Annotated in this window: 107 protein-coding genes and 2 pseudogenes (2 of these 109 running past the window's edge); 34 read left to right on the plus strand and 75 right to left on the minus strand. The window is 50.1% G+C overall.

Annotated features, from left to right (window positions below; all coding sequences use genetic code 11):
• Window positions 1-416 carry the start of an efflux transporter outer membrane subunit gene (locus tag GY634_RS07880; RefSeq protein ID WP_166407996.1) on the minus strand. Its footprint begins 1,090 nt before the window's first position, so 416 of the gene's 1,506 nt are visible here — the first part of the coding sequence; its start codon is at window positions 414-416; its stop codon lies beyond the left edge, outside the window.
• 83 nt (window positions 417-499) lie between these two features.
• Between GY634_RS07880 and GY634_RS07885 the strand changes: the two genes are divergently transcribed.
• Window positions 500-1,204: a TetR/AcrR family transcriptional regulator gene (locus GY634_RS07885; RefSeq protein WP_166407997.1), complete on the plus strand. Its 705-nt coding sequence runs from the start codon at window positions 500-502 to the stop codon at window positions 1,202-1,204.
• On the opposite strand, the gene GY634_RS07890 is transcribed toward GY634_RS07885, so the two are convergent.
• On the minus strand, window positions 1,201-2,535 hold the full coding sequence (locus GY634_RS07890; protein WP_166407998.1) for a 3-deoxy-D-manno-octulosonic acid transferase: 1,335 nt from the start codon (window positions 2,533-2,535) through the stop codon (window positions 1,201-1,203). The genes GY634_RS07885 and GY634_RS07890 overlap by 4 nt on opposite strands.
• A gap of 20 nt (window positions 2,536-2,555) precedes the next feature.
• Window positions 2,556-3,554 carry a lipopolysaccharide heptosyltransferase I gene (waaC, locus tag GY634_RS07895; protein ID WP_166407999.1) on the minus strand — a complete coding sequence of 333 codons (999 nt, stop codon included), beginning with the start codon at window positions 3,552-3,554 and terminating at the stop codon, window positions 2,556-2,558.
• Window positions 3,555-3,741: 187 nt separating this feature from the next.
• Between waaC and GY634_RS07900 the strand changes: the two genes are divergently transcribed.
• Entirely contained in the window at window positions 3,742-4,638 is an 897-nt protein-coding gene (locus GY634_RS07900) for a DMT family transporter (protein ID WP_166408000.1), read from the plus strand.
• A 9-nt stretch (window positions 4,639-4,647) separates the two neighbouring features.
• On the opposite strand, the gene GY634_RS07905 is transcribed toward GY634_RS07900, so the two are convergent.
• From GY634_RS07905 to def, 3 genes are read right to left on the minus strand one after another with little or no spacing between them, the layout of a single operon-like run.
• A complete protein-coding gene (locus GY634_RS07905) occupies window positions 4,648-5,274 on the minus strand; it encodes a DMP19 family protein (RefSeq protein ID WP_166408001.1) in 627 nt (208 codons plus the stop codon).
• Window positions 5,275-5,278: 4 nt separating this feature from the next.
• Entirely contained in the window at window positions 5,279-6,223 is a 945-nt protein-coding gene (gene fmt, locus GY634_RS07910; RefSeq protein WP_166408002.1) for a methionyl-tRNA formyltransferase, read from the minus strand.
• A 5-nt stretch (window positions 6,224-6,228) separates the two neighbouring features.
• Window positions 6,229-6,741, minus strand: a complete 513-nt coding sequence (gene def / locus GY634_RS07915) for a peptide deformylase (protein WP_166408003.1) — start codon at window positions 6,739-6,741, stop codon at window positions 6,229-6,231.
• Between the two features lie 166 nt (window positions 6,742-6,907).
• Between def and dprA the strand changes: the two genes are divergently transcribed.
• The gene (gene dprA / locus GY634_RS07920; RefSeq protein ID WP_166408132.1) at window positions 6,908-8,065 is read left to right on the plus strand and encodes a DNA-processing protein DprA; all 1,158 of its coding nucleotides are present in this window, start codon (window positions 6,908-6,910) and stop codon (window positions 8,063-8,065) included.
• A gap of 33 nt (window positions 8,066-8,098) precedes the next feature.
• A complete protein-coding gene (locus GY634_RS07925) occupies window positions 8,099-8,554 on the plus strand; it encodes a hypothetical protein (RefSeq protein ID WP_166408004.1) in 456 nt (151 codons plus the stop codon).
• Here the strand turns inward: GY634_RS07925 and GY634_RS07930 are convergent.
• Window positions 8,551-9,567, minus strand: a complete 1,017-nt coding sequence (locus tag GY634_RS07930; RefSeq protein ID WP_166408005.1) for an amino acid ABC transporter substrate-binding protein — start codon at window positions 9,565-9,567, stop codon at window positions 8,551-8,553. The two genes, GY634_RS07925 and GY634_RS07930, sit on opposite strands and share 4 nt — an antisense overlap.
• Window positions 9,568-9,659: 92 nt before the next feature.
• On the minus strand, window positions 9,660-10,340 hold the full coding sequence (locus tag GY634_RS07935; RefSeq protein WP_166408006.1) for a YggS family pyridoxal phosphate-dependent enzyme: 681 nt from the start codon (window positions 10,338-10,340) through the stop codon (window positions 9,660-9,662).
• A 174-nt stretch (window positions 10,341-10,514) separates the two neighbouring features.
• Here GY634_RS07935 and GY634_RS07940 point away from each other — a divergent pair, with 174 nt between their 5' ends.
• The 5 genes from GY634_RS07940 to GY634_RS07960 all read left to right on the plus strand — a co-directional run bounded on the left by GY634_RS07940 (window position 10,515) and on the right by GY634_RS07960 (window position 15,003).
• Window positions 10,515-11,798, plus strand: a complete 1,284-nt coding sequence (locus GY634_RS07940) for a Glu/Leu/Phe/Val family dehydrogenase (RefSeq protein ID WP_166408007.1) — start codon at window positions 10,515-10,517, stop codon at window positions 11,796-11,798.
• Window positions 11,799-11,921: 123 nt separating this feature from the next.
• A complete protein-coding gene (locus GY634_RS07945) occupies window positions 11,922-12,701 on the plus strand; it encodes an ABC transporter ATP-binding protein (RefSeq protein ID WP_166408008.1) in 780 nt (259 codons plus the stop codon).
• An 83-nt stretch (window positions 12,702-12,784) separates the two neighbouring features.
• Complete coding sequence (locus GY634_RS07950) at window positions 12,785-13,594, plus strand: transporter substrate-binding domain-containing protein (RefSeq protein ID WP_166408009.1); 810 nt, start codon at window positions 12,785-12,787, stop codon at window positions 13,592-13,594.
• A 57-nt stretch (window positions 13,595-13,651) separates the two neighbouring features.
• Complete coding sequence (locus tag GY634_RS07955; protein WP_278249027.1) at window positions 13,652-14,320, plus strand: ABC transporter permease; 669 nt, start codon at window positions 13,652-13,654, stop codon at window positions 14,318-14,320.
• Window positions 14,317-15,003: an ABC transporter permease gene (locus GY634_RS07960; protein ID WP_207625541.1), complete on the plus strand. Its 687-nt coding sequence runs from the start codon at window positions 14,317-14,319 to the stop codon at window positions 15,001-15,003. Before GY634_RS07955 ends, GY634_RS07960 begins: the two co-directional genes overlap by 4 nt.
• 10 nt (window positions 15,004-15,013) lie before the next feature.
• Here GY634_RS07960 and GY634_RS07965 read toward each other — a convergent pair whose 3' ends face one another.
• From GY634_RS07965 to GY634_RS07975, 3 genes are read right to left on the minus strand one after another with little or no spacing between them, the layout of a single operon-like run.
• A complete protein-coding gene (locus GY634_RS07965) occupies window positions 15,014-15,979 on the minus strand; it encodes a pseudouridine synthase (protein WP_166408011.1) in 966 nt (321 codons plus the stop codon).
• A 4-nt stretch (window positions 15,980-15,983) separates the two neighbouring features.
• A complete protein-coding gene (locus tag GY634_RS07970; RefSeq protein WP_166408012.1) occupies window positions 15,984-16,982 on the minus strand; it encodes a TAXI family TRAP transporter solute-binding subunit in 999 nt (332 codons plus the stop codon).
• Window positions 16,983-16,987: 5 nt separating this feature from the next.
• Window positions 16,988-17,278: an acylphosphatase gene (locus tag GY634_RS07975; protein WP_166408013.1), complete on the minus strand. Its 291-nt coding sequence runs from the start codon at window positions 17,276-17,278 to the stop codon at window positions 16,988-16,990.
• Between the two features lie 156 nt (window positions 17,279-17,434).
• Here GY634_RS07975 and GY634_RS07980 point away from each other — a divergent pair, with 156 nt between their 5' ends.
• Window positions 17,435-19,192 (plus strand): putative bifunctional diguanylate cyclase/phosphodiesterase, encoded by a 1,758-nt coding sequence (locus tag GY634_RS07980; RefSeq protein ID WP_166408014.1) that lies wholly within the window; start codon window positions 17,435-17,437, stop codon window positions 19,190-19,192.
• A gap of 8 nt (window positions 19,193-19,200) precedes the next feature.
• Here GY634_RS07980 and GY634_RS07985 read toward each other — a convergent pair whose 3' ends face one another.
• From GY634_RS07985 to GY634_RS08040, 12 genes are all read right to left on the minus strand, one after another.
• Window positions 19,201-20,583, minus strand: a complete 1,383-nt coding sequence (locus GY634_RS07985; RefSeq protein ID WP_166408015.1) for a DNA recombination protein RmuC — start codon at window positions 20,581-20,583, stop codon at window positions 19,201-19,203.
• Window positions 20,584-20,585: 2 nt separating this feature from the next.
• Window positions 20,586-21,560, minus strand: a complete 975-nt coding sequence (locus GY634_RS07990) for a LysR family transcriptional regulator (protein WP_166408016.1) — start codon at window positions 21,558-21,560, stop codon at window positions 20,586-20,588.
• Between the two features lie 34 nt (window positions 21,561-21,594).
• Window positions 21,595-22,425 (minus strand): 3-methyl-2-oxobutanoate hydroxymethyltransferase, encoded by an 831-nt coding sequence (panB, locus tag GY634_RS07995; protein WP_166408017.1) that lies wholly within the window; start codon window positions 22,423-22,425, stop codon window positions 21,595-21,597.
• Window positions 22,426-22,621: 196 nt separating this feature from the next.
• On the minus strand, window positions 22,622-25,306 hold the full coding sequence (gene acnA, locus GY634_RS08000) for an aconitate hydratase AcnA (RefSeq protein ID WP_166408018.1): 2,685 nt from the start codon (window positions 25,304-25,306) through the stop codon (window positions 22,622-22,624).
• A gap of 477 nt (window positions 25,307-25,783) precedes the next feature.
• On the minus strand, window positions 25,784-26,953 hold the full coding sequence (locus GY634_RS08005) for a YncE family protein (RefSeq protein ID WP_166408019.1): 1,170 nt from the start codon (window positions 26,951-26,953) through the stop codon (window positions 25,784-25,786).
• Between the two features lie 35 nt (window positions 26,954-26,988).
• Window positions 26,989-27,288, minus strand: coding sequence for a DUF3325 domain-containing protein (locus tag GY634_RS08010; protein WP_166408020.1), 300 nt, complete (start codon window positions 27,286-27,288; stop codon window positions 26,989-26,991).
• The gene (locus GY634_RS08015; RefSeq protein ID WP_166408021.1) at window positions 27,288-28,913 is read right to left on the minus strand and encodes a PepSY-associated TM helix domain-containing protein; all 1,626 of its coding nucleotides are present in this window, start codon (window positions 28,911-28,913) and stop codon (window positions 27,288-27,290) included. The genes GY634_RS08010 and GY634_RS08015 overlap by 1 nt, the downstream gene beginning before the upstream one ends.
• The gene (locus GY634_RS08020) at window positions 28,910-29,191 is read right to left on the minus strand and encodes a DUF3649 domain-containing protein (RefSeq protein ID WP_166408022.1); all 282 of its coding nucleotides are present in this window, start codon (window positions 29,189-29,191) and stop codon (window positions 28,910-28,912) included. The genes GY634_RS08015 and GY634_RS08020 overlap by 4 nt, the downstream gene beginning before the upstream one ends.
• Before the next feature lie 5 nt (window positions 29,192-29,196).
• On the minus strand, window positions 29,197-31,629 hold the full coding sequence (locus GY634_RS08025) for a TonB-dependent receptor (RefSeq protein WP_242683648.1): 2,433 nt from the start codon (window positions 31,627-31,629) through the stop codon (window positions 29,197-29,199).
• A gap of 147 nt (window positions 31,630-31,776) precedes the next feature.
• Window positions 31,777-32,787, minus strand: a complete 1,011-nt coding sequence (locus GY634_RS08030; protein ID WP_166408024.1) for a FecR family protein — start codon at window positions 32,785-32,787, stop codon at window positions 31,777-31,779.
• Between the two features lie 39 nt (window positions 32,788-32,826).
• Window positions 32,827-33,315, minus strand: a complete 489-nt coding sequence (locus GY634_RS08035) for an RNA polymerase sigma factor (RefSeq protein WP_166408025.1) — start codon at window positions 33,313-33,315, stop codon at window positions 32,827-32,829.
• Between the two features lie 158 nt (window positions 33,316-33,473).
• Window positions 33,474-34,187 (minus strand): TerC family protein, encoded by a 714-nt coding sequence (locus GY634_RS08040; RefSeq protein WP_166408026.1) that lies wholly within the window; start codon window positions 34,185-34,187, stop codon window positions 33,474-33,476.
• Window positions 34,188-34,731: 544 nt separating this feature from the next.
• Between GY634_RS08040 and GY634_RS08045 the strand changes: the two genes are divergently transcribed.
• The 14 genes from GY634_RS08045 to GY634_RS08110 all read left to right on the plus strand — a co-directional run bounded on the left by GY634_RS08045 (window position 34,732) and on the right by GY634_RS08110 (window position 49,201).
• Window positions 34,732-35,829, plus strand: a complete 1,098-nt coding sequence (locus GY634_RS08045) for an ABC transporter substrate-binding protein (RefSeq protein WP_166408027.1) — start codon at window positions 34,732-34,734, stop codon at window positions 35,827-35,829.
• Entirely contained in the window at window positions 35,826-36,677 is an 852-nt protein-coding gene (locus tag GY634_RS08050; protein ID WP_166408028.1) for an ABC transporter permease, read from the plus strand. Before GY634_RS08045 ends, GY634_RS08050 begins: the two co-directional genes overlap by 4 nt.
• Complete coding sequence (locus GY634_RS08055; RefSeq protein WP_166408029.1) at window positions 36,677-37,456, plus strand: ABC transporter permease; 780 nt, start codon at window positions 36,677-36,679, stop codon at window positions 37,454-37,456. The genes GY634_RS08050 and GY634_RS08055 overlap by 1 nt, the downstream gene beginning before the upstream one ends.
• Window positions 37,457-37,486: 30 nt before the next feature.
• Window positions 37,487-38,332, plus strand: coding sequence for an ABC transporter ATP-binding protein (locus GY634_RS08060; RefSeq protein WP_166408030.1), 846 nt, complete (start codon window positions 37,487-37,489; stop codon window positions 38,330-38,332).
• 16 nt (window positions 38,333-38,348) lie between these two features.
• Entirely contained in the window at window positions 38,349-39,704 is a 1,356-nt protein-coding gene (locus GY634_RS08065) for an LLM class flavin-dependent oxidoreductase (protein ID WP_166408031.1), read from the plus strand.
• On the plus strand, window positions 39,701-40,294 hold the full coding sequence (ssuE, locus tag GY634_RS08070) for an NADPH-dependent FMN reductase (RefSeq protein ID WP_166408032.1): 594 nt from the start codon (window positions 39,701-39,703) through the stop codon (window positions 40,292-40,294). The genes GY634_RS08065 and ssuE overlap by 4 nt, the downstream gene beginning before the upstream one ends.
• Window positions 40,295-40,313: 19 nt before the next feature.
• Window positions 40,314-40,532, plus strand: coding sequence for a TOBE domain-containing protein (locus GY634_RS08075; RefSeq protein ID WP_166408033.1), 219 nt, complete (start codon window positions 40,314-40,316; stop codon window positions 40,530-40,532).
• Between the two features lie 349 nt (window positions 40,533-40,881).
• The gene (locus GY634_RS08080) at window positions 40,882-42,342 is read left to right on the plus strand and encodes a M81 family metallopeptidase (RefSeq protein ID WP_166408034.1); all 1,461 of its coding nucleotides are present in this window, start codon (window positions 40,882-40,884) and stop codon (window positions 42,340-42,342) included.
• Between the two features lie 43 nt (window positions 42,343-42,385).
• The gene (locus tag GY634_RS08085; protein ID WP_166408035.1) at window positions 42,386-43,969 is read left to right on the plus strand and encodes an ABC transporter substrate-binding protein; all 1,584 of its coding nucleotides are present in this window, start codon (window positions 42,386-42,388) and stop codon (window positions 43,967-43,969) included.
• A 48-nt stretch (window positions 43,970-44,017) separates the two neighbouring features.
• On the plus strand, window positions 44,018-44,962 hold the full coding sequence (locus tag GY634_RS08090) for an ABC transporter permease (protein WP_166408036.1): 945 nt from the start codon (window positions 44,018-44,020) through the stop codon (window positions 44,960-44,962).
• An 86-nt stretch (window positions 44,963-45,048) separates the two neighbouring features.
• Window positions 45,049-45,825, plus strand: a complete 777-nt coding sequence (locus GY634_RS08095) for an ABC transporter permease (RefSeq protein WP_207625542.1) — start codon at window positions 45,049-45,051, stop codon at window positions 45,823-45,825.
• Window positions 45,826-45,827: 2 nt separating this feature from the next.
• Window positions 45,828-47,486 carry an ABC transporter ATP-binding protein gene (locus GY634_RS08100; protein ID WP_166408038.1) on the plus strand — a complete coding sequence of 553 codons (1,659 nt, stop codon included), beginning with the start codon at window positions 45,828-45,830 and terminating at the stop codon, window positions 47,484-47,486.
• On the plus strand, window positions 47,483-48,355 hold the full coding sequence (locus GY634_RS08105; RefSeq protein WP_166408039.1) for a carbon-nitrogen hydrolase family protein: 873 nt from the start codon (window positions 47,483-47,485) through the stop codon (window positions 48,353-48,355). The genes GY634_RS08100 and GY634_RS08105 overlap by 4 nt, the downstream gene beginning before the upstream one ends.
• 606 nt (window positions 48,356-48,961) lie before the next feature.
• Window positions 48,962-49,201, plus strand: a complete 240-nt coding sequence (locus tag GY634_RS08110; RefSeq protein ID WP_001353740.1) for a BrxA family protein — start codon at window positions 48,962-48,964, stop codon at window positions 49,199-49,201.
• Window positions 49,202-49,388: 187 nt separating this feature from the next.
• Here the strand turns inward: GY634_RS08110 and GY634_RS08115 are convergent, their stop codons facing one another.
• On the minus strand, window positions 49,389-50,366 hold the full coding sequence (locus tag GY634_RS08115) for an integron integrase (protein WP_166408040.1): 978 nt from the start codon (window positions 50,364-50,366) through the stop codon (window positions 49,389-49,391).
• Between the two features lie 331 nt (window positions 50,367-50,697).
• Between GY634_RS08115 and GY634_RS08120 the strand changes: the two genes are divergently transcribed.
• The 5 genes and pseudogenes from GY634_RS08120 to GY634_RS08145 form a co-directional block, all read left to right on the plus strand.
• A complete protein-coding gene (locus GY634_RS08120; RefSeq protein WP_032491390.1) occupies window positions 50,698-51,498 on the plus strand; it encodes a subclass B1 metallo-beta-lactamase VIM-5 in 801 nt (266 codons plus the stop codon).
• A 142-nt stretch (window positions 51,499-51,640) separates the two neighbouring features.
• A complete protein-coding gene (locus GY634_RS08125) occupies window positions 51,641-52,915 on the plus strand; it encodes an erythromycin esterase family protein (protein ID WP_166408041.1) in 1,275 nt (424 codons plus the stop codon).
• Window positions 52,916-53,051: 136 nt separating this feature from the next.
• Window positions 53,052-53,549, plus strand: coding sequence for a hypothetical protein (locus GY634_RS08130; protein ID WP_001444089.1), 498 nt, complete (start codon window positions 53,052-53,054; stop codon window positions 53,547-53,549).
• 841 nt (window positions 53,550-54,390) lie between these two features.
• Window positions 54,391-54,768 (plus strand): hypothetical protein, encoded by a 378-nt coding sequence (locus GY634_RS08140; RefSeq protein ID WP_001271300.1) that lies wholly within the window; start codon window positions 54,391-54,393, stop codon window positions 54,766-54,768.
• A 22-nt stretch (window positions 54,769-54,790) separates the two neighbouring features.
• Window positions 54,791-54,943: pseudogene (locus GY634_RS08145) on the plus strand (IS256 family transposase); the annotation flags it as partial.
• 55 nt (window positions 54,944-54,998) lie between these two features.
• On the opposite strand, the gene GY634_RS08150 reads toward GY634_RS08145, so the two are convergent.
• From GY634_RS08150 to GY634_RS08205, 12 genes are all read right to left on the minus strand, one after another.
• A complete protein-coding gene (locus GY634_RS08150; RefSeq protein WP_001158042.1) occupies window positions 54,999-56,507 on the minus strand; it encodes a Tn7-like element transposition protein TnsE in 1,509 nt (502 codons plus the stop codon).
• 108 nt (window positions 56,508-56,615) lie between these two features.
• A complete protein-coding gene (locus tag GY634_RS08155; RefSeq protein ID WP_001243518.1) occupies window positions 56,616-58,142 on the minus strand; it encodes a TnsD family Tn7-like transposition protein in 1,527 nt (508 codons plus the stop codon).
• Window positions 58,143-58,144: 2 nt separating this feature from the next.
• Window positions 58,145-59,812 (minus strand): AAA family ATPase, encoded by a 1,668-nt coding sequence (locus GY634_RS08160; protein WP_166408042.1) that lies wholly within the window; start codon window positions 59,810-59,812, stop codon window positions 58,145-58,147.
• Window positions 59,809-61,917, minus strand: coding sequence for an integrase catalytic domain-containing protein (locus GY634_RS08165; protein ID WP_166408043.1), 2,109 nt, complete (start codon window positions 61,915-61,917; stop codon window positions 59,809-59,811). The genes GY634_RS08160 and GY634_RS08165 overlap by 4 nt, the downstream gene beginning before the upstream one ends.
• Window positions 61,901-62,725 carry a TnsA endonuclease N-terminal domain-containing protein gene (locus GY634_RS08170; protein ID WP_166408044.1) on the minus strand — a complete coding sequence of 275 codons (825 nt, stop codon included), beginning with the start codon at window positions 62,723-62,725 and terminating at the stop codon, window positions 61,901-61,903. The genes GY634_RS08165 and GY634_RS08170 overlap by 17 nt, the downstream gene beginning before the upstream one ends.
• A gap of 159 nt (window positions 62,726-62,884) precedes the next feature.
• Window positions 62,885-64,714, minus strand: a complete 1,830-nt coding sequence (gene glmS, locus GY634_RS08175; protein ID WP_166408045.1) for a glutamine--fructose-6-phosphate transaminase (isomerizing) — start codon at window positions 64,712-64,714, stop codon at window positions 62,885-62,887.
• A 110-nt stretch (window positions 64,715-64,824) separates the two neighbouring features.
• The gene (locus GY634_RS08180; RefSeq protein WP_166408046.1) at window positions 64,825-65,775 is read right to left on the minus strand and encodes a glycosyltransferase family 9 protein; all 951 of its coding nucleotides are present in this window, start codon (window positions 65,773-65,775) and stop codon (window positions 64,825-64,827) included.
• Between the two features lie 63 nt (window positions 65,776-65,838).
• The gene (locus tag GY634_RS08185) at window positions 65,839-66,900 is read right to left on the minus strand and encodes a glycosyltransferase family 4 protein (RefSeq protein WP_166408047.1); all 1,062 of its coding nucleotides are present in this window, start codon (window positions 66,898-66,900) and stop codon (window positions 65,839-65,841) included.
• A 10-nt stretch (window positions 66,901-66,910) separates the two neighbouring features.
• The gene (locus tag GY634_RS08190) at window positions 66,911-68,326 is read right to left on the minus strand and encodes an MFS transporter (RefSeq protein ID WP_166408048.1); all 1,416 of its coding nucleotides are present in this window, start codon (window positions 68,324-68,326) and stop codon (window positions 66,911-66,913) included.
• A 5-nt stretch (window positions 68,327-68,331) separates the two neighbouring features.
• Complete coding sequence (gene glmU, locus GY634_RS08195; protein WP_166408134.1) at window positions 68,332-69,699, minus strand: bifunctional UDP-N-acetylglucosamine diphosphorylase/glucosamine-1-phosphate N-acetyltransferase GlmU; 1,368 nt, start codon at window positions 69,697-69,699, stop codon at window positions 68,332-68,334.
• A gap of 28 nt (window positions 69,700-69,727) precedes the next feature.
• Window positions 69,728-70,414: a PhaM family polyhydroxyalkanoate granule multifunctional regulatory protein gene (locus GY634_RS08200; protein WP_166408049.1), complete on the minus strand. Its 687-nt coding sequence runs from the start codon at window positions 70,412-70,414 to the stop codon at window positions 69,728-69,730.
• A 37-nt stretch (window positions 70,415-70,451) separates the two neighbouring features.
• A complete protein-coding gene (locus GY634_RS08205; protein ID WP_166408050.1) occupies window positions 70,452-71,288 on the minus strand; it encodes an NUDIX hydrolase in 837 nt (278 codons plus the stop codon).
• 144 nt (window positions 71,289-71,432) lie between these two features.
• Between GY634_RS08205 and GY634_RS08210 the strand changes: the two genes are divergently transcribed.
• On the plus strand, window positions 71,433-72,047 hold the full coding sequence (locus GY634_RS08210; protein WP_166408135.1) for an SCO family protein: 615 nt from the start codon (window positions 71,433-71,435) through the stop codon (window positions 72,045-72,047).
• A gap of 192 nt (window positions 72,048-72,239) precedes the next feature.
• Here GY634_RS08210 and rpoH read toward each other — a convergent pair whose 3' ends face one another.
• The 21 genes from rpoH to GY634_RS08315 all read right to left on the minus strand — a co-directional run bounded on the left by rpoH (window position 72,240) and on the right by GY634_RS08315 (window position 93,413).
• Entirely contained in the window at window positions 72,240-73,139 is a 900-nt protein-coding gene (rpoH, locus tag GY634_RS08215) for an RNA polymerase sigma factor RpoH (RefSeq protein ID WP_166408051.1), read from the minus strand.
• Window positions 73,140-73,296: 157 nt separating this feature from the next.
• On the minus strand, window positions 73,297-74,082 hold the full coding sequence (locus GY634_RS08220; RefSeq protein ID WP_207625543.1) for a glycosyltransferase family 2 protein: 786 nt from the start codon (window positions 74,080-74,082) through the stop codon (window positions 73,297-73,299).
• Window positions 74,083-74,937: an endonuclease/exonuclease/phosphatase family protein gene (locus GY634_RS08225; protein WP_166408052.1), complete on the minus strand. Its 855-nt coding sequence runs from the start codon at window positions 74,935-74,937 to the stop codon at window positions 74,083-74,085. It lies immediately after the preceding gene.
• Between the two features lie 4 nt (window positions 74,938-74,941).
• Window positions 74,942-76,738, minus strand: a complete 1,797-nt coding sequence (aspS, locus tag GY634_RS08230; RefSeq protein WP_166408053.1) for an aspartate--tRNA ligase — start codon at window positions 76,736-76,738, stop codon at window positions 74,942-74,944.
• Between the two features lie 26 nt (window positions 76,739-76,764).
• A complete protein-coding gene (locus GY634_RS08235; RefSeq protein ID WP_166408054.1) occupies window positions 76,765-77,367 on the minus strand; it encodes a DUF502 domain-containing protein in 603 nt (200 codons plus the stop codon).
• A 5-nt stretch (window positions 77,368-77,372) separates the two neighbouring features.
• Entirely contained in the window at window positions 77,373-77,621 is a 249-nt protein-coding gene (locus tag GY634_RS08240) for an FmdB family zinc ribbon protein (RefSeq protein WP_166408055.1), read from the minus strand.
• A gap of 145 nt (window positions 77,622-77,766) precedes the next feature.
• On the minus strand, window positions 77,767-79,038 hold the full coding sequence (locus tag GY634_RS08245; protein WP_166408056.1) for a putative Na+/H+ antiporter: 1,272 nt from the start codon (window positions 79,036-79,038) through the stop codon (window positions 77,767-77,769).
• Window positions 79,039-79,176: 138 nt separating this feature from the next.
• Complete coding sequence (ubiA, locus tag GY634_RS08250; protein ID WP_166408057.1) at window positions 79,177-80,100, minus strand: 4-hydroxybenzoate octaprenyltransferase; 924 nt, start codon at window positions 80,098-80,100, stop codon at window positions 79,177-79,179.
• A gap of 82 nt (window positions 80,101-80,182) precedes the next feature.
• Window positions 80,183-81,388: an aminotransferase-like domain-containing protein gene (locus GY634_RS08255; RefSeq protein ID WP_166408058.1), complete on the minus strand. Its 1,206-nt coding sequence runs from the start codon at window positions 81,386-81,388 to the stop codon at window positions 80,183-80,185.
• Between the two features lie 140 nt (window positions 81,389-81,528).
• The gene (locus GY634_RS08260; RefSeq protein ID WP_166408059.1) at window positions 81,529-82,470 is read right to left on the minus strand and encodes an AraC-like ligand-binding domain-containing protein; all 942 of its coding nucleotides are present in this window, start codon (window positions 82,468-82,470) and stop codon (window positions 81,529-81,531) included.
• Window positions 82,471-82,576: 106 nt separating this feature from the next.
• Window positions 82,577-83,092 (minus strand): c-type cytochrome, encoded by a 516-nt coding sequence (locus GY634_RS08265; protein ID WP_166408060.1) that lies wholly within the window; start codon window positions 83,090-83,092, stop codon window positions 82,577-82,579.
• Between the two features lie 53 nt (window positions 83,093-83,145).
• Window positions 83,146-83,676 carry a methylamine dehydrogenase light chain gene (locus GY634_RS08270; protein WP_166408061.1) on the minus strand — a complete coding sequence of 177 codons (531 nt, stop codon included), beginning with the start codon at window positions 83,674-83,676 and terminating at the stop codon, window positions 83,146-83,148.
• Window positions 83,660-84,298 (minus strand): methylamine dehydrogenase accessory protein MauD, encoded by a 639-nt coding sequence (gene mauD, locus GY634_RS08275; protein ID WP_166408062.1) that lies wholly within the window; start codon window positions 84,296-84,298, stop codon window positions 83,660-83,662. Before mauD ends, GY634_RS08270 begins: the two co-directional genes overlap by 17 nt.
• Entirely contained in the window at window positions 84,299-84,841 is a 543-nt protein-coding gene (locus tag GY634_RS08280) for a MauE/DoxX family redox-associated membrane protein (RefSeq protein WP_166408063.1), read from the minus strand.
• 1 nt (window position 84,842) lies between these two features.
• A complete protein-coding gene (locus GY634_RS08285; RefSeq protein WP_242683649.1) occupies window positions 84,843-86,036 on the minus strand; it encodes an amine dehydrogenase large subunit in 1,194 nt (397 codons plus the stop codon).
• A 22-nt stretch (window positions 86,037-86,058) separates the two neighbouring features.
• Window positions 86,059-86,925 carry a transporter gene (locus GY634_RS08290; protein ID WP_166408064.1) on the minus strand — a complete coding sequence of 289 codons (867 nt, stop codon included), beginning with the start codon at window positions 86,923-86,925 and terminating at the stop codon, window positions 86,059-86,061.
• A gap of 47 nt (window positions 86,926-86,972) precedes the next feature.
• Window positions 86,973-88,448 carry an aldehyde dehydrogenase family protein gene (locus GY634_RS08295; RefSeq protein ID WP_166408065.1) on the minus strand — a complete coding sequence of 492 codons (1,476 nt, stop codon included), beginning with the start codon at window positions 88,446-88,448 and terminating at the stop codon, window positions 86,973-86,975.
• A gap of 531 nt (window positions 88,449-88,979) precedes the next feature.
• Complete coding sequence (locus GY634_RS08300; protein ID WP_166408066.1) at window positions 88,980-90,110, minus strand: 2Fe-2S iron-sulfur cluster-binding protein; 1,131 nt, start codon at window positions 90,108-90,110, stop codon at window positions 88,980-88,982.
• A gap of 1 nt (window position 90,111) precedes the next feature.
• Complete coding sequence (locus GY634_RS08305; RefSeq protein ID WP_166408067.1) at window positions 90,112-91,140, minus strand: aromatic ring-hydroxylating dioxygenase subunit alpha; 1,029 nt, start codon at window positions 91,138-91,140, stop codon at window positions 90,112-90,114.
• Between the two features lie 60 nt (window positions 91,141-91,200).
• Entirely contained in the window at window positions 91,201-92,583 is a 1,383-nt protein-coding gene (locus GY634_RS08310) for an FAD-binding oxidoreductase (RefSeq protein ID WP_242683650.1), read from the minus strand.
• A gap of 344 nt (window positions 92,584-92,927) precedes the next feature.
• Window positions 92,928-93,413: a DUF2938 domain-containing protein gene (locus GY634_RS08315; RefSeq protein WP_166408068.1), complete on the minus strand. Its 486-nt coding sequence runs from the start codon at window positions 93,411-93,413 to the stop codon at window positions 92,928-92,930.
• Window positions 93,414-93,492: 79 nt separating this feature from the next.
• On the opposite strand from GY634_RS08315, the gene GY634_RS08320 reads away from it, so the two are divergent.
• Window positions 93,493-93,906 (plus strand): helix-turn-helix domain-containing protein, encoded by a 414-nt coding sequence (locus tag GY634_RS08320; protein ID WP_166408069.1) that lies wholly within the window; start codon window positions 93,493-93,495, stop codon window positions 93,904-93,906.
• Between the two features lie 90 nt (window positions 93,907-93,996).
• Here the strand turns inward: GY634_RS08320 and GY634_RS08325 are convergent.
• From GY634_RS08325 to GY634_RS08335, 3 genes and pseudogenes are all read right to left on the minus strand, one after another.
• Window positions 93,997-95,382: pseudogene (locus GY634_RS08325) on the minus strand (DEAD/DEAH box helicase); the annotation flags it as partial.
• 282 nt (window positions 95,383-95,664) lie between these two features.
• Window positions 95,665-96,633 carry an arginase gene (gene rocF / locus GY634_RS08330; RefSeq protein ID WP_166408071.1) on the minus strand — a complete coding sequence of 323 codons (969 nt, stop codon included), beginning with the start codon at window positions 96,631-96,633 and terminating at the stop codon, window positions 95,665-95,667.
• Between the two features lie 121 nt (window positions 96,634-96,754).
• On the minus strand, window positions 96,755-97,180 hold the full coding sequence (locus GY634_RS08335) for an Lrp/AsnC family transcriptional regulator (protein ID WP_166408072.1): 426 nt from the start codon (window positions 97,178-97,180) through the stop codon (window positions 96,755-96,757).
• Window positions 97,181-97,310: 130 nt separating this feature from the next.
• On the opposite strand from GY634_RS08335, the gene GY634_RS08340 reads away from it, so the two are divergent.
• A complete protein-coding gene (locus GY634_RS08340; RefSeq protein ID WP_166408073.1) occupies window positions 97,311-98,348 on the plus strand; it encodes an ornithine cyclodeaminase in 1,038 nt (345 codons plus the stop codon).
• A 57-nt stretch (window positions 98,349-98,405) separates the two neighbouring features.
• On the opposite strand, the gene GY634_RS08345 is transcribed toward GY634_RS08340, so the two are convergent.
• From GY634_RS08345 to GY634_RS08390, 10 genes are read right to left on the minus strand one after another with little or no spacing between them, the layout of a single operon-like run.
• On the minus strand, window positions 98,406-100,061 hold the full coding sequence (locus GY634_RS08345) for a thiamine pyrophosphate-binding protein (protein WP_341352817.1): 1,656 nt from the start codon (window positions 100,059-100,061) through the stop codon (window positions 98,406-98,408).
• The gene (locus GY634_RS08350; RefSeq protein WP_166408074.1) at window positions 100,058-101,524 is read right to left on the minus strand and encodes an aldehyde dehydrogenase; all 1,467 of its coding nucleotides are present in this window, start codon (window positions 101,522-101,524) and stop codon (window positions 100,058-100,060) included. Before GY634_RS08350 ends, GY634_RS08345 begins: the two co-directional genes overlap by 4 nt.
• A gap of 13 nt (window positions 101,525-101,537) precedes the next feature.
• Window positions 101,538-102,329 carry an aspartate dehydrogenase gene (locus tag GY634_RS08355; protein ID WP_166408075.1) on the minus strand — a complete coding sequence of 264 codons (792 nt, stop codon included), beginning with the start codon at window positions 102,327-102,329 and terminating at the stop codon, window positions 101,538-101,540.
• A gap of 9 nt (window positions 102,330-102,338) precedes the next feature.
• Complete coding sequence (locus GY634_RS08360) at window positions 102,339-103,133, minus strand: SDR family oxidoreductase (RefSeq protein ID WP_166408076.1); 795 nt, start codon at window positions 103,131-103,133, stop codon at window positions 102,339-102,341.
• Window positions 103,130-103,957, minus strand: a complete 828-nt coding sequence (locus tag GY634_RS08365; protein ID WP_166408077.1) for an alpha/beta fold hydrolase — start codon at window positions 103,955-103,957, stop codon at window positions 103,130-103,132. Before GY634_RS08365 ends, GY634_RS08360 begins: the two co-directional genes overlap by 4 nt.
• Before the next feature lie 26 nt (window positions 103,958-103,983).
• The gene (locus GY634_RS08370; RefSeq protein WP_166408078.1) at window positions 103,984-104,748 is read right to left on the minus strand and encodes an ABC transporter permease; all 765 of its coding nucleotides are present in this window, start codon (window positions 104,746-104,748) and stop codon (window positions 103,984-103,986) included.
• Window positions 104,749-105,534: an ABC transporter ATP-binding protein gene (locus GY634_RS08375; RefSeq protein WP_242683651.1), complete on the minus strand. Its 786-nt coding sequence runs from the start codon at window positions 105,532-105,534 to the stop codon at window positions 104,749-104,751. It lies immediately after the preceding gene.
• The gene (locus tag GY634_RS08380) at window positions 105,527-106,537 is read right to left on the minus strand and encodes an ABC transporter substrate-binding protein (protein WP_166408080.1); all 1,011 of its coding nucleotides are present in this window, start codon (window positions 106,535-106,537) and stop codon (window positions 105,527-105,529) included. The genes GY634_RS08375 and GY634_RS08380 overlap by 8 nt, the downstream gene beginning before the upstream one ends.
• 23 nt (window positions 106,538-106,560) lie before the next feature.
• On the minus strand, window positions 106,561-107,175 hold the full coding sequence (locus tag GY634_RS08385) for a cupin domain-containing protein (protein WP_166408081.1): 615 nt from the start codon (window positions 107,173-107,175) through the stop codon (window positions 106,561-106,563).
• 35 nt (window positions 107,176-107,210) lie between these two features.
• The gene (locus GY634_RS08390; protein WP_166408082.1) at window positions 107,211-108,260 is read right to left on the minus strand and encodes a porin; all 1,050 of its coding nucleotides are present in this window, start codon (window positions 108,258-108,260) and stop codon (window positions 107,211-107,213) included.
• 207 nt (window positions 108,261-108,467) lie between these two features.
• On the opposite strand from GY634_RS08390, the gene GY634_RS08395 reads away from it, so the two are divergent.
• The gene (locus tag GY634_RS08395) at window positions 108,468-109,274 is read left to right on the plus strand and encodes an IclR family transcriptional regulator (protein ID WP_166408083.1); all 807 of its coding nucleotides are present in this window, start codon (window positions 108,468-108,470) and stop codon (window positions 109,272-109,274) included.
• Between the two features lie 46 nt (window positions 109,275-109,320).
• Here GY634_RS08395 and GY634_RS08400 read toward each other — a convergent pair whose 3' ends face one another.
• Genes GY634_RS08400 through GY634_RS08410 form a run of 3 tightly spaced genes read right to left on the minus strand, consistent with a single transcriptional unit; the run spans window position 109,321 to window position 113,255 of the window.
• Window positions 109,321-110,286, minus strand: coding sequence for a hypothetical protein (locus GY634_RS08400; RefSeq protein ID WP_166408084.1), 966 nt, complete (start codon window positions 110,284-110,286; stop codon window positions 109,321-109,323).
• Window positions 110,287-110,295: 9 nt separating this feature from the next.
• A complete protein-coding gene (locus tag GY634_RS08405; protein WP_166408085.1) occupies window positions 110,296-112,410 on the minus strand; it encodes a hypothetical protein in 2,115 nt (704 codons plus the stop codon).
• A 2-nt stretch (window positions 112,411-112,412) separates the two neighbouring features.
• Entirely contained in the window at window positions 112,413-113,255 is an 843-nt protein-coding gene (locus GY634_RS08410; protein ID WP_166408086.1) for an SH3 domain-containing protein, read from the minus strand.
• 148 nt (window positions 113,256-113,403) lie between these two features.
• Here GY634_RS08410 and GY634_RS08415 point away from each other — a divergent pair, with 148 nt between their 5' ends.
• On the plus strand, window positions 113,404-114,474 hold the full coding sequence (locus GY634_RS08415) for an alpha/beta hydrolase family protein (RefSeq protein ID WP_166408087.1): 1,071 nt from the start codon (window positions 113,404-113,406) through the stop codon (window positions 114,472-114,474).
• 60 nt (window positions 114,475-114,534) lie between these two features.
• On the opposite strand, the gene ssb is transcribed toward GY634_RS08415, so the two are convergent.
• Window positions 114,535-115,041: a single-stranded DNA-binding protein gene (ssb, locus tag GY634_RS08420; RefSeq protein WP_166408088.1), complete on the minus strand. Its 507-nt coding sequence runs from the start codon at window positions 115,039-115,041 to the stop codon at window positions 114,535-114,537.
• 115 nt (window positions 115,042-115,156) lie between these two features.
• Window positions 115,157-115,343: the final stretch of an MFS transporter gene (locus GY634_RS08425; RefSeq protein WP_242683652.1), read on the minus strand. The gene runs 1,022 nt beyond the window's last position; only the last 187 of its 1,209 coding nucleotides appear in the window; its start codon lies off the right edge, out of view; it ends in the stop codon at window positions 115,157-115,159.

Genomic DNA, 115,343 nt, shown 5'->3' on the forward strand with positions numbered 1-115,343 from the left:
GATTGCCCCGTTGGTGATAAGTCAGCGGGCACTCGTCCACGTGCCCCTTGCCCACCTACCGTTACCGTTGGCAGTTGATCCGCACGTTGGATTCTGAAAGCCGCCTGCGCCTCTTCCATTCGGAGGATGGCCAAACGTAAATCACGGTTATTTTCTAATGCAACCTGAATCAGTTGCTGAAGCTGAGGGTCCGTAAAGTAGCTTTGCCAAGGTAAACTAGCGGCTATCGACGCGTTAAGATTCTGATCAGATTGAGCATCCACCGGCCATTGTGCTGGTATAGGTGAAGGCGGCACTTCATAGTCAGGCGCCAGTGACATGCAACCACTGAGCGCCAATGCTGCCAACAACACAGTAGGTCGTTGTAGCCATGTAGCAGTGCCCGTACTCAACACAGGCTTTATTGTGTAAACCATGCTCTATTTCACAGTATGAAAAGATTTGATAGAATAAAACGTCCGGTCGGTTGTTTTGTATTATACAGAAGTTCAGCATTATTATGATTACCAGCCACCATCCTTGCACGCCCACCCCTGATTCTTGCGCCACATCGTCCGAGGACGACAAAAAGGCGACAGAGAAAAAACCTCGTAGGCGTTATCTACCTGCTGCAAAACGCAAGCAGGAAATTTTGGATGCTGCCCTCACTGAGTTCACCAGCAATGGATACTCCAGTACCACCATGGAGAGCATTGCCGCGAGCGCAAAAATCTCCAAGGCTGGTATTTACGCCCATTACCGCAGTAAAGAAGAAATCTTCCAAGCGCTGATGATGACGGTACTTACACCCGTTAAGCCCGTAGATTCGTCATGGATGCCAGACACTGAAAACCCGTCCGTAGAAGAAATCGTGGATGCCTTTTTAGCACAGCAGTACGACAAGCTAGAAGACCCAGCTGTGCTGACTACCTTTAGGTTGCTGATTTCTGAAAGTGTGCGTGTACCCGAACTGATTCAGCACTGGCATTCGCAAGTGATTGATAGACGCGTACAACGCGACCAATTGATTGTGGATGAATGCGTGCGTCGTGGTTTGCTGCGAAAAAGCCCTATTACGGAAAACTTCTTCTTGGCAGCAGCACCCTCTTTGCAGTGGGTAATTTTGGCCGTGCTTTTTAACGACACTGATACCGATAGGCTGCATAACCTGCGCCATGCACACCGCGAACTGTTGTTAGAACTGTTACGCCCGTTGGCTGTTTAGGATTGCTGGCGCTGCAGTATTTCGTTAATACCGCCTATCACGCGCTGTACAGAACCTTTATGCTGCTGCACCCAGTGCAAGCCTGCATCCGACATGCTCTCTAGCTTGTGCCTGTCTTCCAACAAATCCATGGCTTGTTTTACAGCCGTAGCCGCATTGGGTGCACGTAATGCTGCACCCTCTAAAATGGCGTCCGTCACGGCTTGCTCAAAATTACGGGTGTGACTGCCTACAATCACCGGTACACCCAATGCGCAGGCTTCAATAAAATTCTGGCCGCCTAAGGGTGCAAAGCTCCCCGCGACAATTGCTACCTGCGCTTGTGCGTAATACCAGGGCATTTCCCCTAAGCTATCACCCAACACCACATCGGCCTCTCGGCACATGGACACAGCAGAACTACACCCATCACCAGCAGCTAACAAATCCGTGCGTCTACACACATGCAACCCCTGCGCTTGCAACAACGCAAAGGCAGATTCAAAACGTTGTGGATGACGTGGGATTAGGTAAAACAGGGTACGCTGCGCCGGGTCCAAATCCATTTGCTGTTCTTTGCGTGTTTGGCGAGTGAGTTCGGGAATGAACATCTCATCCTCACCTTCACGCGTGCTCGCTACCAGCACAATACGTCTACCCACACTGTGCGCAAAACTGCGCCCACGGCTCACTTGCGATTCGGATAGCTGCACATCGAACTTAAAGTTGCCCGATACGCGCACGGCATGACCACCTGCTTGCTCTAAGCGTTGCGCATCGTGCAAGGTTTGCGCATAGATTTCCGTAAAACGTGAATACGCCACCCGCATCATGCTACCTATACGCAAACTTTGACGTAGCGACTGGTCAGAAAACCTCGCACTAGCAAGCACCACAGGTAACTTGGCCTTGCTGGCCGCGTACATTAAGTTAGGCCATACCTCGCGCTCTATCATGACCGCGATAGCGGGCTGATAATGCTTAATAAAACGCTTGCAAGCACCTGGGAAGTCATAGGGCAACCACTGCTGGAACAAACGCCCCTCAGCAATTTCCTGCGTAAACATGCGCTCACCTTCTGCCCTACCGGTATAGGTCAAATGCGTGAGCAAAATAATATGGCCTTGCTTCAATAACGCAGCAACCAAAGGCTGCGCTGCACGAATTTCGCCCAGACTTACGGCGTGAATCCAAATAGGTTTGGACTGCCAACTTGGCCCTCGGTAATAGCCGAAGCGTTTAGCGCCTAAGATATCCCAACGCCCACCCACACGTCGCGCTCGCAGGCCCATCCATGCCAGTAGCAGTGGTGAAAACAAACGCAGTAATAGAGTGTAGAAAAAACGATTCACAGTTGGGTCATCATCGTGAATTATGGCTGATAGAAGCCATCGGCTCCGGTGAGCGTTTCATTTCTGGGGGAGCTTAAGGCCTGATTGATGGCACTTAAGACAGTTTCAGCAGAAGGCTCTCTGCCCCGCTCACCCAAACTCGCTGTATACGCAGAACCTTCTAATGGCGTGCGCACAGGTGTAGAGGCTTTATAAATACCAATAGTAGGACGCCCCAAACCTGCAGACAAGTGTGTCAAACCGCTATCTAAGCCCACCATCAATGTTGCACCCGCCAACTGCTCGGCAACTTCGGACAACGCCATACGCGGCATAACCTGCGCATCTGTTCTGCCTTTAATCAAGGCTTCAGCGCGCGCACTTTCTGACGGACTACCTGCCAACAGACGTAACGACAATCCACGACTTTGTAGATCATCGAACACACGTAACCAGTTTGCTGGTGCCCATAACTTATCATCCCTGCTGGCAGACGGCATGATGATGGCATAAGGCTGCACAGGAACGCGCTCACTAATAGCCTGCAAACCAAAATCAGGCGCGCCATCGTATGTGTAGCCAAAAGTGGCAGCGGCCAAGGTACGTTGACGTATCACCGCAGGTTGCCAGAATTCAACTCGGTGCTTCACGTTATAAAACAACGACGCCAAGGGTTCACGTGCTGATTTCCAATCCAAGCCATGACGCACACCATTGGTTTGACGTACGATCCAAATGGATTTCATTAATGCCTGCATATCCAAAACAATGTCGTAGCGCTTGTTCGCCAACCGTTGTTTTAGTTGTTGACGTTCGGCCCGCACTTCAGCGGTCCACCACCCTTTACGCCAGCGCCTGTGCGCTACGGTAATCACATCGCGCACAGCCGGATGCCAGGCAGGAATTTCGGCAAATGCCTCTTCAGCTACCCAGTCAATGCGTGCGTCTGGCACATGCCTAGCTATGTCCGAAATAGCCGGCAGCATATGCACTAGGTCGCCCAGCGAAGAAGTGCGTACGATTAGAATTTCACAGGTCATCTTTGCATTATAGCGTAGGGGAAATGCAGCGATTCAACGTACCTGCATTTCTTTTTTGAGACGTTTTTTCATCTTTTACAACAATCCCTGCTCTTTTTGCTAGGACGCCAGACAAGGTGTAGCAAACAAGGGATAATCATTTACATAATTAAAAATTTTCACGACGAGACACCGCAGGAATCGCTTCATGGCTGCACCCAATCCAATCTTTGGCATTTTGCTTCTGATTCTTTCCTCTTGGTCGCTCTCTGGCCTTGATGCTAGTGGAAAATGGATCATGGGTGCTGGTGCCTCATTAGTCTTGTTGTGCTGGGTACGCTATACCGTTCATCTGGGCTTAATCCTGATGATCACCTTGCCCTCAAAAGGGCCCTCCATACTACGAATTCGTTACCCCGGCTTGCAGATGCTGCGAGGCACTGTGGCACTGGTTGGTACCTTCACTTTTTTCACAGCGCTGCATTATTTACCGCAAGCTGAAGCCACTGCTATCAATTTTCTATCGCCACTATTAATGCTGGCCGTAGCACCGTGGGTACTCAATGAGCCCATGCGTATTTCACGTTGGGTGGCCGCCGCCACGGGTTTTGCGGGTGTATTAATTATTATCCGCCCCAGTTCAGGGTTAGATATGGTGGGCGTGGCATGGGGGCTAACTACCGCCTGTTTGTTTGCTGTACAGCATATAGTGACACGCAAATTAGCGCTGGATGACGCTTTTAGTACGCTTATTTGGGGCGGTATTACCGGTTCTGTACTCAGCTCCATACTGGTGCCATTTCACTGGCAAGAAATCAGCAGTATTTTGTCTGGCTTTGACCTCACCCAATGGCTAATTTTGCTGTCCACTGGCTTTTGGGGTGGGCTAGGACATTTGCTGCAAATTCAAGCCTATCAACGTGCCCCGGCCTCGATGCTGGCACCGTTTTTATACCTGCAGATTGTGAGCGCTGCCACCTTAGGATGGCTAGTGTGGGGGCACTTCCCCGATGCACTCACGTGGCTGGGTATTTCTATTATTTGTTGTAGCGGCATTGTGATTGGCATTATTGAATGGCGTCGCCAAGCAAGTGTGCAAAGCTAACACAAAGGCTTAGGCGTAATGGCGCACCACCAACTCGGGTAGCGGATCGGGGTAATCCCAAAACGCCTGATCCAATTCGTACATTTGGTCGTTATCGTCTTCTGAAATCATGACCGGCAAATCGCCTAATGATACCTCGCGGTCAGTTTCACCGTACGGCTGCACCAACGCATACATTTGCTGCACGATACGGTACATGTGCTGAGCCCCTATAGCCTCTAACGCATGCAAAGCAGTTAAACAGTTTGCCTCACCCCAATTACAGAAAAACTGTAAAAACCCGCCATTATTCACGTCGGCTTCTAAGCGCCACAATGCGACCAGCTCTTGCTCACGTGGAGAGAGGCGTGACACATCCCATTCTTGCTCTGCTGCCTGCTTCAACGCAGCATCATACAAAGGGTCTTGCAACAAATCCCACACTGACACCATCCCTGTTGGGAAAGGTTTCCACAGAGCGGGCCAATTCACCCCATAGCCATCATCAGTCAGCACCCATGCTGTACGTTCGTCTGGCGATGCTTTCTCTACCCGTATATAACGCTGAATAGGGGTGTGCAGCACCACGCCACTGCGCAAGGTCAGCACAATATCGCTATCTGTAATCTGCACCTCTGCAATGCGGTATGCGTCCATTAACTTAGCTTCTGGACCAACCTTGTACAAAACTGCTCACAGGCTGACGTTTACTGCCGGGGCGCTGTAGTTCAGTAATGCGCAACACACCGTCGCCTGTTGCCACATCGATGCCGTCGGCCGTGGCGGCAATCACGTGTCCAGGCTCGGCTGCACTGTTAGCCGGTAAGACCTCAGCGCGCCACACTTTCACCAAACCATCGATACCATCCAAGGCCATGGTGGAACCTAACATAGGATCAAAAGCGCGAATACGGCGCTCCAACGCCACAGCCGGTTGCGTGAAATCTAGAGGTGCTTCGGTTTTCAGCAGTTTTTCGGCATACGTTACGCCGGCCTCAGGCTGCTTCACCGCTGTAGGTGCGGTGCCATCAGCCAGTTGCTGCAGAATTTCCACGATGCATTCCGCGCCCATATGGGTAAGCTCGTCTTGCAAGCTCGCACCGGAATGATCGGGGCGTATATCCATCGCACGCACCAGCAACATATCACCAGTATCCAACCCAGCGTCCATTTGCATAATGGTGATACCTGTTTGCGCATCACCCATTTCGATGGCGCGCTGTATAGGTGCCGCACCACGCCAACGAGGCAATAAGCTGGCATGAATGTTCAAACATCCATACTTAGGCAAATCCAACACCCATTGTGGCAAGATTAGGCCATAGGCAGCCACCACCATGACGTCAGGTTGCACAGTTTGCAATAGACGCTGCGCGGCCTCGGCATCTTCGGGGTATTTACCATCTAAACGCAGGCTTTGTGGTTGTGCCACTTCTATACCATGCGCTAAGGCTGCTTCTTTTACAGGGCTAGGGCGTAGTTTCATCCCTCGCCCAGAAGGACGATCAGGCTGCGTCATCACGAGGGGCACCTCGTGACCAGCAGCCAAAATAGCTTCTAGCGCCTGACGCGCAAACTCGGGAGTGCCCGCAAATACCACGCGCATACTGACTACACCTTTTCAGCTTCGCGTTTCTGCTTGCGTAAACGAGTACGAATGCGGTCTTGCTTGAGGTTAGAGAGGTATTCCACAAACACTTTGCCTAGCAGGTGGTCCAGCTCGTGCTGTACACACACAGCCAACAAACCGTCGGCGTCGAATTCGTAGCTTTCGCCTTTTTCGTTCAAGGCACGCACACGCACTTGGGCAGAGCGCTCAACTTTGTCGTATACGCCAGGCACAGACAAGCACCCTTCTTCGTACACGCGCCCTTCGTCGCTGTGCCAAATAATTTCGGGGTTAATCAGTACGTGTAAGTCATTACCCTCTTCGGATACGTCGATGACTACCACGCGCTCGTGCACGTCTACTTGGGTTGCAGCCAAGCCTACGCCGGGAGCATCGTACATGGTTTCAGCCATGTCCTTCACCAATTGGCGAATGCGATCATCCACTTGCGCAACAGGTTTTGCCACGGTATGCAAACGAGCATCAGGATATTGGAGTATAGGAAGTAAAGCCATTTAGTCGGTACACAAAAACGATACTTAAAAAGGTATTTTAAGCCATCATGCGGTCTGTAGACAGCCATTCCATGGCTAATACACGCTACACCCTTACAAATACATGGATAATGGCAACACTTATGGCCATTTTTAGCGCCAGTTTCATGGCACACTCTGCTACATGATGTCTACCACCGGCCCCTCTGATTCCGAACTGTATTACTGGCTACGCCTAAGCGTTGAGCCATCGCTTGGCCCTGCTCACGCACGCACATTGCTCTCGCATTTTGGGCTACCGCCCGATATTTATAGCCAACCAGTAGGGATGCTAAGCAAAGTGCTGCCCAGCAATCTTGCCGCACAGCTCAAAGCCTCTGCTAGCCCCGATGTAGAAACACACATTCAGCAAGCCCTAGAATGGGCCTCGGTTACGCCTAACCATATCATCACGTTGGCAGACCCTGATTACCCACAAGCTTTGCTAGAAAGCCATGATCCACCACTATTAATTTACGCCAAGGGCAACAAACAGCTCTTGAATGTGCCCAGCCTAGCCATTGTTGGTGCCCGCAGCGCCACGCAAGTGGGTAACGAAAATGCGCATGCCTTTGCCAAGCACCTTACCGAACTAGGGTGGAGTATTGTCAGCGGCTTAGCCAGCGGCATTGATGCCGCCGCACACGCTGGTAGCTTAGAAGCCCAAAACCCTAATGCCAGTACCATTGCCGTTTTAGGCACTGGGCTGGATATTATTTATCCAGCACGTAATCGCGATTTGGCCCATCGCATTGCACAGCACGGCATACTGATTAGCGAATTTCCGTTAGGCACGCGCGCGTTGCCTTACCATTTTCCGCAGCGCAATCGCATTGTGGCCGGATTAGCTACCGGCGTTTTAGTCGTAGAAGCAGCCCTAAAAAGTGGCTCGCTAATTACGGCCAAACAAGCGCTAGAACTAGACCGCGAAGTTTTTGCCATTCCAGGCTCTATACATTCACCCTTGGCGAGGGGCTGCCACCAGCTCATACGCCAAGGTGCCAAGCTGGTGGAATCTGCTGAACACATACAGGAAGAAATTGCGCACAAGCAACCACGCTTATCGCACTATGCACTGCCAGTTCGCCCTCATACGGCTACCCCACGCACACCAGCACTGGCTCGCGAACAACAACACATTTTGGATGTAATGGGTTTTGAACCCATTAGCCCCGAAGCCATCCAACAACGCACCAGCATGGACTTGGCTACATTAGCTACCCATTTACTGGAGCTAGAGCTGGCGGGTAATATTGCCCTGTCGCAAAGCGGCCATTACCAGCGCATTAACGCTGATCACACCTAAACACCTTGAGTTTTTCGCACCAGTAGCTTGCACATGAACCCTTCAATCCCCCCTACATTACTCGCCGAATTAGGCACATTACCAGTACAAGGCAGAGCATGGCCCAAAGCCATCGCATGGCTAGCATGGTTGGTAGTGATAGGGATTGGGTTGCGCTTACTACTCACGGCGTCTGGCCCACATGGGCAGGCCGCAAGCCCTATGATTATTGGTGCCATTGTGTTGGCCTACACAGGGATTATTGTGATGGCTTGGTATATGTACCATGGCCAAACCACCATCACAGAAGATGGCATTAGCCAAAGCTGGCTATTTAAACGCCACATTGCATGGCAAGACATACGACACGCTAAATTTGTGCCCATGCTATTTTCTAAACGTTTGATCTGCTTTCCGGTACGGGGCAGACCTGTCACCTTCCAAGGCAGTGACCAGAACGTGCAAGTTGCATTTGCTCGCATCGCTCTGGCCTACCGACATAAGGCTTAACGTACTGGCAAGCCGTACATCAAACCACCGTCAGTCCACAACGCGTTCAAACCGCGTTTGATCTGCAGTGGGCTGCCTTCACCTACAGTGCGGTTAAAGCTTTCGCCGTAGTTACCCACTTGTTTGATGATGTTGTACGCCCATGTTTCGTCCAGACCCAGGTTTTTACCCGAACCGGCGGTAACACCCAACAAACGTTGGATATTTGGGTTTTTGCTGTCCAAGTAGCTGTCTACGTTGGCAGAAGTTAAGCCCAACTCTTCAGCATTCAACATAGCTTGGAAAGACCATTTCACAATGTTCAACCATGCATCGTCACCTTGACGCACAAATGGTCCCAGTGGCTCTTTAGAAATAATTTCAGGCAATACTACATAGTCTGCTGGGTTAGCAGTGCGTGAAATACGAATAGAGGCCAAACCAGACGCATCGGTAGTGAACACATCGCAACGACCCGACACAAACGCGTTAACCACTTCGTTAAACTGGTCGTACACCACCGGTGTGTATTCCACGTTGTGAGCACGTGCCCAGTCGGCCATGGTGTTTTCGTTAGAGGTACCTGTCTGCATACATACCGTGGCGCCGTTTAAATCTTTGGCACTATTCACACCCAACGATACTGGTACCAAGAAGCCCTGACCATCGTAGAAGTTAATACCAGCACTAATCGCGCCTACCGCTGTATCGCGCTGTTGCGTCACCGTCGTATTACGTGCCAACACGTCTACTTCACCTGACTGTAGCGCCGTAAAACGCTGCTGAGCATTCAAGGGTACAGCTTTAAATTTCTCGGCATCACCCAACGTAGCTGCGGCCACGGCGCGACATACGTCAACGTCCAGACCTTCCCACTCACCCTTGTCATTCGGGGCTGAAAAACCTGCAAACCCAGTAGTTACACCACACGCTACATAGCCACGCGCCTTAACTACATCCAATGTCCCTGCTTGTGCTGCCGACATCCCCAGAACTGCAGAGGCTACCGCTGCAACAACGTGTTTTAAACGCATCTCTGATCTCCTTTCTTCCATAAGTAGTGCAAGCAAATAGTACCGCAGCCCATGCGCCGTCGCCCTAGTATTAGTTTATGGCTAACGGGTATTTACACGTAGTCGCGGTGGCCAAATAATGCCGACCCTATACGCAATTCTGTGCTGCCTTCTTCAATAGCCAACACATAGTCTTGGCTCATTCCCATCGATAACCGGTGCACCGGATAACCGGCCTCTAACGCGTGCTGCTGTGCAGATCTAGCGGCGCTAAAACAACGACGTATTTCGGCTTCATCATCCGTTTGTGTGGCCATGGTCATCACACCCTTAACGTGTAAGTGTGGATACGCTTTCAATTTCTGTAAAAACGCGACCAAGTCAGCAGGCTCTAACCCTGTTTTGCTCTCTTCAGCAGCCGTTTTCAGTTGAATCAGCACATCCAGCGTGCGCTCTTCCAGCTCTAACCGCTTTTCTAGTGCCTCGGCAAGCGATTCTCGATCTAAGGACTGTAACTCGCTCACATAACGAGCAACGTCTCTGGCCTTATTGCTTTGCGCATGACCAATCATTACCCACTCAAACTGCTGGTCTGGCATGTGCTCGCAACGTTTGCGTATATCCGGCAAGCGGTTTTCACCAAAGCGCGTTAACCCCAACGCGGCGGCTTCCAGTACCTTGCTGTCCTCAAAGGTTTTGCTCACCGGTAATAACGTCACCTCAGACGCATCACGGCCCACCTTTTGACAAGCTTGCTCAATATTGCGCCTAATGGCGGCAAGTCGTTGCTGCATAGTGCTTTACCAAAAATAGAATGTGTACAGATAACAGAATAGACTATTGAATCATAGGTCAGGTGTGTACGTATTTAGTACAGGGTTGCGACACACCTCAATTGGCGTAAAAATGAAGTACTGCCCAAAGAGGCAGATCACAATCTTTACAACAACACTATTTATAGCACCGTAATGTCGCAACCCTTTCAACTTCCTTCATACCTATCGCCAGATGACCCCGGCCCTTGGGCCGTGTATCTGGAACAGGTAGAGCGTGTTACGCCCTACCTTGGCAAACTCTCTCGTTGGGTGGACACCCTTAAACACCCTAAACGTATACTCACCGTAGACGTTCCAGTAGAACTTGATGATGGCACTATTGCCCACTTTGAGGGCTACCGTGTGCAACATAATATGGCACGCGGCCCTGTCAAAGGCGGTATACGCTTTCACCAAGACGTCACCTTATCTGAAGTTATGGCCTTATCGGCATGGATGTCAGTGAAGTGCGCCGCCGTCAATGTACCGTTTGGTGGCGCTAAAGGCGGGGTACGCATCGACCCACGCAACTACTCCCAACGAGAACTAGAACGCGTCACTCGCCGCTACACCAGCGAAATCAGCGCTATTCTTGGCCCTAATCAAGATATTCCAGCACCCGACGTCAATACCAATGCCCAAACCATGGCGTGGATTCTGGACACCTACTCCCAACAAACGGGCCACCTCAGCCCTGGCGTAGTCACCGGCAAGCCTTTAGCGCTAGGCGGTAGTTTAGGTAGGGTAGAGGCAACTGGGCGTGGTGTGTTTACCGTTGCCGCCGAAGCAGCACGTGATCTAGGCATTAACCTTGAAGGCGCACGCGTTGCCATACAGGGTATGGGCAATGTGGGTGGCACCGCCGCCAAACTGTTCGCTGAAGCGGGTGCCAAAATCATCGCGGCCCAAGATCATACCGGTACTATCTACAATGCAGCAGGCTTAAATGTTGCCGCTGTACTAGAACATGTACGCAGCACCGGTGGCGTCGCCAACGCGCCAGGAAGCGAAGCTATCGCTAATGACGACTTCTGGACACTGGAAAGCGAGATTCTGGTTCCTGCCGCATTAGAAGGTCAGATCACCGCTAAGAATGCAGCGTCTATACGCACTCGCATCGTTGTAGAAGGCGCTAATGGCCCTACTACGCCCGAGGCTGATGATATCCTCACACAAAACGGTGTGTTTGTTATCCCCGACGTACTGGCCAATGCTGGCGGCGTGACAGTCAGCTACTTCGAGTGGGTACAGAACTTTTCCAGCTTTTTCTGGGATGAAGAACTGATCAACCGTCGCTTAGAAAGCTTAATGCGCAATGCGTACAAAGATATCTCTACCATTGCCCGCCAACATGCCATTAGCTTACGTACGGCGGCCTTTATAACTGCCTGTTCGCGTATTTTGGAAGCCCAAGAGTTGCGTGGTCTATATCCCTAAATAGTCACGACAAAGCGGTGCTTTCGCTGCAGTCGTGCACGAAAGCACCGTAATTTCGGCAATAATGCCCCAGACTCTTTATAATTATCTGTTTGGCATTTATTTTCCGCCCGAGATTATCACGTGAGTACCCCTTCTAGCCCCTATGCCGTACAGGTTCATGATGTGCATAAAGCCTTTCAAGACAATGAAGTCCTGAAAGGAATTTCGTTCACAGCACAAAAAGGTGAAGTGGTTTCTATCATTGGCGCATCGGGCTCTGGAAAAAGCACCTTGTTACGCTGCATCAACCACTTGGTGGTGCCAGATCAAGGCGAAATACACATAGGTGCAGATGTACTGCGTAGTAAGCGCTTACGTAACGGCACTATGGTCAGTGCAGACCCTAAACTACTGGAACACGTACGCCGCCGTTTGGGCATGGTGTTTCAGAACTTCAATTTGTGGTCGCATCGCACCGTTTTGCAAAACGTCGTTGAAGGCCCTGTGCATGTAAAAAGCATGCCCAAAGCCCAAGCACAACGTTATGCCATGGAATTGCTGGATAAAGTAGGCTTGGCAGATAAAGCCGCCGCTTACCCAGCTCAATTATCAGGTGGACAGCAGCAACGCGTGGCCATTGCCCGTGCGCTGGCGATGGACCCTGAAGTCATGTTGTTTGATGAACCCACTTCTGCCCTAGACCCTGAAATGGTGGGTGAAGTGCTGCGCGTCATCAACGACTTGGCCCGCGAAGGCCGCACAATGATTCTGGTGACCCACGAAATGCAATTTGCACGCAATGTGTCAGGCCACGTCATCTTTATGCACAATGGGCGCATTGAAGAATACGCGCCCCCCGAGGAACTGTTCCAGAACCCAAAATCCGAGCGTTTACGTCAGTTTCTAACACCATCGCACTAAACAGTGGGTGCGATGGCATTCAGCCTTTACAATGCCTTTTCGCCGTGGACGACCCACTGCGCCTTTCAAGGGAGACTACACTCATGAAAACTCTGAAAAAAGCGGCACTTTGCGCCAGCTTTGCCCTATTGGGCCTGGGCAGCGTCAACGCCGCCACGATGAAAATTGGTACCGAAGGTGGTTACCCACCATGGAGCATGGTAGATGCCACAGGTACAGTGACTGGTTTTGATGCAGACGTGGGCGCAGCCCTCTGTGCACAACTGGGTAACGATTGCCAATTTGTGGTTCAAGCCTTTGACAGCTTGATCCCTTCCTTGAACGCTAACCGTTTTGACTTGATCATCTCGGGCATGTCTTACACGCCTGAGCGTGCAAAACGCGTGAACTTCAGTATTCCTTACGCGGTAGAAGATGCGATCTTCGTCTTGCCCGCTAACAGCGAACTGATTAAAGCGGCTGATGCCGACAGTATTTTCAAAGGTTTGGACGGCAAAACCATTGGTGTTCAAGGCGGTACTACACACGGTGCCTACCTGAACAAAGTTGCCCCTAACACCACCGTTCGCAACTACGACACGCTGGATCAGATGCAAATCGATTTGGACGCAGGTCGTTTGGACGGCACCTTTGCTGACCTGACATCGCAGTCCCGTTTCCTGCACAAAATGGAAAACAACGACTACGCGCTGACCGAATACGTGATCAAAGGCTCTTCTGACCCTGAGACACTGGGTTACGGTATTGCTGTGGGTATTCACCCTGACAATGCTGAGTTGAAAGCTAAAGTAGACACCGCACTGTGCGAACTGATCAATAACGGCACCATGAAGACCGCAAGCGAAAAATGGTTCGAGATTGACATCGCCAACTACGACGTCTGCAAAAAGTAGGTCTGAATTACCATGCTGGACACCATGCTGCACATTTTGCAGAAAGGCTGGGGCACTATGCTGATACGCGGTGCCCTCATGACTGTATTCATTGCCTTTTTTGGCATGCTATTGGGTACAGTGATAGGCATAGCAGGTGCCAGCATTAAAGTGAGAGGACCACGGTGGTTAAGCTGGCTCATTAGCTTGTACACCACCGTAGTACGCAGTATTCCCGAGCTGCTTATTATCTACCTGCTGTTTTTTGGTAGCGTACAAGCAGTCTCGGATTTAGCCGACTTCCTGCATTGGCAAGAAGCCATCAACAACTGGTTCCCTGCCTTGGTCGGTATACTCGCCATTGGGCTAATTTCCGGCTCCTATAGCGTGGAAGTATTTAGGGGTGCGCTACAAGCCATTCCCGAAGGCCAACTAGAAGCCGCCAAAGCCATTGGTATGTCGGCACCTAAACGCCTCTTTCGCATCACTCTGCCACAAATGTTCTGGTACGCCCTGCCGGGTGCGAACAACGTTTGGCAAACCGCATTAAAAGACACCGCCCTGATTTCCCTTGTAGGCCTCATCGAACTGATGCGTGCCGCTGTATTGGGTGCTGCCTCTACCCGCGAACCCTTAGCGCTTTACCTCATGGCTGCTGTGCTGTATTTCTTTATTGGTGCCGCCAGCCAAGGGATGTTTGTGTGGGCTGAGCGTCATTTTGGCCGTGGTATGAGGACAGTCGCATGATAGACATGGAGCTGTTCAACTACACCGTCGAGAACCTACTTAAAGGTTTTGGCATTACCCTGCAAATAGGGGTGTCTGGTATCGCGCTATCGCTGCTGGTAGGCATGCTACTGGCCTTAATGCGCGTTTCTGGCAACAAACTGGCCGTAGGTTTTGCCTTTAGCTACAGCACGATTTTTCGTGGTACGCCGCTGCTAGTACAACTGTTTATTCTGTACTACGGTTTAGGCACACTAGGATTCATCCGCCACACGCCAGCACTATGGTGGTTATTTAGCGATGCGACACGCTGCGCCATCTTAGCCATTGCGTTGAACAGCGGCGCCTATATAGGCGAAGTATTCCGTGGCGGTTTCCAGTCCATTCCCAATGGGCAAATCGAAGCAGCCAAAGCCATAGGCATGCGCCCTTTTAAACGCTTTTGCCGTGTGAGTTTTCCCTTGGCCATACGCCAAGCACTGCCGGCATACAGCAATGAAATCATCTTGGTGATTAAAGGCACAAGTCTCGCTTCCACTATCGCGGTCATGGATATCACCGGCCATGCCAAACGCTTGATGAACCAAAGCTATGCCATCGTCGAAACCTTCATGATTGCAGGTTTGCTGTATCTGGCGATTAACTTCACACTACTGACCATCGTGCATGTGATTGAACGCTGGTTACACATCGCCAAGCGTTAAGCCTGCATTCTCACGCTGGTAACGCCGCCAATGTACGCTGACTTGAGAATTCTCTAGTTTGACCGTCTACGGGGTCAATAAACGCGATACGTCTTGCCAATAGCTGTAAGGGCTGGCTGTAGTCATCCACCGGCCTAGACTGGTCCCACTTGGGGTAATAACTGTCGTTCACAATGGGGCAACCCAGACTGCTCATATGCACGCGCAATTGGTGCTTACGCCCTGTAGTAGGCTGTAAACGGTAATGGCTATAGCACTTCCCATCCTCCGCCTGCCAACGAGACAACTCGCTGATATAGGTTTCACTGTTTGGGTCTAGATCCCCACGCTCACGCACTAAAAACACCCCTTTTAGCGCTTCAACATGGCTGCTATAAGTAGCGGGCAACGCAAGCGTTAACTCAGATGATGCAATGGCTTCATATTCTTTTTGCACATCACGGCTTTGAAACAAGCTTTGGTACACCCCCCTATACTGCGGCTGTACGCAAAACAGCAATACGCCTGCGGTGTCTCGGTCTAAACGGTGAAGCGGCGTAATATCGGGGTTTTGAAACTGTGTACGCAAGCGCACCAATGCCGTTTCTTTTAAATAGCTGCCAGATGGTGTGGTCGCCAAAAAGTGCGGTTTATCCACCGCAATCAACCTCTGGTCTGCGAACAAAACCGGCATATCAAAAGGCACGATGGCCTCGTCGGGCACTTCACGGTAGTACCACAACCATTGCCCTGCTACATAAGGCGTGTCTAAGGCCTGCGGTTCACCCGCATCATTCACCACATCGCCACGCTGTATACGTTGCTGTAATGCCTCTGGGTTCAGGTATTCAAAACGCTGTAAGAGAAACTCGCCCAAGGTAGCCCAAGCACCTTCTGTTAGCCAGACACGGCTAGGTGATACGCCATCCCGTGCAGGTAAAGGCGAAACCGGGGCACGGCGCCTAGGTGCGCCGGGCGTAAGGTGTGTATCCTGCATAAACTTAGTTTTTCACCCAGCCTTGTTCGCGGAAATAACGCAGCGCACCGGGGTGTAATGGCATAGTTAAACCATCTTTTGTCATACGCTGTTTATCCAAGTGCTCTAACGCTGGATGCAAACGTTTAAAGTTATCCAGATTGCTGAAAATCGCCTTCACCAAATCGTATACACGCTGCTCATCTACATCGGCTCGTGTCACAACGGTAGACAACACACCATAGGTAGGAACGTTCGCTGCATTATTCGTGTAAATACCGCCTGGGATATCAACTTTGGCGTAGTGCGGGAACTGCTGTGTGAGTGCATCAACCGCCTCCCCCTGTAACGGTAGTAATTGCGCGCCACACAAGGCCGCTGGGTCTTGCACCACCGCAGAGGGATGTCCCACGCTGACGACAAACGCATCAATTCTGCCGCTACATAACGCTTCAGTGAGTTCATCAGCGCGCAGCTCTGTCACTCTGGAAAAGAACTGGTAGTCGGTGCCCATTGCGCCCAGCAATTGATCTACTGACGCCCGTGCTACCGAACCGGGGTGCCCGATATTGACACGCTTACCTTGAAGGTCTTGAAAGCTTTTGGCTTCCAGCTCTTTACGCGCCACTACCGTTACAGACTCTGGATGCAACGACAATACGTCTCGCAACGGTTCGTAAGGCCCCACAGCGGCAAATTGTGCTTCGCCTGTATAAGCATGGTGACCTATATCGGATTGCACCATCGCAAAATCCAACTCGCCCGTTTTCAATGCGTTTAAGTTAAATACAGATCCCCCTGTCGCATCCACTTTGCAGATGTAGGGAGTTTGCAGCACAGCACGACTTAACATCCTGCACATTGCGCCACCTACGGCATAATACACACCCCCTACTCCACCTGCGCCAATGCTCACCACTGTTGCTGGCCCGGGAAGGGAGGAAGCCTGAGAAATCGCCGCCATTCCACTCAGAATGAAGGCAAATCCAAACCGTAAAAAACCGCTATTAAATCGTTGCACCATGATCTTTATCGTATTTGAAAATGCTGGTATCGTCTGTCATCGTATGAACGTATAACGTGTACATGCTCTACTCGTGCGTGCTCCGGCCCTTGATACAGCCATGACAGCAATCTATCAACTTTGTCCGTCTTTCCTTGCAGCAATAGCTCCACTGAACCATCAGGGGCATTACGGACCCAACCTGTCACTTCATGCAGATGAGCATGCCGTGCAGCGGCGGCACGAAAACCCACACCTTGTACCTTGCCCGTTACTACCACTTCCACTGTTTCACTATCCAGATCTGACTCAGACATTATCTCTACCCTTTTACTGCGCTTACGGTGATTGCTATCCCTACCACCATTAAACTCATACTTTACAGCGTATTCTTATGCTTTAGTAGCGCGTCCTGGGCCACAGCAGACGATGCCATACACTCTCACATCTGGTTTTGGAGTGCAGGCCTACTGATGGCGGCTCTTCTTGTTGTCAGCACTATTTTGCTACTACTGCAACATCGAACCTTGCGCTGGGCCAAAACTGAGTCTAATAGCAATCTACAGCTTAAAAGCATTCTGGATAATATTGATGCGCTCATCACCATCAAAGATGCCAATCTGCAGTATCTGCATGTGAATAAAAAAGCCTGCGACTTTTTTAACATCAATGCCGTGGATGCGTTGGGTAAGCGCTTTGATGATATTTATGCTTCCACACAAGAACAAGCTAAAAACCGTAAAAGTGATCTACAAGTTTTGCTGCACGGTGATCATCTTAGTATGGAAGAGCAGTTTATCAACGCACACGATAAACGTATTAATACCTTTTTATCGCTAAAGTTTCCGCTACGGGACAAACACGAAAGAATCACTGCCGTCTGCAGTATATCTACCGACATTACGGCCTACAAAGCCATACGCGATATTAACCATCAACTGATTTTCTACGACCTGCTCACCGAGCTACCTAATCGCCGTCTGTTACTCAACCGGTTAGAAAACCTCTTGCTTACCGCACGTAGAGATCAACAAAACAGCGCTATTCTGTTTATTGATTTAGACAGCTTCAAGCATATTAACGATGCCCGAGGGCACCATATAGGCGATGAGTTACTGAAGAAAGTGGCCAGACGCCTATTACGTATGATGCGCCAAGATGACTCGGTGGCCCGCATAGGCAGCGACGAGTTTGTGGTGGTGCTCACCCAGTTATCGTCGGATACCGACACGTGCTACGCGACGGCCGAAGAAGTCAGCTCACGCATACGTCGCGCGTTAGAGGTCCCCTATTTTATTAACGGCCAAGCCTACTTACTGAGTGCTTCTATTGGCGCCGCCTTTTTAACCGCACAAAGCGTGGACACCGAAGAGGCCTTGCGCGAGGCCAACGTCGCTATGCATCGCGCCAAAGACAATGGCCGAAACCAAGTCATGTTTTACCAACCCACCATGACACAAGAAGCGGAAGACCGTGTCAGCATTGGCCGTGACTTAAGCTACGCCATTGGCTCAGATCAGCTAAAAGCCTACGTACAACCCCAATTCGATATGCAGGGGCAAACGGTAGGGGTAGAACTGTTATTACGTTGGAACCACCCCGAGCGCGGCTGGATTACACCCGAACGTTTTATTCCGTTAGCCGAAGAAAGCCAGCTTATTTCCAAACTAGGCGATTGGTTACTGGAACAAGCCTGCGCCCTGTTACTGGCCTACCCCACACATTGCTTTACTGTATCGGTAAACATTAGCCCGTCGCAGTTTCGTGACCCCAGCTTATTGCAACGTATAGAGCACATCCTAGATACCCACCATACTCCGGCGCATCGACTGATCTTTGAAATTACCGAAGGGATGTTGATGCAAGACCCCTACCAAACCACCGCTCTGATGAACAGACTGGTGCAGCGGGGGATACGTTTTGCCATTGATGACTTTGGTACTGGCTATTCCAACTTGGCAGCCTTAAAACGCCTACCACTGTATGAGTTGAAAATAGACCGCAGCTTAATTCATGATGTGGATACCGATCCAGACAGTGCCGCTATCGTGAGAGCCGTACTCGCACTGGGTCAGCAATTACGCCTGCATATTGTGGCAGAAGGCGTTGAAACACAGGCACAAGCCGACTTCCTCAACCAACACCATTGCTCTGCATTGCAAGGCCATTTATATGCTGAAGCCATGCCACAAGAACAATGGCGTCAGCAGGTAGAGCGTCGCATTCACTAAGTACCAGCCTACTCGCGAGGCTGGTCCTCGCCCTCTGGCTGCTGCTCTTCAGCCACTACGCCATCCAACCTATACAGCTCAACATCGTGCTGTTGGCTATCTAAAGCAGGTAAGTGTTTGGTGCTGCGTGCCGATAACTCTTTAAAGCGTTGCAGCTTGCCATACACCCCTTGCTGACCCGATAACGCCGTCACCGTGCTGTTGAAGTGCCCATTCATCTGACGCAAGCTTTCGCCCATGCGTTTAAAGCGATCGGCCAATAACACCACTTGGTCATGCAAGTCTGCCGCCCGTAAGCCCAGTTCATGTGCATGTTCGTTACTGCGCACAATCATCCATAAGTTCGCAACGGTACGCAGCACCGGTAACAGCGTTGCGTGTGACACCAACATCACGTGGCGTTTCATCCCGTACTCAAATAGCTCGGGTTGATGGCGTATCGCCTCTATGTATGCCCCCTCAATAGGCACAAACATAAACACAAAATCGGGGCTACTTAAGCCTGGCAATTGATCGTAACGCTTAGACGATAAATCATCCATATGATGGCGCATGGCCCGCAACAAGTTATCCATATGCTGCATGCGCTCGTTATCGTCCTCTGCGCGCACAGCGCGCTCGTAGTCTACCAACGAGGTTTTGCTATCTAGCACCATATGACGGTTTTCAGGCAACTTAATCAAGAAGTCTGGGAACCGTTTATTGCCATACTCCGTTTGTAAGGCCGCCTGGCTAAGAAAATGTTCACCGCGCACCAAACCAGCCGCTTCCAGCGTGCGCTCTAGCTGTAGCTCACCCCACATACCGCTTAATTTTTTATCGCCTTTTAAGGCTTTAGTTAAGTGCTGTGCTTCGGACGACATCTGCAACCCTATGTCCAACACGCGGCGAATTTCAGCTTCTAAATTGACCTGTCCTTTTAAGGACTGATCATGCAACTGATTCACACGCTGTTGGAAAGCAGAAATTTGCTCTCTAAAGGGTTGCAATAACGTTTGCAGAGCCTGCTGATTACTGTGTTGAAAACGCTGGCCCTTTTCTTCCAGAATGGTATTGGCCAGATTCTGGAATTCCGTTTGCATCAGTTGTTTGGAGTGTTCTAGGTTCTGCTCCAAACGTTGGTAAGCCTGCTCTTTTTCCTGATGCCGCACCTGCAGCTCAGTTAATTGTTTATCAAGCTGGCGCACATCAGTCTGGCTTTGTTGCCACTGTGCTTCGAGGTATGCCGCCCTATCTAAACTTTCATCTAGCCTATCTTGTACATGCTGGGTTTGCTGCCTAGCCAATCGTAGTGCCATCTGCCGACCGTACAATAACAGCAATACAACGACCAGCGCAGCGCCTAACAACGGTGTCCAAAAAGGGGCTAAACCCGCCAACCAACTACTCACGTTTATTCGCTCACCAAGAGCTCAGGAAAGGGATCGTGTTCCTGAGGTAAACCGCTGTCGTCACCAATACTAAAGCGGGGGATACTTTCCACTACAAACTGACGCAATGCTTCGATCAAAACCGGTGCCTCGGCATGCAACGGCCTATCAATATGACTGACCACGCCTATCATCGCGGGAATATAGTTTTGGATGTCACGCACGACTACGCCATCCAAGGGATAACAGGCCGCTAAATAGGGGTCTAAAATTCCCACACCTAAGCCCACACGCACCATGCTCAGCACGTTGACCGAGCTGGCTGTTTCTATACGGCGTAGGGAGTCAGGGTTGGCGTGTGCTCGCACCAAGGCCGTCGCTTGCCTATAACGCATGCGATAGCGATGAAACACCGATATCACCATTTGGTCTTGCACGGAAGCAAGGTCTATCACCTCGTGGTCTGCTAACACATGCCCTTCAGGCAAAGCCAGCATATAAGGGGCTTGCCCTGACCAGTGCAATCTATTGCTGCCCAGATCTACCGGCAGACTGGTTAGCCCTATATCTACCTTCCCCTCGCTCACCTGCTTAATGACCTCATCAGGCAATAAGCTATCGATGAACAGTTTTTGCTGGAAGAAGGGTTGTTGCTGTTCGAGTAAAGCAATCACTTGAGGCAAGACACTCATGCACAGCGACGGGGTAGCGGCCACCCGTAACGGACGACTCAGCCCCTGAGCGATATCACGCGCTCTGGCATCCAACACCTCTAAACCTGCCAAGATAGGCCTAACCTCTTCGTAGAATTCCCTACCCTTTTCCGTCAATTTGACGTGAGGACGGGTACGATGAAACAAGGTAAAGCCCAGTCGTTGCTCCAGATCTTGAATTTGGCGGCTAACTACCGGCTGCGAACGCTCTAAAAGGCGTCCCGCAGCCGTGACACTACCCGCCGTCAAAACCGCAGCAAAAGCTTCCAGTTGACGTATTTCCATGCGTTGATTGTCTCACCCTACTGGGTGATCATAGTTATTCAGCGTTACGTTTCACACCGAAGCAATTCTCCAGCCCTGGGAAGCTGCCATTGCGTACGGCATCTGCGTACGCTGCTGCTGCACCGCGAATCACCGCACCCGCATCCGCGAATGTTTTGGCAAAACGTGGAATATGCCCATCACCCAAACCTAGGATGTCTTCCGTTACCAGTACTTGGCCATCACACGCCGGAGACGCGCCAATACCAATAGTGGGAATACGTAGATCTTCGGTTAGGCGACGCCCCAATGCCTCGGCCACCCCTTCTAGTACTACCGCAAACGCGCCAGCGGATTGATGAGCTAGCGCATCGTTATAAATGCGTTGTGCTGCAGTGTCGCTCATACCTTGGGCTTTAAAACCGCCCATGGTGTTGACATACTGGGGCATCAAGCCCACATGTGCCAGCACAGGAACGCCACGTTCTACTAAAAATCTAGTGGTTTCAGCCATGGCTTCACCACCTTCCATTTTAACGGCTGATGCACCGCTATGTGCCAACATATATGAGGCATTACGGAAGGCTTGTTCGGGTGACTCTTGGTAGGAACCAAAAGGCATATCTACAACAATGCAAGCATGGGAGGTGGAGCGTACTACTGCACGCGCATGTGCAGTCAGTTGTTCTACGGTAATGCTTAGCGTGTCATCCATCGCGTAGCCAACCATTGCCGTAGAATCCCCAACCAAAATCATGTCCATATAGGGGTCTAGTTGTCGGGCAATAGGCGCAATATAGGCCGTTAGCGATACTAGTTTCTGCCCACCCTTAAAAGCCATTAATTCGGGAACTGTACGACGCTTAGTTTGGCTGTGCACACTCATGAATAACTCCTGTTGACTACATTTTTCTTGTTAATAATGCCTACTCACACCAGCTTCTGGCTACCGGCAAACAGTGCCATATTTCCGCAGAAATATGGCACTGCACAATACAAACCATAGCACCAATTTTGCAATACGACACGCACTGTCTACATCATTGCTGCCATGGTGAAACTCAGTCGCTCATATCCAACATTTACATCAGACTGCGCAACACGAACTGCATGATCCCGCCATGTCGGTAATAGTCAGCCTCGGTGGGGGTATCAATACGTACCACCGCTTCAAACGTCACCGCCCCTGCCTGCACATGTACGGTTTTGGGAATGCGCCCTTCATTGAGCACACCCACGCCCGTAATGCTGAATACCTCTTCACCTGTCAGCCCTAGTGATGCCGCATTTTGGCCTGCAGGAAACTGCAGTGGTAGCACCCCCATACCGATCAAGTTAGAACGGTGAATACGTTCGTAGGATTCCGCAATCACAGCACGTACACCCAGCAATGCCGTACCTTTGGCTGCCCAGTCACGTGACGAGCCAGAACCATATTCTTTACCAGCCAAAATCACCAAGGGTGTTTTTGCGGCTAAATAATGGCTAGAGGCCTCGTAAATGGTGCTAACCGGGCCACCTGCTTGGGTGAAGTCGCGCGTAAATCCGCCCTCGGTACCGGGAGCCAGTTGGTTACGTAAACGTACGTTCGCGAAGGTCCCACGAATCATCACCTCGTGGTTACCACGACGTGAACCGTAAGAGTTAAAGTCTTGTTGCGCCACACCGTGCGCCAGCAAGTATTCGCCTGCAGGCGTGGTTTTGCTAATGTTACCGGCAGGGCTAATGTGGTCGGTTGTCACCGAATCGCCCAACATGGCTAACACGCGTGCACCCTGAATTTCCTGTACAGGAGACGGTGTTTTAGGCATGTGCTCAAAGTAAGGTGGATTACGTACGTAAGTAGACGTAGGGCTCCACTCAAACTGCTTGGTTTTAGGCGTAGGCAGATTGCGCCAACGCTCATCACCCGCAAACACATCCGCATAGCCTTTACGGTACATATCGGTAGCGATCACCGCACTGACTACCTCTTGAATCTCCGCTGTGCTTGGCCAGATATCTTTTAGGTAAACGGGGTTGCCAGCTTTATCTACCGTCAGCACATCGTTCATCAAGTCGATGTTCATAGTGCCCGCAATCGCGTAAGCCACTACCAATGGAGGCGACATCAGGTAGTTCATTTTCACTTCAGGGTGAATACGGCCCTCGAAGTTACGGTTACCGGACAGTACCGACACTACTGTCAAATCTTGCTCGTTTACCGCGGCACTCACTTCAGGAATCAACGGACCCGAGTTACCAATACACGTTGTACAGCCGTACCCCACCAAGTTAAAGCCCAAGGCATCTAATGGGCCGGTCAGTTTAGCTTTATCTAGGTAGTCAGTAACGACTCTGGAACCTGGCGCCAAGCTGGTTTTGACCCATGGCTTACGTGTAATACCCAACGCCTGCGCTTTTTTGGCAACCAAACCAGCCGCCACCATCACACTGGGGTTAGAGGTGTTGGTACACGAGGTAATCGCTGCAATCACTACGGCACCATCATCAAGCTGGAAGGACGGCCCATCGGCCAGCTTCACTTGTGCATGACGAGGTTCTACTGCTTGGTTTCTAGACTTGTACAGTGCTGTCAAATCTTTGTGGAAAGCCGGTTTAACATTGCTGAGCACAATGCGATCTTGCGGACGTTTAGGCCCAGCAATGGACGGTACCACTGTGGATAAGTCTAGCTCTAAGCGTTCTGAGTAACGCGGTTCATGGTGTGGATCGTGCCATAGCCCTTGCGCTTTAGCATACTCTTTCACCAACGCAATTTGCTCAGCCGAACGGCCTGTTAACGCCATGTACTGCAGTGTGACGTCATCAATGGGGAACATGGAAACGGTGGAACCGTACTCGGGGCTCATATTGCCGATTGTGGCACGGTTAGCCAGCGGCACCGCCCCCACGCCAGAACCATAAAACTCTACAAACTTACCCACCACGCCATGTTGGCGCAGCATATCGGTAATGGTCAGCACCAAATCAGTTGCGGTCACACCGTCATTTAACTGACCCGTCAGCTTAAAGCCCACCACGCGTGGAATGAGCATGGAAATAGGCTGGCCCAACATCGCCGCTTCGGCCTCAATACCCCCTACGCCCCATGCCAGCACGCCCAAACCGTTCACCATAGGGGTGTGCGAGTCCGTGCCCACACAGGTGTCGGGGTAGGCTTCATTCACGCCATCTTCGGATCGGCTAAACACCACACGCGATAAGTGCTCCAAGTTCACTTGGTGCACAATCCCTGTACCCGGCGGCACAACTTTAAAATTATCAAATGCGCTTTGACCCCAACGCAGGAACTCGTATCGTTCTACGTTACGGTGATACTCAATTTCTACGTTACGACGGAACGAATCATTATGCGCAAAGTCATCCACGATCACCGAGTGGTCAATCACCAGTTCTACAGGCACCAAGGGGTTAATGCGCGTGGCGCTCCCACCTAGCGCCGACATGGCTTCGCGCATTGCGGCCAAATCTACTACCGCAGGTACACCCGTAAAGTCTTGCAGCACCACACGAGCTGGACTAAAGGCAATTTCTTTATCGGGCTCGGCGCTTGGGTCCCACGCGGCCAGTGCACGTATGTCGTCTGCCCGTACGTTCACACCGTCTTCGGTGCGAAGCAGGTTTTCCAGCAAAATCTTTAAACCGTAAGGCAGGGTTTTAACATCCAGCCCTTCACCTTTCACGGCATCAAGTCGGTATATACGATAATCCTGATCATTTACGCGCAAAGAGGCTTGTGCGCCAAAGCTGTTCACGTTACTCATACCGCATCTCCAATTCTTGGTTACACACTACTTGAAACCCCGAAATGTTCTGCTGCATACCACCACAACCGTAGTCGCTCAGGGCATGGTGATGCCCAGAACTTGCAGGGCCAGCCTATGGCCTCTGTTACTGGCGTAAGAACAACTGCACACTGCACGCACGTAATGCCACATCATGCTTGTTCAGACATAACAGAATCATCGCCACACGCTACAAAGTCTGGCTTGGCTCCCACTACTGCACGGCTGTTACCCTCACACCCGCCTGTGGATAATTTCCCAAGCACTTTCTACATAGTTTATAGAAAAAAGAGAACTCTGCCCAAATGCCATACGCAAATATATGGGTTAGGACAAATTCATCGCGGTAAAACTATTATTTTTGAATACAACACCTTAGCTTTAGCCAGCATCAAAAAAAGAGCGTTATACCCCATGCCACAACCAGGGTATAACGCTCTGTGCTAGGGTGACGCTTTATTCAAAAGATAGCTTGGCTACACTCTCGTTGCTGCCTTTAGTGGCTTGTTCACCATTTTTAATCGACACATACAACGCCCCCGTTTCAGGGTCTAAACGTGGTGTGTTCGGGAAATCAGGTAACGCGATACTGTGCAGTTCTCTATCGTTATCGTTACGGTCGTAGACCGTCACCGTACCAGAGACGCGGTTGGTCACATACAAACGGCCACGCTGTTCATCTAAAGCTAAATTCACAGGGCCAGTTCCGGTAGGAATACTTTTCTCTACCACGCCTGTTTCAGGATTAATCACCACCACACGGTTACCGGTACCACGGGGTTGGTAATCCAGTTTTGCTAAATTTTGTCTGACACCATCAACGTTGGCACCACCTTGGTCAATCGCCAAGATACGGCCTGCCTTGTTATCAAACACCATGTTCAACAACTGGTCGGCCTGCACTTCCATCACGCGATCAAGCTCTAAGGTTTTGGCATCCACCACAAACACTTGACCCTGCATGTTGGCAACATAGACTTTGCCCGCATTAGGGTCCATCGTCACACCAGCCGCACCAAAACCGAAACCTGGCATCACTTTTTCTACTGCCAAAGTTTTTAGGTTCACCACATACAATGAGCTGTCATCTATCCAAATACCGGGGGCAAACAAACGCCCTGTGGTGTTATCTACCAGTAGCTCACGCAAGTTGTGTGGATAACGTACGGTAGGTTTCCCATCAAAACCCAAGGCGTTTATTTTCTCGGCCAGCTTCGCCACGCCCACCACATGGTTGGTGCGTGTATCAATGACGGTAACGGCTGCATCAAACGCATTACCTACATATAAACGGTTGTTGGCATCATCAAGCGTGACGCCCAAACCTGGGAAATCCAAAGCAATTTCTGCTTCTACCGCCAACGTATCTGGGTTCAGACGGAAAATCTTAGGCGCTGCAGCCCCTTCACCTTGACCGCCTACCGATGCGACAAACACCGCCTGCTGTTTAGGCGAATAGGCCAATTCGTATAACGCCGGCGCAACTGCCGTACGCAACACAGTAGGAGCTGCTACTTCTGCCGTCATGGCATTTCCTTGTACTGATGTCGCTCTAAGGTCTTTAGACCCTGCGCATCCTGCGATTAATGCTGCTACCACTACGGTAGAAATCAGAGCTACTTTCATGTTTACCTCGTTGTTTTGTTATTTCACCTAACTGATTAACGCTGTTTCAAGCGTGTAAGCAGAACAAAAAAATACAGAACCAACCCCGCAGCCACACTGGTATGCCCGCTGTATGCTGCCAAGCCTTTTCCCCATCCAAACTGCTGTACGGCCATGACTGCTGCCACACTCAACAACAACCACCCCATGCCGCGTAATGTGCGAGTCACACGTGTGGATAGTGCTCGTTCAAACACATCCTCTTGATGCCGGATCATGCTCAAACCCAAACACAAGAAACCCAGCCACGACATTAGCAACAGCGCAATGTGCGACCCCCACCATGCTTGCTCCATCATGACTCCTGTGTGGTTAATGCTGGCGCGGCGGCAGGCGGCCGTTTTTTCACGACGGTGCGTGCTTTAGCAGGCTGATGCCGCGCTACCCGCCATGCCATCGCTGCATGCACAATCGCCAACAGCCATAGGCTTAGGTCAAAGCTCAAAAACAACCATCCTGTTTGAGCCAAGCTGGATTGCATGCCCTGTCCTAACCCCAACATATTTGCAATAGGGAGCAAAAAGCACAGCCCTGCCGCCACTGCCAACAACTCTACCCACGCACGTTTAGCTGGCCGTAGTAACGCCCACACCAAAGTGGCTAGCCACACTAAGAAGAAACCGTGTATTTCCCACTGCGCCCGTTCTAGCATTTCTACTGGCAACCAACGATTCATCCAGAAGAACGCCACCATGGCCACCGACAACCCCGCAATAGAGGCAATGTTGAGTCGCTCCACCAGCCTAAAGCCAAAGTACGGTTTTTCTGGATCGGGCAATTTGCTGCGACGTTTCACGGTCCACAACACCAGCCCTGACCCCACCATCGCCGTACCCACTAGGCCCACAATGAAGTACAACCATCGTGTTTCTATATCGGCAAAACGCCCTAAATGCAGGCCATAGAGCACACCTTGCGTTGTTGCTACCGCACCAGAGCCATCTTTGGCGTGCAATAGCTCACCCGTCACGCCATCAAAGACCACGTACTTAGCTGTGGTAGACACTCGTGCCGTCTGGCTTTGCACCATTGATACGCGCGCATTAGCATCGTTTATGTTGCTCACTTGTACGCTACCTACGGTAGATTTTCCCCATCGCTGTTCAGCTTGCTCAACCAACGGTGCTAATGCCACTAAGGTTGCCGGCACACCCGCAGGCTTCGGAGCCGCTGGCTGCATAAACCGCATCTCACTGGTAACCGCGGCTTTATCGGCCGGCGTAGGTAAACTTTGCAGCCCCCACGGCATGTACAACACCATCAGGGTGACCAAGCCACTCCACGTAATCATGAAGTGAAATGGCAGCCCAAATACCGATAAAGCAGCATGCGCATCTAACCAAGAACGCTGCCCTTTTCTGCGCCTAAAGGTAAAGAAATCAGTGAAGATTTTTTTATGCGTGATCACCCCACTAATAATGGCCACCAGCATGAACATGGCACAAAAGCCGATAATCCATCTGGCCCACAAGCCCGACATATAGTGAAAGTTAAAGTGAAACGCGTAGAAAAAATCGCCCCCACGGGTAGCCCTAGCGCTAACTTCTTGCCCACTAGCGGGGTCCAGCGTGACGCTTTTAAACCCGCGCCCACCGGCTTGTGGGTCCCTCCACGATGCTGTGATAGTAGGCTTACGCTCTGTGGGCAACTGAATGCTGACCTGGGTTAACGCCGGCTGTTGCTCACGTAGGCTATCTACCGTGCGCTGCACCAACGCGGACACTTCGCCCGTATGGTGTTGCACCGCCAGTTCAGGGCGCATGTATTGGGTGATTTCTTCTCTGAAAAATGAGGCTGTACCGGTTAGAAACACGGCATAGAGCACCCACCCTACCAGCAGCCCTGTCCAAATGTGCAGGTCAGACATGGTTTGGCGTATGCCACGCGGTTTGGGCGCTGCTTTTTTGATGACCTCGCTCATAGCATTGCCCTCAAATCAGGCCAATGTGCCATAGGCCACAACACCGCCACCGGAACCATCACCCCCAACCACGCTCGCTTTGCTGAACGTACCGCAAACACCCAAATCACGACAGCCGCATACACCAAAAAGCTATACAACATGCCGAGCATCGCCGCCTCGGCGGGCTCTTGTGGTAAGCGCAACATGGCAATAGAAAATAAGGCAGCCACCACATATCCACCCACGATGGCCGCCACACACCGCGACATCAGCGGCAAATAACGCAATGCTTGCATGCCGCTTAGAAGTCCACGCTAGCCGAGAACATAATGGTACGAGGCGCGCCTAAACCACTGCCCAACGAGCTGGCCCAGTAGGCTTTATTGCCTACGTTTAATACTTGCGCACGCAAAGTCACATCTCTACCCGCAATCACGGTGTTATAGCGTGCGCCCACGTCATAAATGGTACGACCAGCCACAGACAGCGAGTTATCCGCATTGATGTATTGCTTGGACGTTGCAACGGCATTCGCGGTTAAGGTCAAACCATGCAGGTATGGGAAATCCCATTCCACACCAGCTTTAGCTTGCCATCGTGGCGTAGAAGTAGCGTAACGCCCTTGATTCACTCCACCAGCAGTGCGAGTCAACTTAGCTTGGGTATACGCTACGCCCCCTAACACTCGTATACCTTTACCTGGCTCACCCATGAAACCGAACTCCAGCCCTCGGTTACGCTGTTCGCCATCAAATGAAAATACATTCGTAACCGGGTCGGTATAGCTGCTGGGTCGTTTGATTTCAAATGCACTTAACGTGGTCATGAAATCACCCGCATCCCACTTAATACCCACTTCGTGCTGTTTGGTTTTATACGGTGCAAACACCTCACCCGCATTCGCAGCGGTAACCGGTGCCGTCGCCCCTTGGCTTAAACCTTGTATGTAATTGCCATAGAGCGAGACTTGCTCTGTCACTTTGAACAATGCCGCTACCGTTGGCGTAAACGCCCCCTCGTCATAACGAGCAGTTCGTCGCCCTGTATTCGCATCAAAGGTATCACTCACAATATTCTGGTGACGTATGCCTACCGTAAGCTGTAAGCGATCATCAAACAAGGACAGCATGTCCGCCACGCCTAGGCTGGTAATTCTGACTTCACCTGTTTTAGGCAAACTCGCATACCTAAAACTGGTATCGACTTTGGGGCCCCACTGCGGATCGTAAATGTTGGTGATCCAGTCGGTGGGCATCATATTACGTTGAAAACCAAAGTAATAATCGTGATGATAATAAGAGGTATTAAAAGCCAATTCGTGACCAATAGGCCCCGTATCAAACTGTGTACGTATACCCGCATCAGCAGAGTCTTTTTTATAGATCATGCGCTGAAACGAAAAATTGTTCTTGTAATCACCCTCTTCATTGAAAAGCGTGTTGGTTGAACTGGCTAAGGAATTAAACTTTGTTTTGCTATGACCATAATTGGCATAGGCCATGGTTCTGTCGGTGATATCCACTTCTGCATGCAACAGAGCCGCTTTGTCTTCGGTGGTAGTGAACGTCCAATCCGGCGCCAATAGCGTGTTGGATTTCGGAGGTTCGGGCACTTCCATGCCTTTGGCTAGCGAAATACCGCGATTCAACCCGCTGATATGGTCTTTATTGGTGTACAAGTCTGCGGAAATACGCACACGATCCGTGCGCCAATCTAGGCCCAACGACGCTAAGTCAGCGCGTTTGGATTGACCTTTGACAGCACTGTCACCATCTCTATACATGGCATTAAAGCGTATGCCGAACTGCTTGTCTTCACCAAAGCGCCTACCCAAATCAATGTGGGTACCAAACTGCGATTTCTCGGCATACGTACCTGTCAGGCGCGCCAAAGGCTCATCCCCTGCACGCTTAGGCACCAAGTTGATGCTGCCGCCCACTGAACCACCAGGAGGCATACCATTGAGCATGGCTGCAGGCCCTTTTTGTACTTCTACCCGCTCAACAAACTCTGGGGTAATACGCCAGTAAGGCACCATACCGTACAACCCACCCAGAGCGATGTCACTATTACTGACTGAAAAGCCACGCAAACTAAAGCTATCCCCAATCATGCCAGTCGTCCCATTACTAAACACACTGGGGTCAGTGGCGGCAATAATGCTAGACAGCTCTTGGGCTTGCTTATCTTGTATGTAACGCTCGGTATAGCTCACGACGTTAAAGGGCGTATCCATCACGTCTTTGTTACCCAACAGCCCGACGCGACCGCCGGTAGCAATCTGCCCACCTGCATACGCCGGTTCCAGACCGTTTTCTGTTCGGCCCGATACTTTAATCGCGCTTAATTGCGTGGTTTCCCCGGCTGTAGCGGAAGCGTCGCGTGACAAGGTCACATTTCTACCTTGGCGACGATACTGTACCGACGTACCTGCTAGCATGCGCTGCAACGCTTGCTCAGGCGTCATTACCCCTTTAATCGGCGAAACACGTATGCCATTGACGACGTCCGGCGTGTAAAAGAACTGCAAGGAGGTTTGACGGCCAAGCTCTATCAGAGCCTCATCCAACGACCGCGCAGGCAGATCAATAGATACCGCCGCATCTTGTGCCTGTACCCAGGATGAAAAGCCCACCATACCTACCGACATCACGGCAGCAGTAACCAACCTCAAACTCAAGACAGAACGACATGCCAAGCGGCGCGGCGCATGATAAGCAGAATGACGACTCACGATTCCAAGCATCCTTAATGCAGCATGAAGGCACCACCACATGGCAGTGCACAATACACAGTTATGAGGTCATCCCCACAACCTCTTCATGCATACAGACGCTTTACCCCCACCGCAACCTGAATGAGAGTCATTCTTATCTTGTTACTAATTGTAAAATCGCTGCAAAGGGAAGATCTCAAACACGCCAGTCTGCGTATTTTCTTTCACACCAACAGGGATAATATGCGGCAGCGCTTCTAAGAACGCATAGGGGTCATCCAATCTAAATACCCCCGATACTTTTAACTGCGCCAATTGTGCCGTCGTAAGCTGTACCGACACGGCGTTATACCGTTTTAATTCTTGAATAGCATCGCGCAAGGCCGTGCCTCTAAACACCAGCTTACCTTCGCTCCACGCCACCGCCTTGTGAGTATCAGCAGGCACAGCAGTGAGCACGCCATCCGTTACCCGTAGTGCTTTACCAGCTACCAAAGCTTGGCGCTGCGTGTTCCAGCGCGGTCCGGTTTCCACTTGCACAGACCCTTCTAATACCGTCACCGTAAAGCCCTGATCGGCTTGATAGATAGTGAACTGAGTTCCTGTCACCTGCACGGATCCCGCCTCCATCTGTACGATAAAAGGCGCATTTTCTACGGTTTGTACGGCAAATAGAGCCTCACCTTTTTGTAGGCGTACTACGCGCTTGTTCTGGCTAAACTGTACCTCAGCAACCGTATCCGTATTCAGCATCATGCTGGAACCATCCGGCAGCAATACATTGCGTTGCTCGCCTTGTGCTGTGAGATAGCGCTCTTGAAAAGTAGTGGCTCCCCCCCATTGCCAAGGGCCTACCGTTACGGCGGCTACGCTAGCTGCGCCTGCCATCGCCAATCCGTACCCCAAGAAAGCACGACGCGAACGTGCCGCTTTACGGCGATGCGGTGTTTCCACTGCGCGTGGCGATGCTTCGTAGGACTGCGGTATGTGTTCAGTAACGCTCCATAACGCTTGAATACGCTGAAAGTGCTCCAAATTTTTGGGGTCGTGAGCTATCCACGCATCAAAGGCTTGTTGTTCTTGCGACGACACATTGCCCGAGCGGAAACGCTCATACCAATACGCCGCTTTATCTCGGGGATCAGTCAATGTGTCTACGTCTATACGGTCACTCATGCGCCACGCCACCTCTATCAATACAAGACATCAAAACACTCATAAATGATCTTGTAAATGTCGGATGGTACGCATCATATAACGCTCTACCATGTTTAGGGATACACCCATTTTCTGGGCGATCTCGTTGTTGCTAAGCCCTTCTACCTGACGCAACCTGAAGGCCTCTTGGCAAGTATCAGGTAACAACGCCAAAGCCTGCTGCATGGTACGCATCAACTCATTGGCCTCATAATGTTCTTCTGCACTGGCAGACGTAGGCACGGCATCGTCAGCGAGATCATCCACATTTTGCGTTTGCCTCACCTGTTCAGATCTGAAAATACTCACCGACTGATTCATCACCATACGGTGAAAATAGTGCGTTGGATTTCTGGGCGCCACCTGCCCCATCTCTAGCATTTTGAGTGCAGCGTCTTGCACAGCGTCCTCGGCATCCTGCTGAATACCGGCGCGCTTAACCCATCCTCCTAGCAACTCCGCATAACGAATAAGCCAGTTTTTCTCTGGCACCACAGGCTGGGTCATGACCGCACACAATTTGACTCAAAACACATAACGATAATAATTATCATTTATTAACGAGAAAAAACCAAGAACTACCCCATTTAGTCTCGCTATGCAGACAAAAAAACAGCCATGGAAACCCATGGCTGTTTTGTCGCACCGCTACGAATGACTCGATATTAGGCAGCAGGCGTAGCTTCTTTTTTAGTTTTACGGCTAGCCATCCATTTACCTATCACCACGATCAACACAGCACCAGCAATGTGCGCGCCGTAGAACACGGTATTGCTAGGCTCGCCAAAGCGTTCCGTGTAGGCAATATCGGTCACCATTAGGCCACCAGCGATCCAGCCCAACAACGCAGCACCCAAGGTCACAATCACAGGGAAGCGGTCAATCATTTTCAGAACAATGGTGCTACCCCAAACGATGATAGGAATACTCACTAACAAACCAAAGATCACCAAGCCCAACTGATGACTTGGGTCTGCCATCTGTGCTGCGCCCGCAATAGCAATCACGTTATCTAAGCTCATCACAAAGTCAGCGATGATAATGGTTTTAATGGCACTCATAATAGACACGCCACTCTTGATATCGCCATGCTCGCCTTCCTCAGGAATCAGCAAGCGAATCGCCACCCAGGCCAACAGCAAAGCACCAACGATTTTTAGATATGGGATAGCCAACAAGGTCAGAGCAAAAGCGATCAGTACCACACGCAAGATAATCGCGCCGGCTGTCCCCCACAGTACCCCTTGCATACGCTGTTTAGCAGGCAAGTTACGACACGCTAACGCAATCACTACCGCGTTATCACCGCCCAGAAGAATGTCGATCATGATGATCTGAAAGACAGCTGCCCAACTAAGCGTTTGCAAAAATTCCAACATAAGCACTCCAAAAACAAAAAAAGCCTGATCCAAAAGGACAGGCTTTCTCGTGATGGAGTCGTACCTTGCCCTTTGACGGCAAGGTCTTGCTTGTAACGATACAGTCTAAAGCCTGTGTGTTACCCGGGCACCGGGAGTACTCATGGTACTGCCGTGATGACGATGCGACGGAAATTAAGCTACTCCCCTTGATTGAGCGATTATAGCGAAGAAAACGTTAAAGAGTTGGTTTTACTGACGCTATACCGGCATAAAAGCGAAAACCCGTTGGTAAGGCTACACAGCACCACCTACTTGTTACACGCTCCCACAGTAGAGTCTAGAGGCATGTATGGCTCTACACCACCGTAGTTTTATAACAAAAACGTATATTTATAAAAAACATTTATGTACATAAAAATAAAATCTCTTCATTTTCCACATATTCGTTAATTATCAATTTACTTATTATAAAAATTAAAATTTTTAAATTCTTATAATTTATTTTTCAAAAAAACTCATTCACCTATCATAAAAAAACTATTTCCGTATCTTGGAGTTTTTTATGCTGGGTAGATTATCAATTCAAAAAACAGTACACGCCCTTTTACTGCTAGCTGGCGTAGTCAGCGTCACTAGCCTTACACCTGCTTATGCTACTGAAGCACCGAAAGCCATACGTATAGGCGTTGCTACGGCTGGTGGTGGTGATCCTATTACGTGGGGGGGATCACCTGGCAGCATCGTCCGCGAGAATAAGTGGCTGGAGTCTGCATTGGGCGACACCGAGGTGCAGTGGTTTTTCTTTAAAGGTGCTGGCCCAGCTGTTAATGAAGCTCTTTCTAATAAACAAATTGATTTTGCTTATTTAGGCGACCTGCCCACCATTATTGGAATTTCTAACGGATTAAACACCAAGGTTCTATTAGCCAGCGGACAACGCACCAACTTATATTTAGCCACTCCAAAAGATTCAGAAATTTCTACCATTGCGGACCTTAAAGACAAAAAGGTAGCAATTTTCAAAGGCACGAATGGCCATTTGGTCGCTAATAACCTGTTGCTGGATAGCAATCTTAAAGAAACAGATTTACGTAGCATCAACTTAGATACGGGCAGCGCCCAAGCAGCTTTGGTATCTGGCAGCATTGATGCCGCTTTTGGCGGCTTTGAGTACATACGTTTGCTCAACGACGGCTTGATTGCTGTGCCCTACTCCACCCACGGCAAAGACCCACGGTTCACTCGTCAAACATCACTCGTCACCCGTGACGACTTTATTGCTGACTACCCAGAACACACCCAAAAAGTCGTGGACGAGTTTGTACGTGCGGCACACTGGGCCTCACAAGAAGAAAACCGCGAGGCCTTACTACGCATCTGGGCAAAAAGTGGCGTGCCCTATGAGTCCTTTGTCGTGGAGTTTGACGGCACGCCACTGGCTCAACGCAATAGCCCATTGCTAGATAACTTCTTCAAAGGCCGCTATCAGGCCGTCGCCAACGACGCCAAAGAACTGCAATTCATTCGTCGCCCCGTAGATGCTAGCCAAATTTTTGACGACCGCTTTCTGCAACATGCACTACAAACCCAACAATTGACCGACTTTTGGGTGGCCTATGAGGCCGATGGCACAACCCCTAGCCCCAAGAGCGCGCAATGAGCCTAGCCCCTCAAGACAAACTGGTGCAGCCACTACGCCCTCACCGCACTAACCGCTACCCATGGGCAACACAGCTTAGTCATGCCGCTTCGCTGTATGGCCAAGCCTTACTCGTGCCTGTTGTGCTGTTTGCCGTGTGGGTACTAAGCACTGAACAAGGCTGGATCTCGCCCCAAGTGTTGCCCCCGCCGGCTTACGTATGGGAGTCCCTGTTGGACTTAATAGGTAGCGGCGAATTATGGCTGCATGTGGAAGCCAGTGTGCGACGCGTCGCTGTAGGTTATGTGGCCGGCTCCATCATAGGACTAGCGCTGGGCATTGTGGTGGGCGTATCTAGGCACGCAGAACGTTTGCTCATGCCTACGTTAAATGCGCTGGTGCAAATCCCCGTATTGGCATGGTTGCCGTTTGTGATGCTGTTAGTAGGTATTGGCGAAGCACTGAAGTACATCTTGATTGCCAAGGCTGCGCTAGTTCCTACGTTAATGAGCACCTTTCAACTGCTACGCCAGCAACCCCAACGCTTACTGGAAGTGGCCCATGTATATGGCTACAGCCCTTCGCAACGTTTTTTGCACCTTAGCCTGCCGGCTGGTATTCCCGTGCTGTTTACAGGTCTACGACTGGGCTTTACCAAAGCCTGGTTGTCGTTGGTAGTCGTTGAACTCGTGGCCTCAAGTGAAGGCCTTGGTTACCTCATTGTGTACGGTCGACAGCTCTTTCAACTGGATTTAGTGATGGCAACGGTGTTCATCGTAGGCCTGATTGGTTTGCTGATAGACCGTGCACTGGACTGGCTAGAGCGTCGTGTACTGACCTCGTCCACCCCTAGAACAAGGATTGTGTAATGCAGCACCCTACTACACGCTTACAGCATCTGCTGTACCGCATCGAACCGTGGTTACTGCCTACGTTTCTAGTCCTACTGTGGCAATGGGCCGCTGCGCAGCAGCTATGGCATTCCTCATTACTCGTGTCGCCAGCTAGCGTCTGGCAGCAGCTCATCGAACTGTGCCAAACAGGGCAATTACAGCGAGCCATTCTTGCTAGCGTATCGCGTGAGCTAAGTGGTTTCTTTATTGGCTCTGCCCTTGGTTTGCTACTGGGTATCACGCTGGGGCTATCTACACGCTTTAGGCAGCTATTAGGCCCCAGTTTCAACACCTTTAAACAAATTTCGCTCTTTGCGTGGATTCCACTGATTTCTGTCTGGTTTGGACTAGGGGATACCGCCAAAGTTGTGTTTTTATCGCTGGCCGCCCTCGTACCCGTCACCGTTTACACCGCCGATGGCATTCAGGCCGTGCCCTTACGGTTACTTGAGGTAGCCCGTGTCTATCACTACAGCACCGCACAAACCATTGCCTACGTTATTTTGCCTGCTGCCTTACCGGCCATTTTCACCGGTATTTACTTAGCACTGATCTACTCCTGGCTTGCCACCATCGGCGCGGAATACCTGCTGGTTTCCGGGCCTGGATTAGGCACTATTTTGATTGAAGGCAGTGAGCTATTTCGCATGGACCTAGTGTTGATAGGCATGACCGCCATTGGGCTGATTGGCGCCTTACTGAATTGGTCTGCTCGCCTTCTAGAACGACGCTTGCATCTGTATTTTCCGCAATAGCGCCTCACCTGAACGCACAAAGAGGTCTGTATGACACGTCAGCAAAAGCCTGCACTCACACTGCAGCACATCAACAAATACTTCCACCAACCCGACAGCCACAACACCCTGCAGGTACTGGATGACATCAACCTAGACATACGCCCGGGCGAGTTCATCAGTATCGTAGGCAGTAGTGGCTGCGGTAAATCCACCTTGCTACGCCTGATACTCGGGCTAGACACCGACTTCGACGGCAGCATTACCTTAGATGATGCGCCCATACGCGGCCCCGGCTTAGATCGCGGCATTGTGTTCCAAGATCACCGCTTACTGCCGTGGCTATCGGTCAGCAAAAACATCCAGTTCGCACTGCGCAATAGCAAACTGTCTGCCCAAGAGCAGCAAGAGCGTGTGCAGCAGCATATAGATCTAGTGGGCCTACAAGGCTTTGAACACCACCTGCCCAGTGCAATCTCGGGCGGTATGGCGCAACGCGTTGCCATTGCCCGAGGGTTGGTCAATCGCCCTGCTATTTTGCTGCTAGACGAACCCTTAGGTGCATTAGACGCCCTCACTCGCACACGCTTGCAGAACGAAATACAAAACATCTGGCAAAAAGAACAGATCACCATGATCTTAGTCACCCACGATGTAGATGAAGCCGTGTTTTTGGGTGATCGAGTGGTGATCATGCAGCCCAATCCCGGCCAAATACAACGCATCGTAGACATTGATCTAGAGCGCCCCCGCAATCGTAGCGACCCGCGTTTCATTGCCTACCGCGACAACATCCTTAGCAGTTTTCTAAACACATCCTCTACTCCACCCTCCACCCCGCCTGCCCCTCGCGCCCCACTCTGGACCACCTTAAATGGGCTCAATGTGGCGTGGTAATTTCACAGGAAAAATCATGAGCAAACCGTTGAAGAAACAAATAAAGCTAGGTGCCTTTCTGATGCAAACAGGCCACCACATTGCTGGTTGGCGTCACCCGGAAGCAGCGGCAGAAGCTAGCTTTAGCTTCCAGCACTACGCCGACTTAGCCAAACGTGCCGAAGCTGCCAAGTTTGATGCTGTGTTCTTGGCAGACTCGGTAGGCGTACGCCAGCCAGACAAATCGGCACTATTTAGAAGCGCCAGAGCCGCACACTTTGAACCGCTGACCTTACTGTCTGCCCTAGCCGCCGTCACCCAGAAAATTGGGGTAATAGGCACGGCCTCTACCTCGTTTAACGAGCCTTACACACTGGCCCGCCAATTTGCCTCGTTAGATCAACTGAGCAATGGGCGAGCAGGCTGGAACTTAGTCACCTCCAGCAGCGGCGAAGAGGCCAAGAATTTTGGCTTAGAAACCCACTACGCCCACCAAACCCGCTACCAACGAGCGCAAGAATTTCACGATGTGGTAACAAACCTCTGGGACTCCTGGGATGAGGATGCGTATGTGGGCGACAAAGTCCAAGGCATTTATACCAAACCTAACTCAGTGCGCCCCTTAAACCATCGTGGTGAGTTTTTCTCGGTAGCTGGCCCATTAAACGTGACGCGTTCCGCCCAAGGCCATCCCGTTGTGGTGCAAGCAGGCGCTTCTGAGGCAGGCCGCAGCCTAGCCGCCGCCACTGCCGAAGTCATTTTTGTAGCTCACCAAACGCTGGAAGAAGGCCAGCAGTTTTATAAAGACATCAAAAACCGCGTAGCGGCATTTGGGCGCAACCCTGATCACACTTTAATCATGCCCGGCGCCTTTCCTGTGATTGGCGAATCCCGAGCACACGCCCAAGAAAAGTTCGAACAACTGCAAGAACTCATACACCCCGAGGTAGGACTGGCATTGGTATCCAGTTTGCTAGGCATTGACCTGCAAGGTGTGGATGTGGATAGCCCTCTACCCGCCATCCCAGAAACTGAAGGCGCTAAAAGCCGTCGCCAATTGCTGCTGGATCTAGCCGGTAGAGAACAGCTCAGCATACGCGACCTGTACCTAAAAATTGCTGGCGCTCGAGGCCATTGGCAATTGGTAGGCACGGCCAACGACATTGCCGACCAACTACAACTCTGGTTTGAAAGCGGCGCTGCCGATGGCTTCAACATCATGGCTCCGTGGTTGCCTGGTGGCTTAATTGAGTTCATTGACCACGTACTGCCGGAGCTACGCCGTCGCGGACTGTTCCGCACAGAATACAGCGGCAGCACCTTACGCGAACACCTAGGCTTGCCCATTCCCGCCACTCATGCCTCCAGAAAACTGCAAGGAGCCGTGGCATGAGCCAAGCCTATGACCTCGTCGCCATCTCTGGCAGCCCCAGTGAGCGCTCCCGATCAACCAGTCTGTTGAACTACTACACCGCTGCCTTGGAACAATTAGGCCTACGTGTAAAACACATACGCTTGGGCGACTTGCCTGCTGAAGACCTGATTTTTGGACGCTACGATGCACCGGCCATTACTGCGTTACATCACCACATAGCCGAAGCAAAAGCCGTCATTCTGGCTAGCCCTGTGTATAAAGCCACCATCTCGGGTGGCCTTAAAGCACTGCTGGATGTACTACCAGAAAATGCGTTTGCGCATAAAACCGTGGTAGCGCTAGCCTCGGCGGGCAGTTCTTTGCACCTACTAGCGCTGGACTACAGCCTAGGGCCCATTCTGGCCGCACTGGGCACGCCCAAAGTATTAAAAGGCGTCTATGCCGCACAAAGCCAGCTTACCGCTGTGGGTAACGGCTTCGAGCCCGCTGCCGACGTACGCACTCGCTTGGATCAAAGCATCAAAGAGCTACACCACGCCTTGAGCCCCATAGAACCCGCTCTAGCTAAGCAAGACGCGTGGATCAACCGTCACTTTATTGCCGTTTAACCTTACAAAGGAAATCATTATGAGCACCCCAATCATCAATGCTAGAAACCAATTCAAAGGCACTATTTCTGCCATTAACCGTGGCCCTGTGGTGTCTGAAGTTGAAGTCACCACGCTGTCTGGACTGGTTACTTCAGTCATCACCACCCGCTCTATTGATGAACTGCAATTGGCTATAGGCAGCGAAGTGCTCGCGTTTGTGAAAGCCACTGAGGTGGCTGTAGCGAAGTTGGCCTAACCATAAAAAAAGCCTGGGTGGTATGCCCGGGCTTTTGCAAAAATTTACAACAATAATACAAAGCACACTCTCATGGGGCTCGCCCCCGCCCGGCCCCTCGCGCCACCCAATCAGCCCTTCCTCTTTGTAGAAATTCCGCTGTGCGGAACTCTATCTGTCCTTCATCAGCGTTAACACCAATCGACTACAAATGTTTCACGATTCTATTATTAAATAACACTTGTTTCATAAAAATATTCATATAAATCATATGGATAAAAATATCAATAAATAAACCGGAATTAAAAACAACTTTCCAAGCAACACAGCATATCTATTTCAGAAGTTTTCTCACTTAGGAGTAAGTTACATGAAATATCGCATTGCTTACGCAGGGTTTGCTTTAGAGTCCGTAAGCTCCTCCCCTTTCATCATTGATCAGGATTTGTTTGAAAAAAATGCCCTCCATGGCACGGAGCTATTAGAAAAACAGAAAGGGACAAATACCGTTGCCGGTGGGGTGATAGAACAGTTAGAAGAAGAGTCCATGCAATGCATTCCTATTTTTGAAAGTAATGCTGGTGCACTAGGACCTGCCTCAGACAATGCCGTCCGTTATGCCGAACACGAAATCATTACAGGATTACAGGCAGCAGGACATCTGGATGGCATTGTGTTGTTTCTGCATGGTGCGTGCTGGGCACCCAGCTATCCCGATGTAGAAAAATACATTATTGATGCCGTACACCATGCTTTCCCAGACACTCCCATCGTGGTCGCATTGGACTATCACGGCAACGTCAATGCAGATACCTTCACTCATGCAAAAGCTGCTGTGGCGTACCATCACTCCCCCCATACCGATATGGGCGAAACAGGCAAACGTGCCGTTAAGATACTGTCGCGCATTTTACGTACCGGACAAATCCCAGGCTTTGCGCTTGCTCACCCCAATATTGTGATTCCCTCCATCATGTCAGCGACAGCTCTGGAACCACTTGCAAGCATCATTGCAAGTGCTCGCAATCTGGAGAAAACGGGAGATTGTGATATATCAGTGATGGCTGGCTTTGCTTATGCAGACAGCCCCAACACAGGTATGACTGTCATGTGCGTTGACTGGGATGGGCAACACGCAGCACACGACAAAGCAGACCAACTCACTAAAGCACTACACGCCGAACGCAAAGCTATCTCCACCGCACAACCCGTCATGAGCGTGGAGCAAATGCTTCAGACGTTAACGCCTTTCGCACCTAAGTCTCGCCCTACTGTCGTGTTAGAGCACGCCGATAGACTCAACGACTCCACACACGGTATGCACGCATTACGGGGTAAACCAGTGGGACGTGTGGCCGTGCCTTTCTTGTTTGATCCTCACACAGCAAAACAAGCGGTAACGGCAGGTAGCGGTGCAGAAATTCAGGTGGCGCTTGGCGGCCATAGTTCTCATCATGCAGGCACCCCACTTACCGCTACGGCGAAAGTCATTTGGAGCGGCGAAAAAAGCTATGCCGTTTCCGGTCGGATGATGCATGGCGCTCAAGTGAATCTTGGTGCTACGGCCTTACTGGAAATAGACAACTTGCGCATTTCCGTTGTCTCAGTATTCGCTTTCGCAATTGATGGCGACCCCTTCTATATCTTCAATGAGCGCCCTGAGGACTATGACGTCATCTTGCTACGCTCTAAAACGCATTACCGGGACTTTTATGTTCCACGAGCAGAGCAGATTCTCATTATTGACACGCCCGATCTGGGCCCTGCCAACGTTAAGCAACTGATCTATAAGCAGCTAAATACCTCTACTGCCTACCCTTGGCACCAGTAGTCATCATTCTGAACTCGATAATAAAGACATCAGGAGACAAATAATGAAGAACAGCACGCTCTCAACAATTAGTGCCGCACTACTGGCCGCCAGCCTCAGTTACAGCTCCTTAGGATGGGCAGAAAATGTGCTCAACGTTGTACCCCATGCTCCCTTACGCACACTAGACCCCTTAGTTTCCACCGCCAACATTGTTCGCACACATGGCTTCATGGTATTTGACACCTTGGTAGGTATGGACTCGTCCTACCAACCACAGCCACAAATGGCAGACTTCACTATATCGGATGACAAATTAACCTACACCTTCACCTTACGGGACGGCCTACTGTGGCACGACGGTACCCCCGTAACAGCTGAGGATTGCGTGGCATCATTACGTCGATGGGCAGCCCACGATACCGCTGGAAAACGCATGATGGCTCTTGCTACCTCGCTAGAAGCCACCTCTGATCGTGAGTTTGTACTGACCATGTCCGAACCCTTCGGATTAGTACTGGAGCTGCTGGCCAAACCATCGCCAGTACCCGCCTTCATGATGCCTCGTCGCTTAGCGGAAACCCCTGCCGGTGAACAAGTAACAGAAATGATTGGCTCTGGCCCGTTCCGCTTTATCGCGGATGAATATCGCCCCGGAGATCAAGTGGTCTACGAGCGTTTTACCGATTACAAACCTCGTGCTGAAGCAATGGACTGGACGGCAGGGGGCAAGCAAGTCAAGGTTGATAAAGTCGTTTGGAAAAACATGCCTGACATGCAAACGGCACTCAATGCGCTACAAGCCGGCGATGTGGATTTTGTAGAGCAAGTCGCCGTAGACCTCCTTCCTTTATTGGATATGAATCCCGATATAACGACTGGCCGTTTGGTGACCTTAGGTAGCCAAGTGACCGGACAATTCAATCACCGTATCCCACCATTTGACGATGTGAAAGTTAGACAAGCTGCTGTCTTAGCCCTGGATCAGGAGCTAATGATGCGTGCCGCATTTGGCGATCCCAAACACTACACCCTGTGTACTTCGGTATATGGCTGTGACGTTCCCCTAGCATCTGATGCTGGCGCTGAATACTACACCGGTACGGCAGAAGAACGCATGGGTAAGGCACAACAGTTACTTAAAGAGTCCAGCTACGATGGCCGTACCCTACTCATCATGCAGCCTACTGACGTTGCCACCCTCAATACTCAACCCATCGTTGCGGCAGAAAGACTACGTGAGGCCGGATTTACGGTTCAAGTCGCTCCCATGGACTGGGGTTCACTACAAGCACGTAAAGATAGCTGGAAGCCCGTAGAGGAAGGCGGCTGGAATATGTTTTTCACCTTCTGGGGCGTAGCGGGGATCTGGAACCCTCTCGTCAATATGCTCATTGATGGTACAGGTGAGGACAACACCTGGGCAGGTTGGCGCGTCAGCCCTGAAATAGAAGAACTACGACAGAAATACGTACGCTCTACGGACCCTGCCGAACAAAAACAAATCGCACGCGACATTCAACAAATCGCCCATGACCAAGGGTTCTATTTCAATGGCGGTGAGTTTGGCATGGTTGCAGCGTGGCGTAATGAGATCAAAGACCTACAGCCAGGCCCGCTTTCTTTGTATTGGGGTGTGCATAAGTAAACAGCATACACGCGATCCTTACCCACACTTCCAAGGGGGCTTCATCTCATGATTCGCTTTTTTCTAAGGCGATTACTTATCGCCATCCCCGTTTTATTTTTTGTCGCACTGTTTATTTTTCTTTTATTACGGCTCACCCCGGGCGACCCTGCCACGATTATTGCCGGTGAAATAGCCTCACCAGAACAGATAGAAGCCATACGTGCCCGACTAGGCTTAAATGCACCATTGGGCCATCAATTTGCTACATGGATGGGGCAATTATTCATGGGTGATTTTGGCCACTCATTAATTTCCAAAAAACCCGTTTTACAACTAATAGGTCAACGCGTAGGGCCCACACTATCACTGGCTATAGTCAGCATGTGCTTAACACTACTCATTGCATTGCCTCTAGGCGTATTAGCAGCATGGAAACACGGTGGCCTTTTAGATCGTACAGTCATGGCAATGTCAGTGTTGGGCTTTTCAATCCCCATTTTTGTGACCGGTTATGTACTGATTGGTATTTTTGCCGTTAATTTTGGCATTTTTCCTGTTCAAGGCTACCAACCCATCTCTAATGGTATAGGCCCATTTCTCTATAGGATATTTCTACCAGCTTTAGCACTGTCTTCTATCTTCATTGCTTTAGTCGCAAGAATGACACGCGCCTCTATGCTGGAAGTGCTACGTGAGGATTACGTACGCACAGCCAGAGCTAAGGGCCTACAAGAGCGTACGGTGCTGTTCAAACATGCACTACGTAATGCAGCCATTCCTATCCTGACGGTAGTAGGTACCAGCTTTGCTGCCATGATCGCTGGTGTAGTAGTGACCGAAACGGTATTTAACATCCCCGGTCTAGGCCGCTTGGTTGTGGATGCCGTGCTCGCCCGAGACTACCCCCTTATCCAAAGCATTATTCTGCTCACTGCGGCCTGCTACGTGATTATTAATCTGCTTGTAGACCTTTCCTACGCGTTAACTGACCCAAGGATTCGTTATCAATGACAGCCAGTATTTCTCAGAGCACTCACGTCATGCCAAAACGACGTTTTTTTCAGAGCCGCCCCCACTGGACAACAGTATTCGCCCTCATGATTATTGTTGGCTTTATTGGCGTAGCAGTTTTTGCACCCCTTATTGCTCCGGTGGAACCTACTCGTATCAATCCAATGGTACGCCTGCAAGATAGTTCTATCCATTACTGGCTAGGTACAGATGCCTACGGTAGGGACATCTTTTCTCGCTTAGCCTATGGAGCACGGGTATCGCTCTTAGTAGGAGCAGGCTCCACGCTAGGTGCACTCATCATAGGACTGCCCTTAGGGCTCATCGCAGGATGGTTCCCACGCATTGACACGGTGCTGATGCGCATGATGGATGCCTTAATGGCCATTCCAGGCATTTTGTTGGCCATCGCTATCGTCGCCTTGACCAAAGCCAGCTTGCTGACCCTAATCATCGCGATTATGTTGCCCGAAATACCGCAAGTCGTCCGTCTGGTACGTTCTCGTGTCCTAGCCACCGTATCAGAACCATATGTACAAGCCTCCATCCTGTTGCACACCCCTACCCTACGACTTATCTGTAGGCATTTATTGCCCGCCACCGTAGCTCCGTTGATTGTGCAAGCCACCTTTATCTACGCCGCTGCCATTTTGACCGAAGCTGCCCTCTCGTTTTTAGGGGTGGGCCTTGGTACAGAAATCCCCAGTTGGGGCAACATGATGGCCGAAGGACGTGTGTACTTTGCCATGAAACCATGGCTGATTTTCTGGCCTGCGCTTGCACTCTCGTTGTGTATTCTTTCTATTAACCTGCTTGGGGATGCACTGCGTGACCGTCTTGACCCCAAATTAAAAGGACGCTGATTATGACTACCGTAGCCACTGTGCTCTCCATACACAATTTGCGTGTCAGGACGAAAAACTCGAATACAACTGAAATCCTGAAGAATATCCACTTTGATATTCACCCTGGTGAAACACTGTGTCTAGTCGGTGAGTCCGGCTCAGGTAAATCTGTCAGCTCCTTAGTGGTGATGGATCTGCTGCCTCATGATGAGTTGGAAGTCATGTCTGGCACGGTCATGCTTGGCACAGAAAATATCTTAACCAACAGCTCTTCCCGTAATCGCCAATTACGTGGTGCTGACATGGCAATGATTTTCCAAGAACCCATGACCGCCTTGAACCCCGTCTTAACGATTGGCACGCAGATGGATGAGGTGTATCTGGCACATACCAATCTCAACGCTACCCAGCGTTATAGCAAGGCACTGGAAGCCTTTGAGTCCGTAAACTTGCCTAGCCCTGACCGAATCTACGCTAGTTACCCACACCAGCTTTCTGGTGGCCAACGTCAGCGCGTCATGATTGCCATGGCGTTAGCCTTAAAGCCAAAACTCCTCATCGCCGATGAACCCACTACTGCACTGGATGTCACCACGCAGAAACAGATACTGACACTCATCAAAACACTGCAAAAAGAGCAGAACACCGCTGTACTCTTTATCACTCATGATATGGGTGTAGTTGTGGATATTGCGGATCGTGTTTGTGTGATGCGTCGTGGCGAAATCATGGAAACGGGTAAAACACTGGATATTCTTAGCAACCCTCAAACCAGCTACACAAAGGAATTGCTACGCGCTGTTCCCTCATTATTACCTCGAGATGCACATGAGGCCCCAGTTACCCCCCCTATCCTAAAGGTAGACACACTCTACAAACAGTTTTCCTCCCACACTTGGCTAGACCGCTTACTAAAGCGCCCCGACCATAGCGTCAATGCGGTCAACAATATTACCTTCAGCCTCTCACGTGGCCGCACCCTAGGTATCGTCGGCGAAAGCGGCTCAGGAAAATCCACCTTAGCCCGTTGTCTTGTTAGACTGGAAAACCCCAGTGCAGGATCAATTTACGTCAATGGACAAGACATCGCCTTCCTACAAGGCAGCCAAGCACTAGAGCCTGCCCGCAAAACCATGCAGATGGTTTTTCAAGACCCAAACCGTTCACTCAACCCTCGTATACCTATTAGCGAAAGCATTATAGAAGGGCCCATCAATGCTGGTGAATCCAGAAACAGTGCACTAAAACGCGCTGCAGAATTAGTAGAGTTAGTGGGACTCCCTGCCAATAGCCTAGAGCGATTTCCACACCAGTTTTCTGGTGGTCAACGGCAACGCATTGCTATTGCCCGAGCATTGATCATGAACCCCGACATCATTATTGCTGATGAAGCCGTATCAGCACTGGATGTATCGGTACAAGCACAAGTGCTTAACCTGCTGGCCGATATTAAAGAGAAACGAAACTTGGCCATGTTATTCATTACACATGATCTACGCGTTGCCGCCCAAATCTGTGATGACGTATTAGTGATGCAAGCAGGGAAAGTGGTAGAAGCAGGCCCTGCCAAAGAGATATTGATCCACCCTAGCCACGACTACACACGCTCACTTATTAATGCAGCCCCAGGACGAGATTGGGACTTCATACACGGCCGTCGGATAGAGGAAACGGTATGATCGCTACCAGCTTAGTACAACTAGACAGTAAAACTCTTTCGCCTACCTATAATTTTCAACGCGTTGCCGAATTTATACATGCGGAAGCAGCGGCTGGCGCTCAGCTTATTCTATTTCCTGAACTCGCGAACACGGGCTATATAGAACCCATTTCACCGGGTAGTGGGTTTCATGCCGACGTCCCTCACTACGGCACAGCACTCTACCAAGCCTGCGCCACACTGGATGACGACAACATCAAGAAATTGATTGCACTAGCTGCTCAGTACAACATTCATATCGTTATAGGGCTTGGACTACGCGATCCCACCCTATCCGGTGTAATGCATAACTCATCTGTTTTGATTGGCCCCTATGGCATAGTAGGCCACTACAACAAATGGCATTTATGGCAAAACGAAAAGCTCTACTTCACACCGGGTAACACTGTTTCTACTTACGAAATTTTAGGTACACGGCTAGGTATGCAGGTGTGCTATGACATACGTTTTCCAGAAATCACACGTATCTTAGCCATGCAAGGTGCATCCATCATTACCAATGTGTGGGCCTCCGCTTTCCCGGAGGATGCTCCTGTATCAGACCCAGACCTATTCATACATCGCGCCTACACACGAGCCATAGAAAATGGTGTTTTCTTTTTAAGTTGTAATCGCTCAGGCACACACGGTAATTTTCGTTTCTTAGGCCGTACCTGTGCTATTGTCCCCGACGGCACGCTACTAGGCGAACTCGCTCATGACCAAGAAGGTGTATTACGGGTACAAATAGACCTGTCTTTACTCGAAGCCTACAGAAGCTTTACCGGTATTTGGGCAGATAGGCGACCTGATTTGTATGCGCAGTACTTTGCTTCGCCCTCTTCGTAAACGGCTTCACCGTCAGCTCCCCCCACAAACAAGAAGGCCTGAGTTCCATAACATGTAGAACTCAGGCCTTACATAACTACTACGCTTGCTACAGCACTGTGGGCGGACAAAATAGTTGGGAACTGGGAGGGGTGGAAATGGAGTTTTTAAGGATTATTTAGGGAAGAGTGACAAAATAGATGGGAACTGGGTGTAGCGTCGTAAGCTAATACGAAAATTAAAAATGACAAAATAGTTTGGAACTAGATTTCACTTATCTGGTTAACTAATCTAGCTAACCTGCCGCTCAGCTTAGTACGATCCTATATCCAACTGATCATAATCCTTTCATCAGTATCCCAAATTAAATCCCCCTCCTAGACTGCCTCACCAACACTTTACAGTGATCCCGTATTTCCGGACAGGTGATTGATTTTTTTCGCTTGTACAGGTGTTAAGCCACAGTTATCTTGATGTGGACATTATGCATTGTAATAGCCCATTAACATGCGCTAAGAGCATAAATTAATATACAGTAACAAGCATTACGAGGTGCTAATGTTTGGAAAGCAGCCTCTTCCAACTACAATAATAAGTTAACTATCCTCCACCCACAAATAATTACAAATGACCCCTTTCCGCTATAACTCCGATCTCACCAGCGGCTCGCTACAAACCCGAGAGTGTCGCATTATTACTGGCTTGTTACTCCAAGAGCTTGATGAAGCTGCCTGGGATAAAGCCATGTATAAGGAAAATGTGCTTCAGAAACGCACGCAATCTACGGTAAGACGTATTTCTTCAGCGCTTAGAAAACGCCTAGAACACCTAAGCTCTGACTTTTGGGCTTTTGCGTTTTTATGTTAGGCATTGTCTGGCAACTGGAGGAAGTGTAATGACCATGAATGGTCACTGTGATTGACAGTATCTTGCTTAAACTTATCTGAACAATGGTAGAACTGGCTCATATTTATCCCCTCTATGATTGTTTATCTTTTTCACCATAAAAAGTATCAGGGGCTACTCAGGGCTACATAAAGATATTTATCTACTTTTACTGATTGATAAGTAGCATCAGTCCATCCGCAGGACTGGTGGTGCCGGCAAAATGCTGACCCAACACATGCGTATAGATTTGCGTGGTCTTAACATCGTTATGCCCTAAGAGTTCTTGCACGGTGCGAATATCACGCCCAGCTTGCAATAAATGCGTGGCAAAAGAATGCCGAAAGGTATGGCAAGAAATGCGCTTATTAAAAATACCCGCTTTTCCTACCGCCTGCTTCAATGCTTTACGCGCAACAGAATCATGTAAATGATGGCGGCAAAGCTTTCCAGATACTGGATGAGTGCAAAGTGTTTGCGAAGGAAAAATAAACATCCACGCCGCTTGCCGATACGCTGACGGATATTTTTTATCCAACGCAAACGGCATAGATGGTCCCACACCTTTGGCATTATCCGCCTGCTGAATAAGTAGCGCCTGTTGAATCAGCGCCTGAATATCGGGAATAAGTTTAGTCGGTAATAAGGTCGTGCGGTGCTTATTGCCTTTACCATCCTGCACAGCAATGCAGCCCAAATTAAAATCGATGTCTTTAATACGCAACCGTAAACATTCAGTAATACGCAAGCCCGATCCATAAAGTAACGAAAAAATAACCTTGTTTCGTAGATTATCGACCACCTGTAAAATGCCTTGGATCTCAGCAACTGATAGCACAGTGGGCAAATGCCTTGGCTTGGACGCCGGCACAAAATCCAGCTCACCAAGCGAGCTATTTAAAAATTGGTTATATAAAAAAGCGAGCGCATTAAGGGCGATTTTCTGAGTGTTGGTCGCAACATGTTCATTGTTGGCCAAATGCGAAAGAAAAAGCCGAACCTCCTCGCCAGTCATCGTATTTGGATGACGTTTGCCGTGAAATAAAATAAACCGCTTAATCCAGTGGATGTAAGTTTTCTCGGTGCGTAATGAGTAACCTCTCTGGCGCATATCTTGGCTAATGCTCAATAAAAAAGGGCTTTTCATAGCAACTCTCAAATGCTGTTCATTTATACAGTATATTTAGCCAAAATCTTACATTATGCACGCTTTCATACACAGCTTATGCCTGACTATTTATCGAACTAAATAAATATTCTTTATAAAACAATGAGTTATGAATTTTTGGCGAAGATTTCTGAGCATGAGCTTGCGACAAAACAAGCATGCTCGTTTTATCGCTATAAGAAAGTTGACTAAGCCTCAGAACTTGTGCAGAATCATGGGCTTAAAATAAATAAGGAATAGGGTGCTTGGTAGAGAAACGAGCATGCCTATGAATAAAATGTTATGCCGCACTCACCTCTATGGAGTCTTGATGTTAAAAGTTATTAGTAGTTTATTGGTCTACATGACCGCGTCTGTCATGGCTGTAGCTAGTCCGTTAGCCCATTCCGGGGAGCCGAGTGGTGAGTATCCGACAGTCAACGAAATTCCGGTCGGAGAGGTCCGGCTTTACCAGATTGCTGATGGTGTTTGGTCGCATATCGCAACGCAGTCGTTTGATGGCGCGGTCTACCCATCCAATGGTCTCATTGTCCGTGATGGTGATGAGTTGCTTTTGATTGATACAGCGTGGGGTGCGAAAAACACAGCGGCCCTTCTCGCGGAGATTGAGAAGCAAATTGGACTTCCCGTGACGCGTGCAGTCTCCACGCACTTTCATGACGACCGCGTCGGCGGCGTTGATGTCCTTCGGAAGGCTGGAGTGGCAACGTACGCATCACCGTCGACACGCCGGCTAGCCGAGGCAGAGGGGAACGAGATTCCCACGCACTCTCTAGAAGGACTCTCATCGAGCGGGGACGCAGTGCGCTTCGGTCCAGTAGAGCTCTTCTATCCCGGTGCTGCGCATTCGACCGACAATCTGGTTGTATACGTCCCGTCAGCGAACGTGCTATACGGTGGTTGTGCCGTTCTTGCGTTGTCACGCACGTCTGCGGGGAACGTGGCCGATGCCGATCTGGCTGAATGGCCCACCTCCGTTGAGCGGATTCAAAAACACTACCCGGAAGCAGAGGTCGTCATTCCCGGGCACGGTCTACCGGGCGGTCTAGACTTGCTCCAGCACACAGCGAACGTTGTCACAGCACACAAAAATCGCTCAGTCGCCGAGTAGCAGATGCGGCATAACAAATCGTTGGAGAGGGACTTTTGCTACGCAGGCTGCGCCTGCTCCGCAAAAGCCCCTCAACTCAAGCGTTAGGCTGCGGCGCGCGGCTTGGTGGAAGCCGTGATAAAATCAACAGCAGAATTTGATTATGAATACGAATCTCGACTATCAAGCATTGACTGACTGGATGAAAGTTAATGCCGCACCGATAAACACATTAACTCCCTCGGATTCGGTCGAAGATTTGGAACCAATTCGGGAAATAATTGGCGACGCGCGCGTTGTGGCTCTTGGCGAAAACTCACACTTTATCAGTGAATTTGGATTATTGCGCCATAGGATCATCCGTTTTCTCATTGAACATTGTGGATTCACGGCTCATGCACTGGAGTTTGGTTTCAGTGACGGATTCATAATTGATGATTGGTTGCAAGGACGACTAAATGAAGCTCATCTCAAACAACTGATTTTTCATTATTTAATCACTCCCGAAATCCTCCAGACGCTACGTTGGATAAAGAACTATAACCTCCAGTCCCAAACGCCGGTGCAATTCATGGGTGTTGACATCCCCTGTGCCGGAGGCTCCTTGTTACCCGCACTTTCACCAATAAAGGAGTACTTAAGAACAGCAGATGCCGACACGTTGTCTCTGATAAAAGAAGCCTGTTTGATTGCCATAAAGTTTGAGGGGACATCAATGGCACAAGCGGCTCCACTTTATGGAAGCTTATCAGAGGAAGAGAGAAATATCCTAACGTGTTATTTAACCCGAATTAATCATCGTCTCCATGCTCTTGCACCAGAGCATATCGAGCGTTTTGGTCAGCAGAAATTTGATGAGATGGTTCAGCACCTTAAAAGTGCCCTTTATGCTGACTACAATTTATCGGCTATGTCCGATTTCATCGCAGGCACAGGACTTTATGGCGATATGGGTGCGCGCGACTCCTACATGGCTGATTCTGTCCTATGGCACTTACAGCACATCGCGCCTGGCTCGAAAATCATCCTGGTCGCTCACAATGCTCATATCCAAAAAACTTCCGTGAATTGGCCTGGTTCGACCACATTGCCGATGGGACAACACCTTGCCCAACAATTAGGCAAAGATTATGTGGCTATTGGCCTCACTTCTTCAAAAGGCGATACAGCAGCACTTTATCCAGATGAAAATGCCACACATGGATTCCGCGTTGAAAAAACACTTCTCGACAACCCAATTCCCAATAGTATTGAGTCCGTATTTACAAATGCAGAATTGGGAACAAGCTCGATCAACCTAAAGCAGATACCGCGCGAATATGAGATGCCGACTTACACTCGCTGCGATAGCGAGTACTTAGAAATCCCGATTCAGGAATCGTTCGATGGCTTGATTCATATCCCGCATTCGCACGTCATTAAGGAAATCAATATGTGAGCGCCAGTCCCAACCGCAGCCCAACAAGGCGCTGCACCCGACCGCCTACAGCCTGCGCTCCTTCGCTCGTGCCTCGCTTCGCCGCTCCGGCTTCCGGCGGCGGGTGAGCTTGGTCGTTAGAGAGCTGGGGAAGACTATGCGCGATCTGTTGAAGGTGGTTCTAAGCCTCGTACTTGCGATGGCATCGGGGCAGGCACTTGCTGACCTGCCAATTGTTTTAGTGGATGAAGCTCGTCTTCCCTATGACTACTCCCCATCCAACTACGACATTTCTCCAAGCAACTACGACAACTCCATAAGCAATTACGACAATAGTCCATCAAATTACGACAACTCTGAGAGCAACTACGATAATAGTTCATCCAATTACGACAATAGTCGCAACGGAAATCGTAGGCTTATATATAGCGCAAATGGGTCTCGCACTTTCGCCGGCTACTACGTCATTGCCAACAATGGGACAACGAACTTCTTTTCCACATCTGGCAAAAGGATGTTCTACACCCCAAAAGGGGGGCGCGGCGTCTATGGCGGCAAAGATGGGAGCTTCTGCGGGGCATTGGTCGTCATAAATGGCCAATTTTCGCTTGCCCTGACAGATAACGGCCTGAAGATCATGTATCTAAGCAACTAGCCTGCTCTCTAATAAAATGTTAGGCCTCAACATCTAGTCGCAAGCTGAGGGGAACCACTAGTGTCATACGAACCTCCAAGAGACGGTTACACAAACGGGTACATTGTTGATGTCATGTATGACAATCGCCCAAGTAAGTATCCAGCTGTGTTCAGAACGTACGTCCGAATTCCAGACTATGTCGAACTAGATAACGCGGAGGAGCTGGCCGACGCAATCATTCGAGAGGTTGAGTTAAAGGAGGCATGGCTCACAAGGGTCTTGGGGAACTCAGCCGATCCTGACGCTTCTGTGGGCAAGTGGGACCGGCGCCTAGCGCAGTGCGGTGGTATTGATGAGATGTCAAGTGGGGTGCAGGCAACATACTTCAGTCCAAACGGTCAGCTGGTCGGCTTAGTGGCATACATTGATGCCGAATGGATGGATGAATAGCTCTGACGTTACGATTCAGGTGAGACAACCAGATGGGCATTGCGTACAAGCTCAGTTGCCACCGATGTGGCTACGAGTCTGATCTTCTTTACCTAGGCCAAGGTATGGCGATGCTTCCTGAGCAAATAGTCGGAACGTGCACATGCTGCGACAATCTAACGACGATTTCTATAAATGAAAGCTACGGAGTATGCTCACTTTGTGGGGCTAAGGATCGTGTGATATTTACAAGCTATCAGCATGAGGCAAGGCCAAGAAATCCCTGCTATCTAGAGAGAAGTTTCAAATATCAATGCCCAAGATGCCATGCCTTCAGTATGGAGCCTCCGGATCTACCGGAGATGCTTTGGGACTAATGCTCCGCTTTGCCTCGGGTATCCGTTCGACCTATGTTTAAGAGGAAACGCACGTGTCTGCCGCCAAAGCTCTTGCCTATGCACTTTGTGACAAGTTGGAAAGCAAAAAAGTTGATGAAGTCGTACGAAATCTTGTTTCTAGCGGCTGGAATATTAGGGAAGTGGCCTGGGAAGCTTCGTCCTTTGATCATGAAATGCCCTACTTTGACACGGGGCGGGACTTCGATATTGGATTTCCTGACACGCTGTCATCCAAGATTGAGTTTTTGACCGCGAATGGATCAATCGTCCAAGCACGTGCTCGCCTGCACTTCAAGCAGGCTCTAATTTTTGCCAAGGCGTCCAAACATGTCGCCGCGCTCAAGAACTCATTGGATTACTACTATGGATCGTCTGTAATCCCCCCTCAAAACCACGGAGGCTATTTGTAGAAAATTCCATTAATATGAACTCAAGGTGTTCCCTACGGACGAATCAGCGATGAAGGTGGTGTACCTGGCTATCCAGGCGGCGACCAAGAAATGGACGATGCCGATCCGCAACTGGAAGCCGGCCATGAACCGTTTTATGATCGAATTTGGTGACCGTTTAAATGGCCACCTTTAACTGACCGGCAAAAGCACTTACACAAAAGGGTTTACAGGCTCTTTCAGTCATTCCTTTAATGCGTAAATTGCTCTCTAACCACTCTCTCAGCCCACCCTTCCATATCCTCTCTCGATACTTGCAGCTCCCCCAACCCCTTTGGATGATTCACCCCTCTATGCCCGTCTTGTCCATATAATTGATCAAACAAACTATTTGGCCAATTCAATGAGCTCTTCACCACTCCACGCCGTATCTTTTCAAAATCATTCCGCCATGTTTCGCTATCAACGCCACTCAACACTTTGGTAGAAAGCATTTTCACCCCATCCGATGCATCCACCTCTAGCAATACAAATTCACTGCCATTACGTTGCACCCCAACGGCTTTAATCACTCTTGGTGAGCCATCTTTACACAGATGTAATCGGCTACGCCCAACTTTTGGCAAAACCAAGGTTTCTTCAAAAAGCACCCGACATGCAAATTTAGTTTTTAGAATTGAAAGTAGCTCATCAAAAGCAGCAAATCGATTAGCAAAAATAGAGTTGTAATTGGTTGCATCCTGCTTCCCACCCACATCTGCCGCTGCTAGGACACCACCTAAGTGTGGCTCATCAGTACTAACCAAATTACTATTTTCACTTGTTGTTGCTTCTTCTTTTTCTAAAATAGTTTGGCTACTTTTTCTTGCCCTGCGAGATTTTTCAATTCGACTAGGTCTACTAAAACTTATCCATGTCGGCTCAGCCTCTATGACTCGTGTGTCTGTGTCTATATTGGCTGTTTCCTCATCGTCCAACTGTAGATGCTCATCATCAACAACTGACTCTGTTGAAACCGCTATGTGCTGCGTACTACCATCACCTGCCTCCTTTTCCTGAAAAGAGGCATGGCTAATAGCTGTTGTGCTAGGAAGCATAGCGTTGATTTCTAAACCTACTATTTCCTCAACTAAATAATCCTTATCCTCGTTAGAAGAACGTCCTTTTACATGTAATTTCCAACCCTGCATGGGCGGAGGGTCAAAGCTAAAGCACCAGCTTTCAACGCCGTTCTTAATTTCTCTATTTTGTTGATAGTGCCTAAAAATACTTTCATACGAATCCATAACATCTTGATCCGAAAACAACCAAACCAAAAGCTGCACTACGGCCGACTGCTCTAACGCCCCTTTAGGAAACGATGAACTGGGTAAGATCCTTATCTCTAAATGATCTCGCTCAACCTCATACTGAACGTCGAACTCTTGCTGTAAAGCGGTACTGCTCAAACAGCTTCGACAGAAATAGGAGTTAATTAAAAATAATGACCGAGCTAGCTCTAACTGTGGGATGTGATAACGAGTCTTGCTATATGGTGTTTCAGCTTCGTAAATAAATGAACTCTGCGCTCCATCCTTGTTGCGTACGGAAGCAAAGGACGAGAGATTAGGAAAATCGATTATTTTGGCTCGTTGAAGATCCGATGCTTCAAACTCAATCACACGATCCGCCTTATTTATTTGCTTTGTTGTACTGTTAACCACCTTAGCTCGACTTAATAAAGGCAAATGAGTAAATCGAGTCCATTTCCGTTCTTGCATTGGATTAAACCAAACAAAAATACGCCACTCCTTATGACCCGAGTTACGGAATAAATGACCAATATGTACAACCTGCACATTGTCATTAAATGTAGCTAGCCTAACCACTCACTCTTCCCCATAAACCATTTCCAAGAATCTTTGTGCTTCCTCAGTTATCCGCTCTTTAGATAACGTTGCACTTCTTAATAATCGCCAGCGCCTAAGCTCAACATCTTCCTGTTTAAGCTTAATAAAAGCTTGGCTAATCCGTCTAATTTGATAATCTTCCACACTCTCTGAGTAACGCTTTAAGCAAAGCGCTACCAAAGGCAGTTTCTGTAGATTTTTTGCAAGAGAGGTTCCGTTAGGAGTTTGCTTTAACAGCCAGCTCGATGTCGCTCTTGGGTGATCAAGGCTACTATCTAGACGCTTTATGATTCTTAATAGTTGTCGTACAGCAATTCGATCTCTTTGGTTCCAATCAACTCTAGGGGCGGGTGCCAGACGCTCTTGTTGATGCTGTTGATTCCAGTGAACTAGCCAATCCCTGTCATGTCGGTAAAGCCAAGCGTATAGCACCCCACCCTCTAAAGACTGTCTTGCCGCCTTAATTCCTTGGTATTTATGCACTAGTTGCTGCCAGTCTTTATGCTTAACAGATAAATCTTCAGAGTTAGGTTGCACAGACTGGCTAACAGGTCTTGTCGTTATAGAGTGCTCAGTAAGAGCACTTGCCTGCTGTAGCGCTTCTATAACCGTTAGTTTTGGCAATAAGGCTTGCCACACAATACTATGCTGTAAATAACTAAAGGCTTTTCTATGCTTACGGAATATACTTTTCAGCCAACACGTGTCCTTGTTCTCTGCCAACTTTAAATCCAGTTTCTCTAGTGCCTCATCACTAAAAGTCTGCCTCACTCTCTCCGCCACCAAGTCATGACGAATGTGCTTGCTTTTGGTTAGCCCTAGATCCTGCGCTAAGCGCTGATAAAACAGCGTCCACTGCTCAAGGCTTGGGGAAAGCTCTTGCGCTCGTGGAGCATCTAACAGAGGGGCTATATAAGCAGCTAGTGCTGTTAATTGAGATAGGGAGTCTTTGGGGTAGTCTGAAAGCAGCTCAGTATGACCCAAAGCCCAAAATTGATGTCGGTGATCATCTACAGCTCTATCAAAGAAGACTAAAGCACCGTGTTTTGGACAATATGGCAAAGCGGGCAAATACCAATCTCGTTGCCAAAAGGCTTCCCCATACCTATTTAGCTGAAGAGCAACGCAATCAGGGCAGTATCTAAAGCGGTTATCGCTCTTAACTCTAGAAGCAGCGACTCCTAGCATTAAATGCACCGCACCTTGCGCTTGGTACTCCATTAACCGAATAGCTTCGTCTCGGCGCTCCTTGCCTACAAACGGAGCATATAAAGGGAATAAGGTATGCTCATAAATAAGCTGCTGAACAGCGTAACGTCCTGTTTGATGTAGATGTCTTGCTATCACACCTAAATGCGAGGGCAGACCTAAGGTAGCGACCACCTTGCGGTTGCCATACACCTCATCCAACAGCTGCTTAGGACTAACAATCCCTTGATAAACGCCTGCCCGTGCAATAGTGCTATAAATCAGCTCATTCGAGTACGGAACAGGAAAGTTTCTCATGGCTAACCTGCTTGTTTAAATAAGCTCGCCATATCCACTATTACCCCTTTCCCTTTTAACCGTTCATGCATGGTTTTTTCAGGTTGGCGTTGTGAATAGATATAACGTAAATCCGTATCAGGCAAGCTATCCCAGTCGCTGGGCTTGACTACCTTTATAGCCGAAACCTTTTTACTCTTGGAGGGCTTTTCTAGTTCTGACACTACCGTTTCGCCTTCCATCAACCACTGCAAAACAAGAGGCAGTAACTTTTGTCTTGTCATCGTTGGATTCTGGCTAAACGCTTTTTTAATAGTGGGAATTAACAGGCTTGAATCGTAATCCTCTTTCAGCATCAGATATAAATGACGCTGATCTTCGGTATCTAACTCTTGAAGGGCTTTTTCTTCTGGTGTTTGTTCTTGTATCGCTGCGATATCTAGCTGAAGTTGGATTAACCGTTTATCAATCTCGGGAACGACTAGATCAGAATAACGAGCAATGCGTTCTGGGATACCCGAGCGTAATGCCTCTAGCATGGGGTGCACAGGCTTTAACTCATCTTGATACACTTGCCGCAATAAACCAGCGGTAATACGCTCATTGCCTAAAGCTAGCGCACGGAGCTGAGCGAGTACAAAAAGTTTTACTACAATGTCCATCACTCCTTGGCTTAGCTCGTACCACACATCACGGACCTCATCCGATAACAGCGCATCTTTGCGTTGTAAAAGCTGTAATTGCCAAAGATTATCCGTAAAAGCGATCCACTCTTGATTGGGCTTTCCACGTTGCGTTTGTTGTATAGGATCCCAGAATATAGCTCCAAACCCTGCCCCTCTACGTGCAGACCGCAAATCAGCCTCAAAAATCTCTCGTGCTTTAGGGGTACCAATCAACATCACTGGTACGCCAATAATATTCACCATCGTCACAAAAAAGTTCAGCATCTCTTGAGATCCACCCGAACGAGAGCGGCTTAAATGCTGAATTTCATCAATAACCAACAACCCTAAAGCATGTGCATTGGCTATTTGCGACATCAAAGCCAACATGGTTTCTATACCATGACGTTTTAAGCCATAACGACGCTCATAGTTCGAGCCCAAGGCTCGATCCAACGCTCTGAAAAAATTCAAGCAGATTTCTTTTAGCGAACCATTATGCGAGCAGTCTATTTTCAAATACACCACCTGCTCTACATTGAGTTCACGATGGTAAATCACCTGAGGATACGTGGCTAGAATACGATGAAGAGAGGTCGTCTTCCCACTACCAGAACAACCAATTAACAATAAGCTTTGTGCCGTAGATCGTGCCTCCTCAAAGCGAAATGTCTCCAACTCTCCCGTTTGAACACGCTCATAACCATTTTGTAAATGCTTTTGTAAATCTCCTGTTTTAGGATTTCTGCCTACGTAGCCACCTCGAATCATGACCGAAATACGCTCACTTAGTAGCAAATGCGTACCTAATGGCTGAAAATAGTCATCTGGAATACGACAAATGGTATGAGCTCTGATAACACGGGGCTTTTGCAAGTCAGAGGAAGTAAGCTGTAAAGAGGATTTCAGTGATGCAGCACTATTCACTGACTCTTGTAATGGTGGTAAGGCCTCGATAAAAGGATTACCACGATAAGCCTCTACCCCCGTATCACGATAAACTGCTTGAATCCGGGTAGCACTCATGACTCATCCTTTTCTGGTGGATCCTGAAATAATTCAGGCACGTATGTGGGTAGGCTGTAATCTTCTTGATCATCCGCTTCCACTGCGTTGAAAGGAATAACTTTAGCCTCATCACCTGAAGAGCTTCGCTTCAAATGCTCCGCACGTTTTTTACGCTCTGAGGTCACGGCTTCTTTTTTATTAGTTTTAATCTGCTTAATGCGTGTTGATTTGGGCTCAGTAGTACTGGGCGTTAACTTATTCGCTTTCTGAATGGTTTGCTGAATAAACGCCTCAAGCTCCCTGCGTTTAGTTAACTCATCCTGCTTCGCATTGGCTTTATTGTGTTTTTCTTGTGCTTGTATATCCCAAACCTCCCAAAATGAGAGACCTTTAAACTGCCGACTACGTTCCGTCAGATTACAGCGCCAAAATACACGGCTGCCAACTTGCGGAAACAAATAAATCGTATCAACCAGCACTGGGTCATAAGCCGCCTCTAAATGTTGAGGTCTAGCTATATCAGTGCTCCGCTGCAACCAACCCTCACGCAGAATCTCTGACCCCGAGTAATACAAACCCCACAAATTAACGCCAAATGAAGAAATAGAGACCTTTCGGCGAGGCAGTAACGCTACTCGCAACTGCTCTTGCTCCACAGCCCTTAAACTACCTGTACGATGCTGCATACCCCATTGCCATAGCTGGACAGGAATAGACGGTAAATCTGTAGGAAAATCAGCATCTCGATCGTATTTATCCATCACCAGATGGTTATTTCTGAATAAGATCGTACGCAAAATAATTTGTGTGAACTCAAATACCGACAGAGATGCATCTAACCTATAGTCTGTTTCACCATGGCTTTTGATCCGACTGCCCTCTACAATGCCAGGTGCAAAGGACTTAAACTCGGCTTGTAGTGTTCTAAAAGTGCTTTCCACTATGCCTTTAGCATCGCCACGTCTAGGTGGAGCACTTTCCACTCGCACATTAAAACTAGAAACTAAGGCTTCGACCTGATGACTCATTAATTCGCCACGGTCCGCTAGCAACACATCTGGCAAACCTACACACGGCCAGTCTGAGCTACTAATCTCAATATCATGCTGGGCACAAATGGCCGTTTTGTCAGAGCAAGCATTTACAAAAGCCTGCATCGCCACCACATAAGACGGATTTTCAAAGCCGATATAAAAGCCCGTGATCATCCGACTAAACACATCAATCACAATGTAAAGCGTTGGTCTTCCTATGATTTTTTGACGATCATGATGATCCACTAAATAAATATCAGCAATCGTGGCATCAATCTCATAACGACTCCCAGGGCCTAACGCCTGAGAAGTGGCTGTACTACTTAAGGGTCGTACGTCTTTTTTATATACCCCTGCTTTAACTCTGGACTTTAACCGCTGAGCTTTAGGGTATTCTCGATCATAAAAATAACGAAACTGACGTAGTGTTGGGTAATCCTCTTGGGGAATGCGAGGAAAATACTGAGCAAACAAATCTACAAATCGTCTATAGGCAACGGTGGTCTTTGTGCCTTTTTGATTTAATAGATGCTTTTCTATGGTTAATCTAAAAAGACGTTCAATCTCAGGCGTTACCTTGATTCCTTCACCCTTACCATATTCTCTGGCTCGGCCAATTTTTGCTGTTCCTGTCGCTGAGCGTCTTCCCCCTGGTGCACCGCTGTTTTTGTAGTCGGGAATTAATGCATTAGGCGTTTGACCACGCTGCCAGTAACGGCGCAAAATTTTATAAATGTTTGGTTTAGAGGCTTGGTGCTTATTAGCGACCTGCTCGATAAGAATGCCCCTACCTCTAGAATCAAAGCGGACTGGGCTATTAATGATAGGAAGGATTCGTTGATAAGTCTCCTCTCGCTTTACAAACTCAACGGAGCCAAAGACTGGTTCCTTTAAATCTATATCAGCAAAAGGATCTTCTGCTCTCGAAAGCCTACCCTCCTCAAGATATTGAGCTAGCATTAGCTCTGGTAGTGTTTGGGGCACACCTTTTTCTTGTTCAATTTGGATCCACACCACTGAACCGTTATCTACAGATAAGATGCGATGCAATACACCATCAAAGCGCACAACCTCATTGATTTGCCACATAGAATGCCTCTTCCAGATTTACGGCCTGGGTAATATAAAACTCTGAACAAGTACTCAATCTAAACGGCTTATAAATATTGAACTTAATAAAACCATTAGCGGCTAATGCTCTCATCTCACTCAATGTTTTACCTAGCTCCAAACCATAAGCAATATCAACCTGCTTACAGACATTGATAATATTTTCATCTCCTTTTTCTTGCAGGATATGAGCCAATGTTGGCAGTTGTGCTAAAAGCTCCGCAGAAACCCCTTCTGTTTTCACTGAATAAAGCCATTCAATATTTTCTTTTACAACGGGATTTATTTCTTTATCTGTAAAAATGAACCAAGGAATTTGTTTTTGCTGCCAATAACGACGCTCTAGTTCTAATTTTTCTAGGGTGCGCTCGTCTTGTAAGGCTGCTGCAGGTTTGACTTGAATAGCAAACTGCTCAAAAGGACCATCTTTGCAGTCCACTAAAAAATCAGTAGACATAACCTGATCTGCACCACGAATAGCAGGATGCTTAATGCCACTATCTATTGCAATCTGCTTGGTGTCACTAGGTAATAAGGGAAATTGCTCACGTATATCCAACACGCTGCTCTCCCATTCAAGACTGAGAAAAACAGCAAGTTCTAAATCAGAGAGCAAATGGTGAACTCGTCCCGTTTTATGAGAGTAAATACGGTGGGAACGACCTGCTGAAGGGACTTCTTGTACTGTTATCCATGGAATATAGTCTTTACCATGCCCTTGGCCACGCCCCTCTTTAATACGACGGGCAATTTGTACTTCTGAGAATGAAGATTTTGCTTTAGCCATAATAAAAGTCCAGTATGCTTTTTCACAGCATAACTGGACCTCTAAAAGTTCTCAATTATTTTGTTAAGTTCCCATCTTTCGTGTCATAGTTCTCAACTATTTTGTCCGCTTCTCAACTTAATTGTTCGTACACAAGCACTGTCAAAAACCAGATAGTGCTTACTCCACCGTCACGCTCTTCGCCAAGTTACGCGGCTTATCCACATCTGTGCCGCGAGCGCAAGCCACATGGTACGCCAGCAACTGCAGCGTCACAGCATGCAATACTGGAGACAATAAACCGTAGTGCTCAGGCATGTGAATCACATGAATAGTGTCGCTGCTGTTGATTTGAGTATTGGCATCCGCAAACACATACAGCTCACCACCACGTGCATGTACTTCCTGCATGTTGGATTTCAGTTTTTCCAACAAGGCATCATGCGGTGCAATTGTAATCACCGGCATAGCTTGCGTAACCAAGGCCAGCGGGCCGTGTTTTAGTTCACCAGCAGGATAGCCTTCGGCATGGATGTAGCTAATTTCTTTCAGCTTCAACGCACCCTCTAGGGCGATGGGGTAATGCATACCACGCCCCAAGAACAAGGCATGCTCTTTGTTTGCAAAGCGGCTTGCCCACGCAATCACTTGAGGCTCTAAGGCCAATACAGCCGAGATCGCCACAGGCATGTGACGCAATTTACGCAGCAGATCTGCTTCTTGCTCTGCAGACAGTTGACCTTTTACTTGCGCCACCACCATTGCCAACAAGAACAGCGCTGTTAACTGTGTGGTGAAGGCTTTGGTAGAGGCCACGCCCACTTCCACACCTGCACGAGTAATGTACGCAAGCTTGCTCTCGCGCACCATCGCACTAGAGGCCACGTTACAAATAGTCAGTGTGTTTTCCATGCCTAATTTACGGGCATGCTTAAGCGCTGCTAGGGTATCGGCCGTTTCACCCGACTGTGAAATAGTCAGCACCAAGGTACGAGGGTTAGGCACGCTATCGCGGTAGCGGTACTCGCTCGCGATCTCGACACTTACAGGCACTTTGGCTAATGATTCTATCCAGTACTTAGCAGTTAAACCTGCATAAAAACTAGTACCACATGCCAAGATCAACACTTGATCAATGTTTTGGAATACTTCTTTAGCACCTGCACCAAAGAGTTCTGGGCTAACCACCTCTACCCCTTGCAAGGTGTCGCCTACGGCACGTGGCTGCTCAAAAATCTCTTTTTGCATGTAGTGGCGGTATGGGCCTAAGTCGGCTTCACCAGCATGCAAATGCACCGTATGCACTTCACGCTGGCAGGGTTCACCTTGCGCATCGTAGACTTGCACGCTGTCTAGGTGCAGGTCTACTACATCACCATCTTCCAAATAAATGATCTGGCTGGTTTCACCGGCTAATGCCAAGGCATCAGAGGCTAAGAAGTTCTCGCCTTCGCCCAAACCGGCTACCAATGGCGAGCCATTACGTGCGCCCACTAAACGGTGTGGTTCGTCTTTAGCAATCACTGCCAATGCATACGCACCGTGCAGCTGCACACACGCCGCTTTCACGGCTTGCAGCACATCCCCTTGATACAGGGAGTCGATTAAGTGCGCCACCACCTCGGTATCGGTTTGACTCTCGAATACGTAGCCTGCTTTAGTCAGCCTTTCACGCAAAGCTTCGTGGTTCTCGATAATGCCGTTGTGTACCAACGCTATACGTGTATGACCTGTATGGCCCGAGAAGTGAGGGTGGGCATTGTGTGTGGCGGGTGCACCGTGCGTGGCCCAGCGTGTATGGGCAATACCGGTTACGGCTTCCAATTGTTGGGACTGCACTTGCTCAGCCAATACAGCTACTCGCTCAGTGCTGCGCACGCGCTGTAATTCTGCACCTTGAAACACGGCAATACCGCAGGAGTCATAGCCTCGGTATTCCAAGCGCTTCAACCCTTCTAGCAATACTGGGATAACATTTCGTTGTGCTACGGCACCTACAATTCCACACATAATACTTGCCCACCTAAGGTGTAAGAGAATCCGGAAATTTTAATTTTCCTGAAGCCGGTTGTATATTTTTTTTTGGGGGACCAACCCCAAATAACCGTACCGCACTTGCACTACTTTGCCAACAGGCTGCAACAGGCGCTCACAACTGTGTCTACCGTTACTGTTCCTATAGCTTGCCCTACTGTTGGCACCAGGCACACGGCATTAGGGCGCTTCCAAAACCATTCTGGTTTCGTTTCATCAAATACCGCTACCACAGGCACCCTACAACCTTGTGCTATATGGGAGGGCCCACAGTCATTTGTCAGTACTAAAGTCGAGGCCTGTACCAATGCACAAAGATCGGGCAAAGCGGGTTTATCCCAGATTTCGGCTTTATTGATGAGGTGCCAACGCGCGATACGATCGCGTTCTTTGCTCTCATCTGGCCCTAAAACAAAACACACTTTATCTACTACGTTATGCTCTAAACACTGTTCTGCAGCAGCCAAGAAGTTCTCAATACCCCACTTCTTAAACTCGCCCTCGCCGGCCCCAGGCATAACGGTTAAGCGGCGCTCTTGTGCTAACGATGTGCGCAACTCGGCGTTGGCCAACGACTCCAAACAGGCACAGGACACATCATAGGCATTCAAGGGCTGTAGTAAGTCCAATAACGCTAAATGCCCTTCGGTACGATAGACGTTCAAATCCTGCTTACAACGCTGAGTCCATACCCAATCCCAGCCCAACCTACCGCTATAACTTAAGCGCTTAGCTGGGCGCTTCAACAACGCAAGCAAACAATGCTTAATACTCGTGGTATGCAATGAAATCATCAAACCACAGGACGGATCAATAGCGGCTAGCTCATCTTTAAATGAATCGGCCTGAATTACCTGATCTACCCATGGAAGCTGGCGTAAGAATGCAAAAGCACCCGCGCGCACTACAACCTTGAGTGTTGCGTTAGGGTATAACTGTTTTAATTGCCACAGTGTGGCAAACATAGTGACCTGCGCACCGAAAAATGGACGATTACGTGCAAATACCACTATGGTTTGTGGCTCTATTCCTGCCATGTTCTCTCTAGATATAAAGAATCTTATAAAAGCTAGCAGCGTATGCTTCCCCACATACACTTGCTACGACTGACGCCCATGGTTGTACAAATCACAATAACGGTCAACCATCAGCGGGATAGCATGTTCTTCAACCACCCATGCTTCGGCTTTAGCCACCATGTCTCGGCATAAAGACTCGTCTTCCAGTAACTGATGGCATGCCGTAGCAATTGCTTCTGCATCGCCCACGTCACACAGTAGCCCGCGCCCCTCATCCAATACTTCAGGGATGCCGCCTGCACGAGTCGCTACCACCGCAGCCTCGTACAAAAAGGCATCTAGAATGCTAGAGCCCAATGCTTCTTGTTTGGAACTCAATACAAATACATGCATCAATCTATACATGTTTTCTATGTCGCGTCTAAAGCCTACGATTTTGTACACCTGCTCTAGGCCCAACTCTTGAATCAACTGCTGTGCTGCGGCGAGTTCGCTGCCCCCTGCACCAAAGTGTAAGAAGACAAAATCTTGCCGTTTTTGCCATAACGCATGCACTGCACGTACACAGGTTAATGGGTCTTTTTCAGGGGTGAATGCCGCGCATGTTGCCAACACAAACTTACCGGCCAAGTCTTGCTCTTCAGAAAAGGCAATAATTTGGTCTGGGTCTGGCGGCACAAACTCTACAGCGCTAGGAATAACTGCTACCTCTATACCCATTGCCCGTGGTGCTTGTGCTGCTGCTTGGCTAATCGCCACAAACTGATCCACACGCTCCCATTTCGCCAAGGTGCGCGCTGCTTTGGCGGGCTTCACCTCAAAACTGGTACGACGGGTATAGACAATGGGCGTTTGCAGCCATGACTTCATGGCCGACACTACTGTTAATGCACCTGCCGTCTGCACATGCACCACATCAAACGCTTTGCGATGACGCAGCAAAAACCAGAACAGGCCCGCATTCCCGCCTACACCTTTTACCCGTAAACCTGCCTGCGTCGCTCGCTTAAAGAGCGCTTCGCCCGTACGTGCTAAGACAGTGACGCGGTAGCCGCGCTGTTGTAGCTCGCTAGCGGTCAACAACGTCTGGCGCTCCCCACCACGCCATCCGCGCTCGAGGTTTACCATCAAAATATGCTGCATGGATGTTCTACTATAAAAAATCGGGATCTGTTTCGGGATTGCGCTGACGCACCACGTTAATCCCCAGCGCGACCAACGCGCAAATCACTGCGGCGCCTATACCCCAGACGGCACCTTGCTCAGGGCTGGCGCCAAACACCAACGCCACCAAGGCCGTGCCAAAACTTTGACCAAACACGCGTGTAGTCGCTTGCAAACCTCCAGCCACACCACTGCGACGACGTGGAACCCCGGCCAACATGGCTTTGTTATTGGGTGTTTGAAAGAATCCAAACCCTACACCGCACAGCATCATAGACACCATGATTTGCCAATCTGTGGCACCTGCTCCCCACCATAGCAAGGAAGAGAGCCCAATGGCTGTTACCACCATACCCACAATGCATAGCACCGCTACCGTAACGCGGCCAGACAAGTAAGCCGATAACGGTGCCATCACCACCACACCTAGTGGCCACATGCCCATGTACAAACCTATGTCGGCATAACTGGCTTCAATCACCTGCACAAAATAAAACGGCAAGCTCACCATGGCAGACATTTGGGTGGCAAAAGCAAACAGCGACGCTAAAACAGCATAACCTACTGAGGTAATGCGCAAGATATCCACAGGTACCACCGGTGCCTCTTGCTGCAACGAACGTGCCAACAAAATTCGCGCACTAAATGCCGCCACCACCAAACAACCTAAGGACCACATGGGGTGTGACGTTAGCAAGTCTAAGCCTAGAATGGCCAATCCAAAGACGGCAGCGCTCAATAGGCAAGCAAGCCAGTCAAACTCGCGGGATACGCGGGGACTTTCTGGTAAGTACCTCACACCTAGCCAAGTCAGCGCGCAAATAGGGACCGTGATGAAGAATATCCAGCGCCATGACGCCACATCCAACACAAACGCCCCAATGGAAGGCGCTAGCACGGCTGCTGTAGACACCACCACAACGTTCAAACTGATGCCCACCGCCAGCTTTTTAAGCGGGTAGATCATCCTTACCAAACTGCCAAACAAGCACATCAGCATGGAGGCACCTAAGCCCTGCATAATGCGCGACATCAGCAACATGGCAAAAGACTGCGAGAACGCCGCACTACACGACGCCACAAGAAAAATAACTGTCCCCGTCACGAACAAACGCCGCAGCCCTATACGCTCAGCCACAGCGGATAACGGCAATAGCGTCATCACAATAGTCAAACTATACGCAATGGGAATCCACACGACTCTGGACGCATTGATGTTCAGTTCTTCAGCGATGACAGGCAAGGCCACGTTGGACATTGCCGCGTCTAATACCGAAATTGCGATGGCTAACAGCAGCGTGATAACTGCCGGTATACGTTCGCGTAACGGCAAGCCATCAGGACCCTCACAACTTGCAGGGTTAATGACCTCGTCTTCAAGAGGAGAGTATTTTTCGCTTGGCACGTCGGTTATTTTTTTACAGGCCGTTTCCAGTTACTAATGGTGCTTTGTGGTGTGCGAGACAAGGTCAGTTCAGCATCGGGTGCATCACGTGTTAGCGTGGTGCCTGCGCCTATAGTTGCGCCTCTGCCTACACGCACTGGTGCCACCAACTGTGAGTCTGAACCGATAAAGGCATCGTCTTCAATGATAGTGCGGTATTTATTCACACCGTCATAATTGCAGGTGATGGTACCGGCACCGATATTGACCCGCTCGCCTATTTGCGCATCGCCTAGATACGACAAATGGCTAGCCTTGGTGTCTGCACCTAAGGTACTGTTTTTCACTTCTACAAAGTTACCCACAGCCGCACCGCGCTCCAGCACGGCACCGGGGCGCAAACGCGCATAAGGTCCGATGCTAGCCAGTTCTGCTGTACGGCTTTGATCTAAATGGCTAAAGGCGTGTACCACCGTACCTGCACCCAACTGCACATTTTTTAAGACGCAGTGTGGACCAACTCGTACGCCATCGCCCAACACTACATCGCCTTCAAACACGCACCCCACATCAATGTACACATCGCGGCCACATTGCAAGCTGCCACGTACATCAAAACGAGAAGGGTCCATGATGCTCACGCCTTGCTCTAGCAAGCGACGAGCTTGCTCAGCCTGCCAGGCACGCTCTAATTGAGCTTGCTGCACACGGCTGTTCACCCCCAAGGTCTCCCAAGGAAACGATGGATGTGCGGCATTAACCGCCACACCATCAGCCACCGCCAACCCTACCACGTCGGTAAGGTAGTACTCACCTTGGGCATTTTTGTTATCAATGCGTGATAACCAATCGCGTAACCGTACGGTAGGCGCTGCCATAATACCGGTGTTTACTTCGCGGATTTGGTGTTCGGCGTCAGTAGCGTCTTTGTGCTCCACGATACGACTGATCGTACCTTGTGCATTACGCACGATACGACCATAACCAGTGGGGTCGTCTAAGAACTCGGTCAAAATAGCCAAACCATCTTGACGCGCTGCTAGCAGTGCTTTCAGGGTATCGCTTTGCACTAACGGCACATCGCCATACAACACTAAGGTGGTGTCATCAGGATGCTCACCCAGCAGTGCAGGCTCCGCTTGCATCACGGCATGACCAGTACCCTGCTGGGGCTGTTGTAACACTACATGTATGTCGGTTTGGCCGGCCAAGTACTGCTGCAATTGCTCTGCACCATGACCTGCAACCACGACGATACGGCTGGGCTCTAGCTGACGCGCTGCCTCTACAACATGCATCAACATAGGTTTACCCGCAATGGGGTGCAACACCTTAGGCAATGCAGACTGCATGCGTTTGCCCATGCCCGCTGCCAGTATTACCACATTCAGCATCATGTTCCTGTATTCCTCAACCTAGTTATTACTTACTGCTTTTACGTGCACTTTTGCTCGCACTGGCACCACTACTGGGTGCTGTTGCGGCTTTCTTTACTGCTTTTTTCGCTGCCTTTTTGACCGCTTTTTTAGCGGCAGGATTGCGTGCAGCAGTTGACTTAGGCTTGGCCTCGCGGCGCATAGTGGAATCGCCTGAAACCGGCTGTACTACCCCTGCCATGCCATCTACCATGCTTTGAGCACTTTGCATGGACGCTGCAGTCGCCGAGGCAACAGCATTAAACTGCTTTTGCAGCAAATCCCAAACGGCTTGGCCTGCATCTTGCATACCTTGCTCGGCGGCCTTTTTCATACGCTCGTCAGCACCACTTGCCATTTGTTCACCAGCCATTTGAGTGGCTTGCTGAGCAAAGTTCTGCACAGTGCGCAATGTCGCTTTTTGAATTTCCAGACCCTGTATCGTGCCTTCCAACATGGACAGGTTTAATTTCAACCAGTTTTCCACCGCACGTAGGTCACGTAGACGTTTTTCTAGCTCTTCGGGTGACAGCATGGCAGCAGATGCATCAGCAAAGTTGCCAAAACCTGCCCCACCTCCCATGGATTCCCACGCAGAGCGCATCATATCTAACGACGCAAATAATGGATTCTGTGAGGAATCCGCATTCATACCACTTCCCATCATTCCGGGTATATCAAAAGGATTACGCATGGTTTTACCCCTTTTCACAAGCAGCTGTTAATGACTACTACGCTATGGTATCCGGTATTGAGGCACGGTGACAGATACTATCTAACGTCACCAGTTCAGCTTCCAAGGTAACTTCCCCTGCCACCGCCATTTCCCAATACTCTTCTACGCTGATATGGCGTATTTCGCTCACCTCGCCATCTTGGTTGGCGGGTTGTACATCGTGATCCAACACACAATCATTTACCCATGCATTTTCCACCTGATAGCCTTCAGGCAATCGGCGATGCATACGGGTAATCAAACGCATAGGTTCTAAAGCGTGTAAATCCTTGGCATATAGCCCGGCCTCTTCTTCGCTTTCTCGCAGCAATGAAACATCTAGGTCTTCTTGAGCGCTCACCAAACCGCCCACTAAGGTGTCCCACATATTCGGGTTGGTAGATTTATGGGCCGCACGTTTTTGTACCCATAAGCGGCCTTCAGGTGTCCATGCATTTAAGTGTACGGCCTGAGTAAGTAACCCTAACGGCCTAACGGCACCACGCTCTATAGCGCCTAAACAGCGCCCTTCAGCAAACACATCCAGTAATTCACCACGCCACGCCTTCACGAAACCGGCATCATTCAATTTATTGGCAATGCGTTCCAGCAACCTATTGGCCTGGACGGTGGGCAAACGCATATCGCCTATGTGTACCGCATCCCCATCACAACGTACCCCGTCTATGGTTAAGAGTTCAGGGATAGTTTCTTTGATAACCCAACCACACACACGACCGCAAAAGGTAAGAGGACGGCTGCCTACGGGAGGCAGTTCTTGAGCTTGAGCCAGCAACCATTTGAATCGTTGCCGCATTGGCTTATGCAATGAAGGGGAAATTTCGATTTTCATGTAAGAATTGTAGTGCAAGCATTCATGCCGCAACACTAGCCTATGCAGTTTTTTACATTAGACCTAAGCAGGCTAGCATTCGTGAATGCATAACCCAGCAGTCACGATACACTACATCTGATACTGATTAGCGACTTGCCTACTATGTTATTGCGTTTCCCTACCCTATCGCGTTTGCTACCCCTGCTGCTACTTAGTCTAGGATTAGCCGCCTGCTCCCCTGAACCCGACCCCCTACCGTTCGTGGGTAACGATATCTCTAAAGCTGGCATAGGCCGTACGCTAGAACTTGTGGATGGTCACGGCAACACCCGTCGATTAGCCGATTTTCAGGGTAAAGCGGTAGTGGTATTTTTTGGATTCACACAATGCCCTGACGTATGCCCCACGGCAATGGTGCAGCTAGCCAGTGCGATGGAGATGCTGGGCGACGATGCCAAACAGGTACAAGTACTACTGATTACAGTAGACCCCGAACGCGACACCCCAGAAGTCATGCAAAGCTATGTAGAAGCATTTTCGCCAGACTTCATTGGGCTAACTGGCTCCCCCGAGCAAATACGTAAAACCGCGCAATCTTTTAAAGCCTTTTACGCCAAAGCACCCACGGCACAAGCGGGTCAATACACCATGGACCACTCTTCCTCTTTTTATCTGCTTGATAAAACCGGGAAGACCCGTGTGCTTATGCGTGGCGATGCTAGCCCTGAAGACATCAAGCACGACTTGCAACTGCTACTGTCTTCTACTGCACCATAAAAAACGCGCATAAAAAAAGGACACCTGGGCAGGTGTCCTAAAGCATCTACTTCTATCAGAGAGGGGGAAGAGGAGAAGCCGAAGCAGATGCACGCAACGCCCCACAGGGATATGAAAGCGTTGCAGATACTACTTTGAGGGCCTATCTTCTGGTTAGTTCTCTACCTGATAAAACTTTTATGTAAGTAATTGTTACAACGCTACTTGCAAGTGCGTGCGCATTTTTTTCATCGCGGCTACTTCAATTTGACGAATACGCTCGGCGGATACCCCAAACTCGGCTGCCAGTTCGTGCAACGTAGCCGTTTGGTCATCTTGCAACCAACGCGCTTCAATAATGCGTCGTGAACGAGGGTCCAGTTTTTCCAGTGCATTTTCCAAACCTTCGCCCTGCAATGACTGCGTTGCACGCTCAGCCAATACTTGCGTAGGTTCAAATGCCCCTTCGTCGGACAAATAGCTAATAGGTGCAAAACCGTCATCGTCGTCATCCATAGAGGACTCCAATGCCAGTTCACCACCCGTTAAGCGTATTTCCATTTCGCTAACGTCTTGCGGACGCACATTCAACTCGCGTGCGATATCATCAATTTCCGCAGGGTTTAACGTCTGCCCATCTTCAGGGCGCATACGACGCAGATTAAAAAACAGTTTACGCTGCGCTTTAGTCGTAGCGATTTTCACCAAGCGCCAATTGCGCACCACATATTCGTGGATTTCAGCTTTAATCCAATGCACGGCAAACGACACCAGACGTACACCACGATCTGGATCAAAACGTTTAACCGCTTTCATCAGGCCAATATTGCCTTCTTGAATCAGGTCAGCCTGCGGTAGGCCATAACCTAGGTACTGGCGGGAAATAGACACCACCAAACGTAAATGGGACATGATCAATTGACGAGCAGCGTCAAGATCACTTTCTTTTTGAAGGCGCTGGCCGAGGGCCACCTCTTCTTCCGGAGTCAACATAGGTTGCGCGTTAACAGCGGAGATGTAGGCCTCTAACGTACCCAACGCGCCTGGATTGGATACAGCAGCTGCTAATTGAGTAGCAGGTGCAAGAGCCAAAGATTGCGATGTATGGGTCATGAATAATCCTGTATCAAGGTTACCAACCCCGAGAAAGCCTCGGCGCGATAACGAAGTCTCTGCATAATCCTTTTATTATTTTAGCACTCTAGCACACTGAGTGCTAAATAGGGAAACACATAATAAGAGGGCAAAAAGCGCAGAAAGTTCCGAGTTTTTATGTGTTTTTATCAGCTTTCTGTGTAAATTTCTTGCGCTGATACACTTTGCTGTAGCGGAAGAAAACGCCCGTTGCTTCGCCTACAGCAATGATCATACCCCTAGAGCCAGATAGAATGCCGGCTTGCAGAAAGTACGATCGAATAAATCGAAAAGCCGCTTTTAACACCACCACAGGGAAGGGGTATAAACGAGCGCGTTCTGAGTTGGCATATAGTTCGGAATAATACTGCGTTTTCACCAATAGCTGGCCCACATCGGTCACTGCTTCGTGCTCTAAACCACCCTTCAGACGCACCACTTGGCTGCGACCGTCTAGTTTTACCTTCTCGTGTACTTGGCTGTCTGTGAAGCAGTGTTGGCGACGGTTATACAGGCGGCATAACCAGTCTTTACCCCAACCATTAGTGCGTATGTGCTTACCGCAAAAATAGTTATTGCGCAGCACCTCGCCCACCTTGGTGTCTTCTTCTAGCGGCCAATCAGCTAACGCTGCCAACAATTGCGCGTTCACCTGCTCGTCTATGTCTAAAGACAGGATCCAATCGGTTTCCGCGTGTGAGGCCGCTGCATTCTTAGTAGGGCCAAAGCCCATAAAGCTGCCTTGCACCACTTTGACGTTGGGGTACTCGCTTAACAAGCGCAGCGTATCGTCCGTAGAGCCATTGTCATACACCACCACTTGCCTAAACGCTTTCAGAGCACTAATCGTACGGTGCACATGCGCAGCGCCGTTTTTCACAATGATTACCGGCGTGATGTGGGCGTAGATATCCTCGGCCATTTAGGGAAGTTCCAATTCGGTCAGTATAGGTGCGTGATCAGAGATCTGTTTCCAAGGCAAACCTTGCAGCACTTTAGCAGTACGCACAGCAAAACCTCGCTGGTAGATACGGTCCAGTCGTAAAAACGGAAATGCGGCGGGAAAAGTACGTGGCGGCAAGGTTAACCGCGCATTGCCATCCACGCCTAATTGTGGCGTATGGATTTCACTGCCGTCCTGCTTGGACCACCCACGCAACCAGCTCATGGGCTGGCGCAACGTAAACCCAGGCCCTGTCTTACCTTTCACCATGGAAGCAAAGGAAAACACCTCGTATAAGCCTAATTGCTTCACGAAGATAGGGGCTAACTTGTTATTCCAGTCGTTGAAATCGCCTGCAATAAGTAGCGGTTCATCATCCGGCACCAGCCGGTGAATTCTATCTACCAAAGCTTGTGCTTGGCGCGCTCTACCACCGCCAAACAAACCCAGATGCACCACAATACAGTGCACTGGCCTGCCCTCAATATCTACCACGGCATGAAGCAAACCACGCTGCTCAAGGCGGTGATCCGAAATATCTTCGTTCTCGTGGTGCAAGATAGGGTAGCGGGATAACAGCGCGTTACCGTGATCGGTAAACTCACGCACAGCGTTACACCCGTATGCATTACGCATGCGCAACACCGCCGCTAAGGATTCGTGTTGTGCGTCTAGCGTTGCTTGTTGATCATTTCGTCCCTGAACCTCCTGCAAAAACAGCAAGTCTGGGGACAGGCCATACAGGCCTAGCTTCAACTCTTCTAGAGACTCACGACCACCGGTGGCCGTGCGTCCCTTATGAATGTTGTAGCTGATGACCCGTATGATTCCCATAGCCTTAGGCGGGCTTTGCTTCCTGTGGACGCAAACGGATGTGCAATTCTTTCAATTGCTTCTCGTCTACACCAGAAGGAGCATGTGTTAACAAACACTGTGCACGCTGTGTTTTGGGGAACGCAATCACGTCGCGGATAGAATCTGCACCCGCCATCATGGTGATCATGCGATCCAAACCAAAAGCGATACCACCATGTGGAGGCGCACCGTATTGCAACGCATCCAGCAAGAAGCCGAATTTCTCGCGTGCTTCTTCAGCATTGATGTTCAATGCCGAGAACACTTTACTTTGAACGTCAGCGCGGTGAATACGTACCGAGCCACCGCCCATTTCCCAACCGTTCAACACCATGTCGTAGGCTTTGGCCTGTACTTTGGCTGGATCGGTTTCCAAGAAGTCTTCGTGACCATCTTTGGGGCTGGTGAATGGGTGGTGAGCCGCGTAGTAACGCTTGGTTTCTTCGTCGTACTCAAACATGGGGAAGTCTACAACCCACAATGGTTTCCAGCCGGCTTCTACTAAACCGTGCTTGCGACCATGCTCGCTGTGACCAATTTTGATACGCAACGCGCCAATAGCATCGTTCACAACCTGCGTTTTGTCGGCACCAAAGAAGATCAAATCGCCGTTTTGAGCGCCTGTACGTTCCATCACGGCACGCAGTGCGTCGTTGTCGATGTTCTTCACGATTGGGGACTGCAACCCTTCAGGGATGTTCGTCACATCGTTCACTTTGATGTACGCCAAACCTTTTGCACCGTAGATGCCTACAAACTTGGTGTACGCATCAATTTCACTACGTGGCATTTCACCACCAGCCGGTACACGCAATGCTACAACACGGCAGCTAGGATCGTTTGCTGGGCCGGAGAATACTTTGAAGGACACTTCACGCATCAAATCAGCGACGTCAGTGAACTCCAGTTTCACACGCATATCGGGTTTGTCGGAGCCAAAACGTTGCATGGCTTCTGTCCAGCTCATCACAGGGAAAGGCTGAGGCAACTCAACTTTCTGTACTGTGGAGAACACGTGACGAACCATGTTTTCGAAAATATCGCGGATTTGGAACTCGTCCATGAACGACATTTCGCAGTCGATCTGGGTAAATTCTGGCTGGCGATCAGCACGCAAATCTTCGTCGCGGAAGCATTTAGTGATTTGGTAGTAACGGTCAAAACCCGCCACCATCAACATCTGCTTGAACAACTGTGGAGACTGCGGCAACGCAAAGAACTCACCTGGGTTCACACGGGATGGCACCAAGTAGTCACGCGCGCCTTCTGGTGTGCTTTTGGTCAGCATTGGGGTTTCGATATCAATAAAACCCATGCTATCCAGATACTTACGCACTTCCATGGCCACACGGTAACGCAACATCAAGTTGTTTTGCATTTGTGGGCGACGCAGATCCAACACACGGTGTGTCAGGCGTGTGGTTTCTGATAGGTTGTCGTCATCCAACTGGAATGGAGGAGTCACCGAAGCGTTCAGGATTTCCAGTTCTTGGCAAACAATCTCTACTGCACCCGAAGCCAAGTCTGAATTCGCTGTACCTTCTGGACGTGCTTGAACCACGCCTGTTACACGCAAGCAGAACTCGTTACGAATACGCTCTGCTGTGGCAAACACCTCAGCATTTTCCGGATTCACAACAATCTGTGCCAGACCAGCACGATCACGCAGGTCAATAAAAATGACACCACCATGATCGCGTCGGCGGTGCACCCAGCCGAACAACGTAACGGTTTGTCCCAAGTGTTGGGTATTGACCTCGCCGGTATAGCAGGTACGCATCTAGGATGACTCCCTCAGTAAACGAATCAGAGAGGTGGGCGCTCAGTTGGCACCACAACTCCCATGGAAACAATATATTTAAGTGCCGCATCCACAGTCATATCTAGCTTGACCACATCAGACCGCGGCAACATCAGAAAAAACCCCGAGGTAGGATTGGGTGTGGTGGGCACATACACACTCACACACTCGACGGGCAACTTACCCACCACCTCACCACCTGGAGCACCTGTCAAAAAGGCGATGGTCCACGCCCCTTTACGGGGGTACTCAACCAATACCGCTTCACGAAATGCCTGCCCATTTGGAGCTAGCACCGTATCGCTCACCTGCTTAACAGAATTATAAATGGAACGCACCAATGGAATGCGTCCCAATAGCTTTTCCCACTGCTCAAACAGCGTACGGCCGATTAAGTTTGCCGTAACCAAACCGGTCAACAGCACCACAACCAGTACCAGTATGACACTGAAACCCGGCACTGAAATACCGAACAATGCCTCGGATGTCAGAAACGTAGGAACAAAGCTTTCAAGCGTATTGATCAACAACATGATGACCCAGACTGTGATCACCAACGGGATCCAGACCAATAGGCCAGTAATGAAGAATCGCTTGAAAAAACGCATAGCTGTTAGGAACCGCTACTATCGCTTGACGAACCACTGGAAGACGAACTTCCAGAATCAGAAGATTTTCCGCCATTACGGAAATCAGTAACATACCAACCCGAACCTTTCAATTGAAAGCCCGCAGCAGTCACCTGCTTTTGATAGGTATGTTGACCACAGCTAGTGCAAACCTCTAATACAGGGTCAGACATCTTCTGCAGTACATCCTGCTCGTGATGGCAGTTACTGCACTTATACGCATAAATAGGCACGACGCAACTCTAAAACAGTAGGACGAAACACAATTAGCCCATTCTAACGTAAACGGGCTAAATTCAGATTCCTGATTTTAGCCCGTTTACTGCTACATCGCACTGTTTATGCGCAACAGCCTACTTTACTAGGCATTTTTTTGCCTTAAACAGGCAACAAGAACATACCTGCTGCGATCAAGGTTGGTATGGCTGCCGACAGCAACAAACGCAATGGAGAAATAGCGCCGTCTGGGAATGTACCTTTCAAAATCGAGAAACCAGCGGGGTTGGGTGCGTTAGCAATCACAGTCAAACCACCACCCGTTACCGCACCGGCCACCAACATGTAGCGCCAGAACTCATTAGTTCCTTCCACCAACGAGCCCAGGTAAGTCAGTGCCGCGTTATCGGTAATGGCTGTCAAAGCGGTAGCACCCCAGAACAATACGAATGGAGGCAAGCCACCTAGCAAGTCTTGCAACCACCATTTCTGCAAACCGCCCAACACCACCAAACCAGCCAAGAAGAAACCTACCATTAGGCCTTCGCGAATCATGAGTGGGTTTTGGTGACGTGCGTAAGCATGGGCGTAACCGATAAACATCATCAGCAATGCCATGAAAATCACGGGGTGATGGGCAAACACCACTACACCTGCCAAGAACAGCATATGTATCACCATCACTACAGGTGGTACAGGTGGACGTTTTGCCTTAGTAATCACCGTGCTTGGGTCTGGCTCTGGCATCACCAATGCTTCGCGCGACAGCCATGTCAGTAACGCAGCGTTAATGATGACTGCCAATGCTGCACGCCAACCAAAATGCGTGAACATGTAGGCAGAATCCCAATTGAAGGTTTGCGCAACCATCAATACTGGTGGCGCAGCATAGGCGGTTAATACACCACCGATGGAAATATTTACGAACAGTACACCTAGTGTCAGGTATTTAAAACCATCCAAATTGGACTTAGAGAAGTAGCGATCTCTAATCATCAGCGCAGCCAATGTCATGGCAGCAGGCTCGGTAATCAACGAACCCGATAGCGGTACAAAGGCCATGATGATGAAAAACATGGCATATTCTTGACGTACTGGCACCAAGCGCGACAACAAACGCACAATCACCGACACCAACTCAAGAATCGGTCGGCTGGCCGCAATTACCATAATCACGAACACAAAAGCCGGTTCAGTGAAATTACGTGAATCCATGTATTCCACAGCAGTATCCAAACCAATGAATACGGCCACGTACACAAATAACACACAGGCCCATACACCGAAAACGGCTTCTACTTCTGACAGCAAATGCCATAAACCAGCATGCGAACCACCACGATTAGCAAGGCGCGCAAACACGGGAACGGAAAAAGTATGGACAATGGCGATCGCAAACAATACGGTTGCGACAACTTCCATGGTACTGGGCATGATCAACCTACTAAAGACTCACCCGACTGCCTAAGCAGTTGAGGTTCTGATATGGATATGAAAGCCACTGATTTTACACAGCGAATTTCGTAGGCACGATCTTTTTAGGGATTTTTTTAGTATTTATAAGGGTTTACCCTAGATTGTTCCAGCCAGCGCTGCCACGATCATCAAGACCCCAACGGTCATGTTGGCACGGAACAGCCCCAGCCCAAATTCTGGACGCTTAGGGTCAAAACGGCTTACCTGCCACACGAAGTGCACGGCAATCACCGCCATCACCACGAAGTAGCCCCAGCCCATGCCCATGCTATAGCCAGCCCACAGCCAACATAGCATCGCCAAAATATACAGACCGCCAATCCACTGTTTGCCATTATCACCAAAGCGTATGGCGGCTGATTTCAGCCCCAGCTTTACATCGTCGGCAATATCGATATAGCCATAAATAGCGTCGTAACCTATCTGCCATAACACCGTGCCCCACCACATGGCGATGGCCGCCAACGGCACAATATTTTGGGTATCCGACCACGCCATCAACATGCCCCAGTTAAACGCTATGCCCAAGACTGCTTGCGGCCAGTAGGTAAAACGTTTGCATAACGGGTAGATCACCACAATCGGCACCAACGCCAGTGCTAACCAACGGCTATAACTGTTAATCGCGAACAAAAACAAAGCTGCCACAACCAACTGCGCAAACACAAACCACAAGGCTTTTTTAAGCGTCAGTTGCCCACTGGTTAGAGGTCTGAAACGCGTGCGCTCTACTTGGTGGTCAAAGTTTCTATCAAAAATATCGTTGAAGCAGCACCCCACGCCACGCATCAACAACGCGCCTAGCGAGAAAATCAGTAAACGCCACCAATCGGGCACACCGTTAGCAGCCTGCACCAATGCCGCAATCGTTGGCAATAACGTCAGCCATGTTCCTACTGGCCTATCTAGCCTACACAGCCTTGCATAAGGTCCCCACGCAGCGGGCAACCAACGCGCCACCCAGTCGTTGTGACGTATATCGTTCAAATCAATGCGTTCTGGCGTTTTTAATGCAGACATGGCAAACAATGGCAGTAGAAAAAAGTACAGCCGTGCAAAACACGGCTGTGTGTGATGATAACGCGAAAATCGCCTTGCAGCGTTATGCCTGTAGCTCTTCGCGTATCAACTGGCCCAGTATTTCTATGCCCTTACGGATTTTTTCTTCCGATACGGTCACAAAACTTAGGCGTAAGGTATTACGTTTTAACCCTGCACCTGAATAGAAAGGTGCGCCGGGCACAAACGCCACGTTGCGAGCAATCGCTTTTTCTAGCAAACGCTCAGCGTCCAACTGTTCAGGCAACGTTACCCACAAGAACATACCGCCCTCGGGCTTAGTCCACTGCACAGAATCTGGGAAGTGCGCATCTAGGGCCTCTAGCATGTAGGTGCATTGGCGTTGGTACAACTCGCGCACCACAGGCAAGTGACGGCTTAGAAAACCATTTTGAATAGCGTTATACACCGCCATCTGCGTCACGATCGCCGTGTGCAAATCGGTAGCTTGTTTAATTTGCACCAGTTTATTGATGATTTCTACTGGCGCCACGATATACCCCAACCGCAGACCAGGTGCCAATACTTTAGAGAATGAACCCAAGCGAATCACCGTTGCACCCGCTTTACGCCCCAGCGCCAACAAACTAGGCTGTGGCGTACCGGCATAACGCAGCTCGCCATACGGGTCGTCTTCCACCACGGGGATACCTGCCGCCGCACAGCGCTCTACCAATTCTTGGCGACGTTCAGCCGTTAGGCTAATACCCATGGGATTCTGAAAATTAGGCAACGTATAAATAAACCGTGCACCCTGCGCTTTGGCCGTGGAGACCTCGGCCGGTATCAAACCTTGCTCGTCCGTCGCAATCGCCACGTACTCTGGCTCAAATAATGAGAACGACTGCAACGCCCCCAAATAGGTAGGCGACTCTACCAATACTTTGCTACCGGGATCAATGAACAGCTTGCCCAACATATCTAGAGCTTGCTGCGAGCCTGACACAATCAATACTTCATCAGGTGACACCGTAAGGCCATCGCGACTTAAGTCCTTTGCCACCCACTCGCGCAGTGGTCTATAGCCTTCGGTAGGGCCGTACTGCAAGGCCTGTCGGCCTTCTGTCGCCAACACGTTATCGTAGGCCTGACGCAATTCTTCAATAGGGAAACCATCTGCAGACGGCAACCCGCCCGCAAAAGAAATCACTTCGGGTCTGGTCGTAACTTTAAGGATCTCTCGGATGGCCGAGCTGGTTAGTTTTTGTGCTCGCTGAGAAAAAACAAAAGAAGGCGTATGTGCAGTCATGGCGCAAAAATCAACAAATCAGGGGAAATGCAGGCAGCAACCTGCTCGTTACAGTACAGATTATCGTATTCAACTCACTAGGCATAGAGCCACGCAGCAACACTAGCGGCGTGTGCGCAACCGCTATTTCAGGCTAGTGCCTAGTTGGGTGTTTGACGCCATGCCGTAGGCGACAAGCCATATCGACGTCTAAACGCATGGCTAAATGCGGTGGCATCTCTAAAGCCGTATTGATAAGCCAACTCGGTAACGGGGCGTTGATAGTGCGGATTCGCCAGCAACTGTTTGCAGGCTTCTAAACGTTGGCGCTGTATATAGTCGGCTGGCGATAAATTTTGCAGGGCGAACAGCTTATACAAATAGCGCCGCGAATAACGGAAATGCGCACAGAGTAGCTCTACCCCTAATGCAGGGTCGGTCAGGTTTTCGGCAATGTAGTGCTTCAGCTTCATCAACTGCACATGCTGCACGGAGTCTTGCTCTTGTTCTAGGGTGACATCCGCACATTCACTCAGTTGTGCACCTATAAGGTGTAATAAGGCTGTGGCAACACCACCTGCTGCCACATCAGACAGCAAAGGACGCTGATGCAACGCCCCTAACAGCATTTGGCGCATTAACTGGCCGCTGCCTTCTTGGGTTTCAAAACGCCGTACTAAAGCCGCCTGCAGACACGGCAGCCAGCTTTGCATATGGCTAAGCCCCAACTGCAACACCAACAAATGAGCATCGGCATCCACGTTAATCGTATAGGGACGAGTGGTGTCGTACAGTGCCCATTGCCCAGCATGCAGCAATACCCTGCGGTTCTGTTGGTGAATTTCGCTCACCCCAGAAAGCTGCAGCGATACTTTGTACAGTGCTGATTCAGTACGGTCTGCCAACGCATGTGTGCGGTCTACTTGCAGCGCTGTACACCGCATTTCCGTCACCATTAACGACCCTAATTGTTCGTTAATCGCCGTGTTGGAAAACGGTTGGCTACCTTGAGCCTTTACATCCAGCGGTACAAATGTTTGCGACAGAAAGTCACTTAATAACCCCACATCTTGAAAATGCAGTGGCGAAGCTTGCAACAACATTTTCTTCTCCTAGTCGTGCTGCTATATCTCATCCCCTACTTTTATTTATCGTTTTTTCTTGGCTTTGCCTAGACAGACAAACCCCAACTAATCTACCACACCGGGTTTAACGCCCCGCTTGCCCGAATAAATAAGGCGCTGGCTCCCAGCCTTGTTCTGACATCTGTTGCTCTAACGCCTTGCGCGCTTCGGCCACATCGTCAAATTTGTACGGACGTGATGCCCCTACCTCTGCCGCACTGAACAACCTGAATTTTCCGCCATCGTATTCGTCAGGGCTAAAACGAGCCACCACATAATTCAACACCATCGCTAATTCATCGTTATTCAACTGCGATTGTGATGCACCCGGCACTCGTATCATGTACGCACGACCATCGGGAATTCGGCTAAACAGCCCTATGGAGTCTACAAAACTAGGAATGCCACGATTTTCAGCACCTTTGCCATCAAAACGGTGGCAGCCTGCGCATTGCAGCATGTAGTCTTTGTATACCCCTTCACTGTTTAAAAAATAGGCTAATTGGGCATCGCCATCGGTAGGCAAGGGGCGCTTTGCCTCTGCTGCATTGGCGCCCAACCCTGACACACAGCCCAATAGAACCAGTATCAACGCTCTCATTCTTGTACTCCAAACCAAGAGGTCGGTAAGCCACTGGCTACCGACCCTTTTTCTTAGTTTTTAGCTAAGCCTACCAACACAGACGTTGTGCAATGGAAGGTGCTGTTGTCGTTTGCCATGCACCAGTTCACGTCATTATGCAGGAAGAACTCGTACCCAGGACGCTCACGCGTTTGGGTATTACATCCACAACGGTTACACGCCGTTTTCCCACAACAATCGTTATAACTGATGAGGTAATCTTTGCCGTCATACGGGTTATGACACGTACCCACCCACGAAATGGGCGAGGCTGTGGTGCCGGGTGGGCACGAAGACGCCGTACCACCACAACACGAACACAAGAACCCGTCTACTGCGCAATGACGCCAGTAGTCGCACGAGTTAAATTCCTCTTCAGGAATCTCGTTCGGGTCTAACCCCGTTAATTTAGGCGTATTGCCTGCTCGCGCTACGGGCAATACCGGCAAGATAGCAGCCGATGCCACCATCACCTTCCCCAAACCGTTTAAAAACCCACGGCGTGAAGAACGATGTGCCAAACGCCTAGACACACGCTCCCCTAAGTTATCCAACCAATGCATTTGCCTTCTCCTTACGTGAAACGTTCACGTCCTTCATCTCTGTAGTACGCAGGTAATCCTGCATGGACGCCACACCCAGCTCTTTGGCTGTAAACAGACTCTCCAACTGCTCGCGCGAATTGATCAGTCCTTTAGCGCGAATCACACCGTTTTCATCCATAAGCACAGCGTAAGGCAGCTTGCTGATGTGAAAACTCATGCCCAATGGTGTAGACAACAAGTAGGGGAATGGATCTAAACCTGCTTGCTTATAAAATGCCAAGTGCTCAGGCATTTCACCATCACTGGCCAACACCACTCGCAACCACTGCTTTTCAGCTTGTGCGATAGAACGCAAGATAGGCAGCAGCTTCTTACATACAGGGCAGGTAGGCGACAGGAAGAACAACAATTGGCTGTATTGGCCTGGCACGCCAATGCTCTGTGGTCTGCCCACAATATCTGTTAGCTCAAACACAGGGGCGGCGCTACCTACTTCTGGCCCTTTATCCATGGTTAACGCACCCATAGGCGCTACGCGCTCATACAGCACACCGATTTGTCGTGATAGCGCCAATACCAACACCACCAGCATCAACACCACTACCCACAACACAATATTTGAAATCACTAATCCACTCATTTAGATCTCCTTGAGTTTTTGTAATTTGCTATGCGATTCAATCAACATATTCAGCGCGTGGTACATCCCTAGCAATGCTAAGGTGGCACCAAAAAAAGTCAGGCCATCTACCCAGCCCAAGGCACGCTCGGGTTGGCTGATTGGCAGCCAGACAGCACTTAGCACCACCAGCAATAGCGCATTACGTACCACCAACCACCACGACAACCCGGCTGATTGATCTTTAAGACTGCCGCAGCCGCAGGCTACATCGGTGTGACCACGTAGCAAATTGATGGCCATGGCAGCCGTTGCCACTACCAACAACGCACTGGCTACCACGCCCCCCAACACGCGTGTACTGGGCCACAACAACAGCAATGCGGCCGCCAGCTCCGTTGCAATAAACCCTCCTGCAACCAGACGCACTGTCAGCTCAGGCACCAAGCGGTATGCCGATACAGCGCCTTCGAACAAACTGAAATGGCGGATTTTTTCTAGGCCACTGGCCAGTAATAAAACACATAAACTGGCTGCGGCAACGTACCCCAAAATAGGATCCATACTAGCCTCCGTTTTTCATCACCACGTGAGGCTCTACCTGTAGCGCTGCCTCACCGGCATTTTCAATGGTGCGAATCAGCGTAGGTGTATCGCCGCTAATATCAAAGATATGCACGTTGCCACCATCAATACCCAACAAGCGCTGCCCGGGTTCGTCTACAGAAATAGACAGAATCCCCATGCCTGGCACACGTGCGATGCGTTTTTTAGTGGGCAGATCATAGACCCAAATTTCTTCGGCAGGTGACTTATGCGTACCTTCAGCACCACCAGAGTGCATCAAGACGTACAAGCGCTCTTTTCCTTCATCTGCTGCCAACAAGTTATAGCCGCCCGGTGTCCAACCCGCTGCCCTGTCTTGCTCGTCTAGCAACGACCAGCTAGGCTCGAAACTTACTTTGTCGCCATTGAAATCAGCGGTGTACATGGTGCCGTAGAAAGACACGTAGTTCGCCTTGTTATTCACCATGGCCTGAGCAATGAAAACAGGGTCGTCTTGCACCGAGAACATGCGCTCGCTGCGGTGCTGTGACGCTACTTTCCCGTTTTCATCTAGATCAATGGTCAGCAACGTACCATCACCACACACTGTCATAAAACTGCGTGGGCGATTTGGCAGTGGATTCACGCTCCAGCAACCCGCTACGGCAGTGATTTCCTCTACGTGCTCACCCTTTTCTACGTCCACGACGGCAACCGAAATCGCTGGTGTGGCGTTTTGCAGAATAATGAATTTTCCATCCGTGGTTTGGCGGAACATGTTGCGGTAGTTCAGCCCTTGTACACGGTTGTTAGGCAAGATGATTTCTCTGTCGAAAGTAAGCCCTTGGGCATCCCAAACTTCTACCACATCGGTACGTTTTCCACGGGTAACGCGCTCGTGGTAAGTCGTCATGGTGTAGATTTTTTTGCCATCATTGGACAACTGCATGTGGCCGTTGAAGCTAGTGGGAATCATGCCCAAAAAACGGCCGGTTTTACCGTCAAACACGTGCACACGGCTTTCGGTCATGTGCATAAATACCGTATCCATAACGTAAATACGGTCTTGTGCATCGGCCGATAGTTTCTGCCCGTCAGTCAGCGTTTCCAACGGTTTAAATTGTTGGGCTTGGGCGCCAAGAGCCACACTACCCAATACCATCGCCGCTACCCAGCGGGCACTGGTTCGCATGATATTCTGGGTTAATCGCATTGTCTTCTCCTGAGTAAATACGTTAGAACGCATAGGCATAACGCAACTGCACACCATTTAACCGGGGGCCATTACGCACCTCTAGGTCGTGGATATACTGCAGTTGCACTTGATGCTGATCATTAAGTTGATGAGTAATTTCGGCCGCCAACTGATGGCTATTTGCCGACCCCACTACCTGTGTGCCATTCACTTTTTCTTTGCCGCCCGTTTCATAGCGGTAGCGCATACCCACATACGTAGACTCTGTCAGATTGGTGGACAGTAACGCCATCAACCGCATAGACGGGTCTTTCTTGAGTGTTGCACCGTAATAGTTGGTGTTTTTACCGTAGAACTCGAACTCTGCTACCCCTTCAACGTAGCTGCTTTCCCCGAAACCTTGGGCAAAGGCAAAGTCTTGCACGGTAGTCCAGCGATTAGCACCGGGAGACAAGTCTGCCCTTGAGCCGTGATAACGGCCGGTGGGCACCGTCACAAAAGGTTCCCATGCAAAATAGGTGCGGCTTTCTTCGTTATTCACAAACCATACCGCCGCCCCCAAGCTCACATCGCCCACGCCTTGCATATGCTCACGGGGATTACCCATGTTTTTTCGCAAGACCGGTACGATGATCTCGTATTGCACGGTTTTTCCAGCTAGCTCGCGATAATGCATTTGCCTATAAATAGCCATTTGCATATCCATACCCGGCGCGCCCGAAATACGTTTACCGTTTTCGTACATGCCATGTGAACTTAAGCTCGCCATATACCCTACTAGCAAGTTAGTGCCTACTGGCGCAGGCAACCAGTCCCGCGCACTGGGGTCTCCGGCCACACTACTGCCACTTACCACTAGCCCTGCCATACACAGCCACACCCTCACTGTTTTACTGGGAATTCTCATGTCTCCTCCCCCTGTGTTTTTTATGGATGCTGCGTTAGAGCGTTACGTCAGGAAGCATAGGCAACACACACCGATTTAGTGTCCAGATAGGACTCCACCGCTGCTTTACCATGCTCACGCCCCAGCCCAGATTGTTTGAAACCGCCAAAGGGCATGTGTGGATCCAGCATGTTGTGCGTATTGACCCAAACCGTTCCGGCTTTAATCGCATTCACCAAACGGTTTACGCGGTTTAGATCATTACTCCACACACTGGCGCCCAGCCCGTATTCCGTTTGATTCGCAAGGCGTATGGCTTCTGCCTCACTCTCAAAACGATTAGCCACCAACACTGGCCCGAAGATTTCTTCTTGCGATACGCGTGCCATGATGTCCACATCGGCAAACACCGTGGGGCGTACAAAGAAACCTTGTTCAGGACGGTCTTGTGCTTTGGTCAGCAATCTCCCTTCTTGCTGACCAATTTTGATGTACTTCTGCACACGCTCTTGTTGGCGAGCAGAAATCAGCGGAGCAATCTGCGTGCTCTCGCTAAAGCCATCGCCTAGCACCATGTCGTCTGCTAGCTTGGCGATGCCTTGTACTACCTCTTCATAAATACTGCTCTGAATATACAAACGCGAACCCGCTGTACACACTTGGCCTTGGTTAAAGAAGATGGCGTTAGCTGCGCCTTGAATAGCCTGCTCTACATCACAATCATCAAAAATCAGCACCGGAGATTTACCACCCAATTCCAGTGCAACTTTTTTCATGTCTTGCGCCGCTTGGCGGGCAATGATGTAGCCCACCTCGGTAGAACCAGTGAACGAAATCTTGTTCACCAATGGGTGTGCAGTCAGTGCCGCGCCCGTACTATCGCCACGACCAGTAATCACGTTCACCACACCGGCGGGGAAACCTGCTTCTAGTACCAGCTCTGCTAAACGGATAGCCGTTAACGGTGTTTCCTCTGCGGGTTTGAGCACCACAGTGCAGCCAGCAGCCAGCGCAGGCGCAATCTTCCACACGGCCATCAACAAGGGGAAGTTCCACGGCACAATCGCAGCCACTACGCCTACAGGCTCCAAACGGGTGTACGCGTGATACCCCGTATTTGGGGGAAACGGAATAGATAAATTCAGCACATCGCCAGACACTTTCGTGGCCCAACCTGCCATATAACGCAACCACTGTACCGCAGAGGCAACTTCCATGCCCAATGAGAAGCGCAGCAACTTACCGTTATTTAGGGTTTCCAAACTTGCCAGCTCATCGGCATGCACTTCAACCACATCAGCCAGTTTCAAGAGCAAACGCTCACGCTGTGCTGGCAGCATAGTTGTCCATGCAGAATCGGTTAGTGCACGGTGCGCAGCCTGTACTGCTTGATCCACGCCTTCTACGCCGGCCTCTGGCTGCATCGCAATTACAGCGCCTGTTGCGGGGTTATACACGGGGATGCGGTCACCATGACTTTGCTCTACCGCTTTACCCGCGATAATCATGTGCTCACGAATGCCCTTTAGCTGTTGTACGGCCATGCCCAAGTCTCCTGTAGAGGGTAATTTTCACGGCCTGAGTATATCCACCCTACTTTTGGCTACTTGTGCCGTTGTGCATGAGCATTTGTGCTATTGGGCACCTTTGGGCTAAACCAAGGGTATTCACCAAGAAAAAAGGTACATACTTAAAGCATGTACCTGATGGTGGGGTGTTGAAAAGCTGGATTCATTGCTGATGCTGGTTCAGGGTAACGGCTGTATTCATCGCACACGCTGAGGGACTGCGGAACAACTTTTTGTGATTTGAGACACCAAATCAAAAAAGTTTTCCTCCGCCACCCCCGATATATCTGAAACTGATAGGTTTACTGCCCTTTTATCTGCCACAGAAATAGAAAAACCTGACAGCAACCACCAAAGCAAAGGCCGTGGCAAGCAACGAAGGAAAGGCGGATGGAAGTGTTTTTTTATTTGGTTTACAAATTAAAAAATACTTTCGCAGCCTTAGGCTACGGCAGACAGTCGTTAGTACGCAGGCTGTTACTAGACAGTAGTTAGGCTATCTACCACTTACTCCGCCAACTCAATCACCACCGCACCTCGCGGTTTAGAACAGCACAACAGCACTTTGCCCTCTGGCGGCATATCTAGCGGCTCTTCTACGTATTCCACCTCACCCGATACCAAGGTGCACATGCAGCTATTGCACAGACCCGATCGGCAGTTGAAGTAAGGCTCTAACCCTTGTGCTTCTGCAAAATCCAGTAATGAGGGTTGTGCTGGATCCCACGCTAGAGCCGAGGTTTTACCCACGAACTCTACTGTCTCGCCTGAAGCATCCACGGCTTGCGCTGTTGTGGGCGTAACGCTTACAGAGGCTTCGTCTGCTACTGCTACCTCACTGCCCACTGGCTCTTTTTCCAGCACAGTGGCTGTACCAAAGAACTCGTAATGGATACGGTCTTGAGCAATGCCTAGGCTACGCAGCATCTGCCATACGGCTTGCATGAATGGTGTGGGGCCGCACACGTAGCATTCGTAATCATCTAGCGGTAACCAGCTTTGCAAGTGCTCACGCGTCAGCAGCCCTTCTACCTTAAACGCTGCGTGTTGGCGGTCGGTGTCGGTAGGGGTCAGATAGCAAAGATGGCTATGCACATTGGCTCTCTGGGCCACCAAGGCTTGAACTTCACTCGCAAATGCGTGCAAATTGCCGTCTTGGCAACCGTGGATGAAATCCACACGTCGGTCTGAATGTTGTACCAATTGCTGCAACATGGCGAGCACCGGCGTTACGCCCACACCACCACTGATCAACAGCACCGGACGTTCGCTATTTTGGTTCAACACAAAGTCGCCCAACGGCCCTGCCGCTACCAACGTATCGCCTACGTGCACAGTGTCGTGCATGTGCTGCGAAATCACGCCAGCCGGAGCATCGGGAAACTCTGCGGGCGCTGCTTCGCGCTTTACGGCAATACGTAGTCCAGCTGGGTTACCCGGTGCTGCCGCAATGCTGTAATGACGTAAGTAAGATTGGCCCTCTAGGTCAAACTTGAAGATCAGGTACTGCCCGGGCTGCCACGTTGGCAACGCTGAGCCATCTTCAGGTTGCAGCACAAAAGAGGTAATACAGGCACTTTCAGCAGTTTTAGCAACGACCTTATACCGTTTGAACTGACGTGCATCGCTTGCTGACATCTCAGACACCAACCTCTGCCTGCTCGGCGTCAATTAATTGCTGCAAGCGACGACGGAAGCGCATAGGACCGGAGTCTATAGGCAAATCTAACGCCGCGGGGCGTGCATCCATACCTACTTGCACCAATTCCAAGATAGCTTTGTCTTCGCTGAACGCAAAACGCACATCTTCGTTGAACTCGCGCGAGACTTCTTCGTCGTTAGGGCTGAAGTTACGCAACTGGAACCAGAAATAGCGCGTGTGTTTGTCGTCAACGGGCGTTAAGAAGTTATAGGAATCCATCAAGAACACATCTGGATGATTCACTGCTTCTTCTCCGCCACTACCGGCTGGCACAAAGATAGCCTTGATCACCGCTAGCGAAGGGAAACGCACTTCGTACTGCTGTTTTCTATCGCAATTACCATCGAACTTCACAAACTTCTTGTAGAACGGTGCCACATCTACATCTTCTAGCCAGCGAGATACCGTCACACCGTTGTCGGCCATGTCCACTTTCAGCGGCTTACCAATCATGGAGGCACTGCCAAACGAGGTTTGGTGTACCCACGATACGTGGGATGGGTCTAGCAAGTTATCGGTGACATACAGGTAGTTGCAATCAATGGTCATGGCATCACCACTGTTTACACCCCAACCTTCACGACCCCATTCGGGGATATCAATGATTTTGCTTTCATCGGCCAGCGCCGCATCGCCCATCCATACCCACACCATGCCGTAACGCTCAGCACAGGGGTACTGACGAACCACTGCTGCACGCGGAATTTGCGCCACACCTGGTGCTTTCACACATTGGCCGGAGCAGTCAAACGTCAAACCGTGATAACCGCACTCCACCTCGTCGTTAATCAACCGCCCTTTGGACAGCGGCAGACGACGGTGCGGACAGGAATCTTCCAATGCCACCGGAGTGCCATCCTGTTTGCGGTACATCACAATGTTCTCATTCAGCATTTTCACCGCATGAAGCGACTGCCCCAATTCCGATGACAATGCCCCTACATACCAGGTATTACGCAAAAACATGCTTAGCTCGTTTTCTATTCAGTCAGTGAGTAACAGAGCCTGTCTAGCAGGCCCTCTACATTAGTTCGGGTATACACGCCCGGCGTTCAAAATATTCTGAGGATCTAGCAGCTCTTTAAGCTGGCGCATCAGTGCTAATTCTTCTTCGTTACGGCTGAAATGCAGGAAAGGTTTTTTAATACGGCCAATGCCGTGTTCGGCCGAAATACTACCACCTACCGCAGCAACCTCTTCGTACACCAACTCTTCTACCGCCAACAGATCTTCTTCTGCAAAAGGCCCAGTGGTTAAGTGCAAGTTGCCATCACCCAAGTGGCCAAAGAATAAATTATGCGCCTGTGGATAAGTTTCTTCCAGACGCTGTGTCACGCGCTGTACAAACGTCTCGCTGTGTTGCATAGGCAGACCCACATCAAAGGCTACGTATGGTGTGAGCTCTTTCAGGATTTCGCCACTGGCATCACGCATGTGCCATAACTGTGCCGCTTGCTCGCTGCTTTGCGGCAAGATCACATCGCTGATCAGCTCTTTTTCCAGCTGAGCCTCTAACCATTCCTGCAATGCTTCTTCAGCGCGCACATCTAAGTCGCCTTCCGTTTCCAGCAAGACGTATAAGGGGTAAGACTGATCAAAAGGCTCTGACCTACCAATGGTTTTACACGCCATGCTTAGGTATTCGTGCCACATCAACTCGAAGGAGGACAAGTTAGCAAAGGCGGCGCGTGCCGATTTCAGCAGTTGTGTTACTGCCGAAAATGACGGTGCGGCGACCAAGGCGCTGTAACGAGCTTGTGGTTTAGGGAACAAACGCAGTACCAGTTTGGTGACCACGCCCAAGGTACCTTCTGCACCAATAAACAAGTGTTTAAGGTCTAGGCCTGTGTTGTTCTTCAAACCTTTGTTCAGCATAGACAGCACACGACCATCGGCCAGTACTACCTCCATACCCAACACCAACATACGTGTAGTGCCGTAACGCAGTACACGGTTACCGCCTGCGTTAGTCGAGACGTTACCGCCTACTTGGCAGGAGCCGCGTGCACCGAAATCCAGTGGAAAATACCAACCCGCTGCCTCTACATGCTCACACAGTTTTTCCAATACGATGCCGGGTTGCACTGTGATGGTGCCACCCACTTCATCAAATTCCAGTACCTGGTTCATGCGCTCCATGGAGATGGCTACATCACCTGTATCGGGCGAAGCACCACCCGCCAAACCCGTTAAACCGCCCTGTACCGTCACCTGACGTTGTTCCGCCGAGCAGGCGCGCAAAATAGCAGCGACATCATCCGTTGTTTGTGGCCTAAACACCATGTCAGGACTGGCACTTTTCCAACCACTGAAATCCTGCTCATAACGTTGCAGCCCTTCGGGATCCCTAATTGCTGACAAGCGTTGGGCCAGCAAATCCAAAGATTCCGTTTTACCCGACTGCATCATACGTTTCTCCATCATCTCAATACGGTACGGTGCGCCGCCAGCTCACTGGCACGCAACACATTCAAATCAATCCACTATTTTCTGCGAAGCGCACACGAATCACAAGCAAAGAAGCGCCCTCTACGCCCTAGACACCGTACTCCGCTAGCAAAAGTAGCGCGATAGCCCACAAACCGTGGCAGATGCGCCCTACGGCTTCACACCCAGTAACGTTCCAACCGCAAAGGCGGCGATGAGGGTTCCGGCCTTAGGCAAACTAATGTGTAAATCCAGCGCAATCATGGGGAGTATGCCCCCATGAGGAACTCCGCACTGCTCATCACCGTAACTCCTTGCTCTTACTACTATGCTTGCAATGCGACGGCCGGCACATACATGCCCACACCCAGCACAGCATGTGTGGCAACGCTTTGCAAACGACTCGCCCAAGGTGCAGGCGTACGTGATGCAGCTATACCCGCACCAAATGCAGGCTGCATGACAAACCATGGCATCACTACGGTTGCTACCCCTACAATGATCGCGGGTAACCACGTGGGGTTGTGTAACCACGCCTCGCCGTACACACCCACCAATACAGCGGCAAATACGATGCCCGTGACGTAGTGAATGATCCACCCCAACGCCACTTCCCCGTTAACAGGAGCTGCTTTAGCAATGTGTGCGTGCGCAAAGCGCCCTTCGCGCCAATGCCCTACCCATCTACCCACCATGGCGTAATTCAAAGTGGGGAAACCCATCGCTTTTAAAATAAGTGTCCACACATCCATCACCAGTGTGGCCCCTATTCCTATGCCCAATACGGCGACTATGTTGTTCATCATGCCCATATCCTTTTTTGTGATTGATGAAGCCAGATTTTAAGAATCGGATAGAAGTTCAAGTGAACTTTAAGTCAAGAGCTAAAGCATGGATATTTCAGAAGTTGCACGACGCACTGGTGTGCCAGCGTCTACGCTGCGCTACTACGAACAAAAAGGGCTCATTCACACCACTAGCCCTGCCGGTACACGACGCCGATTTGCGCCTGAAGTATTGGATCAGCTAGCCTTGATTGCACTGGGGCAAGCCGGTGGTTTGTCGTTAGACGAGATACAAACTATGCTGACGCCTGATGGCTCACCGCGCGTGGATAGCCAAGTGTTACTGAACAAAGCCGATGAAATTGATAGCACCATTAAACGACTGCAAGCCATGAGCGACGGCTTACGCCATGCAGCAGATTGCCCTGCAGAAAGTCATGCCCAATGCCCTAAATTTCAACGGTTGCTGAAGGCAGCCGCCGCCACCCGTCTAAAACACAGCAGAATGACGCGCCCGTAATGCTATAGGCGAAAAAAATCCCCCTACAAGAGGGGGATTCTTCATTCACGCAAGCGTGAATTAACGCATACCGGCACCAGCGTGGTTAGCTGGACGTGGTTTACGATCGCCACGAGAGTTTGGACGTGCTGGACGGCCATTTGCACCTGCAGGTGCGTGACGGTCACCACGATCGCTACGATCGCCACGTGCTGGGCGGTCGCCACCACGGGATGGACGGGTATCACCACGACCAGCCGATGCACCAGCAGCAGCGTTAGATCTACGTGGTTTACCAGAGAAACCACCTGGACGACGTGAGCTGGAACCTGGGCGTTTTTTCTTGGGTGACAGTTTTTTCACTGGTTCCAAACCAGGGATTTCTGCCACATCAATCGTTTGCTCAGTAAAGCGCTCGATACGACGCACTTTATGGTGTTCAGAATGTGTTGCCAGCGTGAAGGCTGCACCTTGTTGGCCCGCACGGCCAGTACGGCCAATACGGTGAGTGTAGTCTTCAGCTTGCATAGGTAAGTCGTAGTTGATGGCGTGGCTGATGCCTTTAACGTCAATACCACGAGCCGCTACGTCAGTCGCTACCAATACACGGATACCACCACGTTGCAACAGACCCAATGTGTGGTTACGTTGACGCTGGTTCATGTCACCGTGCAAAGAACGTGCTGCAAAACCTTCGTCACGCAGATCATCCGCCAGCAATTCAGCACCACGTTTTGTGGCCGTGAACACAATAGCTTGGTTCATGTCAGCGTCGCGCAGCAGGTGATCCAACAAACGACGTTTGTGGGAATCATCATCCGCGTACAACAAGGTTTGCGTAATGTTTTCGTGACGGCTCTTATGACCAGACACTTCAATACGCTTAGGCTCGTTCAACATATCTTTAGCCAAACGGCTTACTGTGTCTTCCAGCGTAGCGGAGAACAACAGTGTTTGACGTGTACGAGGAGTTTTTGCCACGATGGCATGGATGTCATCGATGAAACCCATATCCAACATACGGTCAGCTTCGTCCAACACCAGTGTTTGCACGGTGTTCAGCTTAACGCGACCAGATTGCAGGTGGTCGATCAAACGACCAGGAGTTGCCACCAGCACGTCTACACGGCGGGACAAGGATTTGATCTGTGCGCCGTAAGGCATACCGCCTACAACAACAGCCACACGTAGATCACGCATACCAGTACCCAGCAATTTCACGTTTTGTGCAACTTGCAGAGCCAGTTCGCGAGTGGGTGTCAGTACCAGAATGGAAACACCAGAATTTTTGGCAGGTGGGTTTTCCAACAAACGGTGCAGGGAAGGCAACATAAATGCTGCTGTTTTACCGCTACCAGTTTGTGCAGAAACCATTAAATCTGAACCTTCCAGCGCTGCAGGAATAGCTTGCAACTGTACAGGAGTAGGCTCAGTAAAGCCGGCCTTGTTCACCGCCGACAACAACGCGGGATGCAAGGCTAAAGTATCAAAAGACATGAAAATCGTCGCTCTGAGGCGACCCACTATGCGCCAACCACTCACATAAGGCGGTGGCACGGGTTGATTGTAAACATCGTGCCGACCAATCAACCTGAAGAATTGCCGCTCAGTGTGCAAGCTATAGGGCGTGGGGTCAGAAAGCGATGAAAGATCGCCACCTACTACGCGGCGAATCAATTAGTATAACCCCTTATACCCCTATACGCCTATTAAAACCTGTAGTCCACCCTTTTTTAGTCGTGTATTGACGCAGCGAGGACACACTTAAAAAGTACCTTTTTAACGGTGATCACGGCGCAATAAGGTGCTTTTACCAAACAAACTTTGCAGTAAATCTACCACCAACTCAGCCGTTTGATTATGGCTATCCAACGCCGGATTCAGCTCTACCACATCCAAAGAGCGTAATAAGCCAGTGTCGGCAATCATCTCCATACACAACTGCGCTTCACGATAGCCCGGGCCACCACGCACAGTGGTGCCTGTGCCCGGCGCAATGCTTGGATCTAAAAAATCCACATCGAAGCTCACATGCAAATGGATAGAGTCTGCGTCAGGCCCATCTAGGCCACGCAATGCACGCTGCATCACTTCGCGCATGCCTAGTTCGTCAATGGCACGCATATCGTAGGCTTCGATTTGTAAGGAATCCAAGATGCGCTTTTCTTGATCGTCCACACTGCGCAAGCCAATTAAACATAACTCTTCGGGGCGTACTGCCGGCGTATGACCTGCCAACGAGGTAAACGCCGTAGGACCTAAGCCGCATAAGCTGGCTACAGGAATGCCATGCACATTGCCACTGGGTGAACTTTCTGGCGTGTTGCAGTCGGCATGAGCATCTAACCACAGCACTCGCAATGTTTTACCGTTATCACGACAATAGCGCGCCACAGCGCTGATAGAACCCATCGCAAACGCGTGGTCACCCCCCATCATGATGGGCAACTCAGAAGCCTCTAAACTACGTAACACGGCATCGTGCACTCGCTGGTTCCACAGCAAAGTCGTCTCAAAATTACGTAACCCAGCGTGCTCTGGATCGCGCTCAGAGCGTAGATTTGGTGGGCCTGGCAAATTGCCAATGTCGGATACCTGCAGACCCATCGTTTCTAGAGCAGGCTGCAAACCTGCCACGCGCAATGCGTCCGGCCCCATCGCCGCCCCCAACCTACCTGCGCCACTATCAGAGGGCACACCAATCAGTTGCAGGGCTGTAGATAAGGATGAGTGATCGTGTGTATGCATGGGCTTGCCTCGCTATTCAGTAACGCACAGTGTCGCCCGCTGTGTTTTCAATGTAAATGCATAAAAATATGCACAAAACGCCATAAATTTAGCAGTTTGCACAAGTAAATTTACCACTTTGCTAATTCAGCTTTAAGGTGTTTAAGTGAATGCTGGTTTCTGTCGCTGAAATACCTTTAATAAGACGTATACGCCCCAACACATCACCCAGTTCATTCAAATCTGACACTGACAGCTCAGCCAACAAGTCCCACCGTCCATTGGTATCGTGCAATGCCACAATCGCGGTTTCCCCCGTCAGCAATTGAATAATACGTGGGGTTTCATGGCCTTCTACCGCAATGCTAATCCACGCCACAATGCGCTCGGGCTGCGAATCGGGACGCACTCTTACCGAATACCCCAAGATCACCCCATCACGTTCTAGTTTGGTGATGCGGTTGCTTATGGTGCCTCGCGAGACATCCAGTTTCTTTGCCAACGTGGCCACAGAAAGCCGTGCATCGGCACGCAGTAAAGCCAAGATTTTTCGGTCCAAGTCATCCATATTCTGTCTCTTCGCTAATTTTGTCTGTCACTTTGCTAGAAATATAGCGTTTTTTATAAAAAATTGCCGCTATGAATTAAGCAGCCGTTTTTCAATAATGGATAAAACAGCAATCACAACGGAGCCAAACATGACTATTCTCTTACGCCCACACGACATACGACATATTGTTCAGCAGGTGGGTTTGCCTGCCGTGTTGGGGAAATTGGAATCCTGCTTACGCGATGACTTTCTGCGTTGGGAGGAGTTTGATAAAACCGCCCGCGTCGCCACCCACTCATCCGTAGGGGTCATTGAATTAATGCCCGTTGCCGATGATTCGCTGTATGCCTTCAAGTATGTGAATGGTCACCCTGGCAACCCTAAACTAGGCTTACCAACCGTCATGGCATTTGGTGCGCTGGCTGAAGTGCTAACTGGTCGCCCCATCGTACTCAGTGAACTCACGCTGACGACGGCACTGCGTACAGCCGCTACCTCGGTCTTAGCAGCACGAACCTTGGCACGCCCCAACTCACGCACCATGGCCCTAATTGGCAATGGCTCGCAAAGTGAGTTCCAAGCACTGGCCTTCCACTATTTACTGGGTATTGATGAGCTACGTTTGTACGATGTAGACCCCGCCGCCTCGCAAAAGTTGGTGCAAAACTTAGCCTCTATTTCAGGGCTACGCACCACGGTATGCAACAGCACAGCCGACGCTGTTAAGGGTGCTGATATTGTCACCACCGTCACAGCCGATAAAACCAACGCCATTATTCTGGAACAGCATATGCTGGAACCCGGCATGCACATTAATGCCGTAGGTGGCGACTGTCCCGGCAAAACCGAGCTATCTACCGACGTTTTACTACGTGCTACCACCTTTGTGGAGTTTGAGGAGCAATCACGCATTGAAGGCGAGATTCAGCATATGCCAGCTGACTACCCTGTAAAACTGCTGTGGAAAGTGCTAGCGGGAGAGGAAACAGGCCGCCAAAGCGATGACGAAATCACCGTATTTGATTCGGTAGGTTTTGCGTTGGAAGACTATTCCGCCCTGCGTCTGATGCAGGAATACGCACAGCAACACGGTTTGGGCCAAACCATTGCGCTCATGCCCGATTTGCAAAACCCTAAAAATCTCTATGGAGAATTGCTAGGCAGCGTAGAAAAACAACCGGTTTAACGTGGGCAGGCAAGAGTGGCACGGCATTGCGCGGCATGCCACTCTTTTACTCACGAATTAGTACAGCTTTTTCTGCGGTGGGCCCGCAAAGTTTAGTGGCCCAATGCTGTGCATATCTACTTCTACAACAGATGGCCCTTGGTGTGCCACAGCCTGCTGCATCACCGTCTTGAACTCGTCCAAGGAAGACACTAAGTAGCTTGGGCAACCCATTGCGCACCCTACATCACGGTAGCTAGGGGTATGCAGTTGGTTGTAATACTGTCGGTCATCAAAATAACGCTTTTGAATACCACGCATCACGCCGTAACCGCCATCATTCATCACCAGCAAGATGAGGTTGCTTTGCTCTTGCACCATGGTGGCCATTTCGCCAATGCCCAGCATTAAGCCACCATCCCCCACCAGCGCGACCACTTTTTTGTCGGGATTCGCTTTGGCAGTACCAATGGCATGCGCCAGCCCCAAGCCTATCGCCCCCGCTAAGGAATGGATGTTGCGCAATGGCGCTTCTACGGGGAACAAACGGCTACCCCATGTGCTACCCGACATGGTGATATCACGCACCAAAATACCATCCTCAGGCAACGCATCACGTAAGGCAAAACACAGCTCTGCATACGGTCCCAATTGCTCTGCCAGTTGCGCCACAGCCGAAGACCGTGCTTGGGCAATCGCGGCATCGTAGTCAGCATCCACAAAGCTATGGCCGTGCAGGTCAGACACCAACGCCGACAACGCCTCATTCGCATCGGCACACACGAATTGGCCTATGGCGTAATTACGTTGCTGTGCAGCGGGATTCGCATCTATCTGTATGGTGTTTTCGGGGAAGCGGATGGAATAGGTTTTGGTTTCATTGCTACGCAAGCGTGAACCTACTACCAACACCACATCGGCTTCTGCCAACAGCGTTTCTACGTCGGCAGCATTGTGAAACGCCCCCAAACTGCGTGGATGACTATCTGGCAGGACCCCACGAGCATGCGTAGACGACACCACCGGAATACCCATATCTGCCAACTGGCGCACGGCATCACCTGCTTGCAGGGTACCACCTCCTATCCACAACATAGGACGTTTGGCGGCTTTCAACGCGGTTACCAAACGGGTTCTATCTTTGTCTTGCAACGCAGGTAACTGCAGTGGAGCAACCGGCTCTAACGACACTGGCCATGCGATTTTTGCAGCCTGCACATCAATGGGGATTTCCACACTGACGGGCCCCATAGGCACAGTCGTTGCTACACGTATGGCTTCTTGAATCATGCCTACTGCATTGTCTGGGCTACTAATGCGATACGCTGCTTTGCTAGATGCACGCAAAAAACCTAATTGGTCTTTGGCTTCGTGGATAAAGCTGGCATCTCTATCCAAGTACTCACGCTCTACTTGCCCCGTCAAATGCAATACGGGGCTTGCCGCGTTATAGGCTTCGATTAACGAGCCCACCGCATTACCCGCCCCTGCACCCGTACTGGTTAAGGCGACGCCCAAACCTGTAAAACGTGACTCGGCATCGGCCATGGTGACGCTACCCGCTTCACCCCTCGCGCACACAAACTGCACGGTGTCACGACGGCCCAGTGCATCGGCAATGGGTAGGTTATGAATGGAAATCACGCCATATACATTGCGTACCTGATGTATCTCTAACACACGGGCAATGGCTTCACCCACGGTAATGGTTTCTGTCATTTCTACTTCTCTCATCCTTCGCACCACGGATCAGGCTGTGAACTCAGCCCCATATAAATACTTTTTTGCTGCATGTACGACAAAATGCTCAGTCGGCCTTTTTCTCTACCCACGCCACTTTCTTTGAACCCACCAAATGGGGTGGAAATAGAAAACTTCTTATAGGTGTTAATCCACACCGTACCTACGTCTAGCGCTCTCGCCAGTTGCCACGCCTTACGGTAGTTTTCAGTCCAGATGCCTGCCGCTAACCCATACACGCTGTCGTTTGCCTGCAGCAATAAATCGTGTTCATCTTCAAAAGGCAGCGCCACCAATACCGGGCCAAAGATCTCTTCTTGGCACACGCTGGCGTGGTTGTTCAACCCCGCAATAATGGTGGGTGCATAGTACGTACCTTGAGCTAGCTCACCTTCTGTCAGCCTATGGCCACCCGTTAGAATCTGTCCGCCCTCTGCCTCGGCTTGCCGCACGTAAGCGTCCACAGAATTCAGGTGTTTTTCATCAATCAATGGACCCACTTGCGTACTGGCATCTTCAGGGTGCCCTACACGCAAGGCTTGTGTCTTCGCCACCAAACGCTGCATAAAGTCGTCGTAAACACTGCTGTGTACAAACAAGCGTGCACCCGCAATACAGGCTTGCCCAGACGAACTAAAAATACCGTAAATCACGCCATTCACGGCCAAATCCAAATCGGCATCGGCCAGCACGATGGTGGGCGATTTGCCGCCCAACTCTAGCGACGTACCAATCAACCGTTCTGCTGCCGTGTGCGCCAATTGACGACCTGTACTGGTGCCGCCGGTGAACGAGATTTTCTTCACTAATGGGTGCTGCACAATGGCATTGCCCACAACAGAACCTTTGCCTGGTAACACACTGAGCAAACCACGTGGTAAACCAGCCTCTTCAAACAGACGAGCCAGCTCTAACGCAATTAATGATGTGGCTTCAGCCGGTTTAAGAATCACAGCATTACCCGCAGCTAACGCTGGCGCTAGCTTTTGCACTTCAGACGCAATAGGCGAGTTCCACGGTGTAATCGCCGCCACTACCCCTAAAGGTTCGTGCACGCTCATGGTCAACCACTCGCGGGATCGTGCATTGGTCAGTTCGGTATCCAGCGTTTCCAAACACGCGGCGGTATAACGCGCGGTAGACGCGGCACTCATCACTAAGCCACGGGTTTCTGCCAGCGGTTTGCCGTTATCGCGTGTTTGCAATGCCGCCAGTTCAGTAGCGTTTTTTTCGATGAGTTCGGCTACTTTGTACAGCACTCGGGCACGTTCCACCGGCAAGCTATTGCGCCATGATGGGTCTTGCCATGCCTGATGTGCGGCTTGTATGGCCTCTTCCACATCGTCTGTACTGGCAGTAGAAAACTCGGCATTCACACTGCCATCTGCGGGGAAAATGCTGCGCGCAGCCGGCCCCCGGCCTTGCCGCCATTGGCCGGCCAAAAATAATGCTTTCATGTTTATTCTCCGCCTAGATGACTAAGGCGTCACCCAATTGATAGCAGGCTCGCACCACACTTAGTGCCGCCAACGTAGAGGTTTTAGGGTTACTCGCCAGCGCTACACCCTGCATTTCTATCTGCATCTCGCCAAACGCACCCTCTGCACGAATACGGTGCTGGTTGCGCGTCATGGCAGGATCAGCAATCAGTTCTACCTGCGTAGCATCCATGCCCACACCTGCCAACGCAATGGTGGCTGCCACATTCGCATTCGCTGGGAATTTTTGTGCAGCTTCACGTGCTGAACCACGGAAAAATACGGTAGCTTCGGTCAGTGCATCCAAATCCACTAGCTGCTCGGCATAACTACCCTTCCAGCTAGCGGGCTTTTTGCGCCCTTGATACACCACGCTATCCAACCCCATGGTACGTGCTGCCGCAATACCATCTACCCCCGCAATCGCTCCCGGTAGAATCTGCAGTTGCGCTCCCTGCGCCATGGCATATTCACGTATCTCGTGCTCAAACTCGCTGTCAGCAAATGCACCCACAGAAATCACTGCCAACGGTAATTGACGCTGCAATACCGCTTTAGCATGCGCTTTCAGCCCAGGTTGGCCCGCCATTTCCAATACTAAATCGGGTGTGCCAGTCATAGCCGCTATGCTGCTAACGACTTGCACATCCGGCCCCAGCTCTTGCTGAGTGGCTTCTACACCGGCCTCGGTCACCACTACCCAGCCCAATGTAATGGACTCAGGCAGCAACTCATGCACCGTTTTTGCCATGGCCCCATAGCCTATGAATGCTACTTTTTTCATTCTTTTGCCCTAAATTTCCTGACTAAACCCACCGGATACATCAATCACTGAACCGGTGGTATATGAAGACAGTGGTGACGCCAAAAACACCAATGCTCTGGCTGCTTCTATGGGTTTACCCAAACGCCCCATGGGAATACCGCGCTTACGCGCAATGCCTGCCAACCAGTCTTCCCAACTTTGGTCGGGGTCTGACCTATCTTGATACCGGCGTTGCCACTGACCAGATTCCACCATGCCTATCAAAATGGAATTAACCCGTATGCCTGAACCCACAAACTCTTTAGACAAGCCTTTGCTAAGATTCAGCAAACCAGCACGAGCGGCTGATGTCGCGATCATGTGCGGTTCTGGCTTATAGGCCAGCAGCGAGTTCACATTGGCGATAGAGGCAATAGACGACTGGCGTAAATACGGCAGTGCTGCACGCACAGGGTTCAACACGCTGAAGTACTTTAATTGCACCTCAGTCATCCATTCTTCGTCAGAAGTATCGTCAAAGTTAGCGACCTTACCTTGGCCCGCGTTATTAATCAGCATGTCCACGCCGCCAAAACGCTGTGCAACTTCATCAATGAAAATTTTGACTTCACTGGCATCCAATACATCGCAACAGCGTATGTGCAGACGCTCCGTATCGAAGGCTGCTGCCATGGCGTGCCATGAGTCTTGTAACCGCGCAGCATCTCTACCGCACCACGCCACCTTTGCTCCTTGTTCAAGTAACAGCCGTACTGTTTCCAGCCCTATACCTGAAGAGCCCCCAGTCACAATGGCGACCTTGCCGCTTACCTGAAAACTCATGTGTTGTTCTCCTTCTGAGCTGCCTGTGTTTGACCAAATACCGCGCTATCAAATAGCTCGGGTTGATCCACATACAGCAAGTGCCCTGCTGCAGGCACTGCATGCAATGCCATCTGTGTATAACGTTGTTGCAGCGCTTGCATACCAGCAGGCGGCGTGATGCCGTCGTCGGTGCCATACAGCACCTCGATGCTGCCACGCACAGCCGGTAAGTAATAAGTAATGCTGTCGTAGGCCAATAAATACGATGACGCTGTAAAACCTGCGACGCTTAGCCGTTTCATGGCGTGAGTCACCATGCTTAGGTTTTCGGCTGTGGGCTGCCCCAACAAGAATGGCCCCCGTTCGCGCGCCATCGCCTCTGGCCCCAACTCGGCCAACATGCGTGGACGTTTCTCGTACACCTGACGCTGTTGTTCAGGCGTGCTTTGCCCATAACCCTGTGCCACACTGGCTAACACCAAGCGCGACACATCGTCTGGATACAGCGATGCATACGCACTCGCCATTAAGGCCCCCAACGAATGGCCCACTAACGTAAACGACCTAAGCCCTAGTTCATCCACTAATGCTTTTAAGGCACGAGCATAATCAGCCGCTGTGGGCGTGGCCGACGCTAAGGCGATGCTATCGCCATAACCCGGCGCATCCCAGGCAATGAGCCTATTTTTCCCAGCCTGACTGGCAAACTGCTTCGCCCACAGCCCTGCCCCAGAGCTAATACCGTGCAACAAGACATACACCTCGCCTTGCTGCGCCTCGTTATCCCAATACGACAAACCACATGTGGTCTGACGCATCGTGCTGTATGTGCTCTGTGGCATGCTTTCTCCTGCTCTCGTGCTATTTTTTACTTCTTGGCTGTTTTGGCCGATTCATGCCATGGAATCACTACTTTACGCAGTGAGCCTACGGTGAAATACAACACGAAACCAATCATCGCCAGCAAAATCACCACGGCAAACAAGGTGTCTACTTCTAAGTCTTGCAGCTTGATGGTGGCCAAGTAACCCAGACCACGTGAACCCGCTACGAATTCCGACACCACCGCACCGATAATGGCCAACACAATTGCCATTTCCATCCCGGTCAGGATGTAAGGCAACGACGCTGGAATCACCAGCAGCTTGAAACGCTGCCACGTGCTGGCTTTGCCCACTTGAAACACTTCAATCAAACCTGTATCTACCGACTTGGCACCCAAGTAACTGTTAGAAAATACGGGGAAGAAGGCCAACAGCGCCGAGATAATGATCTTGGACTCAATACCGAAGCCAAACCACAAAATAAATAGCGGAATCAGTGCCACTTTAGGGGTCAACTGCAACGCAATCACAAAAGGCTTGAAGATCGTGTCCAAAATGGCGATACGGCCTAGTAACTGACCCAGCAACGTACCTACAATCACAGCGATACAGAAACCACCCAAGCACTCCACCAAGGTAGTGTAGATATGGTAGTACGTGTCATCGCGTTGCATTAAACGCGCCAAGGCGTGCAAGACGTCTTCAGGCGGTGGCAACACCAACGGTGACACTTCAAAAGCAACGACATACCCTTTCCAGAGCAGGAAAAACACCAGCACGGAAATTATTTGAATAAGAAGACGATTCACTTACAACTCCAGATGCTGACGCAGCTCATCACACAAACGTGCAAACTCAGGATCACCCAAGAAGTTTGTACGTGGGCGTTCCAGCGTAATAGGAATTTCTGCCACCACACGCCCTGGGCGCGCTGACATCACAAAGACTCTATCGGCTAGATGCACGGCTTCACTAATAGAGTGCGTAATCAGGAAAGCACCAAACTTTTGGTCCATCCAAATACGCTCTGCATCAGCAATAATTTTTTCTCGGGTTAAGGCATCCAACGCCCCAAACGGCTCATCCAATAACAGCAGGCTAGGCTGCGAGAACAACGCGCGTGCAAACGACGCACGCTGACGCATACCGCCAGACAGCTCAGATGGACTTCTGGTTTCAAACCCTTTTAATCCCACCATTTCGCACAAAAGCTGAGCACGTTTTTCATCTTCAGCGCTGTAGCTACCTTTTTGCATCAAGGTAGGCAGCAAGATGTTTTTCTGGATATTCATCCATGGCAACAAACGGTGCTCTTGAAACGCTACCCCAATATCAGGCGTGCTTTTATCGGCGCTGGAAGGCCAGCTCACCTCTCCCGAGGTGGGCTTTTCCAAACCACACAGCAAACGCAACAAGGTAGATTTACCGCAACCCGAAGGCCCAATCACCGCAACAAACTCACCCGCCATAATGTGCTGGTTGATGTTTTGCAAAGCGATGGTAGTGCCTGTTGATGTCTCAAAATGCTTAGAGACATTGTTAAAAGACACAATGGGCTGTGCGCTAGATGACGAGGTTTTTGCTAACTCAGACAACGGTAGACTCCCAGATGGCATTGGTATAAAGCTGTCTGGAGGTTTCCTTCATCAGACCTGCTCCCTGTAACAGTGTGGTGGCTTCATCCCACTGCTCAGGTACGTTACGCAGTACATTTTCTTTGCCATGCGCCAACCACAATTCGCGGTTACCTTTAAGATCGCTCAGCGCAATGTCTTCTTTCTCGATACCGGGCACATCGTAGCGACGGGCAATCGTACGAATCACTTCCAGCAACTGCGCATCATCCATGTCGGCCATCGCCAAAATAGCATTACGCGCACCTTGCAAGAAGGCTACGTGTTGTTCACGGTTAGACGCGAGGTCTTCTTCACGTGCTACGTACACCTGACCTGGCACACCATCATCCACATGCATGGACACCAATGGTAGGTTTTCCGCACGTAAGCGGGAAACGGTACTGGCATTACCAAAGAATGCCGCAATACGACCGGCCTCTACCATGGCAAAAGATGCTGGACCGTCAGCCACACGCTCACGACGTACCGATTCAGGATTCACCCCTGCTTTCGCCAACATCAAGTTCAGCGTCGCTTCCATAGAACCGCCGAATGACGCCACGCCCACCACTTTACCTTCCAGCGCTTTCACATCGCGTATAGGTTGGCTTTCGGATGAAATCACCACGAAAGGTGAAATCTGCGACACCGTAGCAAAGGCCAGCACATCGGAATTATCTTGCGCGCGCGCTGCCAAGTAGTTAGCACCACCAGTACGGCCTGCTTCTACTTGTTTGGCGGCTACCAATTGAATAGCTTGACCAGCGCCCCTGCCCACCTCCACTTTGACGTTTACGCCTAACTTGTCGTAATCGCCTGAAGCACTGGCGTACAACACGGGTGCAAACGCCAACGATAGCGTGAAGGGAGTTAGGTAAGTGTAGGTACCCGTTGCCTTAGCAAATGCAACAGTGGACGTCAGCGGCAATGTCATTGCCCCCACTGCGCCGGCACTATAAACCAGAAATTTTCTGCGGTTCATATGGGATGTCTCCTGAATAGGATTTATTTGGACTGATTGTTTTGCGCAGCTGCTGCTTTGGCCTGCATGCGCAGTTTTTTAGCGGCTGTCAGTGGGTGATCATCGGGGTAATCCGGCAGATCGGGTCTGTTAGCACCCAGCATCACACACATCAAAGACTCTTCTTGACCTTCGTTGCGCAAGCCGCGATACACGCCTGGTGGCACAGAAATCACATCACGTTCGTTCATCACCACTTCGCAACGCTCGCCGTTATATTCTAAGAACAGACGAATGTTGTCGCCACGCAAAATGAAAAATGCTTCTTCAACGTCGTGGTGCACATGCAAAGGACCTTCGCAACCCGCTGGCAAAATCATGGTAGAGAAAGTGAAGTGCTCTGCCGGAATGACGTTGTCATCGTGGGTTACGCCTGCTGCACCGGTGCCGATGTAGCGAGTTTGTGCGCGGCGATAAGTAGGGTCTACTTCTGCTTGCCAGCCCAAGGCGTTCCAATCGTATTGACGGGTTTTACGGCGAGCAATGCGTGATTCGATCCACTCTTGCAGGCTTTTGTCTTGTGGACGTTTCCAGCTAGCAAACAGGGGAGATTCCTGATCGGGAATCGGCACGATTTGTTCAGTTGTCTTATCACTCATGGCTTTTCCTTTCTACTTCCATTACTTCAAATCAATCAAAATGAGTGCTGCAGCCCTACACCAAACTGGTGTTTGCGCTGTTTCTCATCAATAAAGTGGTTACGCACGCTGTACACGTTACCCATCACATAGACGTTGGTGCGTTTAGAGAGCTGATAGCGGTAACCTGCTGCAAAACCGCCGTTATTCGACATCATGGCGCGCTGATAGCTCAACATGACGCTGCCACTTTTACCGGTAGGAATAGATGCTCCCACGGTAAAGGCACGATCTTTGTCGCGACCTGTTTCTACATAGCCAGGTGCGGGATTAAGGTTAATGTTGCGCTGTTCGTTGTAGCCGCTGAATAAACGGACCGGCCCGAAGTCGTACGACAACGCAAACTGATAGTTTTGCGCTTTGCGTTTATTGCTATCTTTAATGGGGTCTAAGCGCTCGTAGGTCAACGCGGCTTTCAATGGGCCATTGGTGTAGCGCAAGCCAGCTGTTAACACACGATTGTTGTTCGACGCGCCAAACGACTGCTCGTCTGCCGTAGAAAAGCTATACCCAATACCGGCTTCAAAACCGCCCACTATTGGGGTTTGGTAGGTAAAAGCATTACTCAAACGGCCATCGGCACCATAGTCACCGCTTTTATAACCAAAGGTAGACCCAATAGAGTTACCCGACCACGCCACACCAAAGGGGCTGGCAATAAACGGTGTCCATGAATAGCCAAATACCGTTTGTCTACCCATTTTCAGCTCACCAAAACCGCCTTTTAGCCCTAAGGTAGCTTGCCTACCAAATAAGCGACCTTGGGTGGAATTACCCGTCGTGGTCAACAAACCACCTTCCAATTGGAAGGTGACCGAATACCCATTACCCAAATCTTCGCTACCGCGCACACCAAAACGCGACTGGCCAGAAATACCACTCACCACGCCAAAGCGTTTACCGCCATCTAGCCTTTTTTCTAATAGCATGCCGGTGTCTAACAAACCGTACAGCTGCACGTTGGACTGCTGTGCCAATGCGGCGCCAGACCAAGCACACGCCATAGCCAGTACACCTGCTACTGCTCCTCGTTGTCTTTTGCTCATCCCCATTCCTTTTTGTTCCACTAATGGAACATTGTTTTATATTAGGAACACGAAGTATAAAATCATTTAAACTTTCAAATAAATGAGTAGAAACCCTTTAAGCATGAATTACCTGAGCACCTTGCACAGCGATCTGTCACAATTTCGTCCCCCCTCTTATACTTAGCCACATCAAATAACCGCTGTGACCCATACAAAAGAGACCTTATGAGTACAACTTTGCCGGCACAACAAAACTACACAGTTCCAGGACTGGAACGCGGCCTGCGTTTGTTATTCGAATTCAACCGTAATGAGCAAACTCTTACAGCTCCCGAGCTGGCTAAACGGCTAGACCTACCCCGTACCACCACCTTTAGGCTGCTGGCTACACTAGAAAGCATGGGCTTTGTTCAACGCGTAGAAGGCGGCCATGCCTACAAGTTAGGAATGGCGATTTTGCGATTAGGTTTTGAGTACCTTGCCTCGTTGGAACTAACCGAGCTGGGCACACCCATTCTGGAACGGGTGCGCGATGAAACAGGGTTATCCTGCAACCTCGCCATTCAAGACGAGCACAGCGTGGTAGTGATCAGCAAGGTAGCTGCCCCCACGCCGTTTGTGAGTACTGTTCATGTGGGCACGCGCTTACCGTTGCACGCGACGCTACTGGGTCGAGTGCTATTAAGTGATATGAAACCGGCTGATTTACGCACGCTGTACCCAGACGACACGCTGACTAAATTCTCCGAGCGCACCCCCACAAACACCACTACGCTTTACGAGTTAATACGCCAAGATGCCGAACGCGGCTATGGCTATGATGAAGGCTACTTTGAGCCTGAGGTGGGCAGTGCTGCCGTGGCGGTACGCAACAAACACGGCCATATTGTGGCGGTACTGGGCGTCACCATTCCGGTCAGTTATTTACGCTCTGGCAAATTGGACACCTCGCAGTTAGTGAACACTGTGCGTAGTGCGGCCACTGAGCTTTCGCAATTGCTGGGCTATCACGGCAACTCCAGCAACCCATAAAAAAAAGGGGATCAACAGATCCCCTTTTTCTTTGCCCAAGTCGTGCTTATGACCTGATTTCCGCATTCAATGCAGACGTCACAGAAGGATTAGGACGGCCAAACATCACACTGGCTATACGTTCAATGGATACCGGTGTTTTAGGGTCCATCGTGATACGCAAAGTGCTTTTATCGCCCGTCGCAAAACGCACTACTGCTTTACATGATGCTTCAGGGTCTTGTGTCATCAGAGCAAAACCCTCACTGCGACACTGAGTCATCATCTCTTCCGCCTCTTGCTCAAAAGCTTTTTCACGCTGCGACTTTGCACTGCCCTCGCCTATCTGCACAGGCAAGTTATAGCGTTTGTACAAAGCAATGCCACGCTCCATCATGCCTCTGTCTTTGACCTTGATATCCAGCTCTTTAATGCTGATGCGTGACAACATCTGCAACGGCCCCATAATACCGAAGCCCATCATGGCATCAGCTGGTAACTGCCCGTTCGCTAAGCTTTGCAGTGCCCCAATTTCCGTCATGCTCACCTTGAAGTCTAGGTCAGCCATGTCTTTTTGCTCTACCGACAGCGCAATGTCTGCTTGGTTATCATCAAAACGTACATCTGCTTTCAGCACCACATCCATAGGTGGCAGCTCTGCCCGACCAGAGGCCAAGCCCAAGCTGTTCCCCAGCATGGAGTGTGACTTACCATCAGGCAGCACTAAACCTGTGACCGACAAGGCAATACGCTGACGTTTAGCGTCTTCAATCACATCGCTGATTTGCACTTTCTTGGCTTGCACTTGATCGCGTGGCGACATGGTGACCGTCACATCTTTCAATGTCACGGTACCAAACGGTGAAGCACTGAGGTCCGCCCAATGCACTTGGTCTTGCATGCCCATCGCTGTCAGCTTTTTGCGTAAAGACTCTTCAGCGTTACTGCTGGCATAACTAGACGCCCCCCACCACAACACTGCTACCCCTGCAACGGCGGCAGGGATAATCCACTTCATTTTTTGCTTATCCATTTTCATCCCTTACCAAAAAAGGCCGCCTTCAGGCACACTGTCTATCACCGCTTGGGCCGCTTCAGGTGTCCACTCAAGATCACCCAACTGCATACGCATTACTGCCAGTGGTTCCAACAACTCGGCGCAACCTTCTTGCTCACACTGTTGAGCTGCATTTGAGCCAAGCTCTACCATCGTCATAGGCAAGTCGTCGTCATCCAAGATGCTGGAATCCAACGAGCGTGACCCTCTAATCCAGTACCAACCTTTCTTCAAATCAGACTGCCCAACGATGCGCATGGGGTACGGCCAATCTACGGTTGCGTCATCCTTTTTAGAGCCATCTACACGCACAATGCGCGCGAAATCATCCGATTGCCCTGCCACTAAACGTGCATAGGCGTTTGCGCCTGAAGCGGCTCGGTACTGTATGTCCTCTTCCAGCATAGGCAACAAGGCGTCCTTACCACCAGCTTCTACACGCTCTTGCAGGCGCTGATATGTGTTCAGGTTATTGCGTTCTACACGGGCTTTTTGACGCAGTTGATTCTGGCGTTCACGCTCTAGACGCTCTTCCTCGTAACGCTTCTGCTCAGCAGCGCGCGCTTCACGTTGGAACAAGTAGTTTTGTGCATGCTGTAAGTTGTACTGCCAATCGCCTTGAGGCTGACCAGTACGGTAGTTATAGCGACGCGATGCACTCACGCTGTACAACAGCCCTGAGGCATCATTTTTCCATACGCCTTGCGGCATATCGCTAAACACCAAACGTACATCTGTCGCGTTAGGCATAATCAACGCCAAGCGCTCTAAGGCGTTATCCACTTCTTGACGAATTTCTGCTGCCTGACGGAAGGACTCGGCCTTAGGTGTAAGCACCGCCACTTCCGGCCCAATCTGCCAAGCGCCAATACCACCACGGAACTGGCCTAACGACGCTTTCAACAAATAATGGCTGCCCGACTCTGCATCGCTAGAAAAACCAAACCAACCCGTGTTATTGCCTTCGAAGGCCACCAAATCGCTAGGCTTCAACCCTTGCACTGGCTTATTGAAAATCAACCCATTGCTGAACCACAGGTCGCCGGTACGCATTATCTGTGCGCCATCTGAACGCTCTAGCTTCAACCTACCTTTGCCCTGTGCATAACCATCGGCATTGCAGCTTACGTCCTCAGTCACCAGATTCAAGTACGCAGCATCCGTACCCAACTCAAACTGGGACACAATCTTGCAACCGTTCTGATCTGTAAGTGTGCTCAAGAAACTAGACAACTCTGCACGTTGCGTGGCAGTAGGCACCACCCAATCTCCCACCGCAAACTCAGCCAAACCCACGGTTGGCGTGACAGCTGCCTCTACTACAGCGTCTGCTGTTGTTTCAGGCTGGGCTTTTTCAACTGGGGCTACTGTAGACGATGCCTCTGGCTTAGTTTCCGCTGTCTTAGCGGATGTAATGGCCACTTTGTCTTTGTTGATTTCTACCGGCTCAGACTCAACAATCGCAGGCCTCACTTCAGGTTGAATCTCAGACGTCGCAGCAGGAACCGGTGCTTCAGATGCAGGTTCTACTGCAGGTGCAGCCTGTGCAGGAGCGGACGCAGGCTTAGCTTCGCTGGGCTCGGTGATGGTAGGTGTAGGAGGTGCGTCTACCAAGGCTGTATTTGCCGGTTCAGGCGCAACGTTTTCTACTACTTCTGCTGGTGTAGCCGCTGTCGTAACAGGGCTTTCTGCCACATCCGGTGCAGCAGCCTGTACCGCTGATGCCACGGTAGGTTCTGGTGTTTGTATCAACAACGCCCAGCCAGCAGAACCTTCACTGATACCATCAGCCACTTGTGTACCTTGGCTATTTATTGCACGCCAGGTCACACGTTGAGCCTGTGGACATTGCTGCGCAAACAATGCCCCTAACTTAGGCAACAAGCGCCCCAATGCCGCAGTATCGCCCGATGCACCATACACCGCACGTAATGCCAGCTCTGGTTTGCACCAGTTATCAGCCGACGCATTCTCTACAAAAAGCTCAATATCTTCTGCTTTAGAGTACGCCAAACGGAAATCTTCGGCGGCTGCACTAGCTGCGTACAACCCCGCCCCCGCTGCCACGATGGCAGCACTGATCAATCGTTGTTTAAACATGATTATCCTATCTGCCAAGCGCCATCAACAGCCTGACACGCATCTACTGTTTTGCTTTCCGTGCCTTTTTCAGTGGTCAGCTCGTAACTCATGGTGCGGCATGTAGTTTGTACCGCCACGGTTTCCGTCACAGGACTCGCTGGCTCAAAAGTATCCAGATCAAAACCTTGCTGACCCGCTTGTGCCACAGTAATGCTGTCTAAGTCAGTGGCTTGATCCGCTTTAGCCACGGTTACGGGTGCCGCTAATGGTGCATGTACATACCCCACCAACACACCTTTACGCCCTACTGCAATCCAATTATTGGGAGTTTTACCCAAGGCAGTAAATGTTTGCCCTGCTTGGAAACCACCCACTTTTTCTGCATTGGTATCCGGTGCTGCACGCAGGTTCACCGAACGCAAAGCATGGTACGACTGGTTCAACACTGTCAGGTTTTCAGCTTTCGCAATCACTGGCGCACGTTTCACTTGCGCTTCTTGTGTCACAGTTTTGCTGGATACGGGGCGAATAACAGCCGATGCACCACTGTGATCGGACTCCCAATTCACCGTTCTACCTGTTTCTAGCGATTGCTGCGTACTGGCTGCTAAGGCCTCACGGTCACGCTCGTCTAGGTTATCGCCGATCCAGTTACCTAGTGCTCCGCCCGCCAACGCGCCCAAAATAATAGCGATGGTTCTACCGCTACCACCGCCAATCTGACTACCCAACAATGCACCGCCCACCGTACCAATCACTGTGCCCCATGTTTGCTTGTTGCCCCACTCGCCCATGTTGGCGCAACCGGATACGCCCAACGCACCAATTAGCGTTGCGACGACCAACTTTTTGGATAAAGCCATGATTCTCTTCCGCCCTGATTTACGTATTTTTAGCTAATAAAGACCAAAATTCTACCATGTGCAGAATGGCGGTTCACTGGTGCAACGGGTAATGCGTGCTTAACATAGGCACTGCACCTCGTTTCACTCTCTCACCCAACTAAAAATTATGAAAAAACGCCACCTGTTCATAATTATTTTGCTCGTTTTTATTGCGCTGATAGTAGGAATACTATGGACCAGCCATATTGATGACTTTGAGCTTAACAATAGCAAACACGAAACCCTTAGCTTTAGTCATGCGAATCAGACACTATCTGGCACGTTAATTCAGCCGCACGATAAAACGCCTGATGCAGTACTCGTTCTGATTCATGGCGATGGCCCAATGGATAGATATGCCAACAATGGCTACTACCCCTTATTCAACCTACTGTTAGCGCAGAATCTGGCCATTTTTAGCTGGGATAAGGCTGGTATAGGCCAAAGCGAAGGCAACTGGTTACACCAATCTATGGCCGACCGTGCCAATGAAGCCATTGCCGCCAAAAATATGCTTAGCACCTATTACCAAGGCCAAAACATCCCCATTGGTTACTTTGGGTATTCTCAAGCGGGCTGGGTCATCCCCATTGCCGCATCCTTAGCGCCTACCGATTTTTCGGTCATTATTGGTGGAGCCATCAACTGGAAAGACCAAGGCCAGTATTACCAAGCACTGCGTTATCACGCCCAAGGTAAAACACCTGCCGAAATTGACGCCCAACTGGCTATAGAGCAGCAACAAAATGACGCGTTATTTGCTGCGGGCTTAACTAGCCCAGCTGTTTCGCATCGCAGCGACATGACACCCGATCGCCACACCTTTGTGCAAAAGAACTACCTGAGCGACTCGCGCGCTGACTTAGCCACTATGCATGGTCCCGTACTGATTGCTTTAGGTGCTGATGACCTGAATGTAGATACCAACACCGATAGCTGCCGCTTTCAACATGCGCTACAAGCCAATCCAGCAGCCATGGTGGCCTTAATTCCACACGGCACTCACACCCTAATGAAAGCGCCTACATTTAACTATCAACTGGAGTCAGACTGGCCTTGGTATAAACAGCTGTATTTTCTTTATGAAGGCAGCAATGCTTACCTGCCCGGCATTTACACGCAAATCGCTAACTGGATTAAACACAAAGACAACGATTTGGCGCAGTACCAGCCAGCTTGCGCAACAACAACCAACTAACAAAAAGCCCAGCAGACTAAGTCGTGCTGGGCTTTTTTACTGCGTAAGGGACGCTACACCTTAGAACGGAATATCGTCATCCATATCTGCCAAGTTATCCACAGGAGCTTGGTATGGATTAGCCGCAGGTTGCTGACGTGGGGCTTGTTGAGGAGCCGCTGCACGTTGTTGCTGTTGTGGTGCACGTGGTGCGCTGTAGTCGCCACCGCCGAAATCAGCATCGCCACCGCCATCACGACCACCCAACATTTGCATTTGGTCAGCGATGATTTCAGTGGTGTAGTTGTCTTTACCGTCTTGGCCTTGCCATTTGCGTGTGCGCAGGCGGCCTTCTACGTAAACTGAACGGCCTTTTTTCAGGTACTCGCCAGCGATTTCAGCCAAACGGTTGTAGAACACCACGCGGTGCCATTCGGTTTCCTCACGACGCTCGCCGCTGTTGCGATCTTTCCAGTTAGAGGTAGTGGCAATAGAGATGTTGCAAATGGCATTGCCTTCTGCGCCATAACGTACTTCGGGATCACGACCCAAGTTGCCCACCAAAATTACCTTGTTTACCGATGCCATGACTGTATCCTGTTCAAAAAATCTATAACCCGTATTATCTACGATCGTTCCCACTTAGACTACGCCATCTCAGATAATTACCGATGGCCATAGTAGTGCGGCTTATTCTGTGTAATTAGTCTGGTGTTTTCAGACCACGCCCCAACACCAACCAAGCAATGGCTAATGCAGCGCCTAACCACAACACAGTTTGGGGGCTTTGCTTAGCGGCCAATAGCCCACCTGCCACACCGCCACCAAACACGCCTAACGATTGCGACATGTTGTAAAAACCTAGCGCTAAGCCTTTGTACTCAGCAGGT

It is taken from the genome of Paenalcaligenes suwonensis, from assembly GCF_011290505.1.
Lineage (GTDB): Bacteria > Pseudomonadota > Gammaproteobacteria > Burkholderiales > Burkholderiaceae_B > Paenalcaligenes > Paenalcaligenes suwonensis.

Bases quoted from the DNA above. Each gene is read 5' to 3' on its own strand.
- GY634_RS07885 (WP_166407997.1), top strand. From the start codon at position 500: ATGATTACCAGCCACCATCCTTGCACGCCCACCCCTGATTCTTGCGCC.
- waaC (WP_166407999.1), bottom strand. From the start codon at position 3,554: ATGACCTGTGAAATTCTAATCGTACGCACTTCTTCGCTGGGCGACCTA.
- GY634_RS07900 (WP_166408000.1), top strand. From the start codon at position 3,742: ATGGCTGCACCCAATCCAATCTTTGGCATTTTGCTTCTGATTCTTTCC.
- GY634_RS07905 (WP_166408001.1), bottom strand. From the start codon at position 5,274: ATGGACGCATACCGCATTGCAGAGGTGCAGATTACAGATAGCGATATT.
- fmt (WP_166408002.1), bottom strand. From the start codon at position 6,223: ATGCGCGTGGTATTTGCGGGCACTCCCGAGTTTGCGCGTCAGGCGCTA.
- def (WP_166408003.1), bottom strand. From the start codon at position 6,741: ATGGCTTTACTTCCTATACTCCAATATCCTGATGCTCGTTTGCATACC.
- dprA (WP_166408132.1), top strand. From the start codon at position 6,908: ATGTCTACCACCGGCCCCTCTGATTCCGAACTGTATTACTGGCTACGC.
- GY634_RS07925 (WP_166408004.1), top strand. From the start codon at position 8,099: ATGAACCCTTCAATCCCCCCTACATTACTCGCCGAATTAGGCACATTA.
- GY634_RS07930 (WP_166408005.1), bottom strand. From the start codon at position 9,567: ATGCGTTTAAAACACGTTGTTGCAGCGGTAGCCTCTGCAGTTCTGGGG.
- GY634_RS07935 (WP_166408006.1), bottom strand. From the start codon at position 10,340: ATGCAGCAACGACTTGCCGCCATTAGGCGCAATATTGAGCAAGCTTGT.
- GY634_RS07940 (WP_166408007.1), top strand. From the start codon at position 10,515: ATGTCGCAACCCTTTCAACTTCCTTCATACCTATCGCCAGATGACCCC.
- GY634_RS07950 (WP_166408009.1), top strand. From the start codon at position 12,785: ATGAAAACTCTGAAAAAAGCGGCACTTTGCGCCAGCTTTGCCCTATTG.
- GY634_RS07955 (WP_278249027.1), top strand. From the start codon at position 13,652: ATGCTGATACGCGGTGCCCTCATGACTGTATTCATTGCCTTTTTTGGC.
- GY634_RS07960 (WP_207625541.1), top strand. From the start codon at position 14,317: ATGATAGACATGGAGCTGTTCAACTACACCGTCGAGAACCTACTTAAA.
- GY634_RS07965 (WP_166408011.1), bottom strand. From the start codon at position 15,979: ATGCAGGATACACACCTTACGCCCGGCGCACCTAGGCGCCGTGCCCCG.
- GY634_RS07970 (WP_166408012.1), bottom strand. From the start codon at position 16,982: ATGGTGCAACGATTTAATAGCGGTTTTTTACGGTTTGGATTTGCCTTC.
- GY634_RS07975 (WP_166408013.1), bottom strand. From the start codon at position 17,278: ATGTCTGAGTCAGATCTGGATAGTGAAACAGTGGAAGTGGTAGTAACG.
- GY634_RS07980 (WP_166408014.1), top strand. From the start codon at position 17,435: ATGGCGGCTCTTCTTGTTGTCAGCACTATTTTGCTACTACTGCAACAT.
- GY634_RS07990 (WP_166408016.1), bottom strand. From the start codon at position 21,560: ATGGAAATACGTCAACTGGAAGCTTTTGCTGCGGTTTTGACGGCGGGT.
- panB (WP_166408017.1), bottom strand. From the start codon at position 22,425: ATGAGTGTGCACAGCCAAACTAAGCGTCGTACAGTTCCCGAATTAATG.
- acnA (WP_166408018.1), bottom strand. From the start codon at position 25,306: ATGAGTAACGTGAACAGCTTTGGCGCACAAGCCTCTTTGCGCGTAAAT.
- GY634_RS08005 (WP_166408019.1), bottom strand. From the start codon at position 26,953: ATGAAAGTAGCTCTGATTTCTACCGTAGTGGTAGCAGCATTAATCGCA.
- GY634_RS08010 (WP_166408020.1), bottom strand. From the start codon at position 27,288: ATGGAGCAAGCATGGTGGGGGTCGCACATTGCGCTGTTGCTAATGTCG.
- GY634_RS08015 (WP_166408021.1), bottom strand. From the start codon at position 28,913: ATGAGCGAGGTCATCAAAAAAGCAGCGCCCAAACCGCGTGGCATACGC.
- GY634_RS08020 (WP_166408022.1), bottom strand. From the start codon at position 29,191: ATGCAAGCATTGCGTTATTTGCCGCTGATGTCGCGGTGTGTGGCGGCC.
- GY634_RS08030 (WP_166408024.1), bottom strand. From the start codon at position 32,787: ATGAGTGACCGTATAGACGTAGACACATTGACTGATCCCCGAGATAAA.
- GY634_RS08035 (WP_166408025.1), bottom strand. From the start codon at position 33,315: ATGACCCAGCCTGTGGTGCCAGAGAAAAACTGGCTTATTCGTTATGCG.
- GY634_RS08040 (WP_166408026.1), bottom strand. From the start codon at position 34,187: ATGTTGGAATTTTTGCAAACGCTTAGTTGGGCAGCTGTCTTTCAGATC.
- GY634_RS08045 (WP_166408027.1), top strand. From the start codon at position 34,732: ATGCTGGGTAGATTATCAATTCAAAAAACAGTACACGCCCTTTTACTG.
- GY634_RS08050 (WP_166408028.1), top strand. From the start codon at position 35,826: ATGAGCCTAGCCCCTCAAGACAAACTGGTGCAGCCACTACGCCCTCAC.
- GY634_RS08055 (WP_166408029.1), top strand. From the start codon at position 36,677: ATGCAGCACCCTACTACACGCTTACAGCATCTGCTGTACCGCATCGAA.
- GY634_RS08060 (WP_166408030.1), top strand. From the start codon at position 37,487: ATGACACGTCAGCAAAAGCCTGCACTCACACTGCAGCACATCAACAAA.
- GY634_RS08065 (WP_166408031.1), top strand. From the start codon at position 38,349: ATGAGCAAACCGTTGAAGAAACAAATAAAGCTAGGTGCCTTTCTGATG.
- ssuE (WP_166408032.1), top strand. From the start codon at position 39,701: ATGAGCCAAGCCTATGACCTCGTCGCCATCTCTGGCAGCCCCAGTGAG.
- GY634_RS08075 (WP_166408033.1), top strand. From the start codon at position 40,314: ATGAGCACCCCAATCATCAATGCTAGAAACCAATTCAAAGGCACTATT.
- GY634_RS08080 (WP_166408034.1), top strand. From the start codon at position 40,882: ATGAAATATCGCATTGCTTACGCAGGGTTTGCTTTAGAGTCCGTAAGC.
- GY634_RS08085 (WP_166408035.1), top strand. From the start codon at position 42,386: ATGAAGAACAGCACGCTCTCAACAATTAGTGCCGCACTACTGGCCGCC.
- GY634_RS08090 (WP_166408036.1), top strand. From the start codon at position 44,018: ATGATTCGCTTTTTTCTAAGGCGATTACTTATCGCCATCCCCGTTTTA.
- GY634_RS08095 (WP_207625542.1), top strand. From the start codon at position 45,049: ATGATTATTGTTGGCTTTATTGGCGTAGCAGTTTTTGCACCCCTTATT.
- GY634_RS08100 (WP_166408038.1), top strand. From the start codon at position 45,828: ATGACTACCGTAGCCACTGTGCTCTCCATACACAATTTGCGTGTCAGG.
- GY634_RS08105 (WP_166408039.1), top strand. From the start codon at position 47,483: ATGATCGCTACCAGCTTAGTACAACTAGACAGTAAAACTCTTTCGCCT.
- GY634_RS08110 (WP_001353740.1), top strand. From the start codon at position 48,962: ATGACCCCTTTCCGCTATAACTCCGATCTCACCAGCGGCTCGCTACAA.
- GY634_RS08115 (WP_166408040.1), bottom strand. From the start codon at position 50,366: ATGAAAAGCCCTTTTTTATTGAGCATTAGCCAAGATATGCGCCAGAGA.
- GY634_RS08120 (WP_032491390.1), top strand. From the start codon at position 50,698: ATGTTAAAAGTTATTAGTAGTTTATTGGTCTACATGACCGCGTCTGTC.
- GY634_RS08125 (WP_166408041.1), top strand. From the start codon at position 51,641: ATGAATACGAATCTCGACTATCAAGCATTGACTGACTGGATGAAAGTT.
- GY634_RS08130 (WP_001444089.1), top strand. From the start codon at position 53,052: ATGCGCGATCTGTTGAAGGTGGTTCTAAGCCTCGTACTTGCGATGGCA.
- GY634_RS08150 (WP_001158042.1), bottom strand. From the start codon at position 56,507: ATGCAAGAACGGAAATGGACTCGATTTACTCATTTGCCTTTATTAAGT.
- GY634_RS08155 (WP_001243518.1), bottom strand. From the start codon at position 58,142: ATGAGAAACTTTCCTGTTCCGTACTCGAATGAGCTGATTTATAGCACT.
- GY634_RS08160 (WP_166408042.1), bottom strand. From the start codon at position 59,812: ATGAGTGCTACCCGGATTCAAGCAGTTTATCGTGATACGGGGGTAGAG.
- GY634_RS08165 (WP_166408043.1), bottom strand. From the start codon at position 61,917: ATGTGGCAAATCAATGAGGTTGTGCGCTTTGATGGTGTATTGCATCGC.
- GY634_RS08170 (WP_166408044.1), bottom strand. From the start codon at position 62,725: ATGGCTAAAGCAAAATCTTCATTCTCAGAAGTACAAATTGCCCGTCGT.
- glmS (WP_166408045.1), bottom strand. From the start codon at position 64,714: ATGTGTGGAATTGTAGGTGCCGTAGCACAACGAAATGTTATCCCAGTA.
- GY634_RS08180 (WP_166408046.1), bottom strand. From the start codon at position 65,775: ATGGCAGGAATAGAGCCACAAACCATAGTGGTATTTGCACGTAATCGT.
- GY634_RS08185 (WP_166408047.1), bottom strand. From the start codon at position 66,900: ATGCAGCATATTTTGATGGTAAACCTCGAGCGCGGATGGCGTGGTGGG.
- glmU (WP_166408134.1), bottom strand. From the start codon at position 69,699: ATGCTGAATGTGGTAATACTGGCAGCGGGCATGGGCAAACGCATGCAG.
- GY634_RS08200 (WP_166408049.1), bottom strand. From the start codon at position 70,414: ATGCGTAATCCTTTTGATATACCCGGAATGATGGGAAGTGGTATGAAT.
- GY634_RS08205 (WP_166408050.1), bottom strand. From the start codon at position 71,288: ATGAAAATCGAAATTTCCCCTTCATTGCATAAGCCAATGCGGCAACGA.
- GY634_RS08210 (WP_166408135.1), top strand. From the start codon at position 71,433: ATGTTATTGCGTTTCCCTACCCTATCGCGTTTGCTACCCCTGCTGCTA.
- rpoH (WP_166408051.1), bottom strand. From the start codon at position 73,139: ATGACCCATACATCGCAATCTTTGGCTCTTGCACCTGCTACTCAATTA.
- GY634_RS08220 (WP_207625543.1), bottom strand. From the start codon at position 74,082: ATGGCCGAGGATATCTACGCCCACATCACGCCGGTAATCATTGTGAAA.
- GY634_RS08225 (WP_166408052.1), bottom strand. From the start codon at position 74,937: ATGGGAATCATACGGGTCATCAGCTACAACATTCATAAGGGACGCACG.
- aspS (WP_166408053.1), bottom strand. From the start codon at position 76,738: ATGCGTACCTGCTATACCGGCGAGGTCAATACCCAACACTTGGGACAA.
- GY634_RS08235 (WP_166408054.1), bottom strand. From the start codon at position 77,367: ATGCGTTTTTTCAAGCGATTCTTCATTACTGGCCTATTGGTCTGGATC.
- GY634_RS08245 (WP_166408056.1), bottom strand. From the start codon at position 79,038: ATGCCCAGTACCATGGAAGTTGTCGCAACCGTATTGTTTGCGATCGCC.
- ubiA (WP_166408057.1), bottom strand. From the start codon at position 80,100: ATGTCTGCATTAAAAACGCCAGAACGCATTGATTTGAACGATATACGT.
- GY634_RS08255 (WP_166408058.1), bottom strand. From the start codon at position 81,388: ATGACTGCACATACGCCTTCTTTTGTTTTTTCTCAGCGAGCACAAAAA.
- GY634_RS08260 (WP_166408059.1), bottom strand. From the start codon at position 82,470: ATGTTGTTGCAAGCTTCGCCACTGCATTTTCAAGATGTGGGGTTATTA.
- GY634_RS08265 (WP_166408060.1), bottom strand. From the start codon at position 83,092: ATGAGAGCGTTGATACTGGTTCTATTGGGCTGTGTGTCAGGGTTGGGC.
- GY634_RS08270 (WP_166408061.1), bottom strand. From the start codon at position 83,676: ATGCATTGGTTGGATAACTTAGGGGAGCGTGTGTCTAGGCGTTTGGCA.
- mauD (WP_166408062.1), bottom strand. From the start codon at position 84,298: ATGAGTGGATTAGTGATTTCAAATATTGTGTTGTGGGTAGTGGTGTTG.
- GY634_RS08280 (WP_166408063.1), bottom strand. From the start codon at position 84,841: ATGGATCCTATTTTGGGGTACGTTGCCGCAGCCAGTTTATGTGTTTTA.
- GY634_RS08285 (WP_242683649.1), bottom strand. From the start codon at position 86,036: ATGCGATTAACCCAGAATATCATGCGAACCAGTGCCCGCTGGGTAGCG.
- GY634_RS08290 (WP_166408064.1), bottom strand. From the start codon at position 86,925: ATGAGAATTCCCAGTAAAACAGTGAGGGTGTGGCTGTGTATGGCAGGG.
- GY634_RS08295 (WP_166408065.1), bottom strand. From the start codon at position 88,448: ATGGCCGTACAACAGCTAAAGGGCATTCGTGAGCACATGATTATCGCG.
- GY634_RS08300 (WP_166408066.1), bottom strand. From the start codon at position 90,110: ATGTCAGCAAGCGATGCACGTCAGTTCAAACGGTATAAGGTCGTTGCT.
- GY634_RS08305 (WP_166408067.1), bottom strand. From the start codon at position 91,140: ATGTTTTTGCGTAATACCTGGTATGTAGGGGCATTGTCATCGGAATTG.
- GY634_RS08310 (WP_242683650.1), bottom strand. From the start codon at position 92,583: ATGATGCAGTCGGGTAAAACGGAATCTTTGGATTTGCTGGCCCAACGC.
- GY634_RS08315 (WP_166408068.1), bottom strand. From the start codon at position 93,413: ATGGGCATGATGAACAACATAGTCGCCGTATTGGGCATAGGAATAGGG.
- GY634_RS08320 (WP_166408069.1), top strand. From the start codon at position 93,493: ATGGATATTTCAGAAGTTGCACGACGCACTGGTGTGCCAGCGTCTACG.
- rocF (WP_166408071.1), bottom strand. From the start codon at position 96,633: ATGCATACACACGATCACTCATCCTTATCTACAGCCCTGCAACTGATT.
- GY634_RS08335 (WP_166408072.1), bottom strand. From the start codon at position 97,180: ATGGATGACTTGGACCGAAAAATCTTGGCTTTACTGCGTGCCGATGCA.
- GY634_RS08340 (WP_166408073.1), top strand. From the start codon at position 97,311: ATGACTATTCTCTTACGCCCACACGACATACGACATATTGTTCAGCAG.
- GY634_RS08345 (WP_341352817.1), bottom strand. From the start codon at position 100,061: ATGAGAGAAGTAGAAATGACAGAAACCATTACCGTGGGTGAAGCCATT.
- GY634_RS08350 (WP_166408074.1), bottom strand. From the start codon at position 101,524: ATGAAAGCATTATTTTTGGCCGGCCAATGGCGGCAAGGCCGGGGGCCG.
- GY634_RS08355 (WP_166408075.1), bottom strand. From the start codon at position 102,329: ATGAAAAAAGTAGCATTCATAGGCTATGGGGCCATGGCAAAAACGGTG.
- GY634_RS08360 (WP_166408076.1), bottom strand. From the start codon at position 103,133: ATGAGTTTTCAGGTAAGCGGCAAGGTCGCCATTGTGACTGGGGGCTCT.
- GY634_RS08365 (WP_166408077.1), bottom strand. From the start codon at position 103,957: ATGCCACAGAGCACATACAGCACGATGCGTCAGACCACATGTGGTTTG.
- GY634_RS08380 (WP_166408080.1), bottom strand. From the start codon at position 106,537: ATGAACCGCAGAAAATTTCTGGTTTATAGTGCCGGCGCAGTGGGGGCA.
- GY634_RS08385 (WP_166408081.1), bottom strand. From the start codon at position 107,175: ATGAGTGATAAGACAACTGAACAAATCGTGCCGATTCCCGATCAGGAA.
- GY634_RS08390 (WP_166408082.1), bottom strand. From the start codon at position 108,260: ATGAGCAAAAGACAACGAGGAGCAGTAGCAGGTGTACTGGCTATGGCG.
- GY634_RS08395 (WP_166408083.1), top strand. From the start codon at position 108,468: ATGAGTACAACTTTGCCGGCACAACAAAACTACACAGTTCCAGGACTG.
- GY634_RS08400 (WP_166408084.1), bottom strand. From the start codon at position 110,286: ATGGATAAGCAAAAAATGAAGTGGATTATCCCTGCCGCCGTTGCAGGG.
- GY634_RS08405 (WP_166408085.1), bottom strand. From the start codon at position 112,410: ATGTTTAAACAACGATTGATCAGTGCTGCCATCGTGGCAGCGGGGGCG.
- GY634_RS08410 (WP_166408086.1), bottom strand. From the start codon at position 113,255: ATGGCTTTATCCAAAAAGTTGGTCGTCGCAACGCTAATTGGTGCGTTG.
- GY634_RS08415 (WP_166408087.1), top strand. From the start codon at position 113,404: ATGAAAAAACGCCACCTGTTCATAATTATTTTGCTCGTTTTTATTGCG.
- ssb (WP_166408088.1), bottom strand. From the start codon at position 115,041: ATGGCATCGGTAAACAAGGTAATTTTGGTGGGCAACTTGGGTCGTGAT.